This is a genomic window from Streptomyces sp. NPDC059895 (assembly GCF_042731035.1).
Classification (GTDB): Bacteria; Actinomycetota; Actinomycetes; order Streptomycetales; family Streptomycetaceae; genus Streptomyces.
Map to the genome: position 1 here is coordinate 1 of NZ_JBHWKO010000016.1, position 113,244 is coordinate 113,244.

General features: G+C 73.3%; 95 protein-coding genes and 3 pseudogenes. 47 read left to right on the top strand and 51 right to left on the bottom strand.

Features of this window, described 5'->3' with window-relative positions:
• Positions 1–93: 93 nt before the first annotated feature.
• The 5 genes from ACFV9M_RS19825 to ACFV9M_RS19845 all read right to left on the bottom strand — a co-directional run bounded on the left by ACFV9M_RS19825 (position 94) and on the right by ACFV9M_RS19845 (position 6,682).
• Positions 94–1,752 carry a catalase gene (locus ACFV9M_RS19825; protein ID WP_385069705.1) on the bottom strand — a complete coding sequence of 553 codons (1,659 nt, stop codon included), beginning with the start codon at positions 1,750–1,752 and terminating at the stop codon, positions 94–96.
• A gap of 113 nt (positions 1,753–1,865) precedes the next feature.
• A complete protein-coding gene (locus tag ACFV9M_RS19830) occupies positions 1,866–2,930 on the bottom strand; it encodes an MASE1 domain-containing protein (protein WP_385069703.1) in 1,065 nt (354 codons plus the stop codon).
• Positions 2,931–2,980: 50 nt separating this feature from the next.
• On the bottom strand, positions 2,981–3,853 hold the full coding sequence (locus ACFV9M_RS19835; protein ID WP_385069701.1) for a PP2C family protein-serine/threonine phosphatase: 873 nt from the start codon (positions 3,851–3,853) through the stop codon (positions 2,981–2,983).
• 266 nt (positions 3,854–4,119) lie between these two features.
• A complete protein-coding gene (pgm, locus tag ACFV9M_RS19840) occupies positions 4,120–5,760 on the bottom strand; it encodes a phosphoglucomutase (alpha-D-glucose-1,6-bisphosphate-dependent) (RefSeq protein WP_385069700.1) in 1,641 nt (546 codons plus the stop codon).
• Between the two features lie 40 nt (positions 5,761–5,800).
• Positions 5,801–6,682, bottom strand: coding sequence for an adenosylcobinamide amidohydrolase (locus ACFV9M_RS19845; protein ID WP_385069698.1), 882 nt, complete (start codon positions 6,680–6,682; stop codon positions 5,801–5,803).
• Between the two features lie 228 nt (positions 6,683–6,910).
• Between ACFV9M_RS19845 and ACFV9M_RS19850 the strand changes: the two genes are divergently transcribed.
• The 9 genes and pseudogenes from ACFV9M_RS19850 to ACFV9M_RS19890 form a co-directional block, all read left to right on the top strand.
• Complete coding sequence (locus ACFV9M_RS19850; RefSeq protein WP_385069697.1) at positions 6,911–7,351, top strand: ATP-binding protein; 441 nt, start codon at positions 6,911–6,913, stop codon at positions 7,349–7,351.
• An 82-nt stretch (positions 7,352–7,433) separates the two neighbouring features.
• Positions 7,434–8,576, top strand: coding sequence for a formylglycine-generating enzyme family protein (locus ACFV9M_RS19855; RefSeq protein ID WP_385069695.1), 1,143 nt, complete (start codon positions 7,434–7,436; stop codon positions 8,574–8,576).
• Between the two features lie 229 nt (positions 8,577–8,805).
• Entirely contained in the window at positions 8,806–10,020 is a 1,215-nt protein-coding gene (locus ACFV9M_RS19860) for an ROK family transcriptional regulator (protein ID WP_385069716.1), read from the top strand.
• Between the two features lie 25 nt (positions 10,021–10,045).
• Complete coding sequence (locus ACFV9M_RS19865) at positions 10,046–10,852, top strand: ABC transporter permease (protein ID WP_385069694.1); 807 nt, start codon at positions 10,046–10,048, stop codon at positions 10,850–10,852.
• Positions 10,849–11,649 carry an ABC transporter ATP-binding protein gene (locus ACFV9M_RS19870; protein ID WP_385069692.1) on the top strand — a complete coding sequence of 267 codons (801 nt, stop codon included), beginning with the start codon at positions 10,849–10,851 and terminating at the stop codon, positions 11,647–11,649. The genes ACFV9M_RS19865 and ACFV9M_RS19870 overlap by 4 nt, the downstream gene beginning before the upstream one ends.
• A 150-nt stretch (positions 11,650–11,799) precedes the next feature.
• Entirely contained in the window at positions 11,800–12,792 is a 993-nt protein-coding gene (locus tag ACFV9M_RS19875; protein WP_385069690.1) for an aliphatic sulfonate ABC transporter substrate-binding protein, read from the top strand.
• Complete coding sequence (locus ACFV9M_RS19880) at positions 12,789–14,240, top strand: sulfatase-like hydrolase/transferase (protein WP_385069688.1); 1,452 nt, start codon at positions 12,789–12,791, stop codon at positions 14,238–14,240. Before ACFV9M_RS19875 ends, ACFV9M_RS19880 begins: the two co-directional genes overlap by 4 nt.
• A 15-nt stretch (positions 14,241–14,255) precedes the next feature.
• Positions 14,256–14,441 (top strand): hypothetical protein, encoded by a 186-nt coding sequence (locus tag ACFV9M_RS19885; protein WP_385069686.1) that lies wholly within the window; start codon positions 14,256–14,258, stop codon positions 14,439–14,441.
• A 1-nt stretch (position 14,442) separates the two neighbouring features.
• Positions 14,443–14,743 (top strand): annotated as a pseudogene (locus ACFV9M_RS19890) (family 43 glycosylhydrolase); the annotation flags it as partial.
• Positions 14,744–14,908: 165 nt separating this feature from the next.
• Here ACFV9M_RS19890 and ACFV9M_RS19895 read toward each other — a convergent pair.
• Positions 14,909–15,283, bottom strand: coding sequence for a PRC-barrel domain containing protein (locus ACFV9M_RS19895; RefSeq protein ID WP_385069684.1), 375 nt, complete (start codon positions 15,281–15,283; stop codon positions 14,909–14,911).
• A 41-nt stretch (positions 15,284–15,324) separates the two neighbouring features.
• Complete coding sequence (locus tag ACFV9M_RS19900; protein ID WP_385069682.1) at positions 15,325–15,501, bottom strand: hypothetical protein; 177 nt, start codon at positions 15,499–15,501, stop codon at positions 15,325–15,327.
• A gap of 193 nt (positions 15,502–15,694) precedes the next feature.
• Between ACFV9M_RS19900 and ACFV9M_RS19905 the strand changes: the two genes are divergently transcribed.
• A complete protein-coding gene (locus tag ACFV9M_RS19905) occupies positions 15,695–16,363 on the top strand; it encodes a lysophospholipid acyltransferase family protein (protein ID WP_385069680.1) in 669 nt (222 codons plus the stop codon).
• A 19-nt stretch (positions 16,364–16,382) separates the two neighbouring features.
• On the opposite strand, the gene ACFV9M_RS19910 is transcribed toward ACFV9M_RS19905, so the two are convergent.
• Positions 16,383–17,375 carry a LacI family DNA-binding transcriptional regulator gene (locus ACFV9M_RS19910; protein ID WP_385069714.1) on the bottom strand — a complete coding sequence of 331 codons (993 nt, stop codon included), beginning with the start codon at positions 17,373–17,375 and terminating at the stop codon, positions 16,383–16,385.
• Positions 17,376–17,722: 347 nt separating this feature from the next.
• Here ACFV9M_RS19910 and ACFV9M_RS19915 point away from each other — a divergent pair, with 347 nt between their 5' ends.
• The 5 genes from ACFV9M_RS19915 (at position 17,723) to ACFV9M_RS19935 (ending at position 25,306) form a co-directional block, all read left to right on the top strand.
• On the top strand, positions 17,723–18,649 hold the full coding sequence (locus ACFV9M_RS19915; RefSeq protein WP_385069678.1) for a carbohydrate ABC transporter permease: 927 nt from the start codon (positions 17,723–17,725) through the stop codon (positions 18,647–18,649).
• Between the two features lie 4 nt (positions 18,650–18,653).
• Positions 18,654–19,601, top strand: a complete 948-nt coding sequence (locus ACFV9M_RS19920; protein ID WP_385069677.1) for a carbohydrate ABC transporter permease — start codon at positions 18,654–18,656, stop codon at positions 19,599–19,601.
• 88 nt (positions 19,602–19,689) lie between these two features.
• Positions 19,690–21,027 carry an ABC transporter substrate-binding protein gene (locus ACFV9M_RS19925; protein ID WP_385069675.1) on the top strand — a complete coding sequence of 446 codons (1,338 nt, stop codon included), beginning with the start codon at positions 19,690–19,692 and terminating at the stop codon, positions 21,025–21,027.
• Positions 21,028–21,097: 70 nt separating this feature from the next.
• Positions 21,098–23,140: a beta-galactosidase gene (locus ACFV9M_RS19930; protein ID WP_385069674.1), complete on the top strand. Its 2,043-nt coding sequence runs from the start codon at positions 21,098–21,100 to the stop codon at positions 23,138–23,140.
• Positions 23,141–23,254: 114 nt separating this feature from the next.
• Positions 23,255–25,306, top strand: coding sequence for a glycoside hydrolase (locus ACFV9M_RS19935; RefSeq protein ID WP_385069672.1), 2,052 nt, complete (start codon positions 23,255–23,257; stop codon positions 25,304–25,306).
• A 76-nt stretch (positions 25,307–25,382) separates the two neighbouring features.
• Here ACFV9M_RS19935 and ACFV9M_RS19940 read toward each other — a convergent pair whose 3' ends face one another.
• The 6 genes from ACFV9M_RS19940 to ACFV9M_RS19965 form a co-directional block, all read right to left on the bottom strand.
• A complete protein-coding gene (locus ACFV9M_RS19940) occupies positions 25,383–26,948 on the bottom strand; it encodes a CHAD domain-containing protein (protein ID WP_385069670.1) in 1,566 nt (521 codons plus the stop codon).
• A 28-nt stretch (positions 26,949–26,976) separates the two neighbouring features.
• The gene (locus ACFV9M_RS19945) at positions 26,977–27,879 is read right to left on the bottom strand and encodes an STM4011 family radical SAM protein (RefSeq protein WP_385069668.1); all 903 of its coding nucleotides are present in this window, start codon (positions 27,877–27,879) and stop codon (positions 26,977–26,979) included.
• A gap of 9 nt (positions 27,880–27,888) precedes the next feature.
• On the bottom strand, positions 27,889–29,235 hold the full coding sequence (locus tag ACFV9M_RS19950) for an STM4012 family radical SAM protein (protein WP_385069667.1): 1,347 nt from the start codon (positions 29,233–29,235) through the stop codon (positions 27,889–27,891).
• Positions 29,232–30,056: an STM4013/SEN3800 family hydrolase gene (locus ACFV9M_RS19955; RefSeq protein WP_385069665.1), complete on the bottom strand. Its 825-nt coding sequence runs from the start codon at positions 30,054–30,056 to the stop codon at positions 29,232–29,234. Before ACFV9M_RS19955 ends, ACFV9M_RS19950 begins: the two co-directional genes overlap by 4 nt.
• A gap of 118 nt (positions 30,057–30,174) precedes the next feature.
• Entirely contained in the window at positions 30,175–31,344 is a 1,170-nt protein-coding gene (locus ACFV9M_RS19960) for an STM4014 family protein (protein ID WP_385069663.1), read from the bottom strand.
• A gap of 78 nt (positions 31,345–31,422) precedes the next feature.
• Positions 31,423–32,382 carry an STM4015 family protein gene (locus tag ACFV9M_RS19965; protein ID WP_385069662.1) on the bottom strand — a complete coding sequence of 320 codons (960 nt, stop codon included), beginning with the start codon at positions 32,380–32,382 and terminating at the stop codon, positions 31,423–31,425.
• 171 nt (positions 32,383–32,553) lie between these two features.
• Between ACFV9M_RS19965 and ACFV9M_RS19970 the strand changes: the two genes are divergently transcribed.
• Both ACFV9M_RS19970 and ACFV9M_RS19975 read left to right on the top strand, forming a co-directional pair.
• Entirely contained in the window at positions 32,554–32,880 is a 327-nt protein-coding gene (locus tag ACFV9M_RS19970) for a hypothetical protein (protein ID WP_385069660.1), read from the top strand.
• A gap of 235 nt (positions 32,881–33,115) precedes the next feature.
• A pseudogene (locus tag ACFV9M_RS19975) lies at positions 33,116–33,364 on the top strand (DUF6745 domain-containing protein); the annotation flags it as partial.
• Between the two features lie 136 nt (positions 33,365–33,500).
• On the opposite strand, the gene ACFV9M_RS19980 reads toward ACFV9M_RS19975, so the two are convergent.
• From ACFV9M_RS19980 to ACFV9M_RS19990, 3 genes are all read right to left on the bottom strand, one after another.
• Positions 33,501–34,700, bottom strand: a complete 1,200-nt coding sequence (locus ACFV9M_RS19980) for a phosphatidylserine/phosphatidylglycerophosphate/cardiolipin synthase family protein (protein ID WP_385069712.1) — start codon at positions 34,698–34,700, stop codon at positions 33,501–33,503.
• A gap of 181 nt (positions 34,701–34,881) precedes the next feature.
• Positions 34,882–35,601 (bottom strand): FAD binding domain-containing protein, encoded by a 720-nt coding sequence (locus ACFV9M_RS19985; protein ID WP_385069659.1) that lies wholly within the window; start codon positions 35,599–35,601, stop codon positions 34,882–34,884.
• Between the two features lie 617 nt (positions 35,602–36,218).
• The gene (locus tag ACFV9M_RS19990) at positions 36,219–37,382 is read right to left on the bottom strand and encodes a M23 family metallopeptidase (protein WP_385069711.1); all 1,164 of its coding nucleotides are present in this window, start codon (positions 37,380–37,382) and stop codon (positions 36,219–36,221) included.
• 338 nt (positions 37,383–37,720) lie between these two features.
• On the opposite strand from ACFV9M_RS19990, the gene ACFV9M_RS19995 reads away from it, so the two are divergent.
• Positions 37,721–37,891 (top strand): hypothetical protein, encoded by a 171-nt coding sequence (locus ACFV9M_RS19995; RefSeq protein WP_385069657.1) that lies wholly within the window; start codon positions 37,721–37,723, stop codon positions 37,889–37,891.
• Positions 37,892–37,909: 18 nt separating this feature from the next.
• Here ACFV9M_RS19995 and ACFV9M_RS20000 read toward each other — a convergent pair whose 3' ends face one another.
• A complete protein-coding gene (locus tag ACFV9M_RS20000) occupies positions 37,910–41,284 on the bottom strand; it encodes a pyruvate carboxylase (protein WP_385069655.1) in 3,375 nt (1,124 codons plus the stop codon).
• A gap of 191 nt (positions 41,285–41,475) precedes the next feature.
• Between ACFV9M_RS20000 and ACFV9M_RS20005 the strand changes: the two genes are divergently transcribed.
• On the top strand, positions 41,476–43,272 hold the full coding sequence (locus ACFV9M_RS20005) for a protein kinase (RefSeq protein ID WP_385069654.1): 1,797 nt from the start codon (positions 41,476–41,478) through the stop codon (positions 43,270–43,272).
• A gap of 161 nt (positions 43,273–43,433) precedes the next feature.
• Here ACFV9M_RS20005 and ACFV9M_RS20010 read toward each other — a convergent pair whose 3' ends face one another.
• The 7 genes and pseudogenes from ACFV9M_RS20010 to ACFV9M_RS20040 form a co-directional block, all read right to left on the bottom strand.
• Positions 43,434–43,628, bottom strand: a complete 195-nt coding sequence (locus tag ACFV9M_RS20010; RefSeq protein WP_385069653.1) for a hypothetical protein — start codon at positions 43,626–43,628, stop codon at positions 43,434–43,436.
• A 164-nt stretch (positions 43,629–43,792) separates the two neighbouring features.
• Entirely contained in the window at positions 43,793–44,503 is a 711-nt protein-coding gene (locus ACFV9M_RS20015; RefSeq protein ID WP_385069651.1) for a beta-glucanase, read from the bottom strand.
• A gap of 156 nt (positions 44,504–44,659) precedes the next feature.
• A complete protein-coding gene (locus ACFV9M_RS20020) occupies positions 44,660–47,452 on the bottom strand; it encodes a hypothetical protein (RefSeq protein WP_385069649.1) in 2,793 nt (930 codons plus the stop codon).
• The gene (locus ACFV9M_RS20025; RefSeq protein ID WP_385069648.1) at positions 47,449–48,561 is read right to left on the bottom strand and encodes an AAA family ATPase; all 1,113 of its coding nucleotides are present in this window, start codon (positions 48,559–48,561) and stop codon (positions 47,449–47,451) included. The genes ACFV9M_RS20020 and ACFV9M_RS20025 overlap by 4 nt, the downstream gene beginning before the upstream one ends.
• A 146-nt stretch (positions 48,562–48,707) precedes the next feature.
• A complete protein-coding gene (locus ACFV9M_RS20030) occupies positions 48,708–50,168 on the bottom strand; it encodes a VWA domain-containing protein (RefSeq protein WP_385069646.1) in 1,461 nt (486 codons plus the stop codon).
• Positions 50,165–51,505, bottom strand: coding sequence for a hypothetical protein (locus tag ACFV9M_RS20035; protein WP_385069710.1), 1,341 nt, complete (start codon positions 51,503–51,505; stop codon positions 50,165–50,167). The genes ACFV9M_RS20030 and ACFV9M_RS20035 overlap by 4 nt, the downstream gene beginning before the upstream one ends.
• A 231-nt stretch (positions 51,506–51,736) precedes the next feature.
• Positions 51,737–52,228 (bottom strand): annotated as a pseudogene (locus ACFV9M_RS20040) (hypothetical protein); the annotation flags it as partial.
• A gap of 462 nt (positions 52,229–52,690) precedes the next feature.
• On the opposite strand from ACFV9M_RS20040, the gene ACFV9M_RS20045 reads away from it, so the two are divergent.
• Entirely contained in the window at positions 52,691–54,265 is a 1,575-nt protein-coding gene (locus ACFV9M_RS20045) for an MFS transporter (RefSeq protein WP_385069645.1), read from the top strand.
• Positions 54,266–54,537: 272 nt separating this feature from the next.
• On the opposite strand, the gene ACFV9M_RS20050 is transcribed toward ACFV9M_RS20045, so the two are convergent.
• Entirely contained in the window at positions 54,538–55,146 is a 609-nt protein-coding gene (locus tag ACFV9M_RS20050) for a flavin reductase family protein (RefSeq protein ID WP_385069643.1), read from the bottom strand.
• Positions 55,147–55,349: 203 nt separating this feature from the next.
• Complete coding sequence (locus tag ACFV9M_RS20055) at positions 55,350–56,132, bottom strand: ANTAR domain-containing protein (RefSeq protein ID WP_385069641.1); 783 nt, start codon at positions 56,130–56,132, stop codon at positions 55,350–55,352.
• A 126-nt stretch (positions 56,133–56,258) separates the two neighbouring features.
• Here ACFV9M_RS20055 and ACFV9M_RS20060 point away from each other — a divergent pair, with 126 nt between their 5' ends.
• The 3 genes from ACFV9M_RS20060 to ACFV9M_RS20070 all read left to right on the top strand — a co-directional run bounded on the left by ACFV9M_RS20060 (position 56,259) and on the right by ACFV9M_RS20070 (position 59,432).
• Positions 56,259–56,579 carry a helix-turn-helix transcriptional regulator gene (locus tag ACFV9M_RS20060; protein ID WP_385069639.1) on the top strand — a complete coding sequence of 107 codons (321 nt, stop codon included), beginning with the start codon at positions 56,259–56,261 and terminating at the stop codon, positions 56,577–56,579.
• A gap of 409 nt (positions 56,580–56,988) precedes the next feature.
• A complete protein-coding gene (locus ACFV9M_RS20065) occupies positions 56,989–58,374 on the top strand; it encodes a C40 family peptidase (RefSeq protein WP_385069637.1) in 1,386 nt (461 codons plus the stop codon).
• 134 nt (positions 58,375–58,508) lie between these two features.
• Positions 58,509–59,432 carry a cytochrome P450 gene (locus ACFV9M_RS20070; protein WP_385069636.1) on the top strand — a complete coding sequence of 308 codons (924 nt, stop codon included), beginning with the start codon at positions 58,509–58,511 and terminating at the stop codon, positions 59,430–59,432.
• Positions 59,433–59,498: 66 nt separating this feature from the next.
• Here the strand turns inward: ACFV9M_RS20070 and ACFV9M_RS20075 are convergent, their stop codons facing one another.
• Positions 59,499–59,672: a hypothetical protein gene (locus ACFV9M_RS20075; protein ID WP_385069634.1), complete on the bottom strand. Its 174-nt coding sequence runs from the start codon at positions 59,670–59,672 to the stop codon at positions 59,499–59,501.
• Between the two features lie 221 nt (positions 59,673–59,893).
• Between ACFV9M_RS20075 and ACFV9M_RS20080 the strand changes: the two genes are divergently transcribed.
• Both ACFV9M_RS20080 and ACFV9M_RS20085 read left to right on the top strand, forming a co-directional pair.
• Positions 59,894–62,245: a protein kinase gene (locus ACFV9M_RS20080; protein WP_385069632.1), complete on the top strand. Its 2,352-nt coding sequence runs from the start codon at positions 59,894–59,896 to the stop codon at positions 62,243–62,245.
• Between the two features lie 74 nt (positions 62,246–62,319).
• A complete protein-coding gene (locus ACFV9M_RS20085) occupies positions 62,320–62,955 on the top strand; it encodes a class I SAM-dependent methyltransferase (RefSeq protein WP_385069630.1) in 636 nt (211 codons plus the stop codon).
• A 239-nt stretch (positions 62,956–63,194) separates the two neighbouring features.
• Here ACFV9M_RS20085 and ACFV9M_RS20090 read toward each other — a convergent pair whose 3' ends face one another.
• The 4 genes from ACFV9M_RS20090 to ACFV9M_RS20105 form a co-directional block, all read right to left on the bottom strand.
• Positions 63,195–63,767, bottom strand: a complete 573-nt coding sequence (locus ACFV9M_RS20090) for a phosphatase PAP2 family protein (protein WP_385069629.1) — start codon at positions 63,765–63,767, stop codon at positions 63,195–63,197.
• Complete coding sequence (locus ACFV9M_RS20095) at positions 63,760–65,085, bottom strand: diacylglycerol/lipid kinase family protein (protein ID WP_385069708.1); 1,326 nt, start codon at positions 65,083–65,085, stop codon at positions 63,760–63,762. The genes ACFV9M_RS20090 and ACFV9M_RS20095 overlap by 8 nt, the downstream gene beginning before the upstream one ends.
• Before the next feature lie 220 nt (positions 65,086–65,305).
• Positions 65,306–67,006, bottom strand: coding sequence for a hypothetical protein (locus ACFV9M_RS20100; RefSeq protein WP_385069627.1), 1,701 nt, complete (start codon positions 67,004–67,006; stop codon positions 65,306–65,308).
• Between the two features lie 246 nt (positions 67,007–67,252).
• Positions 67,253–69,337, bottom strand: a complete 2,085-nt coding sequence (locus ACFV9M_RS20105; protein ID WP_385069706.1) for a DUF1996 domain-containing protein — start codon at positions 69,335–69,337, stop codon at positions 67,253–67,255.
• A gap of 381 nt (positions 69,338–69,718) precedes the next feature.
• Here ACFV9M_RS20105 and ACFV9M_RS20110 point away from each other — a divergent pair, with 381 nt between their 5' ends.
• Positions 69,719–70,261, top strand: coding sequence for a cupin domain-containing protein (locus ACFV9M_RS20110; RefSeq protein WP_385069626.1), 543 nt, complete (start codon positions 69,719–69,721; stop codon positions 70,259–70,261).
• 116 nt (positions 70,262–70,377) lie between these two features.
• On the opposite strand, the gene ykgO is transcribed toward ACFV9M_RS20110, so the two are convergent.
• Entirely contained in the window at positions 70,378–70,500 is a 123-nt protein-coding gene (gene ykgO / locus ACFV9M_RS20115; protein ID WP_385069624.1) for a type B 50S ribosomal protein L36, read from the bottom strand.
• 28 nt (positions 70,501–70,528) lie between these two features.
• Positions 70,529–70,693: a 50S ribosomal protein L33 gene (rpmG, locus tag ACFV9M_RS20120; protein WP_385069622.1), complete on the bottom strand. Its 165-nt coding sequence runs from the start codon at positions 70,691–70,693 to the stop codon at positions 70,529–70,531.
• A 258-nt stretch (positions 70,694–70,951) separates the two neighbouring features.
• Here rpmG and ACFV9M_RS20125 point away from each other — a divergent pair, with 258 nt between their 5' ends.
• Complete coding sequence (locus ACFV9M_RS20125; RefSeq protein ID WP_385069620.1) at positions 70,952–71,641, top strand: lipoprotein; 690 nt, start codon at positions 70,952–70,954, stop codon at positions 71,639–71,641.
• A gap of 99 nt (positions 71,642–71,740) precedes the next feature.
• Here ACFV9M_RS20125 and ACFV9M_RS20130 read toward each other — a convergent pair whose 3' ends face one another.
• The 3 genes from ACFV9M_RS20130 to ACFV9M_RS20140 form a co-directional block, all read right to left on the bottom strand.
• Positions 71,741–72,586, bottom strand: coding sequence for a DUF72 domain-containing protein (locus ACFV9M_RS20130; RefSeq protein ID WP_385069619.1), 846 nt, complete (start codon positions 72,584–72,586; stop codon positions 71,741–71,743).
• 165 nt (positions 72,587–72,751) lie between these two features.
• Complete coding sequence (locus ACFV9M_RS20135; protein ID WP_385069617.1) at positions 72,752–74,323, bottom strand: amidohydrolase; 1,572 nt, start codon at positions 74,321–74,323, stop codon at positions 72,752–72,754.
• A gap of 47 nt (positions 74,324–74,370) precedes the next feature.
• Positions 74,371–75,882 carry an APC family permease gene (locus ACFV9M_RS20140; protein ID WP_385069615.1) on the bottom strand — a complete coding sequence of 504 codons (1,512 nt, stop codon included), beginning with the start codon at positions 75,880–75,882 and terminating at the stop codon, positions 74,371–74,373.
• 220 nt (positions 75,883–76,102) lie between these two features.
• On the opposite strand from ACFV9M_RS20140, the gene ACFV9M_RS20145 reads away from it, so the two are divergent.
• The 4 genes from ACFV9M_RS20145 to ACFV9M_RS20160 all read left to right on the top strand — a co-directional run bounded on the left by ACFV9M_RS20145 (position 76,103) and on the right by ACFV9M_RS20160 (position 82,350).
• Complete coding sequence (locus tag ACFV9M_RS20145) at positions 76,103–76,753, top strand: TetR/AcrR family transcriptional regulator (RefSeq protein ID WP_385069613.1); 651 nt, start codon at positions 76,103–76,105, stop codon at positions 76,751–76,753.
• Positions 76,754–77,055: 302 nt separating this feature from the next.
• Positions 77,056–79,647, top strand: coding sequence for a SpoIIE family protein phosphatase (locus ACFV9M_RS20150; RefSeq protein ID WP_385069611.1), 2,592 nt, complete (start codon positions 77,056–77,058; stop codon positions 79,645–79,647).
• 222 nt (positions 79,648–79,869) lie between these two features.
• Positions 79,870–81,234 (top strand): FAD-dependent oxidoreductase, encoded by a 1,365-nt coding sequence (locus tag ACFV9M_RS20155; RefSeq protein WP_385069609.1) that lies wholly within the window; start codon positions 79,870–79,872, stop codon positions 81,232–81,234.
• Between the two features lie 459 nt (positions 81,235–81,693).
• Entirely contained in the window at positions 81,694–82,350 is a 657-nt protein-coding gene (locus ACFV9M_RS20160; RefSeq protein ID WP_385069607.1) for a hypothetical protein, read from the top strand.
• Between the two features lie 98 nt (positions 82,351–82,448).
• Here the strand turns inward: ACFV9M_RS20160 and ACFV9M_RS20165 are convergent, their stop codons facing one another.
• Positions 82,449–82,967, bottom strand: a complete 519-nt coding sequence (locus tag ACFV9M_RS20165; protein ID WP_385069605.1) for a roadblock/LC7 domain-containing protein — start codon at positions 82,965–82,967, stop codon at positions 82,449–82,451.
• Between the two features lie 409 nt (positions 82,968–83,376).
• On the opposite strand from ACFV9M_RS20165, the gene ACFV9M_RS20170 reads away from it, so the two are divergent.
• On the top strand, positions 83,377–84,603 hold the full coding sequence (locus ACFV9M_RS20170; RefSeq protein WP_385069603.1) for an MFS transporter: 1,227 nt from the start codon (positions 83,377–83,379) through the stop codon (positions 84,601–84,603).
• Between the two features lie 6 nt (positions 84,604–84,609).
• On the opposite strand, the gene ACFV9M_RS20175 is transcribed toward ACFV9M_RS20170, so the two are convergent.
• Positions 84,610–84,738, bottom strand: a complete 129-nt coding sequence (locus tag ACFV9M_RS20175; protein WP_385069601.1) for a hypothetical protein — start codon at positions 84,736–84,738, stop codon at positions 84,610–84,612.
• 43 nt (positions 84,739–84,781) lie between these two features.
• On the opposite strand from ACFV9M_RS20175, the gene ACFV9M_RS20180 reads away from it, so the two are divergent.
• Positions 84,782–85,339 carry a TetR/AcrR family transcriptional regulator gene (locus ACFV9M_RS20180; RefSeq protein WP_385069599.1) on the top strand — a complete coding sequence of 186 codons (558 nt, stop codon included), beginning with the start codon at positions 84,782–84,784 and terminating at the stop codon, positions 85,337–85,339.
• Between the two features lie 119 nt (positions 85,340–85,458).
• Here the strand turns inward: ACFV9M_RS20180 and ACFV9M_RS20185 are convergent, their stop codons facing one another.
• A complete protein-coding gene (locus ACFV9M_RS20185; protein WP_385079674.1) occupies positions 85,459–85,773 on the bottom strand; it encodes a response regulator transcription factor in 315 nt (104 codons plus the stop codon).
• A gap of 323 nt (positions 85,774–86,096) precedes the next feature.
• Between ACFV9M_RS20185 and ACFV9M_RS20190 the strand changes: the two genes are divergently transcribed.
• The 4 genes from ACFV9M_RS20190 to ACFV9M_RS20205 are packed head-to-tail and all read left to right on the top strand — an operon-like array spanning position 86,097 to position 90,086.
• Positions 86,097–86,741, top strand: coding sequence for a YitT family protein (locus ACFV9M_RS20190; protein ID WP_385079662.1), 645 nt, complete (start codon positions 86,097–86,099; stop codon positions 86,739–86,741).
• On the top strand, positions 86,738–87,475 hold the full coding sequence (locus tag ACFV9M_RS20195; RefSeq protein ID WP_385079665.1) for an O-methyltransferase: 738 nt from the start codon (positions 86,738–86,740) through the stop codon (positions 87,473–87,475). Before ACFV9M_RS20190 ends, ACFV9M_RS20195 begins: the two co-directional genes overlap by 4 nt.
• Complete coding sequence (locus ACFV9M_RS20200; RefSeq protein WP_385079667.1) at positions 87,472–89,031, top strand: MFS transporter; 1,560 nt, start codon at positions 87,472–87,474, stop codon at positions 89,029–89,031. Before ACFV9M_RS20195 ends, ACFV9M_RS20200 begins: the two co-directional genes overlap by 4 nt.
• Positions 89,028–90,086, top strand: a complete 1,059-nt coding sequence (locus ACFV9M_RS20205; RefSeq protein WP_385079670.1) for a LysR family transcriptional regulator — start codon at positions 89,028–89,030, stop codon at positions 90,084–90,086. Before ACFV9M_RS20200 ends, ACFV9M_RS20205 begins: the two co-directional genes overlap by 4 nt.
• Here ACFV9M_RS20205 and ACFV9M_RS20210 read toward each other — a convergent pair.
• The 3 genes from ACFV9M_RS20210 to ACFV9M_RS20220 form a co-directional block, all read right to left on the bottom strand.
• On the bottom strand, positions 90,021–90,587 hold the full coding sequence (locus ACFV9M_RS20210; RefSeq protein WP_385102499.1) for a TetR/AcrR family transcriptional regulator: 567 nt from the start codon (positions 90,585–90,587) through the stop codon (positions 90,021–90,023). The two genes, ACFV9M_RS20205 and ACFV9M_RS20210, sit on opposite strands and share 66 nt — an antisense overlap.
• Before the next feature lie 208 nt (positions 90,588–90,795).
• Positions 90,796–92,172: a chorismate mutase gene (locus tag ACFV9M_RS20215; RefSeq protein WP_385068293.1), complete on the bottom strand. Its 1,377-nt coding sequence runs from the start codon at positions 92,170–92,172 to the stop codon at positions 90,796–90,798.
• Between the two features lies 1 nt (position 92,173).
• Positions 92,174–92,935, bottom strand: a complete 762-nt coding sequence (locus ACFV9M_RS20220; protein WP_385068291.1) for an AfsA-related hotdog domain-containing protein — start codon at positions 92,933–92,935, stop codon at positions 92,174–92,176.
• A gap of 245 nt (positions 92,936–93,180) precedes the next feature.
• On the opposite strand from ACFV9M_RS20220, the gene pdhA reads away from it, so the two are divergent.
• The 3 genes from pdhA to ACFV9M_RS20235 are packed head-to-tail and all read left to right on the top strand — an operon-like array spanning position 93,181 to position 96,724.
• On the top strand, positions 93,181–94,314 hold the full coding sequence (pdhA, locus tag ACFV9M_RS20225; RefSeq protein ID WP_385068289.1) for a pyruvate dehydrogenase (acetyl-transferring) E1 component subunit alpha: 1,134 nt from the start codon (positions 93,181–93,183) through the stop codon (positions 94,312–94,314).
• An 8-nt stretch (positions 94,315–94,322) separates the two neighbouring features.
• A complete protein-coding gene (locus ACFV9M_RS20230; protein WP_385068296.1) occupies positions 94,323–95,354 on the top strand; it encodes an alpha-ketoacid dehydrogenase subunit beta in 1,032 nt (343 codons plus the stop codon).
• Entirely contained in the window at positions 95,321–96,724 is a 1,404-nt protein-coding gene (locus ACFV9M_RS20235) for a dihydrolipoamide acetyltransferase family protein (protein WP_385068287.1), read from the top strand. Before ACFV9M_RS20230 ends, ACFV9M_RS20235 begins: the two co-directional genes overlap by 34 nt.
• Positions 96,725–96,772: 48 nt before the next feature.
• Here ACFV9M_RS20235 and ACFV9M_RS20240 read toward each other — a convergent pair whose 3' ends face one another.
• The 6 genes from ACFV9M_RS20240 to ACFV9M_RS20265 form a co-directional block, all read right to left on the bottom strand.
• Entirely contained in the window at positions 96,773–97,297 is a 525-nt protein-coding gene (locus tag ACFV9M_RS20240; protein ID WP_385068286.1) for a shikimate kinase, read from the bottom strand.
• A complete protein-coding gene (gene aroC / locus ACFV9M_RS20245; RefSeq protein WP_385068284.1) occupies positions 97,294–98,478 on the bottom strand; it encodes a chorismate synthase in 1,185 nt (394 codons plus the stop codon). Before aroC ends, ACFV9M_RS20240 begins: the two co-directional genes overlap by 4 nt.
• Before the next feature lie 84 nt (positions 98,479–98,562).
• On the bottom strand, positions 98,563–99,174 hold the full coding sequence (locus ACFV9M_RS20250; RefSeq protein WP_385068283.1) for a transferase hexapeptide repeat family protein: 612 nt from the start codon (positions 99,172–99,174) through the stop codon (positions 98,563–98,565).
• Between the two features lie 55 nt (positions 99,175–99,229).
• Positions 99,230–100,432, bottom strand: coding sequence for an FAD-dependent monooxygenase (locus ACFV9M_RS20255; RefSeq protein ID WP_385068282.1), 1,203 nt, complete (start codon positions 100,430–100,432; stop codon positions 99,230–99,232).
• A 152-nt stretch (positions 100,433–100,584) separates the two neighbouring features.
• Complete coding sequence (locus ACFV9M_RS20260) at positions 100,585–101,088, bottom strand: flavin reductase family protein (RefSeq protein WP_385068280.1); 504 nt, start codon at positions 101,086–101,088, stop codon at positions 100,585–100,587.
• Positions 101,089–101,138: 50 nt separating this feature from the next.
• A complete protein-coding gene (locus tag ACFV9M_RS20265) occupies positions 101,139–102,746 on the bottom strand; it encodes a 4-hydroxyphenylacetate 3-hydroxylase family protein (protein ID WP_385068278.1) in 1,608 nt (535 codons plus the stop codon).
• A gap of 282 nt (positions 102,747–103,028) precedes the next feature.
• On the opposite strand from ACFV9M_RS20265, the gene ACFV9M_RS20270 reads away from it, so the two are divergent.
• The 4 genes from ACFV9M_RS20270 (at position 103,029) to ACFV9M_RS20285 (ending at position 106,300) form a co-directional block, all read left to right on the top strand.
• The gene (locus tag ACFV9M_RS20270) at positions 103,029–104,486 is read left to right on the top strand and encodes a class II 3-deoxy-7-phosphoheptulonate synthase (protein WP_385068276.1); all 1,458 of its coding nucleotides are present in this window, start codon (positions 103,029–103,031) and stop codon (positions 104,484–104,486) included.
• A gap of 62 nt (positions 104,487–104,548) precedes the next feature.
• On the top strand, positions 104,549–105,034 hold the full coding sequence (locus ACFV9M_RS20275; RefSeq protein WP_385068274.1) for a MaoC family dehydratase: 486 nt from the start codon (positions 104,549–104,551) through the stop codon (positions 105,032–105,034).
• A 239-nt stretch (positions 105,035–105,273) separates the two neighbouring features.
• Positions 105,274–105,552 (top strand): hypothetical protein, encoded by a 279-nt coding sequence (locus tag ACFV9M_RS20280; RefSeq protein ID WP_385068272.1) that lies wholly within the window; start codon positions 105,274–105,276, stop codon positions 105,550–105,552.
• Between the two features lie 13 nt (positions 105,553–105,565).
• The gene (locus ACFV9M_RS20285) at positions 105,566–106,300 is read left to right on the top strand and encodes a siderophore-interacting protein (RefSeq protein ID WP_385068271.1); all 735 of its coding nucleotides are present in this window, start codon (positions 105,566–105,568) and stop codon (positions 106,298–106,300) included.
• A gap of 230 nt (positions 106,301–106,530) precedes the next feature.
• On the opposite strand, the gene ACFV9M_RS20290 is transcribed toward ACFV9M_RS20285, so the two are convergent.
• Positions 106,531–107,427 (bottom strand): helix-turn-helix domain-containing protein, encoded by an 897-nt coding sequence (locus ACFV9M_RS20290; protein WP_385068270.1) that lies wholly within the window; start codon positions 107,425–107,427, stop codon positions 106,531–106,533.
• 773 nt (positions 107,428–108,200) lie between these two features.
• Between ACFV9M_RS20290 and ACFV9M_RS20295 the strand changes: the two genes are divergently transcribed.
• The 3 genes from ACFV9M_RS20295 to ACFV9M_RS20305 all read left to right on the top strand — a co-directional run bounded on the left by ACFV9M_RS20295 (position 108,201) and on the right by ACFV9M_RS20305 (position 112,157).
• Positions 108,201–109,085, top strand: a complete 885-nt coding sequence (locus tag ACFV9M_RS20295; RefSeq protein ID WP_385068269.1) for an aldo/keto reductase — start codon at positions 108,201–108,203, stop codon at positions 109,083–109,085.
• Positions 109,086–109,350: 265 nt separating this feature from the next.
• Positions 109,351–111,066, top strand: a complete 1,716-nt coding sequence (locus ACFV9M_RS20300; protein ID WP_385068268.1) for a M48 family metalloprotease — start codon at positions 109,351–109,353, stop codon at positions 111,064–111,066.
• Complete coding sequence (locus ACFV9M_RS20305) at positions 111,063–112,157, top strand: hypothetical protein (protein ID WP_385068267.1); 1,095 nt, start codon at positions 111,063–111,065, stop codon at positions 112,155–112,157. The genes ACFV9M_RS20300 and ACFV9M_RS20305 overlap by 4 nt, the downstream gene beginning before the upstream one ends.
• A 146-nt stretch (positions 112,158–112,303) precedes the next feature.
• Here the strand turns inward: ACFV9M_RS20305 and ACFV9M_RS20310 are convergent, their stop codons facing one another.
• Positions 112,304–113,224 (bottom strand): DMT family transporter, encoded by a 921-nt coding sequence (locus tag ACFV9M_RS20310; RefSeq protein WP_385068266.1) that lies wholly within the window; start codon positions 113,222–113,224, stop codon positions 112,304–112,306.
• Positions 113,225–113,244: the final 20 nt, after the last annotated feature.

Genomic DNA, 113,244 nt, shown 5'->3' on the forward strand with positions numbered 1-113,244 from the left:
ATGCCGGAGCGGCCGACGGCTGGTACTGCGAGGGACGGCCGACACGAGGAACGGCGGCCGACAGCCGGTGCCACGGGGGCGGCCGCCCTCGGCTCAGCGGGTGACGACGTGCCGTTCGTCCGGGACGCAGTGCGTCATCGTGAGGCCCTGCACGTCGCGCGGCGGATTCTTGCCCAGGTGGGCTAGCCGCTCACGGTCCTCCTCGGTCAGGTCCTGGCCGGCCAGGGGCTCCAGCGCGGCGACGTCCTCGGCGGTGATGCCGATGCCCTCCCCGACCCTGAGGCCGAGATCGTTGTCGACCAGGAGGAAGTGCCACACCATGCGCTCCTGCACCTGCCGGTCGCACTGGGCGAGCGCGGCGGTGAAGTTCTTCACCAGGTCGTCGCGCTCCCACTGCTCCATGAGCGCGTAGCGCTGGCCCGCCTGCAGGTAGTCGTTGGTGCGGGGGATGCGCTTGCGCGTGAGCCGGCCGGTGATCTCCGGCCCCTGCTCGTCGTGCGCGGGGTAGTCGTCCTCGTGCAGTCCGCCGAGGATGGACGGCTCGTAGTTGACGATCGGGTTCACACCTCCGCCGTCCACGTGGTAGGCCATCTGCCCGTCGCGCTGGTTGGTGCGGACGTCCGCGTGCTTGGCCTGGTTGACCGGCAGCTGGAGGTAGTTCGCACCGACGCGGTGGCGCTGGGTGTCGCTGTAGGAGAACGTCCGGCCGACCAGCATCTTGTCGTCGGAGAAGTCCAGCCCGTCGACGAGGACGCCGGTGCCGAAGGAGATCTGCTCGTTGTCCGCGAAGAAGTTCTCCGGCATGCGGTTGAGCACCATCTTCCCGACCGGCTTGGGCGGGAACTCCTGCTCCGGCCAGGTCTTGGTGTCGTCCAGCGGGTCGAAGTCCAGCTCCGGGTGCTCGTGGTCGTCCATCATCTGGACGAGGAGTTCCCATTCGGGGTGGTCGCCGCGCGCCACCGCCTCGTAGAGGTCCTTGGTGGCATGGCCGAGGGAGTCCGCCTGGACGTTCGCCGCGTCCTCCTCGGTCATGCTGCGCACGCCCGCCTTGGGCATCCAGTGGTACTTGACCAGCTTGGTCGCGCCCTGCTCGGTCACCCACTTGTAGGTGTTGACGCCGAACCCCTGCATGTGGCGGTAGTCGGCGGGGATGCCGCGAGGGCTGAAGAGGTTCACGAGCATGTGCATGGCCTCGGGCGTCTGCGACATGAAGTCGAAGATGCGGCGCGGCTGCTGCTCGAAGGTGACCGGGTCCGGCTTCAGGGCGTGGATGACGTCCGGGAACTTGATCGCGTCCCGGATGAAGAAGACGCCCAGGTTGTTGCCGACGAGGTCCCAGTTGCCGTCCTCGGTGTAGAACTTCACGGCGAACCCGCGCGGGTCGCGGGCGGCCTCGGAGGAGTCGCGTCCGCCGATGACCGTGGAGAAGCGGACGGCCAGGTCGGTGCGCTTGCCGCGCTCCTGGAACAGCTTGGCGCGGGTGTAGCGGCTGATCGGCTCGTCGCCCCAGCTGCCGTACGCCTCGAAATAGCCGTACGCGGTGACGCCCCGGGCGTGGACGACGCGCTCGGGGATGCGCTCCCGGTCGAAGTGGCTGATCTTCTCGAGGAACTGGTAGTTCTCCAGCGTGGCCGGGCCGCGAGCGCCGACGGTGCGCTGGTTCTGGTTGTCGTGGACGGGGTGGCCCTGCCGGTTGGTGAGCACCTTCCGGCCGTTTTCCGGGCCGGATCCGCTGCTCGATACGTCCGTCATGTCCTTGAGCTCCTTGGGGATCGTCCCCCCACGCTTGCGAGGGTGCGGGGCCGCACGGCAGCCGCCGCCGGACCGCTGAGGGACCGTCCGGGTACCCGACACCCCTCATTCACTCACGTCCCTCTGCGCTTCGCCGGGGGAGAGCCGTCCGTGTCGTCGGGAAAGCCACGCGTGCCGGTGTCGGGGAGGCCGTCCGGGTCACTGGGCGGTGGCCGGCCTTGGGGGGCGTCGCCGGCCGTGAGGTGTTCGAGGACCTCCACCAGTTCCTGGCAGGCGCGTTCGATCGAGCGCCGGGTGTTGCGCTGTTCGGTGATGACGGCCGAGAGCAGCAGGGCGGTCAGGGCCATCGTGCCGTTGAACGCCTGGAGGTTGATCATGACTTCGACGCGGGTGCGACCGGCGAACGGGCCGATCCGCTCGGTGGCCGCGACGGTGGCCATGACCGAGGCGAACAGGGCGCACAGCATGCCGCCCGCGAGCCGGAAGCGCAGGGCCGCCCAGATCAGCAGAGGGTAGACGAGGAAGAGGAGGCTTATGTTGCTTCGGGTGGCCACGGTGACGAAGGTGGCGGTGACCAGCGCCAGGCACGCGGCCTCCTTCCAGCGGCGCATGGGGGGCGGGCTGCGCGTGCTGTACAGGAGCAGCAGGAGCGGCGTGACGAGCAGGACCCCCATCGCGTCGCCGACCCACCAGCCCAGCCAGACGGGCCAGAAGCTGTCCGTGTCCAGCCGGTCGGTGAGGACGAGGACGCCGACGCCGACCGTGGAGCTGATCAGCATGGCGGTCAGGGCGCCCAGGAACACCAGGGCGAGGGTGTCCCGCATACGGGCGAGGTCGGTGCGGAAGCCCACTTTGCGCAGCATGAGGTAGGCGCAGACGGGAGCGGCCGTGTTGCCCACGAGGTTGACGATCACGAGCGGCCGGAGCGCGGTGATCGACAGGATGACGAGCAGTGCCCCGAGGGCGATGCCCGCCGACGCCCGCAGCCCGAGGACCAGCAGACACGCCAGCGCGACGCCGGAGGGCGGCCAGACGGGGGTGAACACCGCGCCCTCGACGACGAGCTCCCGCAGCAGGCCGAGCTGTCCGGCGGCGTAGTAGCAGGCGGCGACCGCCGCCGTCTCGACGGCGAGGACGGCCGGCCGGCGCAGCTCGCTGGTACCCACCACAGCAGCCATCAGACACCGGTGCGGCGCCGTCGGCGAGGCGAGCGGCGCGCGGTCCGGCCCTATGGCTGAACACCGTCCGGCCCCTGCGGCGGAACCGGGCGTCCGTGTCCGCCCGGGGTCCCGTCGTGCCCGACGACGAGGACGGCCGCGTCGTCGTCGTGCCCCACGCGGTCGGCGCCCTCCAGCACGGCGGCGGCGAGCGCGTCGGCCCCCATGCCCGCGACGGCGGCGATGCCCACCAGCTGGACCACCTGGTCGAGGCCCTCCTCGACGCTCATCGACGGCCCCTCCACCACCCCGTCCGTGAGCAGGACGAACACACCGCCCTGGGTGAGCCGGTAGCGGGTGACCGGGTAGTCCATGCCCTCCTGGATGCCGAGGGGCGGTCCGCCCTGGTCCTGGGCGATGCCCGATCTGCCGTCGGCGGTCGCCCACACGCAGGGGATGTGGCCAGCCCGGGCGCTCTCCAGGACGCCGTTGGCCGGGTCGAGGCGCATGAAGGTGCAGGTGGCGAAGAGGTCGCCGCCGAGGGAGAGCAGCAGGTCATTGGTACGGGTGAGGAGTTCGCCCGGTTCGCTGGTGACGGAGGCCAGGGCGCGCAGTCCGGCCCGGACCTGGCCCATGAACACGGTCGCCTCGATGTTGTGTCCCTGGACGTCGCCGATGGACAGCCCGATCCGGCCGTCGGGCAGGGCGAAGGCGTCGTACCAGTCGCCGCCCACGTTGAGTCCGTGGCAGGCGGGCGCGTACTGGACGGCCAGGCGGAAGCCGCGGACGGCCGGCAGGTCACGCGGCAGCATGCCGCGCTGGAGGGCGATGGCCAGCTCGACGCGGGAGCGCTGCACCTCCGCGCGTTTGCGCGCCTGGGCGGTGAGCGAACCGAGTCTGGCCAGCAGCTCGTCGCCGTCGTCCGAGGGACGCTTGCTGGACATGGATCACTCCGGAGAGGACGGTAGCCCCTTCGGGGCGAATGTCACATATCGCGTTTAGAGGATGATACCGACCTGGGGGTTGGGATCGACAGTGCGGGCGGGACGAGCGGACGGCTGACGCGGGGCTCAGGCGACGGCGCGTTCCGGTTCGCCGCCGCCTCAAGCCCCCGGCCGTCACCTTGGGCCCCCGGCCGTCACCTTGGGCCCCCGGCCGTCGCCCGGGGCCGCCCGGCGCGTCAGCCGCGGGTGCTCAGCCGCTCAGCCGCTCAGCCGCCGAGCGCCGCGCCCACCACGGCCCTGGCCTCGTCCTGGACCCGGCGCAGGTGGTCGGGTCCCTGGAACGACTCGGCGTAGATCTTGTAGACGTCCTCGGTGCCCGAGGGGCGGGCGGCGAACCAGGCGTTGGCGGTGGTCACCTTGATGCCGCCGATGGCGGCGCCGTTGCCGGGGGCCTCGGTGAGCACGCCGGTGACCGCTTCCCCGGCGAGGGTGTCCGCGGTGACCTGGGCGGGCGAGAGCCTGGCGAGCAGCGCCTTCTCCTCTCGGGTCGCGGGGGCGTCGATGCGGGCGTAGGCGGGTTCGCCGAAGCGGGCCGTCAGGGCGGCGTAGTGCTCCGACGGGGTCTTCCCGGTGACCGCGGTGATCTCGGAGGCGAGCAGCGCCAGGATGATGCCGTCCTTGTCGGTGGTCCACACCGAGCCGTCGCGGCGCAGGAAGGACGCGCCGGCCGACTCCTCCCCGCCGAAGCCGAGCGAGCCGTCGACCAGCCCGTCCACGAACCACTTGAAGCCGACGGGCACTTCGACGAGCCGGCGGCCGAGGTCGGCGGCGACGCGGTCGATCATCGAGGACGACACCAGGGTCTTGCCGATTCCCGTGCCGTCGGGCCACCGGTCGCGGTGGGCGAAGAGGTAGGCGATGGCGGCGGCCAGGTAGTGGTTGGGGTTCATCAGGCCCGCGTCGGGGGTGACGATGCCGTGCCGGTCGGCGTCGGCGTCGTTGCCCGTGGCGATCCGGAACCGGTCGCGCTGCTCGATCAGCGAGGCCATCGCGTACGGCGAGGAGCAGTCCATGCGGATCTTGCCGTCCCAGTCCAGCGTCATGAACCGCCAGGTGGGGTCGGTGCGCGGGTTGACTACCGTCAGGTCGAGGCGGTGCTCCTCGGCGATCCGGCCCCAGTAGGCGACGGACGCCCCGCCGAGCGGATCGGCGCCGATACGGACACCGGCGGCGCGGATCGCGTCCAGGTCGAGGACGCTCGGCAGATCGGCGACGTAGGTGCCCAGGAAGTCGTAGCGGCTCGTGCCCGGGGCGGCGAGCGCCCGGGTGTACGGGATGCGGCGTACGTCCTTGAGGCCTCCCACGATGATTTCGTTGGCACGGTCCTGGATCCAGGAGGTGGCGTCGGAGCCGGCGGGGCCGCCGCTGGGCGGGTTGTACTTGAAGCCGCCGTCGGCGGGCGGGTTGTGGGACGGGGTGACGACCACGCCGTCCGCGAGGCCCGTGGTGCGGCCCCGGTTGTGGGTGAGGATGGCGTGCGAGACGGCCGGGGTCGGCGTGTAGCCGTCGGCGCTGTCGACGAGCACCGTGACGTCGTTGGCGGCGAACACCTCCAGCGCCGTGACCCGGGCGGGCTCGGACAGGGCGTGGGTGTCGGCCCCGAGGAAGAGGGGGCCGTCGGTGCCCTGGGCGGTGCGGTACTCGCAGATCGCCTGGCTGGTGGCGGCGATGTGGTCCTCGTTGAACGCCGTGTTCAGGGACGACCCGCGATGGCCTGACGTGCCGAACGCGACGCGCTGCGCCGGGTCGGCCGGGTCGGGGTGCAGCGCGTAGTACGCGGTGACCAGCCGGGCGACGTCGACGAGGTCCTCGGGGCCGGCCGGCCGGCCCGCTCGTTCGTGCGTCATGGTCCGTTCCTCCGCATGGGTTGATCCGTCACTCGCCGTCTCATCTTTCCTCGTCAAGGTGCCGGTACGCGAGGGGACTCCGCTGTGACAGCACATGAGGCCCGTCGGAAGGCGCGGACGAGGGCACGGGCGAGGGCACGGGCGAGGGCCCCCGCACGGCGGCGAGAACCGCGCGGTGGACGGCGCGCGCGAGGCGGGCGCCCCACGGCGAACGCGGGCCGGCGAAGGCGTGGACCTCCTCGCCCGGCCGGGGCGCGAGGGCCGCGACGCACACCGCGTCGGTCGGCGTGCCGGAACAGTCGTGGCCGGCCTCGACCAGGGCCTGGACCTTGGCCTCGACCGCGGTGGCGACGGCGTTGACCAGCGCGGCGTCGCTCAGCGCCGCCGGGACGGCCGCGACGATGTTGATCGTGCCGGGCCGGAACGCACCGGCGGTACCGGCCACATAGGCCGCACCAGCCCCATTGCCGACCGCACCGACCCCACCGACCCCACCGACCCCACCGACCCCACCGACCGCACCGACCGCACCAGGCACGTCGAACACCTCGGCGACGGCGGCCCAGCCCCGTACGTCGATCCCCGCGGTGACCACCGCCTCCACCTGACCGTCACGGGCGTGGGAGTACGCCGAGACGTCGGCCGCCGTCATCAGGCCCACGCCGTCGCCCGCGAGGCCCGCCGCGGCCGCCAGATCCCTCAGATGCCCGGCCGGATCGGTACGCCGGTAGCCGTGTGCCACCTGGGCGTTGAGCACCCACCGCCGCTCCCCCACTCCCCCGCCGAGCACGGCGCTGCTCACCATCCGCCACCCGGGCCCCACCCGCCACAACAGCGCGGGGAGCACCTCGCCGTCCTCGACACGGCTCAGCCGCTCCGGGCTGAACCGTCGGCCAGTGGGCGGCGGATCGGCAGACGGCACGGTGAACTCCTCACTGAGGGCGGCCAGGACCTGCCCATGCTACGAAGCGGGCTGATCAAGGCCCGTGGGGGGATATGCGGGTCGCGCCGCCAGGGGGCTTGGGGAGCGGATCCGGGACCGCCCCGGGCGCTGATGTCTCCTTTCGCTCACATATGTCGGCTCCGAGCCCATCCGTCGGGGGCCCAGCGTCCGAATAGCCAGTGAAAAGGAGTGAGAAGGTGAACAGCGATGAGAAGGTCGTCCACCTGCCCTGTCGTCCGGACGGATGGATCCCTGCGCGGGCTGCGCGGCCATGTGCGCGCCCAACTGCGGGCCTGGCGGCAGGAGGCTCTCGCCGATGACGCCGAGATCGTGGTCGGCGAGCTCGTGACCAACGCCCTGCGGCACGGTAGGCCGCCGGTACGGGTCGCCCTGAGCCTGCGGCACCAGCCAGGGGTGCGGAACACGGTGCGGATCGAGGTCTCGGACGCGGGCGCCGCCTTCGACGTGCGCCTCGTCCGCGCCCGCTGGCGGCATCCGTCCTTCACCGCCAGCGAATCGGGCCGCGGTCTGCTGATGGTCGACGCCCTCACCTGCGGGTGGGGCGATCACGACAACTATCACGGGCACACGGTCTGGGCGGAGCTGGTCTGCGAAGGGAAAGTGGCCCGTGTCCCGGCGGTCCGGTAGGGGCCGCCGAGGCGAACGCCACGTCCGCGGTCCGCGGGTGCCGTAGCCTCTGGGCGAAGATCACTTGTCGAGGGGAGGCCGGATGAACGAGGCCGAGTCGGGAAGTTGTTGTGCGCCCTCCGTCGGCCGGGGCGGGGCGGATCTCGCGCTTTGGCCGGGGCCGACCGTCCGTACCCAAGGGCACGCCTCGACGGGAGGGCCGAAAGACCGGGACCGGGATCGGAACCGGGAACAGGACCACGACCAGGGCCACGACCAGGGCCACGACCACGACCAGGGCCATGACCAGGACCAGGACCAGGACCAGGAACAGGACCAGGACCGGGACCAGGACCGCCTCCCGGACGAAAGCAGAGGCAAGGGCCGAGCCCCGGGCCCCGATCACAGCGTCCTGCTGCAAGGCGGCTCCTTCCTGATGGGGACGCGGGACACCGACGGCTTCCCCGAGGACGGCGAGGGACCGGTCCGGGAGGTCACCCTGTCGCCGTTCCGGATCGACGCCTGCGCGGTGACCAACGACCGGTTCGCGCGGTTCGTCGACGCGACCGGGTACGTCACGGAGGCGGAACGATTCGGCTGGTCCTTCGTGTTCGCCGGTTTCCTGCCGGCCGCGCTGCGGCGCGGGGCGCGGCGGCCGCCGGGGACACCGTGGTGGTGCGGGGTCGAGGGGGCCTGCTGGCACGCCCCGGAGGGTCCGGGCAGCTCGGTCGGCCCGCGCGGCGACCACCCGGTGGTCCACGTCTCGTGGAACGACGCCGCCGCCTACTGCCGCTGGGCCGGCGCCCGGCTGCCCACCGAGGCCGAGTGGGAGTTCGCCGCGCGGGGCGGCCTGGTGCGGCGCCGCTATCCGTGGGGGGACGAGCTCACGCCGGGCGGCGAGCACCGCTGCAACATCTGGCAGGGCCGGTTCCCCACGAAGAACACCGCCGAGGACGGCCACCGGGGCACCGCGCCGGTGACCGCGTACGAGCCCAACGGCTACGGGCTGTACAACGTGTCCGGCAACGTGTGGGAGTGGTGCGCGGACCGGTGGGGAACCCGGCACCCGGACCGTCCGCGGACCGATCCGAAGGGCCCCGCGCACGGCTCGTCGCGTGTCATGCGCGGTGGCTCCTACCTGTGCCACCACTCGTACTGCAACCGCTACCGCGTCGCGGCCCGCACGGCGAACACCCCGGACAGCAGCACGGGGAACCTCGGGTTCCGGTGCGCGTGGGACGCCTGAGGCACGCCGCAGCACCCCCGTCCCGCACCCCCCGTCCAGCACCCCCCCGCACCGCTCCACCGCGCCCGTCCGTCCGTCCGTCACGGGAACATTGCAGCCTCATGAAAGGTCACCGGCTCCACCGACAGCCACCTCACCCATCCTGACCTGCGCCTTTCCGCCCCTGCCGAAGCCGCTCGGCACATCCCCGGTTTTTTCCGGGCTGTTGACGTAATTACTCCGGCTCCCCATCCTGAGCCCCATGCCGCACGATCAGGAAAGCCCGCTGGCACGGCTGCGCCGAGGTCACGAGGAACTCGTCCTCGGGCTTCTGCGCACGCACGGCCCTCTCAGCAGGGGTGAGCTGGGCAGGCTGACCGGCCTGTCCCGTACGACCCTGTACGACATCGTCGCCGTCCTCGTGGACAGCGGCGCCGTCGTGGCCACGCCGCCCGCCGGCACCGAGCGGCGCCGGGGCCGTCCGGTGGAGACGCTGAGCCTGCACCCCGGCGCCGGGCAGGCCATCGGCATCGACTTCGCCCGGCGCGCGGTGCACGTCGCCGCGGTCAACGTCGCCCACGAGGTGATCGGTTCCGCGAGCGCGCCGCACGCCGAGGGCTTCGGCTGGGAGGAGCGCGTCGACCTCGCCGGGCGGCTGGTCGGCGGGCTGGCCGGCGGCACGCTCCGGCTGGGGGCGCTCAGCGGCGTCGGAGTCGGGGTCGTCGGACCGGTGAACGGCGCGGCGGCCGCCCCGCCGGGGGACTCACGGGCCCGCGACGACGGGGCACGGCCGCGCCGGGACGACCTGCCGGTGCTGCTGCGCAAGCGCTTCGGGGTTCCCGTCCTGCTCGACAACAACACCCGGCTGGCGGCGCTGGCCGAGGCCACGTGGGGGGCCGCGGCCGGTGTCCAGGACGTCCTGTATCTGCGGCTGTCGCACGGCGTGGGCGGCGGTCTGGTGGTCGGCGGCGCCCTGCACCGCGGCGCGCACGGGCTGTCCGGCGAGTTCGGCCACATCACGGCCGAGCCCGGCGGCCGGCGATGTTCCTGCGGCAAGGACGGCTGTCTGGAGACCGTCGCCTCGATCGGTGCCGTGCTCGACGCCCACCCCGGCGCCGACGACCTGGGGGCGTTCCTCGCCGCGCTTCCCGGCGATCCCGGCGCCCGCCGCGTGCTGGCCGAGGCCGGCGCCCGGGTGGGCACCGTGCTCGCGGCCGTGTGCAACGCGATCGGCCCCGACGTCACGGTGCTGGGCGGCGAACTCGCCGAGGCCGGACCGGCGTTGTTCGAACCCGTCGAACGCGCCCTGTCGGCGCACCTGATGCCGGTCTCCCGGCCGCGGATCGACCTGCGGCCGGCCTCCCTGGGCGAGGCGGGCGGCGCACTCGGCGCCATCGCGCTCGTCCTGCACGAATCGCCCCTGCTCACCCGCTATCCAGCACCCGACCCCGTGGAGGGAACGTGACCGCCCCCGTCCCGTCGAGGCCGCCATGGCCGTGATCACCGCACCCGACAAGACGCCCGCCGCGTCCGCCGCGCGACGGCGGCGCCGTACCGTTCCCACGCTCCTGCTGAACCTGGTGGCGCTGGTCGCGGGGGTCGCCGTGTGGGGGACGGCCGCCGCGACCCACCTGGCCGACGTCCCGGGCCCGCCGGCGGTGGCCGTCCGGGCCGGGGAGATGCTGGGCGACGGCACCCTGGTCGACGACACGCTGGCGAGCCTGCGCCGGGTCTTCCTGGGCTTCGCGCTCGGCACGCTGCTCGCCGTGCCCGTCGGCTTCCTGATGGGCTGGTACCCGCTCGCCCGCGGCCTGCTCGAACCGTACGTGCAGTTCTTCCGGACCGTGCCGCCGCTGGCGATCATTCCGCTGGCGATCGTGCTCATGGGCATCGGTGAGACCCCGAAGGTCTTCGTCATCTTCCTGGCCGCGTTCCTGTCCGGTGTGGTCGCCGCGTTCCAGGGCGTGGTGGGCGTGGACGGCACGCTCGTGAACGCGGCCCGCGTACTGGGCGCCCCGGACCGTGTGATCTTCCTGAAGGTCGTGATCCCGGCCGCCACACCCTTCCTGCTCGTCGGCGTGCGCATCGGGCTCGGGGCGTCCTGGGCGACCGTGGTCGCCGCCGAACTCATCGCCGCCGACAAGGGCCTCGGCTACGAGATGATGCACGCGCAGACCTACTACGACCTGCCGACGATCTTCGTCGGGCTGATCACCATCGGGGTGATCGGGCTCGCGATGGACCGCCTGCTGCTGCGGGCGGAACGGCATCTGACGGCCTGGCAGGAGCGGCGATGACCGACGTGCCCACCCTCTCCGAGGCCAAGATCTCCTTCCAGGGAGCCGGCAAGAGCTTCCCCTTGAAGGGAGGCGAGTTCACCGCGCTGGACCGGGTGTCGCTGGACGTGGCCGACCGCGAGTTCGTCACCGTCGTCGGGCCCTCGGGCTGCGGCAAGTCGACCCTGCTGAACATGGCGGCCGGCCTGGTCGAGCCGACCACGGGCCGGGTCCTGGTGGACGGGGATCCCGTGCGGGGGCCCGGTCCCGAGCGCGGGGTCATCTTCCAGCAGTACGCGCTCTTCCCCTGGCTCACCGTGCGCGGCAACGTCGAGTTCGGCCTCAAGCTCACGTCCCTGTCCGCCGCCGAACGCCGTGGCCGGGCCGACCGGGCGATCGAGCTGGTCGGGCTCACCGACTTCGCCGACACCCTGCCCAAGACGCTGTCCGGCGGCATGAAGCAGCGGTGCGCGATCGCCCGGGCGTACGCGGTCGATCCCGAAGTGCTGCTGATGGACGAGCCGTTCGGCGCGCTGGACGCCCTCACCCGGGTGCAGTTGCAGGACCAGTTGCTGCACACCTGGACCCGGGAGCGCCGCACGGTCATGTTCGTCACGCACGATGTCGACGAGGCCGTCTACCTGGCGCGCCGCGTCGTCGTGATGGCCGCCCGGCCGGGCCGCGTCCACCGCGTCATCGACGTGGACCTGCCCTACCCGCGGACCGAGGAACTGCGGCTGTCCGCCGAGTTCGCGCAGATCCGCAACGAGGTCTGGCACGCCGTGTACCACCAGCCGCCCGCCGGCCCCGCGGCCTGACACCCCGCCCCTCGCCCGGCGACCCGCCCCTCACCCCGCCCGCCCGTCCCGCGGCCCGACAAGCCCCTCGTTCCGCCCCTCGCGGTGACAGCCCCTCATCCCACCCCTCGCGGTCCCGCACTGCCCGCACGCCCGAAAGGCCTCCCTGTCATGAGCATGCCCCGCCGCACCTTCCTGGCGTCACTCTCCGCCACCGCACTGGCACTGTCCGCCTCGGCCTGCTCCTCGGACGAGGACGCCGGCAGCGGCGGCAGCGGCGGCACGACGACGATCCGCTTCGGCTACATCGCCGACTACAACGGGGCCAGCCTGCTGGCCATCGCCGACGACCAGGGCCTGTGGAAGAAGCACGGCCTGTCCGCCTCCTACAAGACCTTCGTCAACGGCCCCATCCAGATCCAGGCGCTGGGCAGCGGCGACCTCGACTACGGCTACATCGGTCCCGGCGCCATCTGGCTGCCCGCCTCGGGCAGGGCGAAGATCGTCGCGATCGACACACTGACCTACGCCGACCGGGTCATCGCCAAGCCGGGGATCACCTCCATGGCCGGCCTCGAGGGCAGGAAGGTCGGCGTCCCCGAGGGCACCTCGGGCGAGATGATCCTCAACCTCGCGCTGCGCGAGGCCGGAATGACCATGGACGACATCGAGAAGGTCGCGATGGACGCGCCCACCATCGTCTCGGCGTTCTCCGCCGGGCAGATCGACGGCGCCGGCATCAACTACCCCCTGATCGACACCATCAAGCAGAAGGTGCCCGACCTGGTCGAGCTGGCGAGCGCCGAGGACATCGGCGGTTCGTTCCCCACCGCGTTCGTCTCGGGCGTGAAGACGGACGCGGCCGCCGAGGCGAAGGTGGTCAAGGTGCTCCAGGAGGCCAACGACTGGCGCGCGGCGCACCCCGCCGAGTCGGTCGGGCTCACCGCGAAGCTCCTGAAGGTCTCCGAGGACAAGGTCGAGGCGGACGCGAGCCACGTCAAGACGCTCACGACCGCCGAACTGGTCGCCCGGACGAAGGACGGCACCGTCGCCGAGTGGCTGGACGGCATGACGGAGTTCTTCGTCAGCACCGGCCAGCTGAAGAAGGCGCCCTCCGCCGACACCTTCTACGCGGGCGACGTCTACACGGAGGCGGCCGCGTGAACCTCCTCTTCCTCATGACCGACCAGCACCGCGTGGACACGCTCGGCTGTTACGGCAACCCGCACGTCGCCACCCCGAACCTGGACCGGCTCGCGGCCACCGGCACCCGCTTCGACCGCTTCTACACCCCCACCGCCATCTGCACCCCGGCCCGCGCCAGCCTGCTCACCGGCCAGGCCCCCTTCCGCCACCGGCTGCTCGCCAACTACGAGCGCAACGTCGGCTACCTGGAGGACCTGCGCGAGGACGCCTTCACCTTCCCCGCCGCGCTGGCCGCCCGCGACCACCAGCTGGGCCTGGTGGGCAAATGGCACGTCGGCACACGGCGCAACGCCGCCTCCTACGGTTTCGAAGGCCCCGACCTCCCCGGCTGGCACAACCCCGTCGACCATCCCGACTACCTGTCCTACCTGGAGGAACGAGGACTCCCGCCGTACCGCATCACCGACCCGGTGCGCGGCACCACGCCCAACGGCAATCCGGGCAACCTGCTCGCCGCACGTCTCCAGCAGCCGGTGGAGGCGACGTTCGAGCACTACCTCGCCACCCGTGCCATCGAACTGCTGGACGAGTTCGCCGCCGACGGCCGGCCCTTCTTCCTCGCCACCCACTTCTTCGGCCCGCACCTGCCCTACCTGCTGCCGGACGCCTACTACGACCTGTACGACCCGGGACTCGTCGAACTGCCGCCCTCGATCGCCGAAACCTTCGAGGGCAAGCCGCCGGTGCAGCGCAACTACAGCGCGCACTGGACCTTCGACACCATGCCGCTGGAGGTCACCCGCAAACTCATCGCCGTCTACTGGGGCTACGTCACCCTCGTCGACGAACAGATCGGCCGCATCCTCACCCGGCTCGACGAACTCGGTCTCACCGACGACACCTCCGTCTTCTTCACCGCCGACCACGGCGAGTTCACCGGCGCCCACCGGCTGCACGACAAGGGCCCGGCGATGTACGAGGACATCTACCGCATCCCCGGCATCGTCCGCGTCCCCGGTCAGCCTCCGCAGGTGCGCGAGGAGTTCGTCGGCCTCACCGACTGCACGGCGACCATCCTGGACCTGGCGGGCTGCGACCCCACGCCCGCGACCGACAGCCGCAGCCTGCTGCCCCTGGTGCGCGGCGAACACCCCGACTGGCCCGGCGAGTTGCTCGCCGAGTTCCACGGCCACCACTTCCCCTACCCGCAGCGCATGCTCCGCGACGACCGCTACAAGCTGATCGTGAACCCGGAGTCGGTCAACGAGCTCTACGACCTCGAGGCCGACCCGCACGAGCTCACCAACCGTTACGCACATCCCGAACTGGCGCCCGTACGGCGCCGCCTGATGCGCCGCCTCTACGACCTGCTCCGCGAACGCGGCGACAACTTCTACCACTGGATGACGCCCATGTTCGACATCGGCGCGTCCGACCACGACCCGACCCTGAGCTCCTTCGAGTAGAGAGGTCCGCCGACCGTGCACCGAAGAAAGAGCCGCACCGCCCACGTCGTCACGGCCCTCGCCGGCCTCCTCCTCGCGGTGCTCCCGCCCGCCGGACACGCCACGGCCGCGCCCCGGCAGACGCCGACGTACACCAACCCGGTGACCGCTACCGTCGACACCTTCCCCGACCCGGCGGTGATCCGCGGCAAGGACGGCTAACAGCGGCTGCGCCACCGGCGACATCGACCAGGCCCAGTTCACCGACGTCGGCGGGCAGCCCTACCTGTACTGGGGCAGCTACGACACGATCTGCGTGGCGAAGATGAACGGCGCCCGCACCCGCGTCGAGGGCACGGTCACCGAGGTCGCGCAGGGCCGGCGGGTGGAGGGCGGCTTCGTCGTCCGCCGCCACGGCTACTACTACCTGTTGTACTCGGACGCCGGCTGCTGCGACGGCGCGTACAGCGGCTACCAGCCCGACCGGGCCCTTCACCGACGACCGGGGTGTCGACCTGATGGCGCCCGTTCCGGGCCCGCAACGCCCTGGTCACCGACGTACGGGTGAACGGGGTCAGCTCCGGTGAGCAGGTGACGGCACTGCCGTCCGGCTTCCGGGGAACGCGCGCGCGACGGCGGCCCGCACCGGAGGGTGCGGGCCGCGGGGACGTCGCCGCCGCCGGTACCGCTCAGTGGCCCGAGCCGTACCGGCCGCCGAGCTGGTCGCGGTGGCGCGGATCGCCCAGGTAGGTCTCCGCGTCGAACGGCGGCGCCGACCTGACCTCGTCCTTCGTCCGCGTCACCTGTACGGTCCGCGCGTCGTGGTCGACGCCCATGACCACGTCCGACGGAAGGACCACCTTCTTTCCCAGGACCCAGAACCCGGTGTGCACCACGAGGAACCGCGGGCCCAGGTCCCGGGAGTACTTGGTGACCTTCCCGGCGTGGCCGTCCGTGGCATCCACCTGATACCCCGTCAGGTCGTCGTCCGGGGTGTGACCGGCGGTCGGCACGGGGTGTCCGTGCTGTCCGTGGTGTCCGTACTGTCCTCGGGGCTCGCTCACGAAGTCCTCCCTGCTCTGCTCGTCGCCCGTGTGCCCGGAAGTCAGCCTCTGCGGCCGCGCACCGCCCAGCCGCTGCCGATGCCCGCCACGTGGAGGGCGAGCAGGGTCAGGCCCAGGAGCATGATGTTCGTGGACGTGAAGGCGTCGTTGGTGGAGATCTCCGCCGCGTTGATCAGGAAGGCGATGAAGAACGCCACCGCCGCGATGATGGCCAGCACGATGTCCGTCCCTTCGGAGTGTCGGGTCGTCGGGTTCGTTCTCCTCCGGATGCCCGCTACGGGGCCGTGAACACGGCGGTACGCGCGGAACGTCGAGAACGGCGCCCCGCTCTGAGTAGCCGTACTCAGGCGCGGCGCCCACGCCGCCACGACACTGTGGTGCACACCGTCCCGCCCGGAGAGAGGCCCCCTCGTGCTGAGCCGTGCCGCCGCCGCCCTGATGCCCGTCCTCGGACGTCTCACCGTCACCAGCGAGCTGCGGATGCGTCTGCCCGCGGGCACCATCTTCGCGGCCAACCACGACTCCCTCGCCGATCCCGCCGTCGTCCTGGCCGCACTGCGGGAGCTGGGCGTCGAGCCGGTGGTGATGGCGACCGCCGGGCTCTGGCGCGTCCCGCTGCTCGGCCGGGCGCTGGCCCGCGAGGGGCACATCGCCGTCCACCGCCGCTCGGCGCGCGCCGCGCAGGCACTCGACGCCGCCGCCGAGGTCCTCGCCGACGGCCGGCACGTCCTGCTCTACGGGGAGGGCGGGCTGCCGGACCGCACGGACGCGCGCCCCGGCCCGCCCGAGGCGTTCCGTACCGGACTCGCCCGCCTCGCCCACGCGTCCGGCGCCATGGTCGTCCCGGTGGGACACGCCGGCGCCCGGCGCATCACCTCCGGTTCCACGACGAAGCAACTGGCGGGCGCCCTGACGGCACCCCTGCGCCGCCCGCGCTGCCATGTCCACGTCGGCGCACCGCTGCGCCTGCCCGCGGAGACGGCGACGGGTACCGCGGCCGCCCGCCGCGCCGTCTGGGTGGCCTGGCGGACGGCGGTACGCGCCGTGGGCGACCGGAGTGCGGAACGGCTTGCGGTGTGACGGACCGGGACGGGTCCGCTCACCCGCCCCCGGGCGGCGGCGCCGTGCTCCGGCGCAGGACGAGCCGGGTCGGCACGAGGGTGGTGCCGCGTTCCGGGCCCTCGCGGCGCATCTTGCGCAGGACGGCCTGGACGCAGAGGCGGCCGACCTCCGCGAAGTCCTGGTGCAGGGTGGTCAGCGGCGGCAGGAAGGAGCTCGCCTCGGGGATGTCGTCGAAGCCGATGACGCTGACGTCCCCGGGGACGCGCCGGCCGCGTTCGTGCAGGGCGCGCAGCAGGCCCAGGGCCATCTGGTCGTTGGCCGCGAAGACGGCGGTGCACTCCTCGCGGGCGGCGAGTTCGAGGCCCGCGTGGTAGCCGGACTCCGCCGACCAGTCGCCGCGGACCGGGGGCGGCGGGGTGCGGCCGGCCTCGACGAGGGCCGCGCGCCAGGCGTCGGCGCGCCGTTGGGCGGCGAAGGAGTCCTCCGGGCCGCCCAGGTGCCAGACCGTGCGGTGGCCGAGGTCGAGGAGGTGCCGGACGGCGGTACGGGTGCCGCCGGCCTGGTCGGTGTCGACGACCGTGTAGTGGTCGCCGGCGTCGGAGTCGACCACCACGACCTGCACGTGCGGCGGGAGGGTGACGGTCGCCGCGTCCAGCAGGTGGACCTCCATGATGACGATCACGGCGTCGACGGCGAGTTCCTCCAGCCGGGAGAACGCCCCGCGCACCTCGTCCTGGGTGGGGACGGCGACCGGCAGCAGCGTCACCGCGTACCCCTCCTCGGCGGCGGAGGTGGCGATCGCCTCCAGCGTGCGCACGTTGCCGGTCGTGGAGAGCGTGAAGGTGATGACGCCGATGGTGCGGAACTCGCCGCGTTTCAGCGCGCGGGCGGCGCTGTTGGGGCGGTAGCCCAGCTCCTTCATGGCGGCCAGCACCTGCTGCCGGGTCTCCTCGTTCACCCCGGCGTACCCGTTGGACACCCGGGAGACCGTCTGCGACGAGACGCCCGCCAGGCGGGCCACGTCCGCCATGGAGGCCGTGGTGCGGCCGCGGGACCGGGCGCGTCGCGTCGCGCCGCCGGGCCCGGAGGCGTCCCCGGCCCCCTCCCCGGGCGTCCCGGCGTCCCTCACCGGGGCTCTTTCAGCCATCTCCACGCGCAGCCCCCACCTCTCCGTCACCGCGGGTTCCACGGTTGCCCCGAGGACCCTTGACCGTGGTCATCGGGGCAGTGTAGACATGCCGCCATCAGATGTTTACGTAAACATAACAGTTCGCCACCCTGTCGCGGTGGTCGATGTTTACGCAAACATCGTGGCGGTGCGGCCCGGTACGCCGGCCCCGCTCCGCCGGTTCCGGGACTGGACGAGCGAGGAACGACATGACGACGCTGCAATCGCCGGCGGCCGCCGCACCGCGGCCGGCTCCCCCTCCGCCGAGGCGGGACCGCCGCTCCTGGACGGGGTGGGGTTTCATCGGCCCGTTCGTGGCCGTGTTCGCCCTGGTGTTCCTGGCGCCGATCGTGTATTCGATCTACCTCAGCCTCTTCCGCGACCAGCTCATCGGCGGCACCACCTTCGTCGGCCTCGACAACTACACCGAGGCGCTGCAGGACGACCGGTTCTGGGCCTCGCTCGGCCGGGTGTCGCTCTTCCTCGCCGTCCAGGTGCCGGTGATGCTGGGCCTCGCCCTGCTGATCGCCCTGGCCCTGGACAGCGGACGGCTCTACGGCAAGAGCTTCTTCCGCATCACGATCTTCCTGCCGTACGCCGTGCCCGCCGTGGTCGCCACGCTGATGTGGGGCTTCATGTACGGCACGAAGTACGGGCTGGTGGGCGACCTCGACGAGGCGTTCGGCGTCTCCCTGCCCGACCCGCTCTCGCCCGACCTGGTGCTGGCGTCCATCGGCAACATCGTCACCTGGGAGTTCGTCGGCTACAACATGCTGATCTTCTACTCGGCGCTGCGGGTCGTCCCGCACTCGCTGTACGAGGCGGCCGAGATCGACGGCGCCGGACAGATCCGCGTGATCACCGCCATCAAGCTGCCCGCGATCCGCGGCGCCCTCGTCATCGCGACGATCTTCTCCATCATCGGCAGCTTCCAGCTCTTCAACGAGCCCAACATCCTGCGGCCGCTGGCGCGCAACGCCCTCACGACCGACTACACCCCGAACTTCTACACGTACTCGCTGTCCTTCAACGGCCAGCAGCACAACTACTCCGCGACGGTGGCCATCATCATGGGCCTGATCACGATGGTGATCGCCTACGTCGTGCAGCTGCGCGGCATGCGCAAGGGAGCGTGACCCGATGAGCAGCCCTCTGACCGCCGACTCCCCCGCCGCGCCCGTCGAGGTCCCCGGCCCCGCCCGGAGCGCGCCCCGGCTGCGCGGCCCGCGCCGGCACACCCCCGGCAGACCCCGGCGCAGCCTGCTGCTGACCGTGCTGACCTCGCTCGTCGTGCTCTACACCGTGGTGCCGCTGATCTGGCTGGTCATCAACGCCACCAAGACCCAGTCCGGCCTCGCCGATTCGAACGGGCTGTGGTTCAGCGACGACTTCGCCCTCTGGGACAACATCCGTGACACGTTCACCTACGACGACGGCGTGTTCACTCGCTGGCTGCTGAACACCCTGATGTACGTGGTGCTCGGCGCCGGCGGCGCCACCCTCCTCGCGGTGCTGGGCGGGTACGCGCTGGCGAAGTTCGACTTCCCCGGCCGGCGCGGCGTCTTCGCCGTGGTCATCGGCGCCGTGGCCGTTCCCGGCACGGCCCTCGCGGTGCCCACCTTCCTGATGTTCAGCAAGATGGGCCTCACCGACACCCCGTGGGCGGTGATCATCCCCTCGCTGGTCTCGCCGTTCGGCCTCTACCTGATGTGGGTGTTCGCCACCGAGGCCATCCCCACCGAGCTCCTCGAGGCCGCCCGCATCGACGGGGCCGGCGAGGCCCGCACCTTCTTCCGGGTCGCGCTCCCGCTGCTCGCCCCCGGCATCGTGACTGTGCTGCTGTTCACCACGGTCGCCACCTGGAACAACTACTTCCTGCCGCTGATCATGCTCAAGGACTCGGACTGGTATCCGCTGACCCTGGGCCTGAGCGCGTGGAACTCCCAGGCGGAGACCGTCGGCGGCGACGTGATCTTCAACCTGGTGATCACCGGTTCGGTGCTCACCATCCTGCCGCTGATCGCCGCGTTCCTGCTGCTGCAGAAGTACTGGCAGTCCGGCCTCGCCGCCGGAAGCGTCAAGGAGTGACCCCGCGGCCCTCCGGCCGCCCCCTCAGCCCCACACCGCGCACCACCCCCTCACCCTGTCCCGCCCACGAAGAAGTGGAAGCACCTCCATGCGCAGAAAGACCGGCCGCCTGCTGCGCGGCCTCGCCCTCCTCTCGGCACTCGCCCTGGGCGCGACCGCCTGCGGCGGCTCGGACGACGACTCCGCCCAGAAGGCGGTCTCCGCCGCGGACATCCAGGCGGCCCTGGAGAAGGGCGGCACGGTCACGGTGTGGTCCTGGGAACCCACGCTGAAGACGGTCGCCGCCGACTTCGAGAAGAAGTACCCCAAGGTCAAGATCAACCTGGTGAGCGAGCGGTCCGGCGACAAGCACTACACCGCCCTGTCGAACGCGATATCGGCCGAGAAGGGCGTGCCCGACGTCGCCCAGGTCGAGTACTTCGCGGTGAGCCAGTACGCCCTGACCAAGGGCCTCACCGACCTGAAGTCCTTCGGAGCCGACAAGCTCGCCGACCAGTACACCGCGGGTCCGTGGGACGCGGTGAGCGAGGGTGACGCCGTCTACGGCCTGCCGATGGACTCGGGTCCGATGGCGCTGTTCTACAACAAGGCGGTCTTCGACAAGTACAAGATCGCCGTCCCGACCACCTGGGACGAGTACCTCGACGCGGCGCGCAAGCTGCACAAGGCCGACCCCAAGGTCTACATCGCCAACGACGCCGGTGACGCGGGCTTCACCACCAGCATGCTGTGGCAGGCCGGTTCGCGCCCCTACCAGGTCGACGGCACGAACGTGAAGATCGACTTCTCAGACGCGGGCGCCACGAAGTTCACCGAGACCTGGCAGAAGCTGATCGACGAGAAGCTCCTCGCGCCCATCTACGGCTGGACCGACGACTGGTACAAGGGCCTCGGCGACGGCACCATCGCCACCCTGGCGACCGGCGCCTGGATGCCCGCCAGCTTCGTCACGGGCGTGCCGGACGCCGCCGGTGACTGGCGCGCGGCCCCGCTGCCGTCCTGGACCGCGGGCGACAAGGCGAGCGCGGAGAGCGGCGGCAGCTCCCTGACCCTGCCGGCGCTGGGCAAGAACAAGGAACTCGCCTACGCCTTCGTCGAGTACGCGAACGCCGGGGCCGGCGTCCAGTCCCGCGTCGAGGAGGGCGCCTTCCCCGCGACCACCGCGGAGCTCCAGTCCAGCGAGTTCCAGAGCACCGAGTTCGACTACTTCGGCGGACAGGAGGCGAACAAGGTCTTCGCCGAGTCCGCCGCCAACGTCGCCGACGGCTGGTCGTACCTGCCCTTCCAGCAGTACGCCAACTCGATCTTCAACGACACCGTCGGCAAGGCCTACGTCTCCGGCACCAAGCTCGCGGACGGTCTGAAGGCCTGGCAGGACGCCTCCGTGAAGTACGGCGAGGAGCAGGGCTTCACGGTCGAGAACTGATCACGCGACACACCCCGGGCGGCGCGGACGACTCCGCGCCGCCCTCGTGCACCACACCGGAAGGACCGCCATGATCTCCACCCTCCACTCCCGCCGCGGCGGGGCGGACGGTGACCCCGCCCCGCGCCTCGCCTACGGCGCCGACTACAACCCCGAGCAGTGGCCCCGGGACGTGTGGGAGGAGGACGTCCGGCTGATGCAGGAGGCCGGCGTCACCGTCGTCTCCGTGGGGATCTTCTCCTGGGCGCGCCTCCAGCCCGGCCCCGGCACCTGGGACTTCGGCTGGCTCGACGAGGTCATGGACCTGCTGCACGCGGGCGGCATCGGCGTCGACCTGGCCACCGCGACCGCCTCCCCGCCGCCCTGGCTGACCACCGCCCACCCGGAGATCCTCCCGGTGACCGCGAACGGCGAGACCCTCTGGCCGGGGGCCCGGCAGCACTGGCGCCCCACCTCGCCCGTGTTCCGTGAGCACGCCCTGCGGCTGGTCCGGGAGATCGCCACCCGCTACCGGGACCACCCGGCGCTCGTCGCCTGGCACGTCAGCAACGAGCTGGGCTGCCACAACGTGTACGACCACTCCGACGACGCGGCCCGCGCCTTCCGGGGCTGGCTGCGCGCCCGCCACGGCTCGCTCGACGCGCTCAACCACGCCTGGGGGACGGCGTTCTGGTCGCAGCGCTACACCGACTGGGAGCAGATCCTGCCGCCGCGGCTCGCCGCCTCGCACCCCAACCCGACGCAGCAGCTGGACTTCAAGCGCTTCTCCTCGGACGCCCTCAGGGATCATCTGCGCGCGGAGCGGGAGATCCTGCGGGAGATCACGCCCGACGTGCCCGTCACCACGAACTTCATGGTGATGGGCGGAACCCGGGGCATGAACTACCCCGACTGGGCCGACGAGATCGACTTCGTCTCCAACGACCACTACGTCCACCCCGGCCCGCAGGACCGCGACGAGCTGTCCTTCTCCGCCAACCTCACCAGCGGCATCGCGGGCGGGCGGCCCTGGTTCCTGATGGAGCACTCCACCAGCGCCGTCAACTGGCAGCCCGTCAACGTGGCCAAGCGGCCCGGCGACCTGGCCCGCGACGCGCTGCTGCACGTCGCGCACGGCGCCGACGCGGTCTGCTTCTTCCAGTGGCGGCAGTCGGCGGCCGGCGCCGAGAAGTACCACTCGGCGATGGTGCCGCACGCGGGCGCCGACAGCGACCTCTTCCGCGCGGTGGCCGCCCTCGGCGCCACCCTGAAGGCGCTCGCGCCGGTCGCCGGCAGCGAGCGGGAGCCCGCCCCGGTCGGCATCCTCTACGACTGGGAGTCGTGGTGGGCCAGTGAGCAGGACTCCCACCCCACCTCCCTGCTGGACTACCGGCAGGAGGCGCTCGACTGGTACTCCGCGCTGCTGGCCCTCGGTGTCCGGGCCGACCTCGTCACCTCCCGGGCCGACCTCTCCCGCCACCGGGTGCTGATCGCGCCGGTGCTGCACGTCGTCCCCGCCCCGCTCGCCAAGGAGCTGACCCGCTACGCCGAGCAGGGCGGCCACCTCGTCACCACCTACTTCTCCGGCATCGTCGACGAGAACGACCACGTCTGGCTCGGCGGCTACCCGGGCGCGCTGCGCGAGCTGCTCGGCATCCGCATCGAGGAGTTCGGGCCGCTGCTGCCCGGGGAGAGCGTGGAGCTGGACGACACGGCCACGGGCACCCTGTGGACCGACCGGATCACCCTCGCCGACCCCGACACCCAGGTCCTGGCCCACTACCGCACGGGCGTCCACGCCGGCCGCCCGGCGGTCACCCGGCGGCCCACGGGCGGCGGGTCGGCCTCCTACGTCTCCACGCGGCTCGGCGTCGACGGGCTCGCCGCGCTGCTGCCGCGGCTGCTGGAGCCGGCCGGGGTGCACGGCGAACTCCCCGCCGACGTGCGCGGCAAGGTCGAGCTGACCGTCCGGCGCGGTGCCGGCGCCCGCTTCCTGTTCCTGGTCAACCGGACCGACGACACGGTGGAGGTGTCCGGCCCGGCCGGCGACGTCCTGGTCGGCACCGGCACCGCGGCCGGCGCCGTCGTCCTCGGCCCGCGGGAGGTCGCCGTACTCCGGCAGCCGGCCGGCTGAGAAGAGCCCCCACGACTCCTCGGCACGGCACGCGCCCGTGCCGAGGGCCATCCCCTCCCGCCCGCGCGGCGGGAAGGGCCCACCACAGCGACCGCACCGCAGTTGGGAGCACTGATGGCACGCCGTACCCGCAGCAGACGGACCCTCACCGCCGCCGCTCTGACCGCTCTGGCCACCGGGGCCGCCCTGCTGAGCGTCCCCGTCCAGGCACATGCCGAGGCCGCCGTCACCGTGACGCCGGACCCGTCGTACCAGCAGCAGGAGTTCGAGGGCTGGGGCACCAGTCTGGTCTGGTTCGCCAACGCCACCGGCGACTATCCGCCCGCGATCCGGGAGAAGCTCGCGCGGCTCCTCTTCGACGACGACGGACTGGCGCTGAACATCGCCCGGTACAACATCGGCGGTGGCAACGCCCCGGACGTCGCGGACTACCTGCGGGCCGGCGGTGCGGTCGAAGGCTGGTGGAAGGCGCCCGAGGGCACCACCCGCACCGACACCGACTGGTGGAGCGCCGACGACCCGGCCGACTGGAACAGGGACGCCGACGCCACCCAGCGGTGGTGGGTGGAGCGCATCAAGAACGACATCGACCACTGGGAGACGTTCAGCAACTCCCCGCCGTGGTTCATGACCGAGAGCGGATACGTCTCCGGCGGGTTCGACGCCAACGCCGACCAGCTGAAGGCCGACTCGGTCGACGACTTCGCCGCCTACCTCGCGGGCGCGACCAAGCTCCTGGAGAAGGCCGAGGGCATCGAGGTCGACACGGTCGACCCGTTCAACGAGCCCGACACCGGCTACTGGAGCACCCGTCCGGGCAGCGACGGCGAGCCGGTCGGCGGCCGCCAGGAGGGCGCCCACATCGGGCCCGGGCTCCAGCAGAAGGTGCTCGCCGCGCTGGCGCCGGCGCTGAAGGAGGCGAAGGTCGGGGCGGAGATCTCCGCGATGGACGAGACCAACCCCGGTATCTTCGCGACGAACTGGAACTCCTACACGCAGGCCTCCAAGGACCTCGTCGAGCAGATGAACGTCCACACCTACGGCACCGGGCAGCGCACCACCGTGCGCGACCTGGCGAAGGCCGCGGACAAGCCGCTGTGGATGAGCGAGGTCGAGGGCGACTGGGGCGACGGGCAGAGCTTCACGGACATGCGCCCGGGTCTCGGGCTGGCCCAGCAGATCGTCAACGACCTGCGGGAACTGGAGCCCACGGCCTGGGTGTTCTGGCAGCCGGTCGAGGACTACGACAACATGAGGCCCGGCGGCGAGTCCGCCAAGGGCGGCAACTGGGGCTCCATCCAACTGCCGTTCAGCTGCACCGCCACGGACACCCTCGAATCGTGCCCGATCCACACGAACACCAAGTTCGACACGGCACGCAACTTCACGCACTTCATCAAGCCCGGCGACAAGCTGATCAAGGTGGACGACACCTCCAGCGCCGCCGCCGTGACCGAGGACGGCAAGGGCGCCTCGCTCGTCCACGTCAACAGCACCACCGCGGCCCGCACGGTCACCATCGACCTGGCCGAATTCGGCACGATCAAGGGCAACGCGACCGTCACCCCGACCGTGACCAGCGCCGACGGCAAGCTCCAGCAGCAGGCGCCCGTCAGGGTCGTCGACGCGAAGGCCACCTTCACCGTGCCGGCCCAGTCCGTGACGTCGTTCTCCGTCAAGGGCGTCTCCGGCGTCGCGAAGGACGCCGGCCTGTTCAGCAAGGGGCACTCCTACACGCTGACCGGCGTCCAGAGCGGCAAGGCCGTCACCGTCGCCGCCGACGGCACGCACCTGGTCATCGGCACGGGCGACGGCACCACCGCGCAGCGGTGGCGGCTGGACGCCCGGTACGGGAAGACCGGCGCCCGCCAGCGCTACGTGTTCGCCAACCCGGCGGAGGGCGAGCGGCTGGCCGTGCGGGACGACGTGCCCGTGGTCGAGCCCGACACCGGCGAACGGGACCCGGCCACCGAGTGGATCCTGTCGACCACCGGTGACGGCACCTGGACCCTGGTGAACGCCGCCACCGGCCGGCTCCTCGAAGTCGGCGGCCAGGCGACGAACGAGGGTGCCGCCGTCACGACGTGGCCGCCCAACTCCGGCTCCAACCAGCGCTGGACGGTGACGGACGTGACCGCCGCGGCTTCCGCCCGGGACACCGCCTGACGTTCCCGGCGGCACTGCGCACGTCTGCGCCCGCACCGGGTCGTCCCGGTGCGGGCGCAGGCGCACGTGCGGCCCGTCAGGAGCGCAGTGCCTTGCGCAGGCGGGGCCGTGAGGCGCGTCGCCAGAGATCCGGCAGCTGCCGTTCCCGTTCGGTGGCAGCGGCCTGTTCGCGGCCGTGCAGCAGGCCCCAGGTGAAACCGGGTTCGCCGGCGGCGTGGGCGGCCACCGCGTGCCGGCGCAGGGTGTCGCGGGCGACGACGCTGTCGTGGTGGTCGCCGAGCGCCTGCTGCACCGCCTTGACGTGCTTGGTCATACGCCGTGCGGGCTTGCCGAGCGCGGGACGGGCCGCCTCGGCCGCGTACCGGAGGCGCTTGGCGCCCTTGCGGGCCTGGTGGAGGGCGGCGTCGCGGTCCGCGCCCGGGGACGTCCGGTCGGCCCGCTCGATGCGGCGGGCCAGCCGGTCGTGCTCCTTCCCGATCGCCCCGGGCAGGACCTTCGCCGCCTTGCGGGAGGCCTTGGCGCGCAGGGGCGGGTGGGTGGCCAGCCGGTCCAGTGACTCCAGGAGGGCCAGGTGGCGGGCGGAGGAGAGCGCCCCGAGGGTGCGTGCGCGGGCCTCGGCCGACCGGTGGGCGTCCCAGGCCTGGAGGCGGGCGGAGACCGGGCCGAGAACCAGCTCGGGGGGCAGGTCACTTACGTGTCCGCGCAGCCGCTCCAGCAGCACCTCCTGGTCGCGTTCGGCACCGAGTTCACCACCGAGCCACTTCAGCTCCTCCCGGAGCGGGTCGGTGACCTCGCGGTCGAACAGCGAGCGGTACGAGCGCAGGCAGCTGCGCAGGCGCCGGCAGGCGACCCGCATCCGGTGCACCGAGTCCGGCAGTCCGCGCCGGACCGCCGGGTCGAGGTCCACGAGGGTGCTGACCTGCTCGCGGACGTAGGCGAGCACCTGTGCGCCGGCCGAGCCCGGGGGCAGCTCGGCGGGGCGGTCCGGGGCGGGCTCGCCGTCCGCCGGCGTCCGCGTGTCCGGGCCGCCGCGCGGAGCCGTCTCCGCGAGGGCGCGGCTCAGCTTGGACGGGGTCCTCAGCAGGGTGAAGCCCTCTTTGCCGAGTGCCTTGTCGACGCGTTTCAGGACGGCCGGGTCGGTGTTCTCGGCGAGTTCGACCTCCAGCTCCGTCCACGCCGTGTGCCCGCCGTCGGGGCGCAGCGAGTCGGCCTCGACCCGGTCGAGGACGATCTCGGCGACGCGGGTGCCGTCGGCGTCCACGAGGTCGCGCGCGGTCCGGTGGGAGCGGATGCGGACCACCGGTGCGAGGGGGGCGCCACGGGTCCGGGAGAGCGCCAGGTCCCGCAGCCGGCCGGGGACCTCCTCCTGGAGGGGCGCGCGGATCTCGTCGCGGGTGTCGTCGCCCAGCGGCAGCTTGAGGTGCCAGCCGGCGTCCGGGCCGCCCGTGCGGCGGCGCAGGGTGGCGGAGCCTCGGGTGAGCCGCAGGTCGGCGGTGTCGTAGTACACGGCGTCCAGGTCGTGGGTGCCCGCGTCGACCAGTGAGGTGCCGTTGCCCCCGCCGGTCAGCGCCGAGAGCCGGGGGAAGCCGCCCGGCGCCGGCACGTCGTACTTGTGTTCCGTCTCCTGTGTCGACTGGGTCATGTCCTTCCGGTTGACAGGTTGCGCGGAATCAAACCTCCCCGGCGCCCGCCCGTGCGGGGAACGGCAGGTCGACGGGCCCGCCGCGGGCGCCGGCCGCGGGGACGCGCTCCAGGACGCCGCCCGCGAAGACGTCGTACAGGGGCAGCGTCTCGAGGTGGACGTAGCCGATGTGGCAGTCGCAGACGGCCTGGGGGCAGGGGCGGGGGCGCAGGGCGGCGCGGTAGGAGCCGTCGTAGAGGTTGCCGAGGGCGGTGGGGACGAAGTGGCAGCGGCGTACGGTGCCGTCGCCGTCGACGGAGATCACGGACTCGCCGGTGCGGCAGGGCAGGCCGGCGCTGCGGTGCGGGTGGCGGCTGTAGGGGAACAGCGGGTCCAGGGCGGTCCACGCGGCGGCGTCGGCGTCCGGGTAGGTGTGTCCCTCGGCGGCGTTCACCCACAGGTAGACGTGGTCGGGGAGGTCGGCGCGCAGCCGGCGGGCGGCTTCCAGGTGGTCGGGGAGGCCGACGACGCCGACGCTGAAGCGGATGCCGCGTGCGGTGAGGTCGCGGCACTTGGTGAGGAACCGCTCGTAGGGGGTCTGGCCGGGGTGGTAGGTGCACCACAGGGCCAGGGTGCCGGGGTCGGCGGCGGCGAGCCAGTCGGTGCGGCAGCTGAGGTTGGTCTGGATCGCCACCCGGCGGATGTGCGGCAGGTGGGACAGCTCGGTGAGGGCGCGCCGGTACCAGGAGCGGACCAGGCCCTCGCCCCAGGGGGTGAACAGGATCGACAGGCGGTCGTCGGTGCGGTCGGCGGCCCAGGCGGTGAACCGTTCGAGGGCGGCGCGGTCGGCGCGGAGCCGGTCGCCGCTGTCGCGCCGCTTGGCGAACGGGCAGTAGGGGCAGTCGTAGTCGCAGGAGGCGAGGGGGCCGCGGTAGAGGAGGGTCAGGTCCATGCGGGCCGGTCACTTCCTCTCGTAGGCGGCCATGGCGGCCCGGACGGCCGGGGAGAACAGCTCGGGGCCGACGGCGTCGGAGTGGGCGAGGCCTTCGGGGGTGAGCCGGAGGGTGCCGGGGTCGTCGTCCGTCAGCCAGCCCCGGTCGGCGAGCCGGGCGAGTTCGGGGGCGAAGTCGTCGATGGGGGTGCCGCCGAAGCGGGCGCGGTAGTCGGACAGGGGCAGGCCGTCGGCCTGGAGGAGGGACTGGAGGAGGTGGCGGCGGCGGGCCTCGTCGGCGTCGATGCGGCGGCCGTACTCGGCGTGGGCGAAGTCGGCGGCCGGGCGGGAGACGTAGTCGTCGATGATCCCGCGGATCTCGTGCATGCCGACGGCGTAGTCGAAGGAGTAGTGCAGGGCGGCGGTGTAGGAGCGGGCTCCGCAGCCGAGGCCGATCATGCCGTCGGTCTGGCAGGCGTAGTCGTCCGCGCCCTGCGGCGGGGCGTCGGCGCGGCGGAACATGCGCATGGACTGCTGGGTGTAGCCGTGGGCGAGGAGGTGGTCGCGGCCGGTGCGGTACAGGCGCAGCCGCTGCTCGTCCCAGGCGGGGTCGGGGCCGGTGCGGCGGCGGTCGAGACCGGTCAGGGGGCGGACGTAGAGGGGGTAGAGGTAGAGCTCCTCGGGGAGCCAGGCGAGGGCGGCGTCCAGGGAGCGCCGCCAGGTCTCCTCCGTCTGGCCGTCGATGCCGTAGATGAGGTCGATGTTGAGGACCGGGATGCGGGTGTCGCGGACGCGGGCGAGGGCCGCCTCCACGTCGGCGCGGCGCTGCGGGCGTACGGCGGCCCGGGCCTCGGAGTCGACGAAGCTCTGCACGCCCAGGCTGAGCCGGGTGGCGCCGCGGTCGGCGAGGACGGCGATCCGGTCGGCGGTGGCGGTGGCCGGGGAGGCCTCGACCGACAGGGGGACGGCCCGCAGGTCGGCGCCCATGCGGTGTTCGGCGATGTCGCAGAGGCGCTCCAGTTCCGGCGCGTCGAGGAAGGTCGGGGTGCCGCCGCCGAAGGCGGCCGTGGCGAACCTGACGCCGTCGCCCTCCCCGAGGGCCTCGCGTACGGCGGCCGCCTGGCGTTCGAGCGCGTCCAGGTAGGCGCCGGTGAGGCCGTCCGGGGCGCCGATGCGGGTGAAGAGGTTGCAGAAGCCGCAGCGGACCTCGCAGAACGGTATGTGCAGGTAGAGGGAGAGGGCGTCCGTGGGTTCGGCGGCCCACAGGTCCGTCAGGGCGGGGCGGTCCGCCAGGCGGCGGTAGGCGGTCTTGTGCGGGTAGGCGTAGACGTAGCTCTGGTACGGGCTGGTGCGGGTGGGCCCGGGGGCGATGGTCATCGGGCGGCCTCGGCGGGGTCGGCGGGGTCGAGGAGGAAGTGGGCGTAGGGCACGGTCCAGACGGACGCGTGGCCGAGGCGGTGGCCGGTGTAGCCGTCGTCGCCGTAGGCGGTGCCGTGGTCGGAGCAGACGATGGCGAAGCAGCGGCGCCGGCTGCTCGCGGCGGCGAAGAGGCGTCCGATGTGCCGGTCGACGTACTCCAGGGCGGCGGCGTGGGTCTCCCGGGTGTCGCCGGCCTCGCGGGTGGCGCCGGGCAGGTGGAACCAGTTCGGCTGGTGCAGGGCGGACACGTTGACGAAGAGGAACAGCCGCTGCTCGGCGGGGAGCCGGCGGACGACGCGTTCGGCGCGGGCCACCTGGTTCTCGAAGGAGTGCGGCGAGGTGACGCCGAACTCCGCCTCCCAGTGGGACTCCTGGAAGAGGCCGGGCAGCACCGAGCCGAGGGGGCCCTGCTTGTTGAAGAAGCCGACTCCGCCGACGCACACCGTGTGGTAGCCCGCCCTAGCGAGGCCGGAGACGAGGTCGGGGGTGTCGTAGACGAAGGTGCGGCCGGCGGTGGTCTCGCTGCCCGCGAAGCTCGCCGCGAACAGGCGCAGGTGGGGGCCGGGGGCGGCCGGCGTCGGCAGGAAGCCCGCGAAGATCGCCTGGTGGGAGGCGTAGGTGAAGCTGCCGGGGGCGTGTCGCTCCTCCCAGCGGCCGCCCGGCAGGTGGCGGGCGAGGTGGGGGATGCGGCCCGCCTCGGCCAGTTCGGCGGCGACGTCGTGGCGCAGGGTGTCGAGGGTGACGAGGAGGATGTCGTGGCTGCCGACGATCTCGTTCATGTCGGGCTCGCCCGGTGCCGTCACGGGGGCGGTCGCAGCGGGCGGCGGGGAGCCGGGCATGAGGACTGCGCCGGGCGGCGGGGAGCCGGGCACGGAGGCGGCAGCGGGTGGCGGGGGCTCAGGCGTGGGGGCGGGCGAGGCCATGCGGGCTTCCTGTTCTGTGTCCGTGCCGGTGGTGCGCGGGGGCGTGGGCGCGCAGGGCGGCGGCGACCTGGGCGGCGTAGGTGTCGAGGCCCTCGGCGCCGCTGCCGGGCAGGCCGGTGAGGCGGGGCAGCAGGTCACCGAAGGCGTTGACCTCGCCGACGGCGGCTCTGCGCCAGCCGACGGCCGGCAGCAGGTCGACGCCGACGCACAGGGTGCGGGGGAAGCAGGCCGCGGCCTGTTCGCACACCCCGAGCAGATCGGCCCAGCGCGCGCCCGCCGCCTCGACGGCCTGCCGGGCCGCGTCGAGGTCGCCGCGGCGGCCGCCGAGGTGGAGGTTGGTCAGCGGGGTGCGGCTGGTGCGGACGACGGCGTGGGTGGCCCGGCCGGCCACGACGACGACTCTCAGGTCGGCGGCGCGGCCCTGCTGGGAGGCCTTCGGCAGCCAGCGCTCCAGGTGCAGCCCGTCCGGGGCGAGGGCGTCGACGACGGCCGCGAGGTCGCGTTCGTCCTCGTAGCGGCGCACCTTGAGGGAGTTGAACAGACGGCCGTCCGGGGTGAGTTCGACGGAGGTGGTGGCCCGGATCCGCCCGGCACCGCCCGCTTCCACGGCGAGCACGCCCGACCCGGACGAGCCGTGCGCGGGCTTGACGAACAGCCTCGGCATCCGGTGCTGCCGCATCAGCGCCCGGACGTCGTCCCAGCCGCGCACCGGCGCGGCCCCCGGGCCCGAGGTGGGCGAGTCCGGGACCGGGACACCCGCCGTGTCGAGGACGGCGTGGCAGCGCCGTTTGTCGAACAGCACGGCGAGGTCGTCCGGGTCGGCGAGGCGGATGCCGCCGCGCAGGCCCCGCAGCGCGGCGGTGAATCCGGCGTACCAGCGGGCCGAGCCCTCGACCCGGGTGGGGTCGTGGACACCGCGCAGCAGCCGGTCGACGTCCGCGTTCTCCCCGGGGGAGTCGACGCGGACGAGTTCGTCCGCGTCGAACCCGGCGCCGCCGGCGCGCAGCACGTCCGTCCAGGGGACGACGCGCGGGCCGGGCAGCCCGGCGGCGCGCACCGCGTCCGTGAAGAGGGCGACCCGGCGGTTCTCGGGGTTGCCCACGACCGCGAAACGCGGCCCGGGGTCAGGGACCGGTCGGTGCATGGCGTCTCCTCGGCGGGCGGGCGCCGCGGGGGCGCGGGGTGGGGGCGGGTCGTCGCATGAGGGGCGTGGTCGGCGTGGTCACTCCCCCACGGCCACGTACCGCCACACCGTGCCGTCGTCGTCGTGGTCCTCCTCGGCGTCGTCGCGGTCGAGGTCCACTTCGACGCCGGCGGTCTCCAGGGACCGGCGGACGCGTTCCTGGAGGTCCTCGCTGAGGTAGTGGTGGTGGAGGTCGAGCTTCCTCAGGTGGGTGAGCGGCTGTCCGGCCAGGAGGGCGGAGGCGCCCTCGTCGGTCAGGACGCCCATGGACAGGTCCAGCATCTCCAGGCGGGCGACCACGGGGGCCGAGGCCACGGCGGTCGCGACGGCGTCCTGTATCTCGCTGTTGTGCAGGGCAAGGTGGCGCAGGCTCGGCAGACGGGCGCCGGACAGGATCGGCTCCAGGTCGGCGGCCTCGGCGTCCCCGCCGTACTCGGGGGTGCCGAGCCACAGGTCGAGGTGCTCCAGCGCGGGCAGGTCGCTGGCGGCGATGCCGCGGACGGCCTCCGCGGGAAGGCCTCCGGTCTCCACGGTCAGGTGGCGCAGGCCGGTGTGGCGCAGGGCGGGGAAGCGCAGCCCGGATCCGCCGCGGACGCCGAACTCCACGAGGTCGGGGAAGGCGGCCAGCAGGGGGGTGACGTCGGTCTGCCTGATCCAGGAGATCTCGCACTCCTCCATGACCATGTCGCCGAGGAACAGCGCCCGCAGGGCGGGGAAGCGATCCCGGGCGGCCACCAGCGCCTCGATGACGGCAGTGGGGTCGCTGTCGTACGCCTCCTGCCAGGCGCCGACGATCAGGGCGCGCACCCGGGTGGTGTCGACGGTGTCGCGGAACCGGGCGAAGGCCCGCGGCCACTCCTCGTCGGCGTCGTACACGTCGCTGGTGATCCGCCAGGCGACGGCGTCCGGCTCCGGCAGGTCGTCCGTCCGCTCGTCGGGGCCGGGGAAGGTGTACGCGGGCAGCCGGTACAGCGCGTGGAGGTGGTCACCGATGGTCATGCGGCTGCTCCTGGGGAGAGGTTCGGGTGCGTCGTGCGACGACGGCAGTTGTACCAACACGCACTGACAACGCGGCGGGCCGGGGCCGCCGTTCGGCGCGTTGTCAGTGGCGGCCCCTACGGTCGTCGTCATGGGGCCGGCGCACGGTGTGCCGGTGGAGGGGAGGACGTCGTGTACCGGCAGGGAGACGTGCTGATCGTGCCCGTGGCCGAGGAGACGGTGCCGCCGCGTGTGGGCACCGCTCCCCGGAAGCCGCGCGACGGACGGGGGCGGCTGGTGCTGGCGCTGGGCGAGGTCACCGGCCATGCCCACGCGGTGGTCGGGCCGGGGGAACTGGTGCGGGAGCCGGGTCCGTTCGGGCCGCTGCTGACGCATCTGCCGCAGGGCGGCCGGGTGGTCCACGAGGAGCACGCGGCGATCCCCCTTCCCCGGGGCTGGTACCGGGTGGTCCGGCAGCGGGAGTACGTGCCCGGTTCCGTGCGGATCGTGGCGGACTGAGCGGGGTGGGGCGGAGGGTGACGGAGGATCGGATGACCACGACGGACGTGCCGGCCGGACCGGACGCGGGGGCCGCCGGCGGCAGTGTGGGGTTCTGGCACGCGTGTGCCGCGGCGACGGGGCCCGCCGACCGGGCGCGGGCCGAGGCGGGTGTCCGCCGGGCCTACCGGCAGGCCGGTCTGGCGGAGCCGGAGCGGGTGCTGTGGGCCGGATCGCCGAGAGAGGCGGTCACGCTGAGCGCTACCTCGCCGACTCCGGGGCGCGCCCGCTGCACCGGGACGGGACGGGCACGCTCTGGCGGATCGACCTCGACGGCGACGAACCGGTCGTGATGGTGGAGGTCCTCAACTCCACGCCGGAGCCGGACGGAAGCCGGCGCACGTACTGGCTGAGGGTCCCGCCGCCGACGCGGACGGCCCGGGAGGGGGTCGCCTGGACGTTCGGACTCGGGCCGGAGGCGTACGCGCCGCTACGGGAGACGTGATCCCGGGGGCCGTGCGGCGGCCGCTCCCCGGCCCGGCGGATCGCGGACCGGCCGTGCGGCGGCCGCTCCCCGGCCCGGCGGATCGCGGACCGGCCGTGCGGTGCGGTCCTCGGCACGCCGCACGGCGGGCGGGGCGTCACAGGAACCGCCGGACGGGGGCCACCGCGGCCTCCCGTAGCCGCTGGGCCACGGGGCGCCGACGCCAGCGCACGGGGTCCACGGCCTCCCCCCGCGCCCAGTCCCGGTCGAAGTCGTCGTCCAGCTCCGCGGTGAAGTGCTCGTCGAGCACGGCGAGCATCACCTCCTCGTCGTGCTCCATCGACCGCCGGTTGAAGTTCGTCGACCCGATCAGCGAGGCGACGCCGTCCACCGTCATGATCTTCGTGTGCAGCATGGTCGGCTGGTACTCCCGGATCTCCACCCCCGCGTCGAGCAGCGTCTGGTAGTACCGCTGCCCGGCCAGCCGGCAGGCCCGCTGGTCGGTGTGCGGGCCGGGGATCAGGATCTGCACCGCGACCCCGCGCCGCGCGGTCGCGGCGAGCAGGTCGACGAAGTAGGCGTCGGGGGCGAAGTAGGCCGTGGACAGCCGGAAGCGTTCCTCGACGGAGGTGAGCACGACGCGGACGAGCGTCTGCATGTCCTGCCAGCCGAAGCTCGCCGAGCCGCGGACCACCTGGACCGTGGCGCGGCCCGGCTGTTCGTGCTCGGTGAACAGGTCGCGCTCGTCGTAGAGCGTGTCGTGGCACTCGGCCCAGTTCTGGGCGAAGGCGGCGGCGATGCCGTCGACGGCCGGTCCGCGCAGCCGCACATGGGTGTCCCGCCACTCGGCGGGGGTGCGGGCGTCCCCGCACCATTCCTCGGCGATGCCGACACCGCCCGTGAAGGCGGTGTCCTCGTCCACGACGAGTGCCTTGCGGTGGCAGCGGTGGTTCTGCTTCAGCGGGGACAGCCGCGCCGGACGGCGGAACCAGGCGACCTGGACCCCGGCGTCCTGCATGGCGTCGAGGAGCCGCTGTTCGATCTCCTTGGCGCCGAAGCCGTCCAGCAGCAGGCGTACCCGCACGCCGGCGCGGGCGCGTTCGGCCAGCGCGTCGGCGAACTCGTGGGCTATGTCGCCGCGCCAGTACACGAAGGTCATCATGTCGACGGTGTGGCGCGCGGAGCGGATGGCCGACAGCATCGCGGGGAAGATGGCGTCGCCGTTGCGCAGCGGGACGACTTCGTTGCCCTCCGTCGCCGCGATGCCGAGCAGCCGCTCCAGGCGTCTTCGCAGCCGCTGCTTGCGGGCCTCGGCGGCGCCCGTCTCGCCGCCGGTCACCCCGCCCTCGGTCACCACCGCGCCGTCCGCCACCGGTCCGTGCAGCACGTCCGCCTCCTCGTCACGCGTCCATGAGGTCCCGGCGGGTCTGGGGACCCGCCGGCGGCGTACGTATACCCGGCGCGTCCGCCGCGACGCAGAGCCCCGGAGGCGCGCTTGGCGGGAGGGGGCGGAGGCTTGGCGGCGGAGAGGAGGAGGGTCAGTCGGCGAGGCGGCCCAGGACCTCCTGGACCTGGCCGCGCACCGCCTCCCGGGCGGTGGGGTCGAGCGCGCCGAGGTCCGTGCCCTCCAGGGCGTCGAGGACCTCGTCGGCGCCGGCGTCGCAGGGGACGGTCGCGCCGAGCACCTCGTAGCCGTCGCGGGCGGCCACGCGCAGGCGCCTGTGTCCGTCGCCGTCGGCGTGGACCGCGGCGGCCACGACGAAGGGCGGCTCCCCGCCCGGGTCGGCGGCCAGCTTGCGGTAACCGGTGACCAGGGGCTCGTCCCAGCTGATCGAGAGCAGCAGCTGACGCTTGGCCACGACTTCGGCGAGGTCCGTCTCGTGGACCCGGTCGGCCTCCAGGACCGTGGCGCGGGCTTCGAGGACGAGAGCGGGGGGCAGCAGACAGCGCAGGGTGCTGCCGACGATGTTGCCGCCGACCGTGGCCGCACGGCGTACGGCACCCGTGCCGACCGTGCCGGCCGCCCGCCGCAGTACCTCCGGCACGGTGTCGTCGACGCGGCTCAGCAGAACGGCCGAGCCCAGGGTCCCGCGGGCGACCGTGGTGGCTTCGGGCAGATTGCGCAGGGACATGGCCACTTCGGGGAAGCCGTCCCGTTGCCAGGTCGCCCAGACCAGGGTGGCACCGCCCACCGGGACGGCCCCTTCCGCGAGGCACTCCTGCGCTTCGGATATGGAGGTGGGAAGACGCAACAACACGACAACCGACCTGCCTTCCCGGGAAGGTGGCGGAACGGAACCGATTCCTCCGCCAAGTGATCACTGGCAGACCGGATTGTGCCCATAATCGAGGGGGCGCGTATAGGGCACACGACCGCCAACTATGCGCCCCTCATGTCGAGGGCGGCTCCCCCGAGCGCCGGAGCCGCCCGGGAGATCCCGCTGCGGCGGGCTCAGCGCCCCGGAATCCGCCGCCATGTCCTACGTCCCGCGTCCCGCCACGCTCGCTGACGCGCCCGCCGTCACCGGCCTGCTCAACGCGATCGATGTGATCGAAATCGGCCAACCCGAGACGGACCCGCCCACTGTTGCGGCCGACCCGAGACACCCGGAGACCGACCTGGCGCAGGACTCCTGGCCGGCCTTCGACGGGGACCGGCGGTCGCCCACGGGCCGCTGTGGGACGAGTCGGGAGGCGAGCGCGTCGACGTCGACCACTGCGTCCTGCCCGACCGCCAACAGGCAGGACGGCTCGTCCTGGAGCCGATGGAGGCACGCGCGCCGCGCAAGGCGCGCGACAACGGCGTCGCGCGAGCCGTGGTGCACCCGCACCTCGACACGAGGCCCCACGCTCGACACCGGCCTGGTCCGTCGTCTCAGCCGCCCGAGGCCAGCCAGGGCTGCGGGTCGGCGTAGTAGCCGTCGTAGATCACCTCGAAGTGCAGGTGCGGGCCGGTGGACAGGCCGGTGGAGCCCGCCCGGCCGAGGACGGTCCCGGTCTGCACGCTCTGCCCGACGGCGACGTCGAGGGCGGAGAGGTGGCTGTACGTCGTCTCCAGGCGTTTGCCGTCGATGGTGCCGTGGTCGACGACGACACGGTTGCCGTACGCCTTGGTCATGGCCGCGAAGACCACCTGGCCCTGGCGTGCGGCGAGGACCGGCGTCCCCTGGGGCGCGGCGAAGTCGACGCCGGTGTGGAGCTTGGTGACGCCGGTGAGGGGGTGCTGGCGTGAGCCGTACGGGGAGGTGACGGTGAGGGTGCCGAGGGGGGCGGCCAGGATGGCGTCCGCCGTGCCGCCGCCGCTCGAGGTCTCCTGGTCGAACGCCTCGTAGCGCGGGAGGAGTTCCTTCACCTCGGCGAGGTAGGTCTTCGCTCCGGCGGGCACGCCCGCGGCCCCGGCCACGGCGTCGGTGCCCACCGCGTACGCCGCGAGGGTCAGGTCGACGAGGTCGCCGGTGACGGTGCCCTCGGTGCGCAGGTCGGTGACCTTCCCGGCGAGGGAGCAGTCCTGCCGGCCGAGGGCCATGACAGCGTCGGCCGGATCGCGGGGCGAGGACCGGCCGTTGCCGTCGTCGTCCTTGCCCCAGGTCCGCCACTCTGCGTCCGTGAACCCGGCGATGCCCTGCTCACCGGAGGCGCCGCCGGTGTCGTTGTTCCAGCCGGAGAGCTGGTCGATCTGGGCGGCGAGCACGGACGGGGTGACGACCGTGCAACTCGCGGCGGCCTTGCGCAGCCAGGGCACATAGCTCTCGTCGACGCCGTTCACGGTGGTCGTCCCCGCCTCCTCACCCTCGGTCCAGTCCGAGGGGAGGCCGCCCGTCAGGGCGAGGAAGCCGGCGATCGCTGACAGGGTCAGCAGGCCCGGCAGCACCAGCAGGGTGAAGGGCCCCGGGCCGCGGCGGCGGGGGCGGGCCCCGGCCGGTTCCGGGTCGGCGGGGGCGGGCGCGGGGGCCGGGCCGGGCGTCGGGTCCGCGGGGGGCTGCGCCACCGGGTCGGGCGCCGGGTCGGCCGCGTCGGACCGTCCCTCCACGGTGTCCACCTGGTGCGGTCGCGTCCCGTGCGGTCGTGTCCCGACGGTGTCCTCGTCGTTCACGTCACCGGCCGCCACGGGGAGATGCTGTTGTTCACGGGCGGACGGTAGCGCGGGACGCGGCGGCCGTCACCGGACGGACGGGCAGAGGGAGTCGGCCCCGGGGGCAGACCTGGCGTGCACGGAAGGTCGTGCGCCTGGGCCGTGGGTGCGGGCGCGGCACGGGACACCGGTGTACGGGGGCGTCCCGTGCGGGTCGCTCCCGCCCCCGCGGCACCGGGGCGGCGGCGGTGGCTGTCGGTGGCCGTTGGCAGAGCTGTCAGTGGCCGTTGGCAGAAAGGCCGCCCATGGGCCGACGCCGGGGCGTCCTGGGTCGGCCGACGCACCACCACTACCTGTCGGAGGCGATGACGCTGCGTCCGCGGGAGGCCGTCGAGCCGTTCGGCGTCCGGGTGAACCTCGACGGGCGGGAAGAGGGGGAGGCCGAGGACACGCGGTTCGTCGCCGCCGGGGAGTGAGCCGCCGCCTCCACCGGCTCAGCCCACCTCGACGAGCAGGTCACCGCCCTCCACCTGCTGGATCCGGTTGATGGCCAGTCGGCTGACGCGGCCGGCCCGCGGGGCGGTGATGGTGGCCTCCATCTTCATCGCCTCGATGGTGGCGACCGTGGCGCCGGCCTCCACCCGGTCGCCCTCGGCGACCGTCAGCGTCACCACGCCCGCGAACGGGGCGGCCACGTGGCCGGGGTCGGACCGGTCGGCCTTCTCGGTCACCGGGACGTCCGAGGCGACCGCCTTGTCACGGACCTGGATGGGCCGCAGCTGGCCGTTGAGGGACGACATCACGGTGCGCATGCCGCGCTCGTCGGCCTCGCCGACCGCCTGGAGCTCGATCAGCAGCCGCACACCGGGTTCGAGGTCGACGGCGTACTCCTTCCCGGGGCGCAGTCCGTAGAAGAAGTCCTTGCTGTCCAGGACGCTGGTGTCGCCGAACGCCTGGCGGTGGGTGTCGAAGTCGCGGGTCGGGCCGGGGAACAGCAGCCGGTTGAGGGTGGCGCGGCGGGTCTTCTCCAGGCCTTCGCGGTCCTGCGTGGACAGCTCCGTCACGGGCTTGGGCCCGGCGCGGCCCTGGAGGGCCTTGGTGCGGAACGGCTCGGGCCAGCCGCCGGGCGGGGTGCCGAGTTCGCCGCGCAGGAAGCCGATGACGGAGTCCGGGATGTCGTAGCGGTCCGGTGCCGTCTCGAAGTCCTCGGGGCTCACCCCGGCGCCCACGAGGTGCAGGGCGAGGTCGCCGACCACCTTGGAGGACGGGGTGACCTTGACCAGGCGGCCGAGGATGCGGTCGGCGGCCGCGTACATCGCCTCGATGTCCTCGAAGCGGTCGCCGAGGCCGAGCGCGACGGCCTGGGTGCGCAGGTTGGACAGCTGGCCGCCGGGGATCTCGTGGTGGTAGACGCGACCGGTGGGCGAGGCGAGGCCCGCCTCGAACGGGGCGTAGATCCGGCGGACGCCCTCCCAGTACGGTTCGAGGTCGCCGACGGCCTGGAGGTCGAGGCCGGTGGGGCGCTCGGAGTGGTCGGTGGCGGCGACGAGCGCCGACAGCGACGGCTGCGAGGTCGTCCCGGCCATGGACGCCACGGCGCCGTCGACGGCGTCCACGCCGGCCTGGATCGCGGCGAGGTAGGTGGCGAGCTGGCCGCCCGCGGTGTCGTGGGTGTGCAGGTGCACCGGCAGGTCGAACTCGCGGCGCAGGGCGGAGACCAGCGTGGCGGCGGCGGGGGCGCGCAGCAGGCCGGCCATGTCCTTGACGGCCAGGACGTGGGCGCCGGCCTCGACGATCTGCTCGGCGAGGCGGAGGTAGTAGTCGAGGGTGTAGAGGCGTTCGTCCGGGTCGGACAGGTCGGAGGTGTAGCAGAGGGCGACCTCGGCGATCGCCGTGCCGGTCTCGCGTACGGCGTCGATGGCGGGCCGCATCTGGCCGACGTCGTTGAGCGCGTCGAAGATGCGGAAGATGTCGACGCCGGTGGCGGCGGCCTCCTGGACGAAGGCGTCGGTGACCTCGGTCGGGTAGGGGGTGTAGCCGACGGTGTTGCGGCCGCGCAGCAGCATCTGGAGGCAGATGTTGGGGACGGCCTCGCGCAGGGCGGCCAGCCGCTCCCACGGGTCCTCGGCGAGGAAGCGCAGGGCGACGTCGTAGGTGGCGCCGCCCCAGCACTCCAGGGAGAGCAGCCCGGGCAGGGTGCGGGCGACGACGGGGGCGGCGGCCAGCAGGTCCTTGGTGCGCACCCGGGTGGCGAGCAGCGACTGGTGGGCGTCGCGGAAGGTGGTGTCGGTGACGCCGATGGTGGGCGACTCGCGCAGCCACCGGGCGAAGCCCTCGGGACCGAGGCCGACCAGCCGCTGCCGGGAGCCCGCGGGCGGCTCGGTGCCGGGCAGCGGGGGCAGCTTGGTGACGGGGTCGACGAGCTGGGGCCGCTCGCCGTGCGGCTTGTTCACCGTGACGTCGGCGAGGTAGGTGAGCAGCTTGGTGCCGCGGTCGGCGGAGTGGCGGGCGGTCAGCAGGTACGGGCGCTGCTCGATGAACGACGTCGTGACGCGCCCGGCCTGGAAGTCGGGGTCGTCCAGGACGGCCTGGAGGAACGGGATGTTCGTGGCGACGCCGCGGATGCGGAACTCGGCCACGGCACGCCGGGCCCGGCCGATCGCGGCCTGGAAGTCACGGCCCCGGCAGGTGAGTTTGACCAGCATCGAGTCGAAGTGCGCGCTGATCTCCGTGCCCGCGTGGGTGGTGCCGCCGTCCAGGCGGATGCCGGAGCCGCCGGGGGAACGGTAGGCGCTGATGCGTCCGGTGTCGGGGCGGAAGCCGTTGGCGGGGTCCTCGGTGGTGATCCGGCACTGGAGGGCCGCGCCGCGCAGGGTGACGGTGTCCTGCGACAGGCCGAGGTCGGCGAGGGTCTCGCCGGAGGCGATGCGCAGCTGGGCCTGGACCAGGTCGACGTCGGTGACCTCCTCGGTGACCGTGTGCTCGACCTGGATGCGCGGGTTCATCTCGATGAAGACGTGCCGGCCGTCGCGGTCGAGGAGGAACTCCACGGTGCCGGCGTTGCGGTAGCCGATCCGGCGGGCGAAGGCGACGGCGTCGGCGCAGATCCGCTCGCGCAGCTCCGGGTCGAGGCCGGGCGCGGGGGCCAGCTCGATGACCTTCTGGTGGCGGCGCTGGAGCGAGCAGTCCCGTTCGAACAGGTGGATGACGTCGCCGTGGCCGTCGGCGAGGATCTGCACCTCGATGTGGCGGGGGTCGACGACGGCCTTCTCCAGGAAGACGGTGGGGTCGCCGAACGCGGACGCCGCCTCCCGGGACGCCGCCTCGATCGCCTCGCGCAGGTGCGCCGGGTCCTCCACGCGCCGCATGCCGCGTCCGCCGCCGCCCGCGACGGCCTTGACGAACACGGGGAAGCCGATCCCGTCGGCCGCCCGGACCAGTTCGTCGACGTCGGTGGACGGCTCCGACGAGCCCAGCACGGGCACGCCCGCCTCCCGGGCGGCGGCGACCGCGCGGGCCTTGTTCCCGGTCAGCTCGAGGGTGCGGGCGTCGGGCCCGACGAAGGTGATGCCGGCCTCCTCGCAGGCGCGGGCCAGTTCGGGGTTCTCGGAGAGGAACCCGTACCCCGGGTAGACGGCGTCGGCGCCCGCCCGGCGCGCCGCCCCCACGATCTCCTCGACCGAGAGGTACGCCCGCACGGGGTGCCCCGGTTCGCCGATCTCGTAGGCTTCGTCGGCCTTCAGCCGGTGCAGCGAGTTGCGGTCCTCGTGCGGGAAGACGGCGACCGTGCGCGCGCCCAGCTCGTAGCCGGCCCGGAACGCCCGGATCGCGATCTCACCACGGTTGGCGACCAGCACCTTGCGGAACATGTGGATCCCTTCAGCCTGCCCGGTGACGGGACCATCGTGTCCGTGCCGCCCCGGGTGTGCCATGTGAGTCGGGCCACTCCGTGGGCGTTCTCCGCCCGGCCGGAGCCGCCGCGGGAGGCTCCCGCCGCGGGGGTACGGGCGCCCCGGCCGGCCGGGGCGGGGTGTCGGTGCGGGCAACTAAGCTCCGGCGCATGAGTGAGGCGGACAGCGGCAGACGGGTCGTCGACGGACGGTTCGAGCTCCGGGCACGGCTCGGTGGCGGCGGCATGGGGACGGTGTGGCGGGCCATGGACCTGGTGCTGCACCGGAGCGTGGCCGTCAAGGAGGTCCGGCCGCCCGATCCGGGGCTGGCCGAGTACGACCCCGGGGCGGCCCGGATGCTGCGGGAGCGGGTGCTGCGGGAGGCCAGGGCGCTGGCCCGGATCGACCACCCCAACGTCGTGACGATCCATCACGTGGTCGACGGCGGCGAGGGAAGCTACCCGTGGATCGTCATGGAGCTCGTCGACGGCGGTTCGCTGGCCGACCGTCTCGCCCGTGGGCCGATGGACCCCGTGGAGGCGGCACGCATCGGCCTGGACGTCCTCGCCGCGCTGCGCGCCACGCACGACGCCGGGATCCAGCACCGCGACGTCAAACCCGCCAACGTGCTGCTGCGCACCGACGGGCGTCCCGTCCTCACCGACTTCGGCATCGCGGCGATCCGCGAGGCGACCGCCCTGACCGCGACCGGTTCGGTCATCGGCACGCCGGACTACATGGCGCCGGAGCGGGTGTCCGGCCATGACGGCGGACCCGCCTCCGACCTGTGGTCGCTGGCGATGATGCTGTACGTGGCCGTGGAGGGCCGCCACCCCCTGCGCCGTGGCACGACACTGGCCACGCTCGCCGCCGTCCTCAGCGAGGACGTGCCGCGACCGGAGCGGGCCGGGCCGCTGACGGACGCGCTGACGCGGGTCCTCGTACGGGATCCCTCGGCACGGCCGGACGCGGCCGCGTTCGAGCGGATGCTGGCGGACGCGGCACGGGGGCGGGTGCGGGTACCGGAGGGCACCGAGGCGGAGGCGCGGGGGAGGGTACCGGAGGGCACCGAGGCGGAGGCGCGGGGCCGGGCGGAGGCGCGGGGGCGGGTGCGACGGGAGCCGGGGCCGCAGACCCGGACCTCCTATCCTCTGGCCCCACCGCAGGGGGTGCCGGGTGGGGAACCGGTGACGGCGGCAGGCGCGTCCGGGCCTGTGCGGGCGACCCCGGCGGCGTGGGACGGGCCCGCCCCGTCCGGGCCGGCGGCTGCCTGGACCGGTCCGACGCCGCCCGTGGGCGTGCCCGTACGACGCTCCGGGCGGCGACCGCGCCTGCTGCTCCTCGGTCTGCCGGGGACGGGAGTGCTGCTCGCGGGTGTCCTCGTGTGGGCGCTGTCCGGGCAGGACGCCGATTCCGGAAGCGGGAACGGCTCCGGCTCGGGGAACCGGGCGACTGCGTCGGCCACGGCGACCACGGAGGCGACCACCGGTGCCGCGGCCGGGACCGGCACGACCGACATGCTGACCCCCGACGGCATCCGTACCGCGATCAAGGCCTTCGAGGAGGAGACCGGCCGCGACCGCTACGGCTCCTTCTCCGTGTATCCCGAGTACGTCTCGGCATATCTCATGGTCGAGGGCAGCGACACCAAGTACGACTCGTACACCTACCGTCCCGGCGAGGGCGTGCGGAAGGGCATCGTCAAGGGCACGCTGCCCAGCAGCCGGCAGCCCGTCAGTCTGGACGGCTTCGCCTGGGACCGGGTGCCCGCGCTGCTCGCCGAGGCGGAGGAGAAGCTGAACGTGGACGACCCGGAGAACCGCTACCTGCTGGTGACGCAGCCGAACACGATCTTCGACAGCCCCGCGGGCATGGCCGTCTACCTCAGCGACGCCTACAACGACAGCGGTTATCTGGAGGCCGACACCAAGGGCCGGGTGACCAAGGTGATGCCGGCCGACGGCTGACGGTCGTCGGCTGTCGCTTCCGACGGCCGGCGTGCCACGACCGAACGAGGCCGTCGTCGGCCGACCGCGTGCAGCACGGCCGGCCGACGACGGCCACGTCCGGTCGGTGGTCGGTGGTCGGTGGTTGTGGTCTCCCATGGGTGTTCGTCAGGCGGTGCTGGTCAGTCCCGGGCAGCGTCCATCAGTTGCTGCAACCGGACCATGCAAGGGGCGCAGTGGCGGTCGGTTTCATGTGCGGCCGTCGCTCCTGCGGCCAGGAGAGCGGTTCCGCACAGGCTGCTGTCGTGGTGTCGGGACACCACGTGCCACACCAGCTCACCGCCGCCCGACGCCAGACCCACCTTCATCTCGTACACGGCTCTTCCCTTCTGCCGGGCATGTCTCCAGCAGACCGCGTACGCCGCCCCGCGTCCCGTCGGGTTGGGCCGTTCGGGGGAGTCCGCGGGCAATCCGCCACCGAACGGCCCAACCCGTGTGGCGGGGACGCCCGCGCCGTGGCAGGCCGGGCCCCTGCGCCCGCTCAGGCGCGCGCCGGCCGCCGCACGGTGAGGGCCGACACCTCGAAGGACATCGCCGTCTCCTCCGGTTCGGGCGCCGGGTGGTAGCGGCCGGCGCACACGGACAGGTTCACGATGAGATAGGCGTGCCAGTCGCGCCCCACGCCCCGGTGGTCGGCGAAGACCCGTCTGCCGTTGAGGCTCCACACGACGTTGCGGGAGCCGAACTCCACCCTGAGGTCGATCCAGCCGCCGGGGCGCACGGCCTCGTCGCGGTGGTACCGGTGGGCGTCGCGCACATGGTTGGAGAGCTCCAGCAGGTCGGGGTTGTCCGGGTGGTACTCGAACACGTCGATCTCCTGGTCGCCGTCCCGCCAGGTCCAGATGGCGGGCCAGGCCCCGATCTCCACCGGCAGCCGGACCCGGGCGTCGAGGCGGTCCCCCGTCCGGACCGTGAAGCCGTCCTCGCTGCCCTCCGTGGTGAGCAGCCCGGCGTCCCACAGTCCGTCGTCGCGACGGGTGGCGCGGAAGGTGCCGCCCCGCGAGTACGCGGGGTCGGACACCAGATGGTCGAGTTTGTTGTCGTTGCGGTTGGTCGGCCCGCCGTCGGGATAGGCCCATGACCGGCCTGCGACCCACTGACTGGACGAAGCGAAATCGGCTCTGAAGCAGACGTCGGTCACTGGCGTCCTCCTCGTCCTCGCACGCTGTGCGTTGTGCGCTGTCCGGGGCATCCCCGTCACCGCGGCGGACATGCGGCGACGGGCGCGGCGAGCCACAAAGACCACCCGGACGTGTGACGTGACGTACGGACGCACATCACTCGTCGGGCTGATCCGCCCCGATTGCCATTGACAGACGTCCCTCCGCCCGGCTGTCCTCGGTGCGGCTCAGGCTCCTGCCAGCAGTGCCTCCAGTGCGGTCGCGGTGTGCGGGTGCCGGGTGAGCAGGGCGGCGCCCTGTGGGGCCGGTTCGACGCTCTCCCAGACGCCGTCGCAGCCGAGCAGGTCCGCGAGGGCGTCGCAGGTCGCCGGCCGGGCCGCGAGGAGCGCGACGCCCCGGGCCGCGGCCGGCCGTGCCGGGTCCGTGCTCGGCGGCGGCTCCTGCACGAGACGCCACGGCGGTGTCCAGGCGTCCAGTTCCGCGAGCCGGGCCGGGAAGATCCGGCCCGCCTCCCGGATCAGCAGGGGAGCCAGTTCGGCGCCGCCGGAGCGGAGGGTGGTGATCAGGGTCGGCAGCCAGGGCAGCAGCACCGGGTCGGGGAGGCGGGCGAAGGCGTTCGACACCGCCTCGACGACGAAGCCGGCGAGGGACGGCACCGGTTCCAGGGCGTGCAGGAAACCGCTGAGGTAGCGGGGGTAGGCGGGCACCACCAGCGGGTTGGCCAGCAGGTCGTCGCAGCGTTCCCGCAGGGCGGCGCGGGAGAGCGTGCCCAACTGGGTCTGCGCCGCCCACAGCAGGGCCGTCCGCGAGGGCTCCCCGGGGTGGGACTGGGCGAGGGCCAGTTCGAGCTGGGTCCGGTCGCAGCCGAGGGACAGGGCCAGGCCCTCCATGCTGAAGAGGAAGCCCAGCATGGCCGCGACCTGGCGGACCGTCGCGTCCTCGTCGGTGAACGCCGTCGGCAGCAGGGTGCAGTAGTGCGCGTAGCCGGCCTTGACGAAGGACTCGATCCAGGGCGGCAGCACCGGTTCGGCGGTGCGGTAGTGGGCCAGCAGGCGGCGGATGCGGCGCAGGACCTCCGGTGCGCCGTCGACGGTGCGTTCGCCCGCCAGGACCTCCAGGGCGCGGGTGCCGAGCTCGTCGGCGAGGCGGCGGCTGCGCAGGTAGCGGACGGCGTCCTCGACGGTCTCCAGCACCTGGGCGGCGGTGGCCTGCGGCGCGTACGCCGTGCGGCGCAGCCGCTGCTCCAGGACCTGCTCGACGCTGACGCCCTCGTAACCGAGTTCGATGAGGGCGCGCTGGTGGGTGCCGAGGGCCAGGTCCCAGGACTCCTGGATCGGGCGCTCGCCGAGGCTGCGGTCGCCCATGATCGGCCGTGCGGCGCCCGGGGGCAGCAGACGGTGCAGCATCCACAGCACGTCGGAGCAGCGTTCCAGTTCGGGCCGGGCGGCGATGTCCAGCAGGGCCCGCCGCACACCGCGCTGCTGGAGCTTGAGGTTCAACGGCGCGAGCCGGTCGTGCACGTCCCGGGCGAGCGGTGGCAGCGCGTCGTAGCCGACCTGTCCGACGCGGTCGCCGCCCATCATGATCTCGACCAGCCGGCGCACGTCCCGCCGCCCCGGCACGGCGTCCTTCTCGATGCAGGTGACGGCCGCGTCCTGGAAGTCGTACGGCGTCGGCTTGACGCGGTCGCGCATTCCGGCCAGGAGGATCGACGTCTCGAACACGGCGATCGCGTCGGCGGTGGAGGCGAGGTAGCCGTTGCGTCGCGCCGCCCGCACGATCTCCACCGACCAGCCGAGGAGTTCGGCCTCGTCGAGGGGGTCGAGGGCGGGCGGCCGCTGGAGGAAGCCGGTGAGCCGGTCGTCGGCCGGCGCCGCGGGCACCGGCCCGGGCAGGGCGGTCTTCCTGGTCCTGCCGCTCTTCCTCGTGCCCGCCGGGCCCTCCAGGCGGTACGGCCGGACGCCGCTGCGCCGGAGGTTCTTCGCCCATTCCGTCGCGGCGATGGACACCGACCCGGCGGCGAGGCCGAACTGGGCCTCGATGGCCGCGTGGCTGGACGGGATCAGGCCGTACCGCCAGGTGGTGGCGGTGCGCGGGGTGATGGTGAAGGTGTCGCTGCCGTGCACGCCGAACTCCTCGACACGGCTGGACGCGTGGAAGGCGCCGCACACGTAGAGGCAGTCGGCGGGGTCGGCGCCGGTGGCGGCGAGGTGTGCGCGCATCCGCGTCCACATGTACCGCTCGCGGTCCTCGTCGACCCGCACGCGGCGCGCGTCGCCGGGGGCGAGCCGCCGGAAGAGGCTGCCGATCAGCAGCATGACCTGCCGGTAGGTGTGGTGGTCGCTGTCGCCGAGCGGCACTTCGACGTACTGGTGCCACCACTCCGACCAGTGCCGTACGCGGCCGTGGCGCAGCAGGTGCTCCTCCAGTTCGGTGAAGCGGGGCCGCAGGTCGCCGATCTCCACGCCGACGGCGTCGCCGTGCAGGGCGCTCTCGTCGTCGGCGGCCGGCGCGTCGGGACCGGTCTCCTGGGCGGCCGGTGTCTCCCACTGGAAGACGTGGTCGGAGGACCGGTCGACGAGGACGAGCTCGACGCCGGGGGTGTCGAGGGCGTAGGCGATCGCCTGGTACTCGGCCGAGGCCTCGGTGACCGGGGCGACGACGGAGAGCGGCGACCAGTCGGCGGGGAAGCCGTCGATCTCGCTGGCGAACGCCTGGACGGCCACCGGCAGGCGGCAGTTGCGCAGCTCGGTGAGGAGGGGCGCCATGTCCTCGCACAGTTCGAGGTAGATCACCTTCGGCTGTTTCTCGCGCAGCCGGCGGGCCATGGCGAGGGCGGAGGCCGGTGAGTGGTGGCAGACGGGGAAGATCTCCAGCGGCTCGCGCACCGCGCGCTCGACGTCGTCGACGATGCCCCGCAGGATGCCTTCCAGTGCTCCGGGTCCGTCGGCGAAGGCGGTGGCGGCGTCCTGGAGCTGGGTGCGCAGGGCGGTGAACGTGCCCTCGGGCGGGGCGCTCACGACAGGGTCGCGATCGCGTCGCGGCCGCCCTCGAGGAACTCCGGCCAGGAGCCGCCCTCTTCCTTGCTGCGCGGCTCGACGACGCCGTGCAGGTACTTGTTGAGGATGGCGAGGTCCTCGGGTTCGCGGCGGGCCAGGGAGCCGACCAGGGAGGAGGCGAGGGTGTGCGCGGTCAGGGCGCGTTCGCCGAAGAAGTTGCTGTGCAGGACCGCGTCCTCCAGGACGCCGATCTGCTCCGCCGTGGACAGCGCGGACTCCAGTTTCTCGTCGTCGCTGCCGGCGGCGGCCGCGGAGGCGCGCAGGTCGGCGAAGCTCCGCAGCAGCACGTCCAGCAGGGTGGGCGGGACGTCCAGGTCGATGCGGTGGCGGCGCAGCAGTTCCTCGGTGCGGAAGCGGACGATCTCCGCCTCGCTCTTCTTGTCGGTGACCACCGGGATGCGGACGAAGTTGAAGCGGCGCTTGAGCGCGGAGGAGAGGTCGTTGACGCCCCGGTCGCGGCTGTTGGCGGTGGCGATGACGGAGAAGCCCGGCTTGGCGAAGACGATGTTGTCGCTGTCGAGTTCGGGGACGGAGATGTACTTCTCCGACAGGATCGAGATCAGCGCGTCCTGGACGTCGCTGGTGGAGCGGGTGAGTTCCTCGAAGCGGCCGATCGTGCCGGTCTCCATGGCGGTCATGATCGGTGAGGGGATCATCGACTCCCGTGACTGGCCCTTGGCGATGACCATGGAGACGTTCCACGAGTACTTGATGTGGTCCTCGGTGGTGCCGGCCGTGCCCTGCACCACCTGGGTGGAGTTGCGGCAGATCGCCGCGGAGAGCAGCTCGGCCAGCCAGCTCTTGCCGGTTCCGGGGTCGCCGATGAGCAGCAGGCCGCGGTCGGAGGCGAGGGTGACGATGGAACGCTCGACGAAACCGGCGTCCCCGAACCACTTCTGCGGGATCTCCCGGTCGAGACCGTCGGCGCGCTCGGAGCCGAGGACGAACAGGCGGACCATCTTCGGCGACAGGCGCCAGGAGAACGGCTTGGGGTGGTCGTCGATCGACTCCAGCCAGTCCAGTTCCTCGGCGTACTTGATCTCGGCGGGGGCGCGCAGCAGGTCGGACATCACGGTGCCTTTCTCGGAACGGAGGGAGAGTCAGGGGAAAAGGGCATGCGGAAGGCAGGGCGGTCGGGAGACAGGGGCGGTCAAGAGGAAGGGTGGTCAGGAAGCAGGGGCGGTCGGGAGGCAGGGGCGGTCAGGGCCCGGGGGAACTAGGCGAGGAACGTCTTCAGTTCCTGGACGAGCTTGCGGATGTGGCCGGAGATCACCGGTGTGCCCTGGTCCTTGAAGCGCTCGCGGAACCAGGGGTTGACGCTGCCGCGTCCGGAGCTGGTGACCGATCCGACGGGGATGAACTTGACCCCTGAGCGGTGCAGCGCGGCCATGCTGTCGAACAGCGGCTGGGCCCGCGATTCGTAGAAGTCGGAGATCCACACCACGACGGTGTTGCGCGGCTCGGCGACCTTCGGCTGGGCCAGGGCCATGGCGACGGTGCCGTCGGTGCCGCCGCCGAGGTTGGTGCGCAGCAGCGTCTCGAAGGGGTCCTTCACCCACGGGGTGAGGTCGAGCGCCTGGGTGTCGTAGGCGATCAGGTGCACGTCCACCTTGGGCAGGCCGGCGAAGATCGACGCCAGGATGGTGCAGTTGACCATGGAGTCGACCATCGAGCCCGACTGGTCCACGACCACGACGAGCCGCTGGGGTGTCGTCCTGCGGGCGGTGTGGCGGTAGTAGAGGCGGTCGACGTAGAGGCGTTCCTCCTCGGGGCTGTAGTTGGTGAGGTTCTTCCAGATGGTGCGGTCGAGATCGAGGTTGCGGAAGACGCGCTTGGGCGGGATCGAGCGGTCGATCGCGCCGACCGTGGCCTTCTCGACCTGGGTGCGCAGGACGTCGGCGACCTCGTCGACGAAGCGGCGGATGAGGGCCTTGGCGTTGGCGAGGGCGACGCCGGAGAGATTGTCCTTGTCGCGCAGGAGCTGCTCGATGAGCGACATGCTCGGGGTGAGCCGGGCGGCGAGCTGCGGGTCGGCGAGTACCTCCCGCAGGCGCATGCGCCGGACGAGGTCGGCCTCCAGCGCGCCGAGTTCCGGTCCGATCGCCGGGATCAGGGTGCTGAGGTCGGGGGTCCCGCCGTTGCCGCCGGAGCCGGTCGGGGAGACTCCCCGGGGGCCGCCGCCCGGTCCGCGGCCGCCGCGCAGGTCGCCGGGCGAGCAGCCGAGGGCGCGCTCCAGCCAGCCGGCGTCGGACTGCCACCGCGACAGCTGTCCGGCGGTGACCGCTCCGCTCCCCGTGGTGAAGACGTTGAGCAGCACCTTGGAGACCAGCGCCGCGCGCCGCACCTCGGCGGCCCGGTCGCGCCCGTCGCCGGGTCCGTCGCCGGGGCCGTCGTCCGGCGTGTCGTCCGGGGCGTCCCCGGCGGGCCCGGGGACCATCAGACCGGCGAACTCGGCGGCCAGTCCGGGGTGGCGCTGGACGACGGAGTCGACGGAGGCCTGCGGGTCCAGCAGTGCGGGCGGCAGGCCGATGTCCTCGACCACGGCGAGGCTCGCGGACTCCAGCGCGGCCTGCTCCTCGGGGTCGAAGAGCCGGGCGAGCAGCCGCCAGTAGAGGACCTGGCGGCGGTTGTCGTGGCTGTCCGTCACGTCGGTGTGGTCCGTGGTGTGTTCGCTCATTTCCGCAGCAGCCTCCCCGCCCGTTCCCGCAGGACGGTCACGGCGTCCGTGGCGGCCTTCTCCGCCTTGGCGCCGGCCTTGTCGGTGGTGCCGCCGGCCCAGGCGCCGGCCTGGACGGCGACGGTCTTCCGGCGCACGGTCGTCTCGACGGCGAGCGGCTGGAGGCGGAACCGTCCGTCGTCCCAGCGGAGCAGGCCGATGCAGGCGCTGGAGGCCGCGACGGCCTCGGGGGTGAGCGGCCCGGCGGCCGGGACGCGGTCGGTGTCGACAGCCAGGGAGTGCCCGGGGAGGGCGAAGGTGAGGGTGTCGCCGTCCCCGCGGGTGCCGTAGCCCTCCAGGAAGACCGGTTCGGCGAGGCGGGCGGGGTGCCGGTCCAGTGGTGCGGCGGTCGCGGCGGTCGCCGTGGGCAGGGCGACGCGGGCGGTGGCGAAGGGGTCGGCCGGCTCGCCCGGGCGGGCCCGCTCGTCGTCCCAGAGGAGGTCGCCCTCCTCGGTGAGGGGCATGTCGGTGAGGTCCATGGCCCGGCCTTCGCCGAGCGCGGCCAGCAACGACAGGCGGGGCCGCAGGAGCTGCCAGACGCCCGCCGCGACGACGGTGTCCGGTTTCGGCACGGAGACGCTCGCGCGGACCAGGCGGGGCGTGGTGCCGTCGGCGGGTTCGTACACCGCGTGGACCTGGGCCTGGGCCGCGGTGGCGTGTTCGTGGAGGTCGACGCCGAGGGGCAGCAGCCGGCCGGTGGCGGTGCCGGTCGCGATGGCTGCGGTGGCTCCGGTCCGGGTCAGGAGCAGGGCGCGTGCCCACAGATCGCCCCAGCGGCGGGCCGGGAACCGCTCCACGGCGGTGCCGGGGCAGGAGGCGGTGAGTTCGGCGGCGAAGCCGTCGAGCAGGGTGGCCAGGCGGCGCAGCGCGGGGTCGGGGAGCATCGCGGAGACGATGGGCGCGGCCGCGCCGACGAGTTCGTGGTCGATGCCCTGCCAGCCGGTGCGGGCGAGGTCGGCGAGCCAGGTCCGGGCGGCTTGCAGCAGGTTGGGCGCCCGGTCGTCGGCGGGTGCCGCGGCCGTCGGTTCGCCGCGGGTGCGGCCGCCGGTCTCGTCGAGGCAGGCGGTCAGCGCGTCGTGGGCGGCGCCCAGGAGGGCGGTGCGGGCGGCGGCGAGGGCGGTGAGGTGCTCCTCGCTCGCCGCTCCGACCGCCGCCTTCTCGGCCGCCTCGGCGACCCGGGCGGCCAGCGGCGAGCCGGCGACGGCCCGGGCGAGGGCGGTCAGGTCGGCGGCGCGGGCGGGCTGGGGGCGCAGCAGGCCCCCGACGAGGGCGCGGTCGAAGGCGTCGACCGCGGCCAGGGCCTCACCGAGCCCGTCGACGGCCGCGGTGAGGGCGTCGGTGTGCCCGCCGGCGGCCGGGGTGGGTGGGTCGGTGTGCCCGTCGGCGGCCGCGGTTAGGGCTTCGGTGTGACCGTCGGCGGCCGCGGTGGGTGGGTCGGTGTGCCCGCCGGCGGCCGCGGTGAGAATGTCGGTGTGCTGGTCCGTGTCGGGGCGGGGCCCGCTCGGGGGTGCTCCGGTCGTCGTTTCCCGGGTGGGCGGGAACCACTGCATCTCCGGCAGGGGGGCGGTGGTGGGTGCGAGTTCCAGGTAGGCGAGGTGGCGCAGGAACCTGCTGAAGACGGGGGCCGCCGCGGCCTTGCCGTCCGCCTGCGCGGGGCGGGTGGCGGTCATGGCGGCGGTGAGGGCCGCGGCGTCCGTCGCGCCGCCTTCGGCGTCGACGCGCAGGTAGCGGGCGACGCGCTCGGCGCCGTACTGGAGGACGGCCTCGGTGACGAGGGCGCGGATGTGGTTGCAGAAGGAGCCTCGGGCCCCGCCGCAGGGGCGGTTGTTGTTGGTGCTGCACGCGAACGCGTAGGTGCCGCAGGCCACGGACGAGACGTAGACGCGCTCGATGTCCGAGCCGCTGGACACCACGCCCTGCACGCGTCCGCCGGCCAGTTCGACGAAGGGAACCTTGGCGAGCTTGCGGGGCCGGGCGGGCGGCACCACCCGGGCCGTGCTCGACTTCTCCCAGTCCGACAACGCGCACCATCTCCTTCGCAGCACAAGGGAGTGTCGCGCCGTGTCGGCGCAGCACAGGGGGACTGTCCCGCCGGAGCGGCGCGACAAGAACGAAACTAGCGGCGACCACTGACAACGCCCCTTCGCCCACCGCCGCGTTGCCCCCGGAGCCCGTGCCTTCCGTGGCTCTGCCGCCTCCGGTGCGCCTGCGGCGTCTCGCCGCGCGCCCGGCGCGGGGGGGGCGGGTGAACGGGCGCCCGTGGGGTCGGGCCGGGGGCCCGTCGCGGTCCCTGGCCGGCCGACGGGGGCGGGCGTCCGGTCCGGTTCACCTAAGTTTGCAGGTCCGACGGCATCTCGGCGGCGGGTCGGCCGGTATACGGTCCGAAGCGCGAATTCCCTGATCAGAAATGGCTTACGTCAATGAAGATTCGAGCCGAGCGCGCCCTGTGCCCGATAGGCGCCCGCACGACGTCGTGAGGTGCCATGTCGACCACCCTTTCCGCAACCCCGTCCCCGTCCCCGTCTCCGACGTCCTCCCGCCATGTGCGGGCCACGATCGTGCTGGCCTGCCTCGGCGTGTTCGTCTCCTATCTGCCGGTCGTCGGCGTCTCGGTCGCGCTGCCGGTGATGCAGCAGGCGCTGGACGCCTCCACGGTCGGCCTGCAGTGGATCACCGACGCCTTCATCCTGCCGACCGCCGCCCTCCTGCTGACCTGCGGAATGATCGGTGACCTGTACGGGCGCAAGAAGACCTATGTGGCCGGCGTGTCCCTGGTCGCCCTCGGCTCCCTGGTCTGTCTCACCGCCGACGGCGTCGCCCAGGTCTGCGTGGGGCAGGCGCTCACCGGTGTGGGCACGGCCGCGCTGCTGCCGTCGACCCTCGCACTGATCGGCCACGTCTGTCCGGACCCGCGCAGGAGGGCGCGGGCGATCGCGCTGTGGACGGCGTCCCTGGGCCTCGGCCTCACGCTCGGCCCGCTGTTCAACGGGCTGATCGTGGAGCAGGCGACCTGGCGCTGGATCTTCCTGCCGTCGCTGGTCGTCGGCGCGGTCACGGCCGTCGTCGGCGCGTTCCTGCTCCAGGACTCACGGGCGACCCGCGAGCGGCATCTGGACATCCCCGGCCAGATCCTGGCGATCGTCGCGATCACGGGCCTGGTGTACGGCGTGATCGAGGGCGGCAGCGTCGGCTGGACGTCGCCGGAGGCGGTGATCGCCTTCCTGGTGACGGCGTCCGCCCTCCCGGCGTTCGTCGTGGTGGAGCTGCGCTCACCGTGCCCGATGCTCGACATGCGGCTGTTCCGCTCCCCCGCGTTCTCCGGTACCGCGCTGGTCATGGCGGTCACCCTGTTCGCGCAGGTCGGTCTGGTGTTCGCGCTGAGCGAGTACTTCGGCCTGGTCCACCACGCGTCGACGTGGGACATCGCGGTGCGGCTCATCGCCCTCAACGGCTTCACCGTCGTCCTCGGGCCGCTGGTCGGCCGGCTGATGAACCGGTTCTCGCCCCGGCTGCTGCTGGTCACCGGTCTCGTGGTCGGCGGCATCGGGGCGCTGTGCGTGACGTCCTTCCAGGCGTCCACCGACACCGGCACGGCGGCCCTGGTCATCGCGGTCCTGGGGATCGGCATCGCCCTGGCCATGGCCCCGATCACCACGATCGCCATGGACAGCCTGCCGCACCGGCTGGCGGGCACGGCGGGCGCGGCCAACAGCGCCCTGCGGCAGATCGGCAGCGCGCTGGGACCGGCGATCTTCGGTGTGGTGCTCACCCACCGCACCCTGGACACGCTCCCCGCCCATCTGGCCGACTCCGGTCTGGGCCCGGCCGATCAGGGCGAGGTCCTCGGCGTGGTGTCCCACGCCGGCATCCAGGCCGGCGCCTTCCTGCGGCTGGACTCCGCGGAGACCACCCAGCAGGCGCACGCCGCCTACGGCGCGGGCTTCACGGACGCGCTGCACACCTGCGCCCTGATCGGCGGCGTGGGCATGCTGGCCGCGGCGGTCGTCGCGTTCGTCCTGACCGGCGTGCGCGGCAAAGCGGCCGACCCCGCGGGCTGAGCACCCCCGGCACGGCGGCGCGAGCCGAGCGCCCCCATGACACGGCGGCCCGGTCGGGGTACACCCCACCGGGCCGCCGCATGGAACGGACAGGACGGCGACGACGACACCCACGCCACCGCCGTAGCCACCCGCCGCAGCCGCAGCCGACGGTCCCGCCCTCGCCGGCCTCCCGGCAATTGGGCGTCGGTCGAGTCGTGTTGCGTCACGTGATCACTCCACGGAGTGGACCGCGCTGCCCAGCCGAGGTCCCCACGCACCCGCTCGCCCGGTCAGGTCCGCGGCCAGTCCCGGTAGGCGATGCGGGCCCGTGCCCGGAGTTCGCCGACGGTGCTCCACTCGTCGCCGCCGAGCCGGGCCAGCGGCCGGAGCCTGCGGATGTCGGGGTGTCCGTCTACGACGACGTCCTCGTCGACGGCGGCGTGCACGACCTGCCCGAGGACGAGGGTGGAGTTGCCGATGCCCAGGGTGGAGTGGAGCCGGCACTCCAGGGCCACCGGTGAGGCGGCGACGCGGGGCGGCTTGACGCTCAGCGAGGGCTCACGCTCGATGCCGACGGCGTCGAACTCGTCCGTCTCGGCGGGGAAGTTGACGGCACTGGCGTTGATCTGCTCGAGGAGCGGTTCGGGGGCGAGGTTCACCACGAACTCGCCGGTGGCCTCGATGTTGCGCAGCGAGTCCTTGCGGCCGACGGAGGTGAACTGGACGATCGGCGGGTCGGTGCAGGCGACGGTGAAGAACGAGTGCGGGGCGAGGTTGGCGGTCCTGCCGTCGGCCGAGAGGGTCGACACCCAGGCGATCGGCCGGGGCACGACGACGGCGGTGAGGAGCCGGTAGAAGGCTCCCGCGCCCAGGGACTCGGGGGTGTGGTCGATGCGCATGGCAGCCATTTTCCACCGGAGGGACCGGCCGGTTCCGGACGGGGCGACGGCCGCACCGGGAGACGCCCCGGCCGGCGCGGGCGGCGGTGAAGAGCTCGGTGTGGGCGTGGGCGGGCTCATGCCCGACGGGTTCGCCGCCTGCCGGAATCGCCGACTCGCTCCTGCGTCCGCCGGCCCGGCGGGCGACCGGCCGGCCCACCGGCTCACCGGCCGTGTGCGCCGCCGCCGTCCACCGGGGGTTCCGGGCGCCGGATCCGGTCCACGGCCGCTGCCACCTGATCCCGCACGGCCTCCACCGGCGGCTCCCCCTGTACGGCGGCGACGAGGTCGCGGGCGAGGTGGTGCAGCTTGGTGTTGGTGTGCTGGGACACCTCGACCAGGACCCGCCAGGCGTCCTCGGCGCTCAGCGCGAAGGAGGCCATGAGGATGCCGCGGGCTAGGTCGATGACCGGGCGGGTCCGCATGGCCCGTCGCAGGTGGACGACCTCGGCACGCGCGTCCCGCTCGCCGCTGCGCGACTCGCCGCCGGGTCCGGCGAAGACGTCGTCCGTCCCGACGAAGACGTCGTCCATCCCGGCGAAGACGTCGTCCGCCCCGGCGAAGAGGTCGTCCGTTCCGGTGAGCTCGAGCAGTCGCCGGACCACGGGACCGGCCGAGCGGATACTGAGGGCCTTGCCCTGCTCCAGGCCCTGTCCGCGCAGGCTGATCAGCATGTTCAGGGCGGAGCAGTCGCAGAACTCCACCTCGCCCAGTTCCAGGTCGACACCGTCGGCCGCGGCGGCCAGCGCGGCCCGCAGGGCGTGGGCGAGCCGCTCGGCGGATCGGAGATCGAGTTCCCCTCGCACCGCGACGACGACACGGTCCCCCTCGGAACGGACGGCGATCTCCGGCACGGACGCGGTCCGGGCGGGCGGCGCCCCGCTCGTCCCGGCTCGCACGTGGTCGTCCCCGCCGTTGGGGTGCGTCTCGTTCGCAGACTCCGGCATGACCGCCTCCCCGGTCACTCTCCATGACGGTTCCAGGTTCGCCCGCGACGACATCACACGTCAACTGATACATGAAATCCAGTTCCGGTTTTTGAGTACGTGAACACCTGACCGTAGGATGGGCGCATGGAGGGAGTGCCCGAAGCGCATACCGGATGGACGTTCCTGACCAACCATGCCCGCGTCCTGGCCGTCATCGCCGACAACCACAGCGCGCGCATCCGTGACATCGCCGCGCACTGCCGGCTGACCGAGCGGGCCGTCCAGAAGATCATTTCCGACCTCGAGCAGGAAGGCTACCTGTCGCACACCCGGGAGGGCCGGGGCAACACGTACCGGATCGAGCCCGGCAAGGTGCTGCGCCATCCGGCGGAGGCGGGCCTGACCGTGGCCTCCCTGCTCTCCCTGCTGGCCCAGGACGAGATCGACCGCTCCCAGCATCCCTAGTCCGGCACCCACGGCGCGTGACCGCCGACGGACCCGGACAGGTGGTCGCCTCACCGCCGTCGACCGGGGTGCGTATCGACCAAGTCGGGGCGTCCGGTGCCTCGTTGCCGCCGCGCGAGATGAAGGTCACGAAAACGTATCGGACATTTGACACGGCAATCTTCACACCAGCCACACAAGTTGGCTAGGTTGACGCCCGGGCCGCACGACCGACTCCGGCGAACCCCGCCGGGCCGCGCGGCTCCCGCCGACGCAGGACACCGGTGGCACGGCCGGAGCCGGGGACCGACCGGCCCGGGGCGGGACGCCCGGCCCCCCGACAGCGCAGCGGGTGCGGGTCTCCCGGCACCGGACCCACCCGCGCCCCCGCCACCCTCGGCCGGCGGAGCACGGAAGGAGTACGTCTTCCATGGCGACGGATCGCACCACGCTCCCCACGGGCCAGGGTTCCGCACGCTACGAAGGCGTGGGGGAACCGAGCCGCGCGGAGATCCAGCAGCGGGTCAGCGCCCTCTACGACCGGGCCGAGAACGACACCGGCACGTTCAACGCCACCCGCGCCATGCGGAACGGCAACCGGCGGACCGTCACCTCCGTCACCTCCGTCGCCGCCGGCGGGCGCCCCGGCGGCGATCCGTCGCTGGAGGCCATCGCCCGGCAGTGGTTCGACGCGGCACGCGGCCGGCTCGGGCCGACCACACCCGCCGCACTGCCGGCGGACCGCCTGCCCTCCCGCCCGGCACCGTCCGCGCGCCCCCAGCGGCCGACCGGCTCCGACGCCGTACGGGAACTGGAGGCGTCCGGTGTCCGGCTCGCGCTGGAGGCGGGCGGGCGACAGGCGCCGGGACCGGCCGTTCCGGCCGCGACCGCACTGCCGGCCCTGCCCGCGCCCCGCCGGGAGGAACCAAGGGCCCTTCCCCCGGCCGCCTCCTCCCCCGCCCCGCCGACACCGACGCCCGGGGCCGCCCGACCGGTGGAACCGGCGGACGGCCTCACGATCACCGCGGACGGCCTCACGACCACCGGAAACGGCCTCGCAGCCACCGCGGACGGCTTCACGGCCACCGCGGACGGCTTCACGGCCACCGGAGACGGCGGTCTCCCCGTCGCCGCGTTCGGCTTCGCCGTACCGCAACCCGCCCTTCCGGCGCCCGTGTCCCGGTTCCCGGAACCCGAAACGGGCCTGCTCGCGGCGAGTTACGGCCTTCTGGGCACGGACGCCGAACCGAGGACACAGGCCGCCCCGCTCCCCGCGCCCGCCTCCGCACTCCCCTGGCCCGCAGCCGAGGCCACCGCCCCCGCCCCCGCCCCCACGCCGGCTTCCGCCCCCGCTTACGCACCGGCTCCCGTCCCCGCTTACGCGCCGGCACCCGTCACCCCCGCCGCCGCCCCGGCCCCCACCGGCATCACCGCCTACGCCTCCGGACCGGCCTACCTCGGCAAGGGGGACAGGGCCCTCGCCTTCGCCCGGGCCCAGATCGGGCGGCCGTGCGTGTGGGGCGCGACGGGACCGGAGTCCTACGACTGCTCCAGCCTCACCCAGGCAGCCTGGAAGGCCGCCGGGGTCACCCTGCCGCGGGCGGCCGTCGACCAGGCGCGGGCCTTCACGCGGGTCGGCCTGGACGACCTGCGCCCCGGCGACCTCGTCTTCTTCTTCGACGATCTCAGCCACACCGGTCTGTGCACGGGCGACGGCACGATGATCCACGCGCCGGGCCCCGGCTCGTACGTCCGCGAGGAGTCGGTGCACGGCCTCGGGGAGGGCGCCCTGCGCGGCGCGGTACGACCCGCCTGAGGCCCCCGGGCCCGCCTGCCCCCGTTATGTTCTCTGCGGTCCTGCAAGAGGGCCGCTGGCCTCCGGGTCCGGCATGACTGTTCGAGCACCGGGAGCAACGGCGGCGGACCCGCCGTTTCTTCACGCCGCGCCGCGTGGACGGGCACTACCGCCAGTTGATGGTGCGGGTCGCCGAGGAGCAGGTGGCGGCGGTGCGGGCGGCCGGCACGGCGCAGTTGTCCGATCTGAGCTTCACGATGGCGGTCGAGGTGGTGTGCGACATCATCGGGCTGCGCCACAGCCGTCCGGGCCTGAAGGCCAGGCTGGAGCGCTTCTTCCCCGAGGAGTTCGGCAGACCCGGACTCACCAGCGCCCGGGGCCTGTACTGGCTGGTGCGGCAGAACGCGAACTGGCTCCGCATCCATCTCGCCGACGTCCGTCCCGCGGTCCGCGCCCACCGCCGCGAGGAGCGGGACGACCTCATCTCCCACCTGCTGTCCGACGGGTGCTCGGACGCGGAGATCCTCGGCGAGTGCCTCACCTACGCGGCGGCCGGGATGGTCACCACCCGCGAGTTCATCTGCGTCGCCGCCTGGCACCTCTTCGACGATCCCCGGCTCCTCGCCCGGTACCGGGCGGCGGCGGAGCCGGAGCGGCTCGGACTCCTCCAGGAGATCCTGCGGCTGGAACCCGTCGTGGCGCGGCTCTCCCGCCGGGCCACCGCACCCCTGGTACTGCCCACGCCGGACGGCGGGGCCCGGGTCGGCCCCGGCGAGCTGATCACCGTCTTCGTCGACGGGGCGAACACCGATCCGGAGGCCGTCGGTCACGATCCGCACCTGCTGCGCCCCGGCCGGGTGCTGGGGCAGGGCCCGGGTGCGGCCGGGCTCGCCTTCGGGGACGGTCCCCACCGCTGTCCGGGCGCCGCCGTCGCCGTACTGGAGGCGGACGTCCTGCTGAGCCGGCTCTTCGCGCTCGACGGCCTGCGCATGACCGGCGAGCCGCGGGTGTCGTTCAAGGACGACATCGGCGGCTACGAGATCAGGGACCTGACCGTGACGGTGTCCGAGGGGCCGTGAGGCGGTTTGTGCCGCGGCGCCCGGTGCGGGCCGCCCGAGGCGGACCGCACCGGGGCGGCAGGGCCCTCAGCGGGCCGCCGAGTTCGCGCGTATCTGCTCTCTCCGCGCGTTGTTGTAGGCGCGCAGGAGGAGTTTCGACACCGCGCACGGCACCGTGTCGGCATGACACTGGCGGCAGGTGCGGACGTGCTCCTCGTAGGTGGCACGGGTCTGGTGCAGGGCATCCTCGGTCGAGGTCATGGGGGGTTCTCCAAGGCGACGGTCGTGGGGGCCGTACCTACTCGCCAGTACGCACCACCCGACCAGAGTTGATCATGTTACTGACGGTAGCGGAAACTCTGATTCCGGCCGCATGCGGGAACCGCCGCCGCACGCATGGCGTGAATTGATCCGTGCCGGACCAACTGACGCGACAGGGAGGCGAAATGCGCTGGAAAGCCAGGCGGCGGGGGAACGGGCCGATGAGCCCGGCGGTCCGCGAGGCGGTGGTCGACCGGTTGCGCTCCGTAGCGGCCGTCGCCGAGGACAGCGGCCGGGCGGGCAGGTATTCGGAGGCCGTGAGCCGGTACCGCGACGTGCTCGCCGACGCCACGCTCCTCCTCGGGGACGCCGACCCCCAGACCCTGCGCCTACGGCACCAGCTCGCCCACTGGACCGGCGAGTCCGGTGACCCGTCGGACGCGATCGAGCAGTTCACGCGGCTCTTCGCCGACCAGGAGACCCACCAGGGCCCCGGTCATCCGCACACCCACCTGGCCCGTCATCAGCTCGCCCACTGGTACGGCCGCGCCGGACTGCACGACGAGGCCGTGCGCCGGTACGAGGCGATGCGGCGGACGGCGGAGGCGGAGGGCCGTACCGAGACCGCCCTGGACCTCCGATGCAACGTCGGGTACTGGCAGCTGGAGGCCGGGGACACCGCCTCGGCCCTGCGCACGTTCACCGCGATGCTGCGGACCGCGGAGCGGGACCTCGGCCCGGCCCACCAGATCACCAGCATCGCCAGGAGCTACTACGCGCGGCTCGCCGGCGACCTGCCGCTCGGGCAGGAGGGCGGCGACGAAGGGCTGCGGGACCTCCTGGCGGCGGCCCGCTCGGTGGAGGCCGCGGGCGACATGCGGCGGGCGATGCGCATGTACGGGCGGATCGCCGAGGCGAGCGAGCGGGTGCACGGCGCGGGCAGCGACCAGACGTTCGAGGCGCGGGTCGCCCAGGGCAGGACGGCGGTCGCCGCGGAGGAGTTCGCGACGGCCGCCGAGGTCTTCGAGGAGATCCTCCGGTGCCTGGAGTTGCGCGGCCAGGGCCCCGGCACGGCCGACCACGACGCCCTGCGCGCCCTGCGCGAGGGGCTCGCCGAGCGGGCGCGCGGGACCGTGCTGCGGGTCGCCGCCGCGGCGGGCCGGGGAATGGCCCAGCACGTGGTGGCGTCGCCCGAGACCGCCTGCGGCGTGCTGACGAGCGCGCGCGGCGCCCGCTCGGCCACGTCGGCGGCCGGCCTGGAGGCGCCGTCCGGTGGTCGCGGCCCGAGTGCCGTGGGCGTCGAACGGTGGCGGGCGGTGCTGGCGGACCTGGCGGGGCGGGGCCTCGACGCGCATGCGCTGTACTTCTCCCGGCCGGGCCTGCGGCCGACCCCCGACGACGCCGGCCTGTGCGCCGCGCTGGGGCTGATCGGCGTGTGCGTCGACGCGCGGGGCGCCGACGGGGCGGCCGTCCAGGCGTACGCCTTCGGGTCCGGTGCGCCGGTCGTGGTGCCGGTGCGGGTGATGGAGGACGAGCAGCCGCAGGACCGGCCCCGGCCGCCCGCCGCCGAGGGGCCGCGCGAGATCACGGTGTTCGACGAGGGGGCGGAGGCCCTCGGCGGCTGGCGCGGGGTCCAGGAGGCGCGGGCGGCCCGGGCGGTGGACGATCCCCCGGCGTTCGGCTCCTACGAGGTGCTCCAGCGCATCGGAACGGGCGGCTTCGGGCGGGTGTACCTGTGCCGGGACGCCGACGGCATCCTCGTCGCCGTCAAGACGCTGCATGCCGAGTACGCGGCCGACAGGGAGATCCGGGAGGGCTTCGCGCACGAGGTGCAGGCCGCCCGGCGGGTACGGGAGGAACGCTTCACCGTGCCGGTGATCGCGGCCGACACCGACGCCGACGTCCCGTGGATGGCGGTGCCGTACGTCTCGGCGCCCTCGTTGCAGGAGTTCGTGCAGCGGTTCGGCGCGCTGGACGAGGCGACCGTGCGCCGGCTGGGCGCCGGCATCGCGACCGCGCTGACCGCGATCCACGCGGCGGGGATCGTGCACCTCGACCTGAAACCGGCCAACGTGCTGATGACGGAGGACGGGCCGCGCGTCATCGACTTCGGCATCGCCCAGATCGAGCGGCTGACCGAGCCGCGCGAGGGGTTCGCCGGGACGTACGCGTACGCCTCCCCCGAACAGCTCCGCGGCGATCCGCGCTTCACCCCGGCCAGCGACGTCTTCTCCCTGGGCACCCTGCTGGCCCGGCTCGCGCTCGGCCGCCTGCCGTGGGGCGGCGACGCCCTGACCCTCGTGGAGAACATCCGTACGGGCAGGCCCGATCTGTCGGGTCTGCCCGCCGGTCTGGAGGAGGTGGTCAGGGGCTGTCTGCGGCCGGACCCGGCGGAGCGCCTCACGCCCGCCGAGGTGGCCGCGCGGCTCCTGCCGGACGCCGCGGACGGCCGGATCGAGGCGCCCCGCTACTCCGACGAGGCCCACGGGCTGATCCGGGAGCACGCGACGCTGCCGGTGACCCGCCGGCACGAGACGCCGGCGTACACCCGGCGGGAGGAGCGACCGTTGTGACCCGCCCTCAGGGGTGCGAGGATGCGCGGGATCCGGCCGGCACGGCGGCCGGCGGGGCACGAGGGGAGCCCGGCTTGGGCGGCACGGACGACGGACGGCGGGCGGCGGCGGTCTTCGACGCGCTGGGAGGGGTCTACGAGAAGGCGTTCGCGCACTCCGAGGCCCACCACCGGTCCCTGGAGTGGCTGCTCGGGCGGCTCGCCCCAGGCAGCAGGGTGCTGGACGTCGGCAGCGGCACGGGCCGGCCGACGGCCGCCGTCCTGGCGGGGGCGGGGCACGACGTGCTGGGGGTCGACGTCTCCCCCGTCATGGTGGACCTCGCCTCCCGGCAGGTGCCGGGGGCGGCGTTCCGGTGCGTGGACGTGCGGGACCTGCCGCTCGACGACGGCTCGTTCCACGCGGTGTGCGTGTACTTCTCGCTGCTCCAACTGGACCGCGGGGACCAGGCCGCGCTGATCGGCCGGCTGGCCCGGGCGCTGGTGCCGGGCGGCAGTCTCGTGCTCGCCACCGTGCCGCTGGACGTCGAGGGCGTCGACGCCGTCTTCATGGGGCAGCCGGTGCGGGTGACCAGCTTCGCCGGCGCCGACCTGGTCGAGGTGGTGACCGGGGCGGGCCTGACGGTGCTGGCCGAGGAGAACACGCTGTTCACCCCCGACCATCCGGAGGCCGTGCCCGAGCCCCACCTCTTCCTGCACTGCGTACGGCGGTGACGCACGGGTCCCGCCCCTGCCGTCCTCAGCGGTCGCGGCAACCGGCTGCCCCCCACTCACCCGCATCTTCGACCGTCGTCACGGCCGGGTCCCGCCCCTTCCCCGCCGTCCACAGCGATCGCGGGTGGCCGGGTCCCGCCCCTTCCCCGCCGTCCACAGCGATCGCGGGTGGCCGGCTACCCCCACTCACCCGCGTCTTCGCCGTCGCAACCGGCCGGACAGCCCGCCCGCGCCCGTCCTCAGCCGTCGTAGCGGGACACGGCGGCCAGGACCAGTGCCGCCGAGCCGGTGCCGAGCAGTGCGCCGGCCACCACGTCGCCCGGGTAGTGCACGCCGGTGTGGACCCGGGAGTAGCCCACCGCGCAGGCGAGCAGGCCCAGGGGGACCGCGGCGGCCGGGAGGGCCGGGCCGACGGCGGCCGCGAAGGCGACCGCCGACGCGGTGTGCCCGGACGGGAAGGACGCCGAGTCCGGCATCGGCACGTGCCGCCCCGGGAACGGCGAGTCCACGGCGCGGTGCGGGCGCGGGCGCCGGACGAGCTTCTTGCCGAGGAGGTTGGCGCTCGCCGACGCCACGCCGATGGCGGCGACGCCCAGGGCGGCGGCGCGGCGCGACCGGCCGCCGCACAGGGCCAGGCCCGCGGCGACGGCGAAGGAGAGCTTGGAGTGGTCGGCGGCCGCGGACAGCCGGCGCAGCGCGGTGTCCAGCGTGGGCGTCCTGGTGACGGTGACCGCTTCGTACAGCGCCTGGTCCAGGGTGGCGAGGTCGCCCACCAGGCGCAGGGCGGAGGACTTGGGTCGGCGGTCAGACATCGTACGCATCCTTGATCGTGCGGGGGTCGGGGTGGCCGAGCGCGAGGCGGACGACGCGCCGCCAGTCGACCGTCGGTGGCGCGTAGGCGGCGCCGGGGCGGTGCCGGGGCACCCGCACCCGGAGCACGCTGGGCCGTACGGTGCACACCACCGGCGTGGGCAGTTCGAGTGCCTCGCCGTCGACGGCGACCGGGATGCGGTCCCGGTCGGCCTCGACGACCACGCGCCGGGGGGTGAGGGAGGTGATGCCGCTGGCCCGTTCACCGAGCAGGGCCAGTTCGGCGGCCTGGGCGGCGCCCTCCACCCGGATGCCGATCACGCCCAGCAGACCGGCGTCCAGGCGGGGGCGGCGGCCCCCGCCGAGCGGATCGGCGCGGGCGTAGGCGTTGTTGCTGATCAGCACGGCCTGCGGAGCGTGGAGGTGGGCGTCGTCCGCGCGGACGTCGAGGGTCGCGCCGCCGTTGCCGGTCAGCAGGTCGGGCAGGTGCTCGAGGAAGGTGGCGGCCTTGGCGTCGCGGTACTCCGGGCTCTGCACGACCTCCGCGTACGCCCCGAAGGACACGGTGTTGACGAAGGGCCGCCCGTTGACGTCGCCGAGGTCGACGCGGAGTTCCACGCCGTGGGTGAGGGCGTCGAGGCTGCGCACGGGGTCGGTGCGGTCCAGGCCGAGGTCCATGGCGAAGTGGTTGCGGGTGCCGGCGGCGACCACCAGGAAGGGCAGGCCGTGCTCCGCCGCCACCCCCGCGACGAGCGCCTGGGTGCCGTCGCCGCCGGCGACGCCCAGCAGGTCGGCGCCGTCGGTCACGGCCTGCCGGGCCACCTGAACGGGGTCGTCCCAGGTGTCCGGGCCGAGCAGGATCACCCGGGCGCCCAGTGCCTGGGCGCGCTGGACGAGGCCGAACCGCTCGACCTTGCCGCCGCCCGACCGCACGTTCATGATCAGCACCGGTTGCCGGGGCGGCGGCGTCCGGCGGGTGTGCGGGCCGCGCGGCCGGCGCAGGCCGCGCAGCGCGGCCCGGGCGGAGGCGAGGGCGGCCGCCCACAGCGAGACCGCGCCGACGGCCACCACCCACAGCCCCGACGCCGCGTACAGCACCAGGACGCCGACGGGCGCGGCGACGGCCAGCAGGCCGCCCAGGAGGCGGGCCCAGCCGCGGTGCGCGAGCATCCACCACACGCCCGCCCCGGCCAGCCCGAGTCCGGCGAGTCCGACGAGCAGGACCAGCCAGCCACCGGATCCGGCCCCCGCTCCCACGACGGCGGCGCAGCCGGCGACCAGCAGCAGGGCGAGCCGTGCCCAGCCCCGGGCGCGGCCGATCCCGCCGTACGGCCGGTCCCGACCGCCGGTTCTCGTCGTGGTCGTCTCCGTCTCGTTCACCCTGCGCCCGCCCTCGTGCAGTTCGCGCCCGCCATCGTGCGAGGTCCCCCTGTTTCCGCGTGGACAGCGCCGTCGTCCTCCCGCCGTCGCGGGCCGTGCGGGCCCGGTGTGTCCATGACCATGACGGCGGGGCCGCTCGGCATCCCGGGCGGCCGGTAGGTCAATTGTCCATGCCGCAGCAGCCGGGCGCGCCGGGGGCCCCGGTGGTGGTCTCCAGGCGGCAGAAGCAGGAGGCCGTGACGGGTACGTCCGCCAGCGCGGCCGCCAACTTCAGCTGCTGGGCGACGATCCGGGCCTCGCCGTCCTTCCCGAGCCGCACGAGGCACTCGTGCAGTCCGTGCAGCGACCAGACGTTGCCGGGGTGCTGGGAGGGGCGCGGCAGCGTGTCATCGAGGCCCAGGTCGGCGCGGTAGACCGCCTCGGCCTCCTCGACGCGGCCCTGCTCCAGCAGGAGGGCGCCGTAGGCGTGCCGGGTGGGCTGCATCCAGCCCCACGGTTCGTCGTAGGGCAGGCCGTCGTCCAGGGCGATCGACCGTTCCAGGGCCGCGAAGGCGGCGTCGTGCCGGCCCGCGCGGTACTCCAGTTCGCCGTCGAGCATCGCGGAGGCGATGGCGAGGATGTCGGCGCAGGTGTTGTTGAACAGCATCCGGGTCTCGGGGACCCGGGCGGCGGCGTCGTGGAACAGGCTGCGTTCGGCCTCGGCCTCGGGGATCCGGCCGGTCGCGGAGAGCGCGACGCCGCGGGCGTAGTGCCGCATGGCGGTCGTCATGCTGTACAGCCCGGGGTCGGCGGGCGCGGGCAGGTCCAGGATGTCGGCCCAGCGGCCGAAGCGGATCAGTACGTGCACCCGCATGGCGAGGAACGCCTCCAGCCAGTCCGCCATGGGCGGGCTCTCCACCCTCAGCAGTTCCTCCGGCAGCGCCTCCTCCAGCCGGTCGGCGGCCTCCAGGGCCACGTGCGCCTGGCCGAGGAACATCGCGCCGTAAATCTTGAAGTGGTGGTTGTGGGCCCGGTAGAGCGTGTAGAAGTTCATCGCCCCGGCCCGCGCCCGGTACTTCTCGTCGGCGGCGATCGCCCGCGTGTTGTCGGACACGACGGTCCGGTAGTCGCCGCACAGCACTTCCAGGTGGGAGGGCATGTGCTGGAGGTGTCCGGCGTCGGGCACCAGGTCGCGCAGCCGGTCGGCGACCGGCAGGGCCCGCTCGGGGGCCGGTGACATCTCCAGCAGGTGGATGTAGAAGTGCAGGACGCCGGGGTGGCCGGCGCCGGCCGTGGTGGCGAGCGCGCGGTCGAGCACCGCCTCGGCCTCCCGGGTGCGGGCGCCCTCGGCGGGTTCGCCCGTGCGCAGGTCCCACAGCTGCCAGGGCGTCAGGTTCATCAGGGCGTCGGCGTACAGGGCGGCGACGTCGAGGTCGTCGGGGGCCAGTGCGTGGACGGCGCGCATGGCGTCGGCGTAGGGGGCGTTCCACACCGAGCAGTCCGTCACGGGCCGCTCCTGCGGGTAGCGGGCGCGCAGGGCGCCGATCAGGGCCTGTTCGACGGGGGTGGCGCGGGTGGCCTTCTCGTGGGCGCGCTCGACCGCCTCGTGGGTGCGCGCCACTGTCCTGATCAGGTCCTGCTCGTCGAAGAACTCCCAGGGCTTGTTGTAGTTGGGTCCGAGGGCGTACGCGATGCCCCAGTACGCCATCGCGCAGTCGGGGTCGGCGCGGACGGCGTTCTCGAAGCAGGCGACGGCCTCCTCGTGGTGGAAGCCGTACGACCAGACCAGGCCGCGGTCGAACCAGATCTGCGCCTCGGGGGACGAGGTGGTGACGGGCCGGCCGTGGGTGCCGAGGTCGTAGCCGTACTCCGTGTGGTCCATGGCGCTCCCCTGGTCGCGTGGCGGCGGCCCCGGCTCCCGCTCCAGGGGCCGGTGTCGCCCGGAGCGGCCCGGGCGGTCGCTCCGAGCGACATATACCGCGCGGTCCGGTGGCGGTGCGGCTCATGACGCCCGGGAGCACCCGAACGTGCCCGCTGCCGCGCGAGGAGACCTCGGCGGGGGCCGTGCCGGTGGGCTGGTGCCGGGGGCCGGTCCCGGGGGGGGCGCCGCCGGGGTCGCCCCCCGGGGTCAGTACGGACGCCTGGCGGTACGACGCAGGAGGACGAAGCCGCCGATCACCAGCAGGGCTCCGGCGGCCGCGGGCCACAGGTCGGCGCCGGTGTCGGCCAGGCCGCCCTGGGCCTGGGGTGCGGGGACGACGGGGGTGTCGCCCGCGTCGGCCGGGGGCGTGGTCTGCGCCGGGGCCGTGGCGGCGGCACCGGCGTCGCCCCGGGAGCCCGTGTCCGAGCCGCCGTCGGAGCCGCCGGCCGGGGCGGGCGTGGCCGCCGCTCGGGTCGACTTGGTGGTCGGCGCGGTGTCGACGCGGGGCTCCGTGGTGCCGGGGGTGCCGGCGGAATCCGTGTCGCCGGCGGCGGGCTCGTCCTGGTCCTGGCCGCCCTGATCCTGGTCTCCGCCCTGATCGTCGTCCTGGTCCTGGTCCTGGTCCTGGCCGTCGTCCTGGCCCGTGTCCTGACCCTGGTCGCCGCCAGCGTCGTTGCCACCGCCGTCGTCGCCCCCGGTGTCGCCGCCGGTGTCACCTCCGTCGCCGGCCCCGTCGCCGCCGCTGTCGTCGCCGCCGGATCCGGCGCCGCAGGTGCGGCCCTCGTTGATGCAGTCGACCATCTGGCCCATCAGGTCCTCGTCGAAGACGTTGACGAAGTCGCCGTGGTCGGTGACCGGCTTGTGCAGCTGCTCGGGGAAGGAGTCCACCGCGAACAGCGGAGTGGTGCGACCGCCGTCCTGGAGGCTGGGCGCGTCGACGTCGTAGACGATCCGTTGCACGAGCTGCGGGACGGCCCGGAAGCCGGCCGGGCAGCCCCCGTCGGCGGCGGTGAAGGCCACATGGGTGCGGTGGTTCGCGCTGTCGATGTTGTCGCCGTCCCAGCAGCTCTGGAAGCGGAAGCTGCGCACGACGTCGCTGCCCGCGGGGCAGAGCGGGTACTTGTCCTCGAGCTGCCGGTCCTCGAAGCCGGTGCAGCTCCAGGACGCGTTGGCGTTGGCCGTGCCGTTGACGAACGCCTTGGCGTCGCCGGTGATGATCCGCAGCAGCCGCGGCATGGCGGTGACCTCGGCGCGCGGGTTCCCCACGAAGGTCATGGTGACCTCCTTGGGTGTGACGATCTCACCGGCGTTGCCCTCGATGCCGCCGCCGGGCGCGTCGGCGTCCTGCTCCTCGGTGCCGTTCTGCAGACGCAGGACGGGCCAGAAGTACGAAGACCTGTCGCCCTGGTCGACGCAGCTGGTCTCCGCGTTCGCGAGGTCCTCGTCCGAGGCGAAGGCGTCGTTGGACTGGTTGCCGACGTAGTCGTGGAAGTGGTGGGCGCCGTTGGTGACGCCCGGGGCGACGATCACGTTGTCGGAGTTGAACAGGCCGTTGGAGTTGACTCCGCAGCTGGTGGTGAAGGTGCCGCGGGAGGCGTCGGCGGTCGCGGGCGGGGTCTCCCGCGCGGGCTGGACGGTGGTGATGTCCACGTAGTCGGCGGCCACGGGGCCGTTCCCGGCCTGGCCGCCGTTGCCTTCCTGACGGTCCTCGCCCTGCTGACCTTCCTCGCCCTGCTGACCTTCCTCGCCTTCCTGGCCCTCCTCGCCTTCCTGGCCCTCCTCGCCTTCCTGGCCCTCCTCGCCTTCCTGACCGTCCTCGCCCTGCTGACCGCCCTCGTCCGCCCGGCCGTCGTCCTGGCCGTCTCGGCCGTCGTCCTGGCCGCCGTCCTGGCCGTCCTGGTCCCGCCCGCTCTCGCCCGCCTGGTCGTCGGCGGTGCGCAGGCTGCAGGCGGCCAGGTCCGCCAGGCCCTCCGGGCGGTCGCCGACGCGGTCGACGGCGACCGCGATGCGCTCGATCGTGGCGCCGCGCTTCTCCTTCAGCGGGTTCATCACCGCGTCGTCCGCGAAGCCGACGTCCTCGCGCACGGCCTGTGCCGACTCCTGCAGTCCGCGGTAGGCGGCGGCGATCTGCTCGTCCAGCACGGCGAGTTCGCGGTCGACCTCAGGCGCGGCCTCGTCCGGCACATCGGTCAGCCGGCTGCCGACGTCGGGGCAGTCGATGGTGACCGAGCCCGACGTCCAGGGCCCGTCGGCGCCGTCCTCGGTGGCGGAGGCGTAGACGTTCGCCGCCATCAGCCCTCCGCCGCCCAGCATCAACGCGACCGCGGAGAAGGTCGCGCGCCGGCCGCCCGTCGGGCGTCTGCGCCTGTTGTGTCCCACGGAGTGCTCCAAAACCTCTCGGCGGCGGTCGGACCTGAGAATCCCCCGGCCCTGTACGGAGCCCGTCCCGGGAATGTTCAACCGCACCGGAAATTCACAGAGAACTCTCAGAAGACCATCACGACGCCGGCTCCCGGACCAGCTCCCGGACCAGCTCCCGGACCGGTTGCCGCCGGGACACCACGGGCCTCTGACGGCCCGTCACACCTCGTCAACATAGGTCGGATAATCTCACCGCGTGCAACGCATCGAACGGCAGACCAAGACACCGGCCCCGTTACCGAGGCGGGCCTCGTGAGCGAGCCGTCGCCCGTGGCGGCCGCTCCCGCCGCCGACCCCGTACCGGCCCTGCTGGCCGACGGCCTCCTCACCGAGCGGCTCGCCCTCTCCGTGCCGGAGCGCACCCGGGTCGTCGTGGCGCGGTACGAGATCCCGCCGGGCGGTGAGCTGCCGTGGCACTACCACGAGGGACGGGTCGTCGCCGTGGTGACCGCCGGGACGCTCACCCGGACCCTGGCGGACGGCTCCGAGTGCGTCACCCGGGCCGGGGAGACCATCGTGGAGCCGGTGGGCCCGCAGGGCGTGCACAGGGCGGAGAACCGGGAGGCGGGGACACTGGCCCTCTGCGCCCTGTTCTTCCTGCCGGCCGGCAGTCCGCTGTCCACGCGCGCCGAGGCGCCGGTGCGGGGTGGCGAGGGCGGAGGGGTCCCGGCCGGATCGGACGATGGGGGAAGTCGGCGCCGGCCGGGAGCGGACGGGTTCTCGGGGGAGCCCGGCCACTCCCCCACCGTAGGACGGCAGCGGCCGGTCCGCCCGGTGGGCGTGGAGGGCGGGTGACGGGCATGCCGGTGGGCCCGGCCCTCGCACGGGGCCGGGCCCACCGGGCCGGTCGAACCCACCGGGCCGGTCGAACCCACCGGGCCGGTCGAACCCACCGGGCCGGTCGGGGCCGCTCAGCCCTGGCGGGCCTTGAAGCGGGGCTCCCTCTTGTTGATGACGAAGGTCACCCCCTTGCGGCGCACCACCTGGGCGCCGGGCCTGGACTTCAGTGAGCGCAGGGATCCGCGCACCTTCATGACTGCCTCCTGGGGTCGTACGCCGGGTTCATCGCTCCTCGCGGAAGTCGACGTGCCGCCCGGCCACGGCGTCGTACTTGCGCAGGACCATCCGGTCCGGGTCGTGGAGACGGTTCTTGCGCGTCACGTAGGTGACACCGGTGCCCGCCGTGGACCTGAGGGTGACGACGGGGCGCGCCGTGCTGCGTGCCATGGGGATCTCCTTCCACCGGCATCGCACCCTGCCTCATCGAGTGGTGCCTCATTGAGTGGTGCATGCCAGACAGGGCCTACAACCGCGGACGGGGGCGGGACATTCCCGGGTGGCGGGGCATTCCCGGGTGCCGGGCATTCCCGGTGCTGGTCTTGCGGGTCGTTGCCGGTACCGGGCGCGCAGGTGTGCGACGCCGGCCTCGGTTACAGTGCTCCGCCGGTACCGCGACAGGTACCGGAGACACGAGGAGGGACAGCGGTGCGCTTCGGGGTGGGGAACGTGGGGCGGGGTCTGGCGGCGGCGGCTCTGCTGACGGGTGTGGCGACAGGGTGCGGGGAGGCGGGACGCGGCGCGGAGGCGTCGCCGGGGAAGGCCACGGCGGAGACGGCGCAGACGGCCGGCGCCGCGGCCCGCGGTGGCAGCATCGGCGCCGACGGGTCCGCGTGCGAGCTGCCCGTCACCTTCGATGTCGCCGAGTCCTGGACGGCCGAGGCCGTCGACGCGGCCGCGCAGAAGAGCGACACCGGCGACGAACCGACCGACGAACTCGCCGACGAACTCGCCGACGCGCTGCTGCGCCAGGGTCCCGTCACCATGGTCTGCGAGGTCGACGCCAAGCCCGCGGGGAACATCGGCTTCCTGCGCGTGTGGACCGGCGAGCCGGGCGACGCCGGCGCGCGCGCCGTGCTGGAGCAGTTCGTCGCCGCGGAGAGCGGGGCGAGCGGGGCGGAGTACCGCTCCTTCGAGGTGGGCGGCCTCGACGGCGCGGAGGTGGAGTACGTCACCACGAGCGAGGCGCTGGAGGAGACGAAGAAGGAGCGCGCCCTCGCGGTGACCACGGCCGACGGCCCGGTCGTGCTGCACCTCGGCGGCATGGACACCGAGGAGCACGAGGAGATGCTGCCGGCGTTCGAGCTGGCCAAGAGCACCCTGAAGGCGACCGCCTGACGCGCCACCGCACCCGCATCCCGCGTATCGCCGCGCCGCCGCACCCCCGCCACTTCACGCTTTGCCGGGCCGCCGGACCGCCGGACCGCCGGACCGCCGTCAGTCGTCGAGGAGGGCACGCATCCTCGTGGCGGCCCGGACGGCGGCGTCGGCGCAGCAGTTGTTGAACAGCACGTGCACCCGCTCGGCCCGCCCGGCCAGCGCGCGCACCCGGGGCAGCCACTCGCGCAGTTCGCCGTCGGTGTACTCGTGGCGGAAGCGGTCCTCCTTGCTGCCGGTCCCCCAGGCCGGGCTGCGGCCGTGGAGGCGCACGACCGCCAGCCGCGGCGAGGTGACGGGCGTGACCGGGGGGACCGCGGACGGCAGCGACGGCTCCATGTCCACGGCGACGGCGGCGAACCCGTACGACCGCAGCGCCTCGGCGGTCGTACGCTCCCGCGGGCCGCGCCACCAGTCCGGATGCCGGAACTCCACGCAGACCGGCCACCCGGCGGTGCGCTCGGCGCAGTCCGCGAGGACGGCGCCGGCCCGCGCCCCCGGTCGCAGCCACGGCGGGAACTGGAAGAGGACCGCGCCCAGCCGCCCCGCCTCGCGCAGCGGCTCGACGCCGTCGGTGAACCGGCGCCACACCTCGTCCAGCGCCTTCGGGGAGCGGACGTCCCCGGGCAGCCCGGGCGGCAGGGCGGCGGGCCGGGTGGGGTGGCCGGTGAGCAGGGAGAAGGCCTTCACGTCGAACACGAAGTCCTCGGGTGTGCGCTCGGCCCACAGCCGGCTGGTGCGCTCGTTCGGCAGGCCGTAGTACGTCGAGTCCGCCTCGACGACCGGGAAGCGCTCGGCGTAGTGCCGCAACCGGCCCTCCGCGTCCCGCCGTCCCGGCGGGTACCAGCCGCTGCCGACGAGCGCCCGGTCCGTCCACGAGCAGGTGCCGACCAGTATCTCGCCCATGACGGGCGGTTACCCCGCCGCCGGGAAGATCCTCCTCGATCCCGGCGGGGCGGTCTGATCGCCCGTCAGCTCAGGCCTGCCGGTGCGCCTCAGGCCCGCCGGTGCGCCTCAGGCCCGCCGGTGCGCCTCAGGCCCGCCGATGCACCTCAGGCCTCCCGGTGCACCTCAGGCCTCCCGGTGCACCACGTGACCACCGGTCACCGTCAGCCGGACCGGCGCCTCGGCCAGTTCGTCCGCGGGGGCCTCGACCGGGTCCAGCGCGAAGGCCGTGAGGTCGGCGCGGAAACCGGGCGCGATCCGGCCCGCGACGTCGGACTCGCCCGCCGCGCGGGCCGCGTGCGTGGTGCACCCCTCCAGCGCTTCGAGGCCGGTCAGGCCCGGCCGCCGGGAGGCCGCGCCCCGGGGGCTGCGGGCCGTCGCCAGGACCGCGCGGACGTCGTGGTGGGCGATGGGCCAGTCCGAGCCGAGGGCGAGGGTGGCGCCCGCGTCGCGCAGGTCGCGCAGGCGCCAGGCGTGCGCGGCGCGTGCGGCGCCGAGCCGGCGGGACCACTCGTCGCTGCCGTCGGGGCGGGTGTAGGCGGTGTGCGGGGGCTGCATCGACGCGGCCACCCCGGCCTGCGCGAACCGGGGCAGCAGCTCGTCCGGTGCCGTCTCGATGTGCTCGATGCGGTGCCTGCCCCGGGCGCCCGGTCCGAGGGCGGCCACGGTGTCCAGGACGTGACGGACGGCCGCGTCCCCGATGGCGTGCGTGGCGGTCCGCACACCGGCCGCGTCGAGCGTGCGCACGGCGGCGGCGTAGCCCTCCGGGTCCGGCCAGAAGGCGTCCGTGCCCTGGCCGTGGCAGTCGGCGTGCTCCAGCCAGGCGGTGCCGCCCTCGACGGTGCCGTCCATGAAGAACTTCACCCCGCCGACCCTCCAGTGCCGGCCGTTCAGGTCCTGGGCCGCGACGAGTTCCGCGAGGTCGTCGGCGTCCGCGCCCGGCATGCACCAGGGCGCGAACCGCAGCCGCAGCGGCAGGACCGTCTCCCGCGCCACGGAGGTCACCAGGTCGATGTCGCCGCCGTCCATCACATGGGCCCCGGTGAGCCCGGTCGCCGCCATCTCCGCCAGCAGGTCGAGCAGCCGGGCGCGGCGGGCCGCGTGCGACGGGCGGGGCGCGACGGCCACCACCAGGTCCATCGCCGCGTGCTCGACGAGGTGCCCGGTGGGCCGTCCCCCGGCGTCGCACACCACTTCCGAGCGCTGGTCGAAGTGGCGCGGCCCGGTGACGCCGGCGGCGGCGAGCGCCTTGCCGTCGACGAGGGCGGAGTGGCCGTCGTACAGGCGCAGGAAGGCGGGCGATCCGGCGAGCACGTCCTCGACGAGGGCGCGGTCGACGGGCCGGCCCTCGAAGGCGTTGTGGTCCAGGCCGTACCCGAGCACCCAGCCGTCGACGCGCTCGGCGGACGCCAGCGCGGCGCGCAGTCCGGCCAGGTCCGTCACGGCCGACAGGTCGGTGCCGGTCGCCATCTCCAGGCCCCAGACGGGGTGGCTGTGGGCGTCCACCAGCCCGGGCACGAGGTGCGCGCCGTCGAGCCGTACGACCTCGGTGCCCGGCCCGCGCCAGTCGCGTACGTCGTCCTCCTCCCCCACGGCGGCGATGATCCCGTCGCGTACGGCGACGGCGGTGGCCGTCGGCCGGGCGGGGTCGAGGGTGTGGACCCGGGCTCCGGTCACGATCAGGTCGGCGGTGGGCATGAGGGGACTCCCTTACTGGGGCTGGTTCGGTGAGGTGCCGGATTCGGTCACGCGGGAGGCGCTGCGGACGGGTCGGGTGCGGTGGGGTCGGATGCGGTGGGGTCGGCCCGGTCCGAGCCGAAGCGGGCGTACACCTCCGGTCGTGCGCGGCGCAGCCACCGGGCGAGGAGGAGGCCGGCGGCGAAGACGACCGGCGCCATGGCGACCAGCACGGTGTTCACCGTCGAGGACGCGCCGGTGAACAGGTCGATGTGGCCGACGACGAGGGCGATCGCGGCGGCCAGCAGGAGGCTCGCGGTGATCGGCGCCACGAGGGTGCGCAGCGCGCCCTCCTGGTGGCGGACCCGGCGGAAGTAGCAGGGCACGGCGATCGCGGCGAGGAGCTGCAACAGCAGCAGGCCGATCATCCCCGGCGTGTTGACGTAGAGCAGGAGCTGCCCGTACGGGTCGGCTCCGGCCGCCCAGAAGGCGAGGACGACCACGGCGCCGAGGACGGTCTGGGCGAGGCCGGCGACGTACGGGGAGCGGTGGCGGGGGTGGACGCGGCCCAGGGCGCGGGGCAGCACTCCCTCCTCCGCGAGGGCGAGGCCGTAGCGGTTGATGGCGTTGTGGAAGGCGAGGAGGGAGGCGAGGACGCTGGTGACGATGAGGACGTGCATCAGGTCGGCCGCCCAGTCGCCGACGTAGGTGCTGATGGCGGTGAAGAACAGGCCGGCCGGGTCGTCGGCGGCGGCCGCGAGGACCTTGTCGTCGCCGAAGGCCTGGATGGCGATCCAGACGACGAACGCGTAGAAGAGGCCGAGGAAGGCGACGGCGCAGTAGGTGGCGCGCGGCACGGTGCGCTGCGGGTCGCGGGCCTCGCGGCGGTAGATGACGGTCGACTCGAAGCCGGTGAACGCGGCGAACGCGAAGGCGAGGACGGCGGCGGTGCCGGGGACCAGGACGTGGTCGGGGGCCAGGGAGGTCACCGACAGCCCGTCGGCCCCGCCCTCGATCAGGACGCCCGCCGCGAGCAGGACGAGGATGCCGGTCTCGGCGACGAGCAGGACGCCGAGGACCTTCGCGCCGAAGTCGATGGAGCGGTAGCCGCCCCAGCCGATGAGCAGCAGGCCGGCCAGGGAGACGGGCAGCCAGGGCACGTCGGCGCCGAAGAGGGCGTGCACCGTGTCCTGGGTGGCGGTGGCGAGGAGGCCGTAGACGCCGATCTCCATGCCGTTGTAGCCGATCAGGGCGAGGAGCGCGGCGCCGACGCCGGCGGGGCGGCCGAGGCCGCGGGTGATGTACGCGTAGAAGGCGCCGCCGCTGGTGACGTGCCGGCTCATCGTGGTGAAGCCGACGGCGAAGACGGCGAGGGTGAGGCCCGCGAGGAGGTAGCCGACGGGTGCGCCGACGCCGCCGAGGAGGATCGCGAGCGGGGCCACGCCGGCCATGACGGTCAGCGGGGCGGCGGCCGAGACGACGAAGAAGGCGATGTCGGCGGTGCCGAGGGTGCCTGTGCGCAGGCCCGCCGGGGCGGAGCCGGCTCTCGCCTCGGCGGGGTCGGGGGTGGTCACGGACATGGGGAAGCCCTTCGAGCGGCGGACGGGAGGGGGTCCCGGGCGTGCGGGCGGCCGGGTTCACGGTCCGGGCGAGGCCCGGACCACGGCGTGCGGGATCGCGCCGGGGATCCCCGCGCACCGGGGGTGGCGTGCGCCGGGACCCGTAAACCTAAAGGCTTTCGGTTTCCGCAATGTAACCTTCCGTTGGGCATCCGGGAAGACCTCAGGGGGGCCACCGACCATGGGACGGCCGCGCACACCGCTCCTCGATCGCGAGCGCATCACCACCACCGCGCTGCAACTGATCGACGAACAGGGCGACTTCAGCGTCCCTCAGATCGCGCGGCGGCTCGGGGCGCAGACCGGCTCGGTGTACCACCACGTCGACGGCCGGGACGGCATCGTGGAACTGCTGCGGGAGCGGGTGGCGTCCGCGATCGACCCCGGGACACTGGACCTGGCGCCGTGGGACGCCGCGCTGGAGGCCTGGGCGCGCTCCTACCGCGCCGCGTTCGCCGCGCACCCGCGGACCATCCCGCTGCTGATGACGTCGCCCGTCCGGGCGCCCCGGGTGCTGGAGCAGTACGAGCGGGCGGTGACCCTGCTGCTGGACGCCGGATTCGGCACCGCCGAGGTGATGCCGCTGGTCATCGCCCTGGAGAACCTGGTCCTGGGCTCCGCACTCGACCTCGCCGCACCCGAGACGATGTGGGAGCTCACGGAACGCACCCCGACACCGCGACTGGCCCGGGCCCTGGCCGCGGTGGGCGAAGGCCGCGCGGACCGGGCCTTCGAGGTGGGACTGGCCGCGTTCCTCGCCCACGCGCGGGCGATGCGGGGGGCGGGGGCGGCGGGACCGGCTCTCGGCGGGGCCGGCTCCGCCCGAGGCTGACGGGGGCGGCTCTCGGCGGGACCGGCTCCGCCCGAGGCTGGCGGGGCCGGCGTTCGGCGGGACCGGCTCCGCCCGAGGCCGCCCCGGCGTGGCCGGCCTTCGCCCGGCGGGCGGCTCCCCGGGCGGCTCCGGCGGCTCCGGCGGCTCCGGCTCCGGTCGCGCTCACTTCCACCGGCATGCCTGCGGGGGCCCGGGGATGGCATGCGGGTGGCATGCGGGCGCCGCGCGGATGCGCACTGCAGCCGGTGTGGCGCATTCTTGCTGTGTCGCCCGTCGGGCGGCGCACGGACGAGGTGGGACCGATGACTGGGAGCGCCGAGGACGAGCGGGATGTGACCGGGACACTGGCCGGGGCCACGGCGGACGCGGTGCGTGCGGCGGGTGGCCGTACCGGGGGCGTGTACCTCTGCTCCCGTACGCCCGGCCTGTTGCGGCTCGCGGTGCTCGCGGGGCTGCCGGGGCCGCTGTTCCGGCCCTGGTGGGGGGTGCACGTGGACCGGCCGTTCCCGGTGGGCGACGCGCACCGCCTGGGCGTTCCGGTGGTCCTGGCGAACGCCGCCGAGACCATGCGCCGCTACCCGCAGTTCGCGGCCGGACTGCCCTTCCAGTTCAGCTCGTTCAACGTGCCCGTCGCGGCCGACGGGCGGGCCTTCGGGGTGCTGACCGTGCTCGGGGCCGCGACCGCCGACGTCTGGGAGGTGCTGGAGCCGCGCGAGCGGCTGAAGCGGGTGGCGGGCGGCCTCGCGGCAGCGCTGCTGCGGCACGAGGCGGCGGGCGGGGGCGTCACCTGGGACGCCGACCCGCTGTGTGTCCGTCCCCCGCCCGCGGGGCCGCCGCCCGGCCGGGTCGGGCATCTGGCGTGGGACCCGGCGACCGGCGCCGTCACCGCCGACGACCCCGCCCGGGCCCTGCTCGGGCTCTCCCCCGGGGAACGGCCGCACACGCTGGAGGCGCTGACCCGGGCCGTCGACGTCACGGACGCCCGCCGGCTCCCCGCCCTGCTGCGCGAGACCGCCCAGGGGAGGCCGCCGCCCCGTCCGGTCCGCATCCGCACCGCGGACGGGGGGCTGCGCCTGCTGGAGCTGTGGGTGCCCGGTACGGCCGCGTCGGCCCCGGTCACCGGTGTCCTCCTCGACCAGGGGCCCGGCGCCCTCGCGGACGGAGCCGCCGATCTGTTGCCGGAGGGGGTGTTCTGCCTGGACCGGCTCGGCCTGGTCGTCTACGCCAATCCCCGCGCGGCCCACCTGCTGGGCGCGGAGCGCTCGCGGCTGCTCGGCCGGCCGCTGTGGGAGGCGCTGCCCTGGCTGAACCGGCCCGACTACGAGGACCATCTGCGCGGCGCCCTGCTGTCGCCGGAGCCGGTGCACTTCCACGTCCGCCGGCCGGGGCCCGGCGCCGGCGGCCCGGGATCCGTACCGCGCTCCTACGAGGGCGACTGGCTGAGCATGGCCGTCCACCCCGGCCCGGACCTCCTCACCTGCACCGCCGTGCCCGCCCACCGCGTGACCCACGCCCCCGGCCGGCCCGCGCCGCACACGGAGGACGCCCCGGCGGACGACCTGGCGCCAGACCCGGCGGCCGCCGCGGCACCCGACCCGGCGGCTGACGCGGCACCCGACCCGGCGGCTGACGCGGCACCCGACACACCGACCGGGCCCCCCGCCCCGGACGACGCGGCGTCCACCGCCCCGCTGTACCGCCCGATCGTCCTGGCCATCGCGCTGACGGAGGCGGTGACCGCCCGCCAGGTGTCGGCGGTGGTCGTGCAGGAGCTGATGCCCGCGTTCGGCGGCCGCCGGCTGGCCATCTACCTGCTCCAGGACCGACACCTGTACCTGGCGTGGGAGACCGGCTTCCCCAAGGGCTTCCTGGAACCGTTCGAGGGCGTGGGCCTGGACGAGCGGATGCCCGGCGTGGAGACGCTCACCACCGGCCGTCCGCTCTTCTTCGACTCGATGCAGCAGCTCGCGGCCGCCTACCCGGGCCTCGCGCTGGACGCGACCGAGGGCGCCCGCGCCTTCCTGCCGCTGATCGCCTCCGGCCGCCCGGTCGGCTCGTGCATCCTCGGCTTCGACCGGCCGCGCAGCTTCGGCTCCGAGGAGCGCACGGTGCTGACCGCGCTGGCCGGCCTGATCGCCCACGCGATGGAGAAGGCCCAGCGCTACGACACCGAGGCCGCCCTCGCCCGCGGCCTCCAGCGGGCTCTCCTCCCCCGGCGGCTGTCGCGGCACGCGCGCGTGGAGACCGCCGGCCACTACCTGCCCGGCACCGAGGGCATGGAGGTGGGCGGCGACTGGTACGACGTCGTGGAGGCCGGGGACGGCCTGGCCCTGGTCATAGGAGACGTCCAGGGGCACGGTGTGCAGGCCGCGGCGACCATGGGCCAGCTGCGCAGCGCGGTGCGGGCGTTCGCGCTCGGCGACCGGCCCCCCAGAGAGGTCATGGCCGGTACGAACCACCTGCTCATCGACCTCGACCCCGGCCTGTTCGCCAGCTGCTGCTACGTCCGCCTGGACCCGGCGACCGGCGTGGCCCGGGTGGTCAACGCCGGGCACCTGCCGCCGCTGCTGCGTCACCCCGACGGACGTACCGAGGAGGTGGAGCTGCCGGGCGGGGTCGTGCTCGGGGTCGACGGACACGCCCACTACCCGGTCGCGGAGCTGTGCCTGGAGCCGGGCTCGGTCCTCGCGCTGTACACGGACGGGCTGGTCGAACGGCCCGGCCACGACATCGACGAGGGCATCACCGCGCTGCGCACCGCCCTGGCCGCGGCCGGCGCCCCGGCGGAGCGGCCCCTGGCGGACATCGCCGGCCGGCTGACCGCGACGGCCCGGCAGGCCGTGGACCGCCCCGACGACATCGCCCTGCTGCTCACCCGCCCACTCCCTGGGTGAGCGGCCGGCGGGGTGGCCTGGGAGGCGGGGGGGTGGGGGGCTGGGGGCGCGGCCCGCGAAACGCCTGCTCAGAGCCCTGGCCGGGCGTCTCACCAAGAACGCCCACCCACTCATAAATCACGCTTATGAGCTCATAGACTGGACCCCCGTACCGAGTTAGGTTTGCCTTAGTTTAGGCTTCCCGTCGAGTCGATCTGTCGCCGCTCGAAGGGAACCTCAATCATGCCCCGCCCCCTGCGGGTAGCCATTGTCGGAGCCGGCCCCGCCGGGATCTACGCCGCCGACGCGCTGCTCAAGTCCGATGTGGCCGCCGACCCCGGTGTGTCCATCGACCTCTTCGAGCGCATGCCGGCCCCGTTCGGCCTGATCCGTTACGGCGTGGCCCCCGACCACCCCCGGATCAAGGGCATCATCACCGCCCTGCACCAGGTCCTCGACAAGCCGCAGATCCGCCTGTTCGGCAACGTCGACTACCCGACCGACCTCAACCTGGACGACCTGCGCGCCTTCTACGACGCCGTCGTCTTCTCGACCGGCGCGATGGCCGACCGCGAGCTGTCGATCCCGGGCATCGAGCTGGACGGCTCCTACGGCGCCGCCGACTTCGTGTCCTGGTACGACGGCCACCCGGACGTGCCGCGCACCTGGCCGCTGGAGGCCGAGAAGGTCGCCGTCCTCGGCGTCGGCAACGTCGCCCTGGACGTGGCCCGCGTCCTCGCCAAGACCGCGGACGAGCTGCTGCCGACGGAGATCCCGCCGAACGTCTACGAGGGCCTGAAGGCCAACAAGGCGCTGGAGATCCACGTCTTCGGCCGCCGCGGCCCGGCGCAGGCGAAGTTCTCCCCGATGGAGCTGCGGGAGCTGGACCACTCCCCCAACATCGAGGTCATCGTCGACCCCGAGGACATCGACTACGACGACGGCTCGATCGCGACCCGGCGCGGCAACAAGCAGGCCGACATGGTCGCCAAGACGCTGGAGAACTGGGCGATCCGCGACGTCGGCGACCGCCCGCACAAGCTGTTCCTGCACTTCTTCGAGTCTCCCTCGGAGATCCTCGGCGAGGACGGCAAGGTCGTCGGCCTGCGCACCGAGCGCACCGCCCTCGACGGCACCGGCAACGTCAAGGGCACCGGCGAGTTCAAGGACTGGGACGTCACCGCGATCTACCGCGCGGTCGGCTACCTGTCCGAGAAGCTGCCCAAGCTGCCCTGGGACATCGACTCGGGCACCGTCCCGGACGAGGGCGGCCGCGTCATCGAGGAGAGCGGCGGCCACCTCCAGTCGACGTACGTCACGGGCTGGATCCGGCGCGGTCCGGTCGGTCTGATCGGCCACACCAAGGGCGACGCCAACGAGACGGTGTCGAACCTGCTGGACGACTACGCCAACGGCCGTCTGCACACGCCGTCCTCGCCCGACCCGCAGGCCGTGGACGCGTTCCTCGCCGAGCGCGAGGTCCGCTTCACCACGTGGGAGGGCTGGTACAAGCTGGACGCCGCGGAGAAGGCGCTGGGCGAGCCGCAGGGCCGGGAGCGTGTGAAGATCGTCGAGCGTGAGGACATGCTCCGCGAGAGCGGCGCGTAAGCACGACGGTACGAGGGCCCGGAGGCGGTGACACGCCTCCGGGCCCTCGGCCTTTTCCGGGTGCGGGCCGGCGCCCGGGCCTCCCGGGAGGGGGCGCGGGGGCTTGAGCCTCTTGAGGCCGCGGCGCGACGCGCACCCTGTCGTCACGGGACCCGTGCCCCGGCTCCGGTGGTACCGGGGACCGACGCGCGGAGGGCGTGCGCGCCCGGAGTGTGCGGGCGCCGTTCATGCGCTGTTGGCCCCGGTGACGGCGGTCTGTCGGCCAGAGGGAGCACCGCGCGAATGGTCCGCGGGGCCACGGGCATGCTGTGAACGAGGTCACTTCCGGTGCGCCGTGCCGGAATCAGCCCGGAGTGCCCTTTCCCCCGTCCCGCCTCTCCCTAAGGACATGTGGTCTTGGCTCTCATGTACCCTGACGCCCCGTCAGCCCGTCGTCCCGGGCGCTGCTGGACGATCCGCGTGGTCGGTCACCGGGACCGTACCGCCTCGGTCACCTGCTCCTCGGCGTGCACCATGCCGCCGCGCTCACGCGACCTCTCGGCCTTGCGCCGCTTCGCCGAGGCGCATGCCGCCGCTCACGCCAGGGCGGCCTCGGTGCGGTCCGACGCCGCCTGCTGGTGCCGTCGCCAGCGGTGCGCGTCCCACGAGGGCATCCGGATCGCCTGCGCGGGCGCGGTCGTCCTGGTGCTGCGCCACGACCCGGCCGTCGGCCAGGTGTGGACCCTGAGCGAAGTGTGCGCCGCCTGCGCCGCGTTGATGCCGCACACCCGGGTGCTGGGCCGCGCGGCGCCGCCCTCCAGGGCGGCGGACCCACCGGAGGCACGGCAGGAGGCGGTCACCCGCCCGTCACCCCCCGAGCCCGCCACCACCCCCGCCACGCCCACCACCCCCGCCACGCCCACCATGGCCGCCGCGCCCACCACGGCCGCCGCGCCCACCACGGCCGCCGTTCCCACCGTCGCCCCACCGCGTCTCGTCCCCGGTGGATTCAGCGCGCCCGGTGCGTCCGGCGCGGGAGGCGGCACCGGACCGGAACGGCCCGCCGGCCACCGGCGGGGACGCGTCGGGCACGGGCAGCGGCGCGGTCGTACGGAGATGGAGGGCGGCGGGAGATGAGCGCCCGCGCCCGCCGACGTGACGTGTCCGGCAGAACGCCGGTGACCTGACCCCCGCTCCGTCACCGACGGACGGGCCCGGGAGCGCCGGATCCAAGGTCAGACGTCGTGTTCCGGGCCCCCGAGCGGGCGGAACTGGCGGGGGATGCGCACCGGCAGGGCTCCCAGGGCACGCCCCTGGGGCACGGGCGGGGCCGGGGAGGACGGGCGGGGCAGGAGGGGCCGGGAGGCGTCGTCCGGGGCGGCCCGGTGCGCCGCCATCAGCTCGGCGATGCGGGCGCCGCTGCGCCGCCCCTCCAGGTGCAGCCGGCCGACGTTGGCCCGGTCGTCGGCGAGGAGGGTGAGGACGGCGGCGGGGCCGGCCGCGTAGGTGGCGACGTATCCGCCCGCGCCGCGTACGAGCAGTTCGCGGAACTCCCCGCGGTCCGTGAGGTCCACCATGCGGTAGCCGACGCCGAGGGCGGCCGCGGTGAGCGCCGCGAGGCCCTCCGGCTGGACGCCGGGCATGTCCTGGGCGAGGACCAGGCCGTCGACGCTGGCCGCGAGCGCCCCGGTGAGCCGGGGCATGCGCGCACGCAGCCGGTGCAGTTCGTTGAGGACCTCGGCCTCGACAGCCATGACCGGTCTCCTTTCGCCATCACGCGGCGGGGAAGGGGACTTCGGCGCGTGCCGGACCACTCATCCCCGCGCGGCCGCACCGGAAGCGTGATCCCGAGACTACGGAAAGTGCAGGGCCGGGGTAAGGGCTTTGGCATTTTCCTCTGGAACATTGCCCGCACCGCAGGGACCCTCCTGACGACAGGCTCACCACCTGCATTTTTGCAGGTCAAGGGCCGTTCCATCACCAGACGGCCAGCCGCGCCACGAGGGGCGGACCCGCCGCCGCCCGCCACCGCTCGGTCGACCCGCCCATTGAATAGACGCGACGACTAGTCTAGTCTCGGGAGTAGACGCAACGGTAAGTCTTGTCATGGACTTCCTCACCGCTGCTTCCCGCACACTCCATCACTCACGAGAGGCCACTTCAGTGGGTAACTCGACCGTCGGCGCCGTCGACCGGACCGGCGTGCCAGAAAGGGCACCTGGCACCGGCCTCGCCGTGTTCAGCGTGGCGTTCGCCTTCTGGACCACCATGGCGGGCACCACGGCGCCCACCCCGCTCTACCCGCTGTACGGCGACGAGTTCGGCTTCACGCCCTTCACCGTGACCGTGGTCTTCGCCGTCTACGCGCTGGGCGTCGTCCTGGGGCTGCTGGTCTTCGGCCGGCTCTCGGACCAGGTGGGGCGCCGGCCCGTGCTGGTCGCGGCCACCCTGCTCTCCGTGGGCGCCGCGGTGATCTTCCTGCTGGCCGAGAATGTCGCGGCCATGCTGGTCGCCCGGGTCGTCTCCGGTTTCTCCGCGGCCCTCGTGACCGGCGCCGCCACGGCCTCCCTCGCCGAGCGGCTCGGGCAGCACAGCCGCGTCAAGCCCGCCACCATCGCGCTGTTCGCGAACATGGGCGGCCTCGCGTGCGGCACGCTGCTGGCGGGCATCCTGGCGGACGTCGGGCCGTCCCCGCTGCGGACCCCCTGGATCGTCATGCTCGTCCTGTCCGCCGTGGCCGCCCTCGGCGTCCTCGTGAACGGCGAGAGTTCCGCCCACCGGTCCGGCTTCTCCCTCCAGCCCCAGCCACTGCACATCCCGGGCGAGATCCGGTCGGACTTCCTGCGCTCCGCGATGGCGGCCGGCGCGGGCTTCGCCGTCCTCGGCGTCCTGACGGCGGTGACCGGCCTGTTCCTGGGCACGGTGCTGCACGAGTCCAGCCATTCGCTGACCGGTCTCGTGGTCTTCATCGCCTTCGCCTGCACCGCCTTCGGCCAGCTGCTCGTCCGTGCTCTCAAGCCCGGCACCGCCCTGCCCGCGGCCTGCGTCGGCCTGATCGTCGCGGCCGGTCTGATCGCCACCGCGATGGCCACCAGCACCCTGGCTCCCCTGCTCGTCGGGGCCACGGTCAACGGACTGGCGACGGGTGTCGCCGTCGGTCACGGCATCGGCGGCATCACCACGCGCAGCGCCCCCCAGCACCGCGGCGCGTCGGTCTCCACCTTCTTCGCCATCCTCTACTCGATGCTGGCGGTGCCCGCGATCGGCGTGGGGGTCCTGATCCGCGAGACCAGCCTCCGCCCCGCCGGCGAGACGTTCAGCGCGGTGGTCGCCGCGCTCTCCCTCGGTGTCCTGCTCAGCCTGGTACGGACCGGCAGGAAAACCGCTTGAGCGGGGTCAGCCGCCGACCGGTCCACGGCGGACCGGCTGTGCCAGAATCACAGCGACGGACACGATACGAAGGGTTGACGGAACCATCAGCGCCACGCGGAAACCACAGGCGGCCTGCGAGAAGACCACGGTCATCAGCCGCACCGGACCACGCCGCAGTGAGAGCGTCCGGCTCGCGGTGCTGCACGCGGCGGACGACCTCCTGGTCGAGCGGGGATTCGCCGCCCTGACCATCGAGGGCATCGCGCAGCGCGCGGGCGTGGCCAAGCAGACGATCTACCGCTGGTGGAAGTCGAAGGTCGACATCCTCCTCGACACCCTCACCGACGACGCCCGCGAGGCCCTGGAATGGCACGCGGACGAAAGCGGCGCCGCCGAGGAGGCCCTCACCTCCCATCTCCAGCGGGTGGCCGACTTCTTCTCGGAACCGGCCGGCCAGGTGTTGCACGCCCTCCTCGGTCACGCACAGCTGGACGGCGACACGGCCGCGTCGCTGCGGGACGGGTTCCTCCGGGAGCAGCGGGAACGCGACGGGGCCGGTCTGCGCGATCTCCTCGCGCGCGACGGGATCCTCGTCGTCGACGACCGGGACCTCGACCACCTCGTGGATCTGCTGCTCGGGCCGCTGTACTACCGGGTGCTCGTGTTCGGTGCGCCCATCGACAAGGAACTGGTGGAGAGCACGTCCCGGCTCGTGCTCACCCTCGCTCGCGAGATGTCGGCCGAAGCGTCCTGACGACGAGCCGGAGAACCTGACAACGAGCCGGAGAACCTGACGACGTGTCGACAAGCATGTGGCCCACCACGGTATGAGGGGCCCCCGGCGCTTTTCGCCGGGGGCCCCTCATACCGTGGTCAGTGCAGGTTGATGCAGCCGCTCCTTATTCCCTCGATGACGGCTTCGGTGCGTGACGCCGCACCCAGTTTGATGAAGATCGAGTGCAGATGGACTTTGACCGTGCGCTCGGAGATGCCGAGCAGCCTGGCCACCATCCTGTTGCTGTTCCCTTCCTTGATTCCGTTCAGGACCTGGCGCTCACGAGGCGTGAGGGCCGAAGCCGCCCTCGCCGTCACGTGGACGGGCGCCGCTTGCTCGGAATCCAGAGTGGAACCTATTCCCTCTGATGCCGGACGGGATGCGCGAGACATGTGCTTCCCCCTGTTATGCATGGTCGTCACTCATCGAGGATGTGTACGCGAGCTCCGTCGCCCACGCCGCCGCATCGTCAACGATTACCCGTTGCGAAAACAGTATATGGGCGAGACCGAATGCAAAGATTAAACGTGGGTTACTTCACACGTAAAAGTTGCCCATTGAACTTTACCTGATCATGGCAGCCACCCGGAGGTAAAGATTCCATTTGAAGTAACTGCACATTGCATTTATTGCACTGGAATAGGCGTCGTCGGGCTCCTAGAGTGAGTACCGGGAACGGGAGCGCCCGCACCCGTCCCACCACACCATTCGTCGACCCCCTCGGGGAGGTGCGCCGATGCTCGTCGAACGAGAACGGCGAAACAATCATTTACTTTATCTGGCCGGCTGCCTCGTCTTCTCCTGCGGCGCCTATCTCTTCATCCATTCCGACCTGGGCACCGACCCGCTCGACGTGTTCTCCCTCGGTCTGATGGAACACCTGCCCGTCACCGTGGGCGTCTCACAGACCCTGGTGGCGGTGATCTGCCTGGTCGTCGTCGCGGCCTGGACCCGGGAGAGGCCCCTGCTGGCCCCCTTGTTCACCTTTTTCCTCTGCGGCAGCGTCATCGATCTGCTCCGCTGGGCCGATCCGGCACACGCCGTGCCGATTCCCTCCGCCGGAGTGCTGGCGACGGCGGTACTGCTGTGCGCGTACGGGTCGGCACTCATCATCATGAGCGGCTTCGGCATTCGGGCCATCGACGTTCTTGCCCTCACCATGACCAGCAGATGGCGTTGGCCTTTCTGGACGGCAAAGGGACTCGTCGAAGCGTCCCTGATGTTTTCCGGATACCTCATGGGTGGGCCGTTGGGAATCGGCACAATTTGTTTCCTGGCGGGCGTCGACCTACTCATCCAACCCCTTATCTCAGCGAATTCTCGGCTTCTCAGAATTCCCAATCTCGGCCTTCCCGAGCGACCGCTCCAAACTTCCTCGTGAGCCCGAGAGATCACTTCGCACGCAATCCGGAAGAAAAGACCACAATGCCTTCTTCCCTGTTCCTCCCCGAAACACGATCGGTGCTGGACGCCATCGCCGCCGAACAACAGCGAGTGGATGCCTTCGAACAGCCCAAGCTGCTGGAGACCATTCGGCGGCGCAGTACCCCGTGGACACCCGAGGAGTTGGTGGACGCATGCGCCGGCGGTTACTACGCGGCACCGGCGGCCATCGGCCGGATGCTGTACACCTCTGTCCGTGCCATGCGTCCGCGGACCGTCTTCGAATTCGGCACGTCCTATGGATTCACCGCCATCCATATCGCGGCGGCACTCCGCGACAACGGCTCGGGGAAGCTGTACACCGTGGATCTGCACGAAGGAAAGTGTGCGGCGGCCCGGGATCATCTGAAATCCGCCGGCGTGGCCGAGTACGCCGAGGTCGTCACGGGTGAAGCGGTGGAGGTGATCTCCTCGTTCTCCGAGCCGATCGACTTTCTCTATCTGGACGGGTGGGCCGATTTCTATCTCGACGTCGTCCGGGCCGCCGAGCCCCGGCTGCGCTCCGGCGCGCTGGTGCACGCGGACGACACCGAGAAGTTCGCCGCCGCCGCCCGCCCGTACCTGGACCACGTCCGTGACCCGGCCAACGGATACGTCTCGGTCGGCATCGCCGACGGGCAGGGGCTCGAACTCTCCACGTTCACCGGCCTGTCGGGCCGGACCGTCTCATGAGCGCCGGCCCGTCCGCCGGCCCGGCGCGGCGGTCAGCCGCCGCGCCGGGCGGCGCCCGTCCCGGTCCGCGGGTGGCCACCGCCGCGCTCGGCATGTGCGTCATGCTGGTGTTCGGTCTCGGCGCCGGAGTCAATCTCGCGGTCGGACGTCTGGCCACCAGCGCGCTGCACCCGACCCCGACCGAGGTCCTGTGGATCGTCGACAGCTATCTCATCGTCTTCGGCTGTCTGCTGATCCCGAGCGGCGCCCTGGGGGACCGCTACGGCCGTAAGGGCGCCCTGCTCACCGGTCTGGCCCTGATGGTGGTGGGATCCCTCGCCTCCGCCGTCTCCCCGACCGTCGCCCTGCTGCTCGTGGCACGGGCGGTGACCGGCGCGGGCGCCGCCCTGATCCTGCCCAACAGCCTTCCGCTTCTCGTCCATTGCCATCCGCCGGAGAAGCGCGGTCACGCCGTCGCACTGTGGACCGCGTTGAGCGGAGGCGGCGGTGTGGCGGGCAACATCGTGGGCGGTGCCGTACTCGAATTCTTCGACTGGCAGGCTCTGTTCGCGGTCGCCGCTCCCCTCGCGGCGTGCGGACTCGCCGTGGCGGCGCGATCGGTGCCGCGCGTCGAACGCCATCACCATTCCGTGGACGCGGGTGGGGTCGTCCTTCTCGTCGTCGCCGTGTTCGGTGTGCTGTTCGGCATCATCGAGGGTTCCGAACTCGGCTGGTCCTCCCCCGCCGTGCTGCTCGCGTTCGGCGCGGGCGCGGTGTTCCTCGGGCTTTTCTGCCGGTACGAACTCCGGCGTGCGCACCCTCTGCTCGACCCCCGTGTCTTCCGCCGTCCCGGAATGCGCGCCGGGACCCTCGGCATCATCGTGTCCTTCATCGCGATGTACTCGGTCTTCTATCTCAACGGCCAGTACCTGATGAACGTGAAGGGTTATCCGGCCGTACTGGCGGGCCTGGGCACGGCGCCCCTGGCCGTCGTGATCTTCCTGGTCTCCCCGCGCGCCGCCCGGCTGGCCGACCGGTACGGCTCCCGTCCCGTCATCGCCTGCGGGCTGCTCGTGGTGGTGGCCGGGCTGGGGCTGTTCTCCCTGTGCGGCCCCGGCACCGCGTACGTCCTGTACGCGGGGTGCATCGTGGTGGTCGGCATCGGGTCGGGACTGTCCAATCCGCCGTTGTCCCAGGCCATCGTCGCCTCCGTGCCCGCGCATCAGGCGGGCGTCGGCTCCGGCGTCAACAGCTTCAGCCGGGAGATCGGCGGAGCGCTCGGTTTCGCCGTGTTCGGCACGCTGCTCAACATCCGGTTCACCGAAGCCCTCCCGGCCGGGCTGCGGCACCTGGAGGGTTCCGCCGGAGGACAGGCGCTGGGCACCGCCCTGCGCGGCGCGGAGGACTCCGGCTCCGCCGCGGCGAGCCTCGCGGCGCAGGTGCGCGAGGCGTTCACCACGGGAATGGCCGAGTCGTTGCGGGTGGTGGGGCTGGTGCTGCTCCTGGCGGCGTTCCTGGTCGTAACGTGGCTGCGACCACGGGACGAAGAGCAGGACACCTCGGGGGAGAAGCATTGAGCGGAACCGGCGTCGACGGCCCCGGCCACCAGGACGACTGGGCCGACGAGCTGTCCGGCCACCACGCGGCGAACGCGGACATGCGTCTGCTGCCGGCCCTGGACGCGCTGTTGCAGGAGGAGAGCGTCACCGGCGCGGCCGAACGCCTGGCGCTGTCGCCGCCGGCCATGAGCCGTGCGCTGGCCAAGATCCGCCGCGCCCTCGGCGATCCCATCCTGGTCCGGGCCGGGCGCGGTCTGGTCCCCACCCCCAGGGCGCTGGAACTCCGGCCCAAGGTGCGCGCCCTCATGTGGGAGGCCGAGTCCATCCTGACCCCGAGCCGCCAGGAGGACCTCACGCAGGTCAGTCGAACGCTGACCATCCTCGCGGACGAGGCGTACGCGGCGGTGCTGGCGCCGGCACTGCTGAACCGGGCGAGCACGCAGGTGCCGCTCGCCCGCTTCGCCTTCACGGTGGGCAACACCCACGGCAGCGCGCCGCTGCGGGAGGGCACCGTGGACATCGAGGTCGGCATCATCGACGAACCCAGCCCCGAACTGCGTATCGAGCCGCTGTTCGAGGACCGGTTCGTGGGAGTGGCGCGAACCGGACATCCTCTGCTCTCCACGGCCGTGACCGCGGAGGCGTTCGCCTCGGTGCGGCACGTCAGCGTCTCCCGCAAGGGCCGGATGAGCGGACCGATCGACACCGCGCTGCACGCCCTCGGCCTGCGCCGGGAGGTGATCGCCTCGGTGCCGAACCACGGCGAGGCGCTGCTGATGATCCCGTCGGGTGACCTCGTGACCGCGATGCCGCGCTCGCTCGCCGCCAGCGCGCGGGAGTCGGTGAACATCGAGCTGTTCGACCTTCCGGTCGCCACGGATCCCATCAGCATCTGCCAGGCGTGGCACCCGCGGCACGAGACCGAACCCGTGCACCGGTGGCTCCGCGACGCCGTACGCGCCGCGCTCACCCGGGCGGCGGCCCCGGTCCGACCCGCCGCGCAGTGCTCAGGACCGTCCGCCGGTCAGCGACCGGACCGGGCCGTCGAGCAGGACGTCGACAGCCCGCGGTGACATCGGCGGGCCCGCCGCGTCGCGGAGCCCGTCGGGTCCGGTGACGGGTCCGGTGACGGCTCCGACGACCGCGCCGACTACCGCGCCGACGAGCAGCCGGGCGGCGAGCCGGGGCGCGATGTCGTCACGCACGTCGCCCCGGGCGACGGCCCGCTCCAGCAGGTCCTCCAGTCCCCGGACCAGGGACGCGCGGCACGCGTGGTCCAGGGGATCCCGGCTCGGCACGCCGTGCACCCCCCAGAACACGGCGTGGCGTTCCGGGTCGGCCGCGACGGCGCCGGCCAGCCCGCGCAGCAGCCCGGTGAGCCCGTCGAGGGGCCGGCCGGCCCCGGCCGGGTTCGCGGCCAGCAACGCCTGCACCTCCGCGCGTACCGGACCGGTGACCGCGCGCAGCAGCTCGGCCCTGCTCGTCACATGGCGGTACAGCCCGGCCTTGGTGATGCCGAGGCGGACGGCGATGTCGCTCAGGCTCGTCGCGTCGAAGCCCCGCTCGTGGAACAGGGCCGTGGCGGGCGGGGGGGCCGGCCCCCCCCCCCCGGCGGGGGCGGGCGGCCCCCCCCCCCGCCGCGGGGGGGGGGGGGGCCCGGCGGCCCCCCCCCCCCCGCCGCCCCCCCCGCCCCCTGGTCCACCGGGCCCGGCGGGGGCGGCCCGCCGCCCACCGGCCGGCGACGGCGGCGGGACGACGGCGCCGCCGTCGCCGGTGGCGGGTTCACCGCGGCGACCGCCCCCGGCACATCTCCAGCAGCGCCTCGGCGAGACCGGCGCCGCCCTCCCCCAGTTCCTGGGCGTACCGGCCCCGTACGGACAGTTCGCGTCCGGAGTCGAGCGGGGAGCCCCCGTCGCCGGTACGGATGCGCTGGATCTCCCGGGACGCCTCCAGCCGTTGTTTCAGCGTGCCGATGAGGGAGCGGTCCAGGGCGTCGATCCGTTCGCGCAGCCGGGCGATGTCCCCGGACCCGGCGGCTGCCGCGGAGCCGCCGGCCCCGGTGTGCGCCCCGGCCCGTGTCTCGGTCCGTGTCTGGGTGTGCGTCTCGGTGTGTGTCTCGGTGTGTGTCTCGGTGTGCATCGTCTTGCTCCGTTCGTACGGCGGGACTTCGTACGGCGAGCCCCCGGAGGCGGGAAGAGGTGCCGCCGACGGGTACGAGCCCATGGACCTCAGCCCGGGTACGCGCAGGCGCAGCAGGCCGACGGCGCGTGCCGTCGCGGGCTCACCGGTGCCGCCCGGGCAGTCGGCGAGGAGGATCGAGCCGCTCCGGCCGTCGGGCACGGCCTGGAGTGACACGGTCCGCAGGAAGGGGTGGCGGCGCAGGGCGGCCAGCAGTCCGCCGAGGTCCTCCGGCCGGCCCGCGAGCCGTCCGACCAGCGAGGTGCGGTCGGCGGAACCGGGAACCGGAGCGCTCCGCCCGGCGGAACGCGCGCACAGCAGGAACCGGGTGGCCGCACCGGCGGTGTCCTGTATCCCGGTGACCAGGGCCTCCAGACCGTAGGGCGCGGCGGTGAAGTCACCGGCCACCGCGGCGTCGCACTCCCCGTCCCGGACCCGGCGCGCGGCCTCGGCGTTGGACAGGGCCGGTGTCCAGCGCGCCCGCGGCAGACGGCTGTCGAGCCAGCCCTCGACCTGCGCCCCGGCGTGCGGATGGCCGCTCACCGTGCGGATCCGCGCGAGCCGCGTGCCGGGGCGCACCAGCAGGGAGAACTCCACGCGGAGCACGACTTCCCTGAGCACCGTCAGCGCGGGTGACTCGGCGAACGCGCGCACCGTGTCCGCGACCACCCCGGCCACCGTGTTGTGGACGGGGAGCATGGCGGCGTCCACGGTTCCCCGGCACACCAGCGTCAGGGCCTCGGTGGCGTCGGCGGCCGGCACCAGCCAGGAGTTCCCGGCCTCCGGCAGTGAGCGCAGGGCCCGCTCGGTGAAGGTGCCCTCCGGTCCCAGGTAGGCGAACCGCCGCTCCGGGCACGGCAGTCGGCCCGTCACGGGATCGGCCCGGGTGCCCTGCGCCGGCGTCTGCTCCGGGCCCCGCTCCGTGCCCCGCTCCGGGCTCCGCTCCGGGCCCCGCTCCGTGTCCTGTACCGGCGTCTTCATGTCACGCGGTGGCGAGAGCGGCGTCCATCGTGCTCGCCACGGCGCTCTTGGCCCGCCGCAGTTCCTTCTCCTCCAGCAGTCCGGGGGCGAACGCGGCGGCGTCGATGGTGACACCGGCGGCGGCCCGGCCGGCCTGCTCCACCACGACCGTCGTGCGGAGCGTGAGCCTGCTGGGCTCCGACAGGTCCGACTCGTCCACCGTCAGCCGCAGGGTGGCGCCCACGGGGAAGAGGAAGTTGGAGAACGTGGTGTTCATGGAGTTGAGAACGATGTAGTAGCGCTGCTGCGGCCAGCGTGCGGTGAAGAAGCGCTCCACCACGGCGAGGAACATCTGGCGGGCCGCCTCGACGACCACCATGCCCTGGACGTGCACCCGGTCCTGCACGTCGACGAGCAGTTCGTTGTGGTCGTGCAGCCGGAGCCCGGCCTCGTACGTGCTGTCGTCGACCCGCGTGAGGCCGGCGACCAGCACGTTGTCCTCACGGGCCTTGTGCAGCTCCTGACGGCGTGCGGGCTGCCCGGCGGAGTGCACCAGCACGATCCGCTCCTCCAACCGCCGCCGGGCGATGGCGTCCTGGAGGTAGGAGACCTCGAACTCCCCGACGCCCTGGCCGGTGACCACGTGCACCGGCCCCTCGACGGCGTCCAGGTCGCCCGCGTCGAGCGAACGGGCGAGGCCCGAGAACGTCTCGGCCCCGACGGCCTCGGCGAAGTCGCGGAACCGGTCGCCGACGACGAGTCGGGAGGTGGCTGTGCTGCTCATGGGCGTGCCTCCTGGCTGGGGGAAGCCGCGGTCTGCGAAGCCGCGGGAGTGTCTTCAGCGTGGAGTCCGCGAAATGGGCCCGGTAGTCGCCTGTAGGGAGTAGGTACGAGGTACTAGCCGTATCGGCCGACTGCCGTCACCGGCTCCCGCCGCGAATGCTGGTGCGGGGACGCCGGCTCCCGGTCACGGGCGTGCGCTCGGGAGTCACCGGCCCCTCTCCACCCGGCCGAAGGAGCCTCGACCACATGACAGTTCTCGATCCGCCAGGTGTCGGCGAGGCCGGCGTGACGGCCATGCTGCCCGCCCCGGAACCGCTGACCCTCATCGACGACGTGTCCGGCACACGGGCCCTCGACGACTCGGTCCTGCTGGAGCTGTACCGGCAGCTGGTGCGCGGGCGTCGCTACAACACCCAGGCGACCGCGCTGACCAAGCAGGGCAGGCTGGCGGTCTATCCGTCGACCACGGGGCAGGAGGCCTGCGAGGCGGGTGCCGTACTGGCCCTCGACCGGCAGGACTGGATCTTCCCCACCTACCGGGACACCCTGGCCCTGCTGGTACGGGGCGTCGACCCGGTGGAGGTCCTGACGCTGCTGCGCGGTGACTGGCACAGCGGGTACGACCCCCGCGCCCGGCGCGTCGCACCGCTGTGCACCCCGCTGGCCACCCAGACACCGCACGCCGTGGGCCTCGCGCACGCGGCCGCCCTGAGCGGGGACGACCTGGTCGTCCTCGCGATGACCGGTGACGGAGGCACCAGCGAGGGCGACTTCCACGAGGCGCTCAACTTCGCGGCCGTCAACCGCTCCCCCGTGGTCTTCCTGGTGCAGAACAACGGCTACGCGATCTCCGTCCCGATCGCCCGGCAGTCCGCCGCTCCCAGCCTCGCCCACAAGGCGATCGGCTACGGCATGCCGGGCGTGCTGGTCGACGGGAACGACGCCGCGGCCGTCTATCTGACCGTACGAGCCGCCGCCGCCCGCGCTCGCGAAGGCCACGGCCCGACCCTTGTCGAAGCGGTGACGTACCGCCTCGACGCGCACACCAACGCCGACGACGCCACCCGGTACCGCGACGCGGCGGAGGTGGAGCACTGGCGCCGCCGGGACCCGGTGGAGCGCATGGAACGGCACCTGCGGGAACGCGGACTGCTGGACGACGCCGGGGTCGACCGCGTCCGGCAGGAGGCGGAGGAGATGGCCGCGGACCTGCGCGCCCGCCTCTCCGAGGACCCGTCCCCCGACCCGCTCGACCTGTTCGAGCACGTCTACGCCACTCGGACACCGCAACTGGAGGAGCAACGCGCGCTGCTGGTACGCGAGTTGACGGCCGACGCCGCGGGCGCGGACGGCGGCCGCACCGAGGGGGCCGGCCAGTGACCGCCACCATGGACACCGTTGCCGCCGCGACCGGACCGGCGGTCGAGCAGGTGACCCTGTCGAAGGCCCTGAACCATGCCCTCGGCGACGCCCTGGCCGACGACGGCCGGGTCCATCTGCTGGGCGAGGACATCGGCACGCTGGGCGGCGTGTTCCGCGTCACCGACGGTCTGGCCGCCGAGTTCGGCGACGCCCGGGTCGCCGACACCCCGCTCGCCGAGGCGGGCATCCTGGGCACCGCCGTCGGCATGGCCATGTACGGGCTGCGTCCCGTCGTGGAGATGCAGTTCGACGCCTTCGCGTATCCCGCGTTCGAGCAACTCGTCAGCCACGTCGCCAAGATGCGCAACCGGACGCGCGGCACGCTGCCCATGCCGATCACCATCCGCATCCCCTACGGCGGCGGGATCGGCGGCGTCGAGCACCACAGCGACGCCTCGGAGGCGTACTACACGCACACTCCCGGCCTCCACGTGGTCGCGCCGGCCACCGTCCCCGACGCCTACGGCCTGCTGCGCGCGGCCATCGCCTCGGACGACCCGGTGGTCTTCCTGGAACCCAAGCGCCTGTACTGGTCCAAGGGCGACCTCGACCGCTCGGCGGCCCTGCCCGCACTGGGCCGGGCCGCGGTACGCCGGAGCGGCTCCTCGGCCACGCTCCTCACCTACGGGCCCTCCCTGCCCGTCTGTCTGGACGCCGCGAACGCCGCCGTCGCCGAGGGGTGGGACCTGGAGGTGGTCGACCTGCGCAGCCTGGTCCCCTTCGACGACGAGACGGTGTGCGCCAGTGTCCGGCGCACCGGCCGGGCCGTCGTCGTCCACGAGGCCCAGGGCTTCGCCGGTTTCGGCGCCGAGATCGCCGCGCGGGTCACGGAGCGCTGCTTCCACCATCTGGAGGCGCCCGTGCTGCGGGTCACCGGCTTCGACATCCCGTACCCGCCGCCCATGCTGGAGCGTCATCACCTGCCGGACGTCGACCGGGTGCTGGACGCCGTAGCGCGGCTCCAATGGCAGGACGGCGTTCCCGGGGAGGACGCGTGACCACGGCGACCACCCGGGAGTTCATGCTCCCCGACCTGGGCGAGGGGCTCACGGAGGCGGAGATCGTACGGTGGCTCGTCGCCGAGGGCGACGCCGTGGCCGTCGACCAGCCGGTGGTGGAGGTGGAGACCGCCAAGGCCGTGGTCGAGGTTCCGTGCCCGTACGCGGGTGTCGTCATCCGGCTGTGGGGGCGTGCGGGCGACAGCCTCGACGTGGGGCAGCCGCTGCTGTCGATCGGCGAGGAGACGGCGCCGGCGGCCCCTGCGACGCGGGCGGACGACTCCGGCAACGTACTGGTCGGCTACGGGACGTCCGCGCCGGCGGCCCGCCGCAGACGGATCCGGGTGCCTGCGCCCGTACCCGCTGCCGTGGCCCCTGACCTGCCCGCTGCCGTGCCCGCCGCCCTCGTCACGTCGGCCGGACGGAACGGCGTGGGGGCGGGGCCGCTCCCGGTGATCTCTCCGCTGGTGCGCAGACTGGCCCGGGAGCGTGGCCTCGACCTGCGTACGGTCCGGGGCAGCGGTCCCGGCGGACTCGTCCTGCGCCGGGACGTCGAGGCGCCACGGGAGCCGGCGCCCCTGCCCACGGGCCCGTCCGGGACCGCGCCCGTACCGTCTCCCGCGCCGGAACCGGAGCGCGTACCGGGACCGCAGCGCGTACCGCAACCGGAGCGCGTACCGGAAGCCGTGCGCATCCCCTTGCGCGGCGTGCGCCGCACGGTCGCGGACAAGCTGGCGCGGAGCCGCCGGGAGATCCCGGACGCCACCACCTGGGTGGACGTGGACGCCACCCGGCTCCTGGACGTCAAGCAGCACCTCGCGGCACCGGACGAGGGCAGGATCTCGCTCCTCGCCCTCCTGGCGCGCTTCTGCGTCGCGGCGCTCGCCCGCCATCCGGAGCTGAACTCCACCGTGGACACCGGCCGTCAGGAGATCGTCCGGCTCCCGTCGGTCCATCTGGGCTTCGCCGCACAGACCGAACGGGGCCTGGTCGTGCCCGTGGTCAGGGACGCGGACCGGATGCGGCTGCCGGAGCTGTCGGCCGAGATCACCCGCCTCACCACCCGGGCCCGCGAGGGGTCGCTGCCCCCCGCGGAACTGTCCGGCGGGACCTTCACCCTCAACAACTACGGCGTCTTCGGCGTCGACGGCTCGGCGCCGATCATCAATCATCCCGAGGCGGCCATGCTGGGTGTGGGCCGGATCCTGCCCCGCCCCTGGGTCGTCGACGGCGAGCTGACGGTACGCCGCGTCTGCCAGCTGTCCCTCACGTTCGACCACCGTGTCTGCGACGGCGGGGCGGCGGGTGGCTTCCTGCGTCACGTCGCCGACCTGGTCGAACAGCCCTTGTCCCTGCTGCGGTTGCTCTAGGAAGGGGGCCTCGCCGACGCGGCCGGCCCCCGTGCGGGGCCGGCCGCGTCACGTGCCGGCGTCCTTCAACTCCGGTAACGCGAGGATGACTTGGACGACTTCGTCCGGCGTGCGGCCGTCGGTGGGCACGACGGCCGTGGCGGCCTCCTCGTACAGGTGGCGGCGGGCCTCCATCAACTCCCGCCACCGCTTGCGCGGGTTGACCGCCAGCAGCGGCCGGGCCGCGTCCAGCCCGGTGCGCCTGACCGCCTCCTCGACGTCCATCGAGAGATGGACGACCCGCTGGGCGACCAGCAGCGCACGGGTGTCCGGGTCGAGGATCGCGCCGCCGCCGAGAGCGAGGACACCGTCGTGCTCGGCCAGCGCCCGGTGCACCGACCGCTGCTCGATCGCCCGGAAGACCTGCTCGCCCTCGTCGGCGAAGATCTCCGCGATGCTCCGGCCCTGCCCGGCGACGATGTCGTCATCGGTGTCGCGGTAGCCCACCCCCAGCCGCTCGGCGAGCAGCCGTCCGACAGTGGACTTGCCCACCCCCATCGGGCCGACCAGGACGACCACGGGTCGTGCGCTCACCGGACCGGAAGGTCGTCGAGGTAGGAACGCACGTTGCGGCGGGTCTCGGCCACACCGTCGCCGCCGAACTTCTCCGCCACCGCGTCCGCCAGCACCAGCGCCACCATCGCCTCGGCGACGATCCCGGCCGCCGGCACCGCGCACACATCGGAACGCTGGTGGTGGGCCCGCGTGGCCTCACCGGTGGCCACGTCCACCGTGCGCAGAGCCCGCGGCACGGTCGCGATCGGCTTCATCGCCGCACGGACCCGCAGCAGCTCACCCGTGGTCAGACCACCCTCGGTACCGCCGGCACGGCCGGTGACCCGCCTGATCCCCTCATCCGTGGAGACGATCTCGTCATGCGCCTTCGAGCCCGGCACCCGCGCCAGACCGAAACCGTCACCCACCTCGACACCCTTGATCGCCTGGATACCCATCAACGCAGCCGCCAGCCGCGCGTCCAGCCGCCGGTCCCAGTGCACGTGCGAGCCCAGCCCCACCGGCACGCCGTACGCCAGCACCTCCACCACACCACCGAGGGTGTCGCCGTCCCTGTGCGCCTGGTCGATCTCCGCGACCATCGCCTTCGACGCGTCCGCGTCCAGGCAGCGCACCGGATCGGCGTCCAGTCCCGCCACATCGGCAGGCGTCGGAAACACGCCGTGGGGCGCCTTCGCCGCCGCCAGCTCCACGACATGCGAGACGATCTCGACACCGGCCGTCTCCTTCAGGTACGACCGGGCCACCGCACCCAGCGCCACCCGGGCCGCGGTCTCCCGCGCGGAGGCACGCTCCAGGATCGGCCGCGCCTCGTCGAAGCCGTACTTCTGCATGCCGGCGAGGTCGGCGTGGCCGGGGCGCGGCCGGGTCAGCGGCGCGTTGCGCGCCGGCCCGGCCAGGAGCTCCGGGTCGACCGGGTCGGCCGCCATGACCTGCTCCCACTTCGGCCACTCGGTGTTGCCCACCATGACCGCCACCGGGGAGCCGAGGGTGAGGCCGTGGCGGACACCGCCGAGGAAGGTGACCTCGTCCCGCTCGAACTTCATCCGGGCACCGCGCCCATAGCCGAGCCGGCGCCTCGCCAGATGGTCCGCCACCATCTCCGTGGTGATCGGTACGCCGGCCGGAAGGCCCTCCAGCGTCGCGACGAGTGCGGGACCGTGGGACTCCCCCGCGGTCAGCCAGCGCAACCTGCTCAACTGTGCTCCTTCGCCAGGTCCCGTGCTTCCGCCGGGACGTGATCATGACCGGCCGGCGCTCCTCGGGGACGCACGCGCAAGGCCTCAGCGGGCCCGGTAGGCGTGCAGGGTGACGTGCTCGGGCTCGCCGGAGTCGGCGGCGGCCGCGGTGGCGGTGCGTTCGGTGGCGGCCTGCGCCGGGTGCAGACCGGTGAGGCAGCGCTGGGCCAGCTTCTGGTACTGGACCGTTCCGTTGCCCTTCCAGGCGATCTCGTCGGCGGTGAGTTCGCGCACCACCTTGGCCGGGCTGCCCGCCACCAGGTGCCGTTCCGGCACGTGGAAGCGGGACTTGACGAAACTGTTGGCGCCGACGAACGCCCGCGTCCCCACCACGACACCGTCCATCAGCACGGACTTCATGCCGATGAGGCTGTCCCGGCCCACCCGGCAGCCGTGCAGCACGCTGCCGTGACCGACGTGCCCGTCCTCCTCGACGACCGTGTCGGCTCCGGGGAAGCAGTGCAGCACGCAGCCGTCCTGGACGTTGGAGCCCGCCCTGAGTTCGATGTGCCCGAAGTCGCCCCGCAGGCTCGCGAGCGGACCGACGTAGCATCCGGGTCCGATGTCGACCGAGCCGATCAGCACGACGTCGGGGTGGACGAACGCCGTGGGGTGCACGACGGGGACGTTCCCTTCGAAGGAGTAGATCCTTGCCATGGTGTTCTCACCGTTCGTCGAGGAGGAGGAAGGGCGCCGGGACGCGGTCGGCCGGTCAGACCGGCGCCGTGGCCGAGCGCAGGGAGGCGAGGGTGTCGTGCCCGTGGATCCAGGCGAGGTCGTCGGGCAGCGTGGCCAGCCGGACGTTGCGGGCCTCCGCCTCCGCTCCGTCGGGCAGTTGGAAGCAGCCGGCGTTCTTGCGGGACCCCGCTTGCAGCAGCCGGGTGCGCGGCCGGCGCAGCTGCTCGTAGGCGCGCAGCGCCGACGCCACCCCGTCGGCGTCGGTACGCGCCAGGAGGTGGGCGAGGACCACCGCGTCCTCCAGGGCCTGGTTGGCGCCCTGTCCGTGGTGCGGCAGCATCGCGTGCGCGGCGTCGCCCAGGAGGGTCGTGCGGCCCGTACTCCAGGTGCGCTGCGGTTCGCGGTCGTACAGCGCCCAGCGGCCCGGCCGTTCGCAGGCACCGAGGACCTCGGTGACGAACGGGTGCCAGCCGTCGAAGGCGGCCAGCAGTTCGGCGCCGTCGCCCTGCGTGGACCAGGACTCGACCGTCCATGTGCGGTCGGGTACGACGGCCAGGAAGTTCAGCGCGCTGCCGTCCGCCACCGGATAGGCGATGAAGTGCCTGCCCGGTCCGAGCCACAGCCACAGAACCGGCTCGGCCAGTTCGGGGAGGTGGCGCAGCCGGTCCATGGGGACCAGGGCGCGGTATCCGCTCGTGCCCGAGAACACGGCCTCGTCGGGTCCGAAGAGGGCGTGGCGCACCGCGGAGTGGATACCGTCCGCGCCGACGACCGCGTCGGCCTCGGCCGCGCTGCCGTCCGCGAAGCGGATCACGGCGCCGTCGGCGTGGTTCTCCACCCCGGTGCAGCGGGCGCCGAGCCGTACGTGCTCCGGACCCAGTTCGGCGAGCAGGGCCTGCTGGACGGCCGCGCGTTCCACGGTCCAGAACGGGGCTCCGAAGCGTTCCTCGTACATGCCGGTCAGCCGGTGCGACACCATGGACCGGCCCGTGCGCCAGTGCCGGAAGTCGGCCCGCACGGGCCGGGCCGCCGATCCGGTCAGCCGCTCGGCGACGCCCAGTTCCCGCAGGGCCCGGTGCCCGTTCGCACCGACCGCGATACCGGCTCCCTGGTGGGTCAGTTCCCGTGCCTGCTCGTGGACGACCGCCTCGATGCCCTGCCGCCGCAGTCCGAGCGCGACGGCCAGGCCGCCGATGCCGCCGCCCACCACGGCCACGTACGGGCGTCTCCCCGCCATGGCGTCTCCTCTCCTCGTCGCCTTGTGTCGGCCTCGTTCACTTCATTCGCCGTGTTCGCCGTGTTCGCCGAGTTCACCGAGTTCACCGAGTTCACCGAGTTCGCCGAGTTCGCCGAGTTCGCCGCGTTCGCTGAGCTGAAGCCGCGGCCTGCTCACGTCGCCGGTGCGACCTCGGTGAAGGTGCCGCGGTGGAAGACCAGGGGCTCGTGGTCGCGGCCGACGGCGCCCAGCACCCGTCCGACGACGAGCACGTGGTCGCCCAGGGTCTGGGTGAGGTGCAGGTCGCATTCGAGCGTTCCCGGCGCGTCCGGCAGCACGAGGCAGCCGGTGTGCGGTCCGACGGCCCACTCCGCGGCCTCCTCCACCGCGGGACGGTCCGCCGCGGGCGCGGTGAGGACACCGACCAGGGAGCGCGCCCGGTGGCCGAGGAACGACACGGCCCACTGGCCGGACGCCCGTACGCGCCCCAGGAAGGTGGAGTCGCCGCGCAGGTACATGGAGACGAGCGGCGGGTCGAGGGAGACCGAGGTGAAGGAGTTCACCGCGATGGCGTCGTGCCGCACCCCGGACAGGGTGTCGAAGCGGGTCGACACCGCGCACACACCGGTCACGTACTGTCCGAGCACCTGCCGCAGCTGCGTCTTGTCCGGCAGCACGGAGACTCCGGGCGGAGCGGCCCGGCCCACCGGAGCCGGCGGCCGGCTGCTCACCGCGCGGCCTCGACCGGGGCCGTCGTGCCGGCGCCGGGCACGCCGGAGCCGAGGACGCCGGCGCCGAGGACGGTGGTGTCCTTGGGGTTGACGAGGTCCGGGACCTTCCAGCCGTTCTCGTCGTACTCCGACAGGCACTGGTCGACGAGCTGCTTGTAGTCGTCGAACTTCCCCGACGCCTGCTGGGCGTGGAGCGCCTCGAAGCGGATCTGCTCGTGGTTGCCCGCGTAGTTCATCTCGTACAGCTCCCAGCGGGCGCCGAACTCGGTGCCGACCGCGTCCCACGCCAGCTTCATCAGCTTCACCCGGTCGATCGCCTCGACGCCCAGGCCGCGGACGTACTTGTCCAGGTAGGGCCGGACCTCGGGGTTCGACCAGTCCAGCGCATGGGAGTTGTTGTAGATCAACGCGCTGCCGAGGTCCCGCAGAAAGATCTCGCGCACCTTCGGGAAGATGGACGAGGACAGGACGCGGAAGGCGAGCGCGGTCTCACCGTTGGGGGTGACGGTGCCGTCGGGCCACTTGGTGGGGTTCTCGGCCATGGAGTCGACCAGGGCCCAGAACATGTTGCGGTAGGCGAGGACCTCGCCGAGCCGGCTCTGCACCCCGCGGAACTCCGAGGTGCCCGTGGTCTCCAGGCACTTGGCGAGCAGGCCGGTCAGGAAGTCCATCTTCACGGCGAAGCGGACGCAGGCGTGGAACATGGCCCGGTAGAAGAAGCCGGACCCGTAGAAGAAGTTGTTCGCCTTGTCCACGTCGTAGCAGAAGACGTTCTCCCAGGGGATCAGCACCTGGTCGAAGACGAGGATGCCGTCGTTCTCGTCCAGGCGGCTGCTCAGCGGCTGGTCGAAGGGGCTGCTGACGGTGGCCGAGGCGAACTCGTACGACGGCCGGGAGATGATCTTCAGGCCGGGGCTGTTGGTCGGCACGATGAAGTACGCGGAGAACTCCTTGGCGCCCTTCGGTATGACCCCGTAGCTGCCGATGAAGATGTGCTGCGTGAGCGCCGCGCCGGTGCCGACCACCTTGGCGCCGGAGACGACGAGGCCGGCGTCCGTCTCCCGGTCCACCGTCAGCATCACGTCCTTCAGCTCGGTCAGCCCCCGGTTGCGGTCGATCGGCGGATTGACGATGCCGTGGCCGATGAACAGCACGTTCTCCTGCGCCTTGCGGTACCACGCAGACGCGTTGTCCTCGAACGGCGCGTAGTGCTCCTTGTTGGAGCCCAGGGTGGACAGGAAGGCGGCCTTGAAGTCCGGGGTGCGGCCCAGCCAGCCGTACGTCATGCGCGCCCACTCCTCCATGGCACGCGCGGCGGCACGCAGGTCGCCCGAGGTGTACGGGGCCTTGAAGTAGGGGTGGGTGAAGCCGCCGTTGCCGGTGTCGGTGGGGACGACCAGCCTGCTGTTGCGCTCGGGGTCGTGGAGCGCGTCGAAGAGCCGGGCCACCATGCGGGAGTTGTTGCGGAAGGCGGGGTGGCTGGTGACGTCCGCCACCTTCTCGCCGTAGATCCGCACTTCCCGGCCGTCCCGGAGGCTCTCGAGATACTCGTCCCCGGTCTGTGGGCGGGACACGGACCCGGACGGGTTGACGGTGCTGCTCATGCGGACTCACCTTCCGAAAGCCGGTGGCGTGGGGAATGCGGTGCCGGACTGCACGTGCCGACGATTCCCGCCGACGGTTGCGCCCGCCGAAATGCTCCAGGAGTGCGTCCCACCCCGACAGTCGGCCGCTGGGGCTAGTACGCGGGTAGTAGATCCGCCCTTCTAGCCACAACGGCCCACTGCCCGGGCCCGGCCGGCGCGTGACAGGCTGCGCCCACCGCAAGCCCGTGCCCTGCCCTCGGAACAGAAGGCGTTGAGGTTTTCAGCGTGCGATCCCTGGAAATGAAAGAGCATTCACCTTCCGAACCGTCTCCCGACGCGTGGCGGGCACTGCCCGCGGCGCAGCAGCCCGACTGGCCCGATCCCGCGGCGCTGCGGGCCACCCTGGCGTCCCTGTCCTGCGCACCCCCGCTGGTCTTCGCGAGGGAGTGCGACACCCTGCGCGACCGGCTCGGCGAGGTGGCCCTCGGCAAGGCGTTCCTGCTCCAGGGCGGCGACTGCGCCGAGACCCTGGACTCGGTGAGCGCGGAGTCCGTCCGCGCCAAGCTGGAGGTCCTGCTCCAGATGGCCGCCGTCCTGACGTACGCGGCCGGCGTCCCGGTGGTCAAGGTCGGCCGCATCGCGGGGCAGTACGCCAAACCCCGGTCGCAGCCCACCGAGACCCGGGACGGAGTGACCCTGCCCTCGTACCGGGGCGACGCCGTCAACGGGCTGGAGTTCACCGCCGGGGCCCGCACCCCCGACCCGGCCCGCCTGGAGCGCGTCTACCACGCGTCCGCCGCGACGCTCAACCTGCTGCGCGCCTTCACCGCGGGCGGGCACGCGGACTTGCACCGGGTACACGCGTGGAACCGTGACTTCGTGGCCCTGTCCGCCGCCGAACGCCGCTACGAGCGGCTGGCGGACGAGATCGAGGCGGCGCTGGCGTTCATCCGGGCCTGCGGCATGAGCACCTCGACCATGCGCACCACGGAGGTGTTCGCCAGCCACGAGGCGCTGCTCCTCGACTACGAGTCAGCCCTGGTACGCACCGACCCCGACACGGGACGCCGGTACGCCCTGTCCGGGCACCTGCTCTGGATCGGCGAGCGCACCCGTCGGCTCGACGGCGCCCACGTCGCGTTCGCGGCGGGGATCGGCAACCCCCTCGGCGTCAAGCTGGGGCCGGACGCCGCCGTCGGCGACGTCCTGGCCCTGCTGGACCGGCTGGATCCGGAGCGCGTCCCGGGCCGGCTCACGTTCATCGCGCGGATGGGGCGGGGTCTGGTGCGCGACCGGCTACCCGCCCTGGTGGAGGCGGTGCGCGCGGAGGGCGGCCAGGTGGCGTGGGTGTGCGATCCGATGCACGGCAACACCTTCACCGCGCCGAGCGGTCACAAGAGCCGGCGCTTCGAGGACGTCCTGGACGAGATCACGGGCTTCTTCGAGGTGCACCGGGCCCTGGGCACGCACCCGGGCGGGGTGCACATGGAGCTGACGGGCGAGGACGTCACCGAGTGCGTGGGAGGAAGCAACGAGATCCTCTCCGACGACCTGCACCTGCGCTACGAGACCGCGTGCGACCCCCGGCTCAACCGCGGGCAGTCGATGGACCTGGCCTTCCGGGTCGCCGAGTGGTTCAGCGCCGAGAAGCGCCGCCTCGGCCGCCCGCGCCCCGAGCCCGTACCCGTCCGGCCCCCGGACGTCCCCGGGTACGCCGACCACGCCGACCACGCGAACTACGCGGCGACCGCCGGCTGAGCACCGGCTGCGGACACCGGCGCGTCGACCGGCACGTCATCCGAGACGAAGGACCCCTCACCGTGCGGCACTTCGAGCACTTCACCGTCGGCACCACCTACGAACTGGGGGCCACGCGGCTCACCACCGAGGACATCATCGACTACGCCCGCGCCTGGGATCCGATGCCCTTCCACCTGGACCCCGGGGCGGCCGCCCGTTCCCCGTTCGGCGGTCTGGTGGCCAGCGGCTGGCACACCGGCGCCGTCATCATGGGGCAGTTCGTGCGCACCCTGCTCGCGGACTCCGCCTGCCAGGGCTCCTACGGCATGGACGAGGTGCGGTTCCTGAGGCCGGTACGCCCCGGCGACGAACTGCGCGGACGGGCCACGGTGGAGGACGCCTCGCCGCATCCCCGGCGTCCGGGTACGGGCACGGTCCGTTTCCTCGTGGAGGCGGACGACCAGCGGTGCGAGACGGTGTACCGGATGCGTACGCGGCTGCTGTTCGGCCGCGCGGAGACCACCGGCGTCCGGCACGAGGCCGCGGTCGCGGTCGCGGGGCCGTAGCAGCGACCGCCCCGGCGGTGTACGAACGGCCCCGGTACGGCCTGACAGCTCCCGTTCCTCCCCGGCCCGTCCCCCGTCCCGGGGAGGAACGGGATCCTTCCGCAGCGGGTCCCGGCGACGTCCGGCGCATTGACTGTACGCGACGTTGCGTCTAGTCTCGGTTCATCGTTCCGCCGAAACCGGTGGCCGTCGCCGGCCTTCCGGGACGGGCGCCGCGACGCACGAGGAGGGGGGGCGCCATGAACGCACAGCACGACGTCCGGGGCGGTCTCCGGGTCGACGACGTCCGCCACGGAGGCATCCGGGACGGCGTCCGAGTCGACGGCCGACAGCCGGCCGACGCGCCGCCCGCGGCGCGCACCGGGAACGGGCCGCCGCGCGGCGAGGCCGCACGGGACGCGGTCCTGCGAGCCGCCGACAACCCGCTGGCCGACACCGGGTTCCCCGCCATGACGATCGGCACGGTCGCCGAGCGGGCGGGCGTCGCCAAGCAGACCGTCTCCGCCCCCTCCGCCTGAAGGGCACCTCCCCATGTTTCGCACCCGTCGCACTCGTTACACCGCCACGGTGGAGGCGGTGTCCCTGATCGCCCCGCGGATGGCGCGTATCACTCTGGGAGGGCCTGGCATGGCGACCTTCCGCTGCGACGAACCGACGCAGTGGGTGAAGCTGTTCGTGCCCGACCCCCTCGACGGCCGTACGGTCGGCCGTGCCTACACCGTGCGCCACCACTCCCCGACCGCTCCACGGATCGACGTCGACGTGGTGCTGCACGGGAACGGCCCGGCCGCGCGCTGGGCCGAAGCCGCGCGCCCGGGCCAGGAGGTTTCCTTCGGCGGCCCCAAAGGGTCCTTCCGCCCGGATCCCGACGCCGACTACTACCTCCTGGCCGGGGACGAGAGCGCCCAGCCCGCGGTGCTCACCATCGCCGAGAGCCTGCCGCCCGGCCTGCGCGGCGCCGTCTATCTGGAGGTCGCGGGCCCCGAGGCCGAGGTCGAGGTGAGCGCCCGGGCCGGCCTGGACGTCGTGTGGGTGCACCGGACCGCCGGGCGGGCGAAGGGGGAGGCGCTGCGAGACGCCGTCCTGGAAGCCACCGTTCCGCACAAGCGCGTCGCCGCGTGGGCGGCCGGGGAGGCGGGCGCCATCAGGGAGATCCTCCGCCACTTCACGGAAGGCATCGGCCTCGACCGCCGCCGCGCCTACGCGAAGGGCTACTGGAAGGCGAACCAGGCCGACCACCGCGATCCGCCGGCCTGGGACCAGTGAACTGAGTCGGAGATTCGTCGTTGGTTCGGTATGAGTCGTCCAGGTCCGAAGGTCCCGCCGCGGGCCGTCCAGGCCGCGTTCGAGGAATCGCCGCCGCCAGGTGCGGACCGTGTCGGGGGTGATCCCGAGCCGGCGTGACACCTCCATGATCGAGTGCCTGTCCGCGCACTCCAGCACGCTCCGCGATCGCTGAGCCGGAGCCTGGGCCGTCGACCGCCGACGCAGTGGTGTCAGTCGTTGCCCGAGGGGACGACTGTGCCGGTGCCCGCCCAGCCGGCGAGGAGGCCGAGGGCCTCCCGCTCCGGCGACTCCGGTTCGGGGGTGTAGAAGTTGAGGCGGAGACCGGGGTCGGCCGGCAGCTCCATGGCCTCGTAGGGCAGTGCGAGTTCACCGACCAAGGGGTGGCGCAGCCGCTTCACGCCGGAGCGGTGGAATGCCACGTCGTGGCGGACCCATCGGCGTGCGAACTCGTCGCTCTTGGCCGTGAGCTCCCCGATCAGATCGGTCAGTGCCTTGTCGTGGGGTGCTCTGCCTGTCTCGGTGCGCAGGAAGGCGACCGCGTCGTCGGCTCCCTTGTCCCAGTCGGCCCAGAAGTCGTGGGCGGCGGGGTCGAGGAACAGGAAGCGGGCGGTGTTGACCGGCCCGCGCTGTGCGAACAGCGGGGAGTCGAAGACCGGGGCGTACAGGGCCCGTCCCAGCGCGTTGGCGGCCATGACGTCGAACCGGCGGTTGCGTACAAAGGCCGGCACGTCGGTCATGGAGTCCAGGAGCCGCAGGATCGTGGGCCGGACCCGGCCGGCGGTCGGTCTGGGCTGCCGGCCGGGCGTGGTCGCGGCGCGGGCGAGGTCGTAGAGGTGGGTGCGTTCGGCCTCGTTGAGCTGCAGTGCGTGGGCCAGGCCCTCGAGCACCGAGTCCGAGGCGCCGCTGAGGTTGCCGCGCTCGAGACGGACGTAGTAATCGACGCTCATTCCGGCGAGCAGGGCGACCTCCTCGCGGCGCAGGCCCGCGACGCGGCGGTTTCCGCCGTAGACGGGGAGTCCGGCCCGCTCGGGGGTGATGCGCGCCCGCCGGGTACTCAGGAACTCGCGGACCTCGGCGGCCAGGTCCTTCTTGTCGGTGCCGGCCATGATCAGTCCCGGTGGACGTGCCCGACGGCACCGATGCGGGGTGCGGTGTGCTGGGCCCTTGCGACGCCGGACAGCCCGCCACCGGTGAGCGGGACCGGCGGTCCCTTCACGGGATGCCTCTGGCCTGCTGTGGGGTACGGCGCCACGGGTGGTTCCTCCTGATCGCCGTGAAACGGATACCGGCTCCTTCACCGTAGATCGGCCGGCGAGCGTCTGCGAGGTACTGCGATTACCTGGAAGAGCGGTGACTCCCACCTGCCCGCCAGGAGCGTGTTCCATGGAGGACGTCATGGACTCACCGTCCGACATCGACCTGAGGGAACACCGTGCGCGCAGCACTCATGTACGGAGCCGACGCCGTCCTCGCCGGGCACGTCCGTCCGTGGCCGGGCACTCTGAGAACCTCGCGGTAGCCGCCAGGGCCTACGTCGACGACGCGCCGTGCACTGCCGAGGTGACCGCCGGTCCGACGAGGTGACCACCGGTCCGACCGCGGGAAACGCTCCGACGCATCTGGTGGTGACCCGGTGAGCAGCACCGCACAGCGCGCGACGGCACCCGTCACGTGGCTGTTCGCCCACCGTGAGCGCAGCGGCGCCCATGTCACCCGGATGCTCCACATGGGCGCGATGACGGGGTTCTCACCGGGCACGCGGCCACCGACATCGCGGCCCGCTCGGGCGCGGCTCCGACCGGCTCCGCCGTCCTGCTCGCGCCGGCCGCCCTCGCTGTCTGGCCTTCATCCTCCCCTCACGCACCGAAAGGTCCCTGTGATGCAGACCCTCACCCTGAACAACGGCGTCGAGATGCCCGCCCTCGGGCTCGGCGTCTTCCAGACCCCGCCCGACGAGACCAGGGCGGCCGTCACCGCCGCGCTCGAACTCGGCTGCCGGCACATCGACACCGCCGCGGCCTACGGCAACGAGCGCGAGGTCGGCCAGGCCATCCGCGACTCCACGGTGCCCCGCGACGAGATCTTCATCGAAACGAAGATCTGGATCAGCGACTACGGCTACGACGAGACCCTGCACGGCTTCGACAAGAGTGCCGCCAAGCTCGGGGTCGACCATGTCGACCTGCTGATCCTGCACCAGGCGCTGCCGTCGGAATTCGACCGGACCCTCGCGGCCTACCGGGCCCTGGAGAAGCTCCTGGAAGAGAAGAAGGTCCGCGCCATCGGCGTCAGCAACTTCATGGTCGGCCACCTCACCGCGCTCCTCGACGCGACCTCCGTCGTGCCCGCCGTCAACCAGCTGGAGATCCACCCCTACTTCCAGCAGCGCGCCGTTCTCGACTTCGACGACCGGCACCACATTCTCAACCAGGCGTGGTCGCCCATCGGAGGCATCACCTTCTATCCCGGCTACGGCGAGAACCGCAGGAGTGTCCTGCGGGATCCGGCCGTGGCTGTCATCGCCGAGGCACACGGCAAGAGCCCGGCCCAGGTGCTGCTGCGCTGGGGGCTCCAGCAGGGCCGCTCGGTCATCCCCAAGTCGACCAGGCGCGAGCGGATCGCCGAGAACCTCGACGTCTTCGACTTCGAGCTCACCCAGGACGAGCTGACGTCGCTCGACCGCCTGGAGACCGGCCGTCGCGGCGGCCCGGAGCCCGAGGCAGTGACCCTCGCCGACTACGGCCGCGCCATCCCCGAGGCCTGAGCACCACCTCCGGAGGAACCACCGTGTCCATGGCGGGCCGGGCCCGGGCGCCGCGCTCACGCCGCCCCGGGCAGGCCGGCGCCGACCGGCTTGCCATGGACACGTTTTGCACGTCAACCCCCCGATGGGCCATAATCCGCTTCCCCCCACAACCTTGATCACGACGGTCCCCGAGTCCACCTCGCACCGGCCGTGATCAGCCGCGGCACCCATGTCGCCGCACCCGCTTTCGTCAACCGGACTTCCCATGGGGGGACCCTGCCCGATGGGCGCGACCTTGCGCGCGCTGCGCGCTCTCCTGCTGCTCGCCGGCTTCTGTCTGCTGAGCGTCCTGCTGCTGGCGATGCTCGCAGGCATCGACTACCTGCTGTATCTGCACGCCCCGTCGGGCGTCGCGGCGAAGCTGTACCTCGTGTCCGTGCTGCTGGCGATTCCGCTGGTCCGCGGCCTGTTCATGCTGCGTACGCCGAAGGCGGAGGAGGCCCCCGGCCTGCCCGTCACGGAGGCCGACGAGCCTGTGCTGTGGCGCACCGTACGGGAGTCGGCCGACCGGATCGGCACCCGCGCGCCGTCCCGCATCCTGCTGACGCCGGACGTCAACGCGTCCGTCGCCGAGGAGGCCCGCCTGCTCGGCCTGCTGCCCGGCCCGCGCCGCCTCCACCTCGGTGTGCCCCTGCTCCAGGGGCTGACAGAGGCTCAGCTCAGGTCGGTCCTCGCGCACGAACTGGGCCACTACTCCAACGCCGACACCCGTCTCGCCGCCCTCACCGTGCGCGGTCGCGCCCAGATCCTGCGCACCATCGGGCACTTCGAGGAGCGCGCCGGGAGGACCGCGGCACGCGAACAGGCCCGGCAGGAGAAGAAGAACGCCAAGGCCGCGGCCAAGGGCAGGAAGACGAGCGAGGTCGACACCCGGCACTCGGGCGTCACGTACCGCGCGATGGCCCGGATCTACACCGCGTACGCCAAGCTGTACTTCCGCGCCACGCTGGCCGACGCCCGCGGCCAGGAGTACGCCGCCGACGCCGCGGCCGCCCGGATCGCCGGCCGGGACGCCACCGCCTCGGCGCTGCGCGAGATTCCGGTGCTGGACGCCGCGTTCGGCTACTACATGCATCACTACGTCGCCCTGGGCGAGGACGCCGAGCTGCTGCCGCCGCGCGGTGAGGTGTTCGGCGGGTTCGGCCGGATGCTGAGCGCCCGCCAGCTGGAACTGGCCGGGCTGCGTACCGAGCTGCCGACCGAGCCCGCCTCGCCGTACGACTCCCACCCCCCGACGGCCGACCGCGTCCGCCGCATCGAGGCGCTGCCCGCCGACCACCGCACCGACGAGGGCAGGGGCGCCGCCCTCGGTCTGCTGTCCGACCCCGAACGGACCTGGGCCGCTCTGGAGGACGCGGTCCTGACGGAGGAGGTGCGGCGGTTCCGGCGCACGGCCGACTGGCCGGAGCTGCTCCATGGCTCGATGACCAGCCGGCTCGCGGGCCTCGACACCCCCCTGCACCGGGCCCTGGCCATGTACACCAAGACGCGCCCGACCCTGCCCTCGCTGCTCGACGTGATCGACGACGGCCGGTTGTGGCAGCTGGCGCGGCGGCTGCCGCTGTCCGACGAGGCGGTGGCCGCGAAGGGGCGCGCCTTCCGGGAGTTCGTGCGGCCGGCCCTGGCCGAGTCGCTGCACCGCATGGTGCTGGCCGAGTTCAGCGCACGCGCCCGGCTGCACTGGGAGTTCTCCTGGGAGCGGGGGGCGACCGCGCGGCTGCTGCCCGCGCCGGGAGGCCCGGCGTCGCCGTCCGGCGCGGCCCTGAGCGACCCGTCCGACCCCGCCGTGGGCGACCTGATCGGCCCTGCCGTGGGTGACCTGATCGGCCCCGCCGTGGGCGCCGCCGTCGCCGACCACCCGGACACCGGCCCGCTGCGCGCCTTGCTGCCCTCCACTCCGAACGACCCCGCGAACCGAGAAACGGACAGTTCCCGATGACCGTAGTGCTGTGGATCCTGGCGATCCTGGCCGTACCCACGCTGATCGTCTTCGGGTGGCTGGCCTGGGTGTTCCTCAGGGAGTTCTTCTCCCCGAGCCATGACGAGGACGCCGCCGCCGAGGCTGCCGGGAAGCTCGGCCTGCTGCCCGCCGACCGGCAGAACACCGAGCACGCCGGCCCGCTGCCCGCGGGCTGGGCAGCGGCGCTGAGCGGCGTGGGCGGCGGCGACTGGCACGCGGCGGCCGAGCTGCTGCGGGGCATCGGGCGCGACTGGGACCGGCGGTCGATGGCCGTCGGGTTGCTGGGCGGGCTGGCGGCGGAGGACGACGCCTGGCTGCTCGCCTGGGAGGCCGCCCACCCCGACGACCCGGACGCCGCCGTGGTCCGGGCCGGCAGCACGGTCACCCTCGCCTGGCGGATCCGCGGCGCCAAGCGCGCCGATCACACGACGCAGGAGCAGTTCGCCGGCTTCCACCGGATGCTGCACCGCTCCCGCGACGAGATGGCCCGGGCGGCGGCGCTCAACCCCGACGACCCCACGCCGTACGTCACGGAGACCTCGGTGGCGCTCGGCCTGGGCTACCCGCACTCCGAGATGGACAAGCTGTGGGCGGAGATCACCGCACGCGCCCCGCACCACTACGAGGGGCACTGGCGGGCGCTTCAGTACTGGTGCAAGAAGTGGCGCGGCTCCGAGCAGTTGGCCATGGAGTTCGCCGAGCAGGCCGCGGCTAAGGCACCGCTGGGCAGCCTGCTGACCGTGCTCCCGCTGATCGCCCACTTCGAGCACGACGACTCGGACGACGCCGAGGCAGACCGCACGCCCGAGATGGTGGCGCGGGTGGACGCGGGCCTGGCGGACGCCGCCGCGGCCGACCCGGCCCATGTCCGGCTGCCGGAGCTTCGCCACCTGCTGGCGTACTACCTCTCGCTCCAGGACCGGGACGAGATGGCGATCGAGCAGTTCCGGCTCGTGGACGGTCATGTGAACGCGCTGCCCTGGCGCTACCGGGGCAGCGGCGCCGACATGACGGCGTACTACTGCAAGATCCGCAACTCGTCGGCGCAGGTGGTCGCCGCCGCGGACTGACAACGGCAGGGCCCCTCCCGGAAGTCGCCCACCCGTCGCCCGAGCTGCATGTTCGGGGGACAGGTGGGCGACTTTTCCGCTCTCACGCCGACCACGTGCCGACCTTGCGTGGCCCTCGGCGTGGGGGCCGGCGGCAGGCGGCCGTGTCACACCGGGAGTGCCGGCTCCCGGGTCGGCCGCCGGGGTGAGGTCCTGCGCTTCGCCAGGCAGGTGGCGGCGATGGAGGCCCCCGCGACCGCGGCGATGCCCAGCCACTGGGACCGGTCGAGGCGCTGCCCCAGGAGGAGCAGGCCGAACAGGGCGCCGGCGGCCGGCTCCGGACTGGTCAGCACCCCGAAGACCCGTGGCGGGATCCGGCGCAGTGCTTCCAGGTTGAGCGAGTACGGAAGCACGCTGGACACCAGTGCCACGACCGCGGCCACCCACAGCACGTGCGGGTCGAACAGGGCGCTGCCGGCGTGCGCGATGCCGTACGGGGCGCTGAGCAGGGCTGCCCAGGAGATGGCCAGTGCCAGGCCCTGCCCGCCGCTGAGACGGGTGGCCATGCGGGCGGAGACCAGGATGTAGCCGGCCCAGCAGGCGGCCGCCGCGGCAGCCAGGGCGAGGCCGGTCGCGGGGAGCGGGGTGCCGCCGTGACCGCTCAACATGAACACGCCACCGGCGGCCAGGCAGGCGGGGAGCAGGTCGAGCACGCGGCGGGAGCCGGCCAGGGCGATGGTGAGGGGGCCGAGGAATTCGATGGTGGCCACTATCCCGAGCGGGATGTGGTCGACGGCTTCGAAGAACGCGATGTGGTGCCCCGCCAGCAGGGTCCCGGCAGCCGCCACGGTCTTCCAGGCTCCTGCCACCCCCTTCAGTGCCTGGCGCCTCGGGCGCCACAGCAGGCTCAGGAGCGCGCCGGCGATCAGCAGACGCAGGAACACCACACCTGCGGCGCCTGCCTGGGGGTAGGCGTGGGGGGCGAGGGCCGCGCCGAACTGGATTCCGCACACGCCGGCCAGTACGAGGCAGGGGGCGGGCGCCTTGCCCGTGAGGGCGGAGATTCTGTGTGCTGGGCTTTGCCGCATTTGCCGTGTCCGTGGTTCCG

What these genes read in the sequence shown, in the direction of transcription:
- ACFV9M_RS19825 (WP_385069705.1), bottom strand. Translation starts at nt 1,752, where the DNA reads ATGACGGACGTATCGAGCAGCGGATCCGGCCCGGAAAACGGCCGGAAG.
- ACFV9M_RS19830 (WP_385069703.1), bottom strand. Translation starts at nt 2,930, where the DNA reads ATGGCTGCTGTGGTGGGTACCAGCGAGCTGCGCCGGCCGGCCGTCCTC.
- ACFV9M_RS19835 (WP_385069701.1), bottom strand. Translation starts at nt 3,853, where the DNA reads ATGTCCAGCAAGCGTCCCTCGGACGACGGCGACGAGCTGCTGGCCAGA.
- pgm (WP_385069700.1), bottom strand. Translation starts at nt 5,760, where the DNA reads ATGACGCACGAACGAGCGGGCCGGCCGGCCGGCCCCGAGGACCTCGTC.
- ACFV9M_RS19850 (WP_385069697.1), top strand. Translation starts at nt 6,911, where the DNA reads ATGAGAAGGTCGTCCACCTGCCCTGTCGTCCGGACGGATGGATCCCTG.
- ACFV9M_RS19855 (WP_385069695.1), top strand. Translation starts at nt 7,434, where the DNA reads ATGAACGAGGCCGAGTCGGGAAGTTGTTGTGCGCCCTCCGTCGGCCGG.
- ACFV9M_RS19865 (WP_385069694.1), top strand. Translation starts at nt 10,046, where the DNA reads ATGGCCGTGATCACCGCACCCGACAAGACGCCCGCCGCGTCCGCCGCG.
- ACFV9M_RS19870 (WP_385069692.1), top strand. Translation starts at nt 10,849, where the DNA reads ATGACCGACGTGCCCACCCTCTCCGAGGCCAAGATCTCCTTCCAGGGA.
- ACFV9M_RS19875 (WP_385069690.1), top strand. Translation starts at nt 11,800, where the DNA reads ATGAGCATGCCCCGCCGCACCTTCCTGGCGTCACTCTCCGCCACCGCA.
- ACFV9M_RS19910 (WP_385069714.1), bottom strand. Translation starts at nt 17,375, where the DNA reads ATGGCGGACGTGGCCCGCCTGGCGGGCGTCTCGTCGCAGACGGTCTCC.
- ACFV9M_RS19915 (WP_385069678.1), top strand. Translation starts at nt 17,723, where the DNA reads ATGACGACGCTGCAATCGCCGGCGGCCGCCGCACCGCGGCCGGCTCCC.
- ACFV9M_RS19920 (WP_385069677.1), top strand. Translation starts at nt 18,654, where the DNA reads ATGAGCAGCCCTCTGACCGCCGACTCCCCCGCCGCGCCCGTCGAGGTC.
- ACFV9M_RS19925 (WP_385069675.1), top strand. Translation starts at nt 19,690, where the DNA reads ATGCGCAGAAAGACCGGCCGCCTGCTGCGCGGCCTCGCCCTCCTCTCG.
- ACFV9M_RS19930 (WP_385069674.1), top strand. Translation starts at nt 21,098, where the DNA reads ATGATCTCCACCCTCCACTCCCGCCGCGGCGGGGCGGACGGTGACCCC.
- ACFV9M_RS19935 (WP_385069672.1), top strand. Translation starts at nt 23,255, where the DNA reads ATGGCACGCCGTACCCGCAGCAGACGGACCCTCACCGCCGCCGCTCTG.
- ACFV9M_RS19940 (WP_385069670.1), bottom strand. Translation starts at nt 26,948, where the DNA reads ATGACCCAGTCGACACAGGAGACGGAACACAAGTACGACGTGCCGGCG.
- ACFV9M_RS19945 (WP_385069668.1), bottom strand. Translation starts at nt 27,879, where the DNA reads ATGGACCTGACCCTCCTCTACCGCGGCCCCCTCGCCTCCTGCGACTAC.
- ACFV9M_RS19950 (WP_385069667.1), bottom strand. Translation starts at nt 29,235, where the DNA reads ATGACCATCGCCCCCGGGCCCACCCGCACCAGCCCGTACCAGAGCTAC.
- ACFV9M_RS19955 (WP_385069665.1), bottom strand. Translation starts at nt 30,056, where the DNA reads ATGAACGAGATCGTCGGCAGCCACGACATCCTCCTCGTCACCCTCGAC.
- ACFV9M_RS19960 (WP_385069663.1), bottom strand. Translation starts at nt 31,344, where the DNA reads ATGCACCGACCGGTCCCTGACCCCGGGCCGCGTTTCGCGGTCGTGGGC.
- ACFV9M_RS19965 (WP_385069662.1), bottom strand. Translation starts at nt 32,382, where the DNA reads ATGACCATCGGTGACCACCTCCACGCGCTGTACCGGCTGCCCGCGTAC.
- ACFV9M_RS19995 (WP_385069657.1), top strand. Translation starts at nt 37,721, where the DNA reads ATGGGCCGACGCCGGGGCGTCCTGGGTCGGCCGACGCACCACCACTAC.
- ACFV9M_RS20000 (WP_385069655.1), bottom strand. Translation starts at nt 41,284, where the DNA reads ATGTTCCGCAAGGTGCTGGTCGCCAACCGTGGTGAGATCGCGATCCGG.
- ACFV9M_RS20005 (WP_385069654.1), top strand. Translation starts at nt 41,476, where the DNA reads ATGAGTGAGGCGGACAGCGGCAGACGGGTCGTCGACGGACGGTTCGAG.
- ACFV9M_RS20015 (WP_385069651.1), bottom strand. Translation starts at nt 44,503, where the DNA reads ATGCCCCGGACAGCGCACAACGCACAGCGTGCGAGGACGAGGAGGACG.
- ACFV9M_RS20025 (WP_385069648.1), bottom strand. Translation starts at nt 48,561, where the DNA reads ATGTCCGACCTGCTGCGCGCCCCCGCCGAGATCAAGTACGCCGAGGAA.
- ACFV9M_RS20030 (WP_385069646.1), bottom strand. Translation starts at nt 50,168, where the DNA reads ATGAGCGAACACACCACGGACCACACCGACGTGACGGACAGCCACGAC.
- ACFV9M_RS20045 (WP_385069645.1), top strand. Translation starts at nt 52,691, where the DNA reads ATGTCGACCACCCTTTCCGCAACCCCGTCCCCGTCCCCGTCTCCGACG.
- ACFV9M_RS20050 (WP_385069643.1), bottom strand. Translation starts at nt 55,146, where the DNA reads ATGCGCATCGACCACACCCCCGAGTCCCTGGGCGCGGGAGCCTTCTAC.
- ACFV9M_RS20055 (WP_385069641.1), bottom strand. Translation starts at nt 56,132, where the DNA reads ATGCCGGAGTCTGCGAACGAGACGCACCCCAACGGCGGGGACGACCAC.
- ACFV9M_RS20060 (WP_385069639.1), top strand. Translation starts at nt 56,259, where the DNA reads ATGGAGGGAGTGCCCGAAGCGCATACCGGATGGACGTTCCTGACCAAC.
- ACFV9M_RS20065 (WP_385069637.1), top strand. Translation starts at nt 56,989, where the DNA reads ATGGCGACGGATCGCACCACGCTCCCCACGGGCCAGGGTTCCGCACGC.
- ACFV9M_RS20075 (WP_385069634.1), bottom strand. Translation starts at nt 59,672, where the DNA reads ATGACCTCGACCGAGGATGCCCTGCACCAGACCCGTGCCACCTACGAG.
- ACFV9M_RS20080 (WP_385069632.1), top strand. Translation starts at nt 59,894, where the DNA reads ATGAGCCCGGCGGTCCGCGAGGCGGTGGTCGACCGGTTGCGCTCCGTA.
- ACFV9M_RS20090 (WP_385069629.1), bottom strand. Translation starts at nt 63,767, where the DNA reads ATGTCTGACCGCCGACCCAAGTCCTCCGCCCTGCGCCTGGTGGGCGAC.
- ACFV9M_RS20100 (WP_385069627.1), bottom strand. Translation starts at nt 67,006, where the DNA reads ATGGACCACACGGAGTACGGCTACGACCTCGGCACCCACGGCCGGCCC.
- ACFV9M_RS20105 (WP_385069706.1), bottom strand. Translation starts at nt 69,337, where the DNA reads ATGGCGGCGAACGTCTACGCCTCCGCCACCGAGGACGGCGCCGACGGG.
- ykgO (WP_385069624.1), bottom strand. Translation starts at nt 70,500, where the DNA reads ATGAAGGTGCGCGGATCCCTGCGCTCACTGAAGTCCAGGCCCGGCGCC.
- rpmG (WP_385069622.1), bottom strand. Translation starts at nt 70,693, where the DNA reads ATGGCACGCAGCACGGCGCGCCCCGTCGTCACCCTCAGGTCCACGGCG.
- ACFV9M_RS20130 (WP_385069619.1), bottom strand. Translation starts at nt 72,586, where the DNA reads ATGGGCGAGATACTGGTCGGCACCTGCTCGTGGACGGACCGGGCGCTC.
- ACFV9M_RS20135 (WP_385069617.1), bottom strand. Translation starts at nt 74,323, where the DNA reads ATGCCCACCGCCGACCTGATCGTGACCGGAGCCCGGGTCCACACCCTC.
- ACFV9M_RS20140 (WP_385069615.1), bottom strand. Translation starts at nt 75,882, where the DNA reads ATGTCCGTGACCACCCCCGACCCCGCCGAGGCGAGAGCCGGCTCCGCC.
- ACFV9M_RS20145 (WP_385069613.1), top strand. Translation starts at nt 76,103, where the DNA reads ATGGGACGGCCGCGCACACCGCTCCTCGATCGCGAGCGCATCACCACC.
- ACFV9M_RS20150 (WP_385069611.1), top strand. Translation starts at nt 77,056, where the DNA reads ATGACTGGGAGCGCCGAGGACGAGCGGGATGTGACCGGGACACTGGCC.
- ACFV9M_RS20155 (WP_385069609.1), top strand. Translation starts at nt 79,870, where the DNA reads ATGCCCCGCCCCCTGCGGGTAGCCATTGTCGGAGCCGGCCCCGCCGGG.
- ACFV9M_RS20165 (WP_385069605.1), bottom strand. Translation starts at nt 82,967, where the DNA reads ATGGCTGTCGAGGCCGAGGTCCTCAACGAACTGCACCGGCTGCGTGCG.
- ACFV9M_RS20175 (WP_385069601.1), bottom strand. Translation starts at nt 84,738, where the DNA reads ATGACCGTGGTCTTCTCGCAGGCCGCCTGTGGTTTCCGCGTGGCGCTG.
- ACFV9M_RS20185 (WP_385079674.1), bottom strand. Translation starts at nt 85,773, where the DNA reads ATGCATAACAGGGGGAAGCACATGTCTCGCGCATCCCGTCCGGCATCA.
- ACFV9M_RS20190 (WP_385079662.1), top strand. Translation starts at nt 86,097, where the DNA reads ATGCTCGTCGAACGAGAACGGCGAAACAATCATTTACTTTATCTGGCC.
- ACFV9M_RS20200 (WP_385079667.1), top strand. Translation starts at nt 87,472, where the DNA reads ATGAGCGCCGGCCCGTCCGCCGGCCCGGCGCGGCGGTCAGCCGCCGCG.
- ACFV9M_RS20215 (WP_385068293.1), bottom strand. Translation starts at nt 92,172, where the DNA reads ATGAAGACGCCGGTACAGGACACGGAGCGGGGCCCGGAGCGGAGCCCG.
- ACFV9M_RS20220 (WP_385068291.1), bottom strand. Translation starts at nt 92,935, where the DNA reads ATGAGCAGCACAGCCACCTCCCGACTCGTCGTCGGCGACCGGTTCCGC.
- pdhA (WP_385068289.1), top strand. Translation starts at nt 93,181, where the DNA reads ATGACAGTTCTCGATCCGCCAGGTGTCGGCGAGGCCGGCGTGACGGCC.
- ACFV9M_RS20230 (WP_385068296.1), top strand. Translation starts at nt 94,323, where the DNA reads ATGGACACCGTTGCCGCCGCGACCGGACCGGCGGTCGAGCAGGTGACC.
- ACFV9M_RS20235 (WP_385068287.1), top strand. Translation starts at nt 95,321, where the DNA reads ATGGCAGGACGGCGTTCCCGGGGAGGACGCGTGACCACGGCGACCACC.
- ACFV9M_RS20250 (WP_385068283.1), bottom strand. Translation starts at nt 99,174, where the DNA reads ATGGCAAGGATCTACTCCTTCGAAGGGAACGTCCCCGTCGTGCACCCC.
- ACFV9M_RS20255 (WP_385068282.1), bottom strand. Translation starts at nt 100,432, where the DNA reads ATGGCGGGGAGACGCCCGTACGTGGCCGTGGTGGGCGGCGGCATCGGC.
- ACFV9M_RS20265 (WP_385068278.1), bottom strand. Translation starts at nt 102,746, where the DNA reads ATGAGCAGCACCGTCAACCCGTCCGGGTCCGTGTCCCGCCCACAGACC.
- ACFV9M_RS20270 (WP_385068276.1), top strand. Translation starts at nt 103,029, where the DNA reads ATGAAAGAGCATTCACCTTCCGAACCGTCTCCCGACGCGTGGCGGGCA.
- ACFV9M_RS20280 (WP_385068272.1), top strand. Translation starts at nt 105,274, where the DNA reads ATGAACGCACAGCACGACGTCCGGGGCGGTCTCCGGGTCGACGACGTC.
- ACFV9M_RS20285 (WP_385068271.1), top strand. Translation starts at nt 105,566, where the DNA reads ATGTTTCGCACCCGTCGCACTCGTTACACCGCCACGGTGGAGGCGGTG.
- ACFV9M_RS20290 (WP_385068270.1), bottom strand. Translation starts at nt 107,427, where the DNA reads ATGGCCGGCACCGACAAGAAGGACCTGGCCGCCGAGGTCCGCGAGTTC.
- ACFV9M_RS20295 (WP_385068269.1), top strand. Translation starts at nt 108,201, where the DNA reads ATGCAGACCCTCACCCTGAACAACGGCGTCGAGATGCCCGCCCTCGGG.
- ACFV9M_RS20300 (WP_385068268.1), top strand. Translation starts at nt 109,351, where the DNA reads ATGGGCGCGACCTTGCGCGCGCTGCGCGCTCTCCTGCTGCTCGCCGGC.
- ACFV9M_RS20305 (WP_385068267.1), top strand. Translation starts at nt 111,063, where the DNA reads ATGACCGTAGTGCTGTGGATCCTGGCGATCCTGGCCGTACCCACGCTG.
- ACFV9M_RS20310 (WP_385068266.1), bottom strand. Translation starts at nt 113,224, where the DNA reads ATGCGGCAAAGCCCAGCACACAGAATCTCCGCCCTCACGGGCAAGGCG.